The organism is Arthrobacter sp. BPSS-3 (assembly GCF_044628475.1).
Taxonomy (GTDB): Bacteria; Actinomycetota; Actinomycetes; order Actinomycetales; family Micrococcaceae; genus Arthrobacter.
This window is the reverse complement of sequence record NZ_JBIMMV010000002.1, coordinates 233,415-344,682: the sequence shown is the minus strand read 5'-3', so window position 1 is coordinate 344,682 and position 111,268 is coordinate 233,415. Positions and strand designations below refer to the sequence as shown.

General features: G+C 69.1%; 106 protein-coding genes, 7 tRNA genes, 1 other RNA gene and 2 riboswitches (2 of these 116 only partly in view). Of the genes, 37 read left to right on the top strand and 77 right to left on the bottom strand.

The features are described from left to right. From nrdE to ACFVY3_RS04565, 7 genes are all read right to left on the bottom strand, one after another. Positions 1-1,459 carry the 5' portion of a class 1b ribonucleoside-diphosphate reductase subunit alpha gene (gene nrdE / locus ACFVY3_RS04595; RefSeq protein ID WP_400159059.1) on the bottom strand. The gene continues 662 nt to the left of window position 1, outside the view, so 1,459 of the gene's 2,121 nt are visible here — the first part of the coding sequence; its start codon is at positions 1,457-1,459; its stop codon lies off the left edge, out of view. A 50-nt stretch (positions 1,460-1,509) separates the two neighbouring features. Continuing rightward, positions 1,510-2,007, bottom strand: a complete 498-nt coding sequence (nrdI, locus tag ACFVY3_RS04590) for a class Ib ribonucleoside-diphosphate reductase assembly flavoprotein NrdI (RefSeq protein ID WP_290257637.1) — start codon at positions 2,005-2,007, stop codon at positions 1,510-1,512. A gap of 42 nt (positions 2,008-2,049) precedes the next feature. Next, a complete protein-coding gene (gene nrdH, locus ACFVY3_RS04585; RefSeq protein ID WP_400158898.1) occupies positions 2,050-2,295 on the bottom strand; it encodes a glutaredoxin-like protein NrdH in 246 nt (81 codons plus the stop codon). Positions 2,296-2,855: 560 nt separating this feature from the next. Then, complete coding sequence (locus tag ACFVY3_RS04580; protein ID WP_400158897.1) at positions 2,856-4,103, bottom strand: class I SAM-dependent methyltransferase; 1,248 nt, start codon at positions 4,101-4,103, stop codon at positions 2,856-2,858. Continuing rightward, a complete protein-coding gene (locus ACFVY3_RS04575) occupies positions 4,100-5,518 on the bottom strand; it encodes a class I SAM-dependent methyltransferase (RefSeq protein WP_377970230.1) in 1,419 nt (472 codons plus the stop codon). Before ACFVY3_RS04575 ends, ACFVY3_RS04580 begins: the two co-directional genes overlap by 4 nt. Next, positions 5,515-6,246, bottom strand: coding sequence for a DUF1365 domain-containing protein (locus ACFVY3_RS04570; RefSeq protein ID WP_400158896.1), 732 nt, complete (start codon positions 6,244-6,246; stop codon positions 5,515-5,517). Before ACFVY3_RS04570 ends, ACFVY3_RS04575 begins: the two co-directional genes overlap by 4 nt. An 11-nt stretch (positions 6,247-6,257) precedes the next feature. Beyond that, a complete protein-coding gene (locus ACFVY3_RS04565) occupies positions 6,258-7,634 on the bottom strand; it encodes an NAD(P)/FAD-dependent oxidoreductase (protein ID WP_400158895.1) in 1,377 nt (458 codons plus the stop codon). A gap of 172 nt (positions 7,635-7,806) precedes the next feature. Between ACFVY3_RS04565 and ACFVY3_RS04560 the strand changes: the two genes are divergently transcribed. Then, a complete protein-coding gene (locus ACFVY3_RS04560; protein ID WP_400158894.1) occupies positions 7,807-8,727 on the top strand; it encodes a LysR family transcriptional regulator in 921 nt (306 codons plus the stop codon). 27 nt (positions 8,728-8,754) lie between these two features. On the opposite strand, the gene ACFVY3_RS04555 is transcribed toward ACFVY3_RS04560, so the two are convergent. Next, on the bottom strand, positions 8,755-10,173 hold the full coding sequence (locus ACFVY3_RS04555) for an aldehyde dehydrogenase family protein (protein WP_400158893.1): 1,419 nt from the start codon (positions 10,171-10,173) through the stop codon (positions 8,755-8,757). 108 nt (positions 10,174-10,281) lie between these two features. On the opposite strand from ACFVY3_RS04555, the gene ACFVY3_RS04550 reads away from it, so the two are divergent. After that, positions 10,282-10,788 (top strand): DUF2004 domain-containing protein, encoded by a 507-nt coding sequence (locus ACFVY3_RS04550; protein ID WP_290257632.1) that lies wholly within the window; start codon positions 10,282-10,284, stop codon positions 10,786-10,788. A 58-nt stretch (positions 10,789-10,846) separates the two neighbouring features. Next, complete coding sequence (locus ACFVY3_RS04545) at positions 10,847-11,044, top strand: hypothetical protein (protein ID WP_290257631.1); 198 nt, start codon at positions 10,847-10,849, stop codon at positions 11,042-11,044. A 33-nt stretch (positions 11,045-11,077) separates the two neighbouring features. Here the strand turns inward: ACFVY3_RS04545 and ACFVY3_RS04540 are convergent, their stop codons facing one another. The 15 genes from ACFVY3_RS04540 to ACFVY3_RS04470 form a co-directional block, all read right to left on the bottom strand. After that, positions 11,078-12,331, bottom strand: coding sequence for an ROK family transcriptional regulator (locus tag ACFVY3_RS04540; protein ID WP_366173215.1), 1,254 nt, complete (start codon positions 12,329-12,331; stop codon positions 11,078-11,080). A gap of 99 nt (positions 12,332-12,430) precedes the next feature. Next, entirely contained in the window at positions 12,431-13,606 is a 1,176-nt protein-coding gene (locus tag ACFVY3_RS04535; RefSeq protein ID WP_400158892.1) for a class I SAM-dependent methyltransferase, read from the bottom strand. A gap of 65 nt (positions 13,607-13,671) precedes the next feature. Next, a tRNA-Ala gene (locus tag ACFVY3_RS04530) sits at positions 13,672-13,744 on the bottom strand. A gap of 198 nt (positions 13,745-13,942) precedes the next feature. After that, a tRNA-Ala gene (locus ACFVY3_RS04525) sits at positions 13,943-14,015 on the bottom strand. A gap of 117 nt (positions 14,016-14,132) precedes the next feature. Beyond that, positions 14,133-14,534 carry a ribosome silencing factor gene (gene rsfS, locus ACFVY3_RS04520; RefSeq protein ID WP_290257628.1) on the bottom strand — a complete coding sequence of 134 codons (402 nt, stop codon included), beginning with the start codon at positions 14,532-14,534 and terminating at the stop codon, positions 14,133-14,135. Positions 14,535-14,644: 110 nt separating this feature from the next. Beyond that, positions 14,645-15,946 carry a hypothetical protein gene (locus ACFVY3_RS04515; protein WP_290257627.1) on the bottom strand — a complete coding sequence of 434 codons (1,302 nt, stop codon included), beginning with the start codon at positions 15,944-15,946 and terminating at the stop codon, positions 14,645-14,647. Between the two features lie 7 nt (positions 15,947-15,953). Next, positions 15,954-16,625: a nicotinate-nucleotide adenylyltransferase gene (nadD, locus tag ACFVY3_RS04510; RefSeq protein WP_290257626.1), complete on the bottom strand. Its 672-nt coding sequence runs from the start codon at positions 16,623-16,625 to the stop codon at positions 15,954-15,956. A 13-nt stretch (positions 16,626-16,638) separates the two neighbouring features. After that, a complete protein-coding gene (locus ACFVY3_RS04505) occupies positions 16,639-16,872 on the bottom strand; it encodes a hypothetical protein (protein WP_290257625.1) in 234 nt (77 codons plus the stop codon). A gap of 80 nt (positions 16,873-16,952) precedes the next feature. Continuing rightward, positions 16,953-18,284, bottom strand: a complete 1,332-nt coding sequence (locus tag ACFVY3_RS04500; protein ID WP_400158891.1) for a glutamate-5-semialdehyde dehydrogenase — start codon at positions 18,282-18,284, stop codon at positions 16,953-16,955. A gap of 26 nt (positions 18,285-18,310) precedes the next feature. Next, positions 18,311-19,468, bottom strand: a complete 1,158-nt coding sequence (proB, locus tag ACFVY3_RS04495; RefSeq protein ID WP_400158890.1) for a glutamate 5-kinase — start codon at positions 19,466-19,468, stop codon at positions 18,311-18,313. After that, the gene (gene obgE, locus ACFVY3_RS04490; protein ID WP_364135206.1) at positions 19,458-21,047 is read right to left on the bottom strand and encodes a GTPase ObgE; all 1,590 of its coding nucleotides are present in this window, start codon (positions 21,045-21,047) and stop codon (positions 19,458-19,460) included. The genes proB and obgE overlap by 11 nt, the downstream gene beginning before the upstream one ends. A 115-nt stretch (positions 21,048-21,162) precedes the next feature. Beyond that, entirely contained in the window at positions 21,163-21,426 is a 264-nt protein-coding gene (gene rpmA / locus ACFVY3_RS04485) for a 50S ribosomal protein L27 (RefSeq protein WP_009372867.1), read from the bottom strand. A 61-nt stretch (positions 21,427-21,487) separates the two neighbouring features. Beyond that, complete coding sequence (gene rplU, locus ACFVY3_RS04480; protein WP_290257883.1) at positions 21,488-21,796, bottom strand: 50S ribosomal protein L21; 309 nt, start codon at positions 21,794-21,796, stop codon at positions 21,488-21,490. A gap of 365 nt (positions 21,797-22,161) precedes the next feature. Then, the gene (locus tag ACFVY3_RS04475) at positions 22,162-23,676 is read right to left on the bottom strand and encodes a bifunctional hydroxymethylpyrimidine kinase/phosphomethylpyrimidine kinase (RefSeq protein WP_400159058.1); all 1,515 of its coding nucleotides are present in this window, start codon (positions 23,674-23,676) and stop codon (positions 22,162-22,164) included. A gap of 160 nt (positions 23,677-23,836) precedes the next feature. Then, positions 23,837-23,934, bottom strand: a riboswitch (TPP riboswitch). 181 nt (positions 23,935-24,115) lie between these two features. Beyond that, the gene (locus ACFVY3_RS04470) at positions 24,116-27,658 is read right to left on the bottom strand and encodes an Rne/Rng family ribonuclease (protein ID WP_400158889.1); all 3,543 of its coding nucleotides are present in this window, start codon (positions 27,656-27,658) and stop codon (positions 24,116-24,118) included. Between the two features lie 561 nt (positions 27,659-28,219). On the opposite strand from ACFVY3_RS04470, the gene ACFVY3_RS04465 reads away from it, so the two are divergent. Continuing rightward, entirely contained in the window at positions 28,220-28,891 is a 672-nt protein-coding gene (locus tag ACFVY3_RS04465) for a vitamin K epoxide reductase family protein (protein ID WP_364135200.1), read from the top strand. A gap of 90 nt (positions 28,892-28,981) precedes the next feature. Here the strand turns inward: ACFVY3_RS04465 and ndk are convergent, their stop codons facing one another. From ndk to ileS, 4 genes are read right to left on the bottom strand one after another with little or no spacing between them, the layout of a single operon-like run. Then, positions 28,982-29,395: a nucleoside-diphosphate kinase gene (ndk, locus tag ACFVY3_RS04460; RefSeq protein ID WP_290257619.1), complete on the bottom strand. Its 414-nt coding sequence runs from the start codon at positions 29,393-29,395 to the stop codon at positions 28,982-28,984. 37 nt (positions 29,396-29,432) lie between these two features. Next, positions 29,433-29,876: a DUF4233 domain-containing protein gene (locus ACFVY3_RS04455; protein WP_364135196.1), complete on the bottom strand. Its 444-nt coding sequence runs from the start codon at positions 29,874-29,876 to the stop codon at positions 29,433-29,435. 3 nt (positions 29,877-29,879) lie between these two features. Continuing rightward, complete coding sequence (locus ACFVY3_RS04450; RefSeq protein ID WP_400158888.1) at positions 29,880-31,238, bottom strand: bifunctional folylpolyglutamate synthase/dihydrofolate synthase; 1,359 nt, start codon at positions 31,236-31,238, stop codon at positions 29,880-29,882. A gap of 3 nt (positions 31,239-31,241) precedes the next feature. Next, positions 31,242-34,595 carry an isoleucine--tRNA ligase gene (ileS, locus tag ACFVY3_RS04445; RefSeq protein WP_400158887.1) on the bottom strand — a complete coding sequence of 1,118 codons (3,354 nt, stop codon included), beginning with the start codon at positions 34,593-34,595 and terminating at the stop codon, positions 31,242-31,244. A 399-nt stretch (positions 34,596-34,994) separates the two neighbouring features. Between ileS and ACFVY3_RS04440 the strand changes: the two genes are divergently transcribed. Continuing rightward, on the top strand, positions 34,995-36,068 hold the full coding sequence (locus ACFVY3_RS04440; protein WP_400158886.1) for an endonuclease/exonuclease/phosphatase family protein: 1,074 nt from the start codon (positions 34,995-34,997) through the stop codon (positions 36,066-36,068). A 65-nt stretch (positions 36,069-36,133) separates the two neighbouring features. On the opposite strand, the gene ACFVY3_RS04435 is transcribed toward ACFVY3_RS04440, so the two are convergent. Next, the gene (locus tag ACFVY3_RS04435; RefSeq protein ID WP_400158885.1) at positions 36,134-36,904 is read right to left on the bottom strand and encodes an SDR family oxidoreductase; all 771 of its coding nucleotides are present in this window, start codon (positions 36,902-36,904) and stop codon (positions 36,134-36,136) included. 30 nt (positions 36,905-36,934) lie between these two features. After that, positions 36,935-37,303 (bottom strand): DUF488 domain-containing protein, encoded by a 369-nt coding sequence (locus ACFVY3_RS04430; RefSeq protein ID WP_400158884.1) that lies wholly within the window; start codon positions 37,301-37,303, stop codon positions 36,935-36,937. Between the two features lie 83 nt (positions 37,304-37,386). Between ACFVY3_RS04430 and valS the strand changes: the two genes are divergently transcribed. Then, a complete protein-coding gene (gene valS / locus ACFVY3_RS04425; RefSeq protein ID WP_400158883.1) occupies positions 37,387-40,017 on the top strand; it encodes a valine--tRNA ligase in 2,631 nt (876 codons plus the stop codon). Between the two features lie 73 nt (positions 40,018-40,090). Here valS and ACFVY3_RS04420 read toward each other — a convergent pair whose 3' ends face one another. From ACFVY3_RS04420 to ACFVY3_RS04385, 8 genes are all read right to left on the bottom strand, one after another. After that, positions 40,091-40,387 (bottom strand): antibiotic biosynthesis monooxygenase family protein, encoded by a 297-nt coding sequence (locus tag ACFVY3_RS04420; RefSeq protein ID WP_364135176.1) that lies wholly within the window; start codon positions 40,385-40,387, stop codon positions 40,091-40,093. Between the two features lie 57 nt (positions 40,388-40,444). Then, positions 40,445-42,307 (bottom strand): glycoside hydrolase family 15 protein, encoded by a 1,863-nt coding sequence (locus ACFVY3_RS04415; RefSeq protein WP_400158882.1) that lies wholly within the window; start codon positions 42,305-42,307, stop codon positions 40,445-40,447. A gap of 380 nt (positions 42,308-42,687) precedes the next feature. Continuing rightward, complete coding sequence (locus ACFVY3_RS04410) at positions 42,688-43,308, bottom strand: DsbA family protein (protein WP_400158881.1); 621 nt, start codon at positions 43,306-43,308, stop codon at positions 42,688-42,690. A 94-nt stretch (positions 43,309-43,402) separates the two neighbouring features. Further along, on the bottom strand, positions 43,403-44,683 hold the full coding sequence (gene clpX / locus ACFVY3_RS04405) for an ATP-dependent Clp protease ATP-binding subunit ClpX (RefSeq protein WP_290257608.1): 1,281 nt from the start codon (positions 44,681-44,683) through the stop codon (positions 43,403-43,405). Positions 44,684-44,891: 208 nt separating this feature from the next. After that, entirely contained in the window at positions 44,892-45,551 is a 660-nt protein-coding gene (locus tag ACFVY3_RS04400; protein WP_056738346.1) for an ATP-dependent Clp protease proteolytic subunit, read from the bottom strand. Between the two features lie 38 nt (positions 45,552-45,589). Beyond that, positions 45,590-46,195 carry an ATP-dependent Clp protease proteolytic subunit gene (locus ACFVY3_RS04395; protein ID WP_290257881.1) on the bottom strand — a complete coding sequence of 202 codons (606 nt, stop codon included), beginning with the start codon at positions 46,193-46,195 and terminating at the stop codon, positions 45,590-45,592. Between the two features lie 245 nt (positions 46,196-46,440). Continuing rightward, positions 46,441-47,832 carry a trigger factor gene (tig, locus tag ACFVY3_RS04390; RefSeq protein ID WP_400158880.1) on the bottom strand — a complete coding sequence of 464 codons (1,392 nt, stop codon included), beginning with the start codon at positions 47,830-47,832 and terminating at the stop codon, positions 46,441-46,443. 68 nt (positions 47,833-47,900) lie between these two features. Beyond that, positions 47,901-47,975, bottom strand: a tRNA-Pro gene (locus ACFVY3_RS04385). 131 nt (positions 47,976-48,106) lie between these two features. Between ACFVY3_RS04385 and ACFVY3_RS04380 the strand changes: the two genes are divergently transcribed. Next, positions 48,107-48,177 (top strand) — tRNA-Gly (locus ACFVY3_RS04380). Positions 48,178-48,248: 71 nt separating this feature from the next. On the opposite strand, the gene ACFVY3_RS04375 is transcribed toward ACFVY3_RS04380, so the two are convergent. The 3 genes from ACFVY3_RS04375 to ACFVY3_RS04365 all read right to left on the bottom strand — a co-directional run bounded on the left by ACFVY3_RS04375 (position 48,249) and on the right by ACFVY3_RS04365 (position 50,738). After that, on the bottom strand, positions 48,249-49,178 hold the full coding sequence (locus ACFVY3_RS04375; protein WP_400158879.1) for an Fpg/Nei family DNA glycosylase: 930 nt from the start codon (positions 49,176-49,178) through the stop codon (positions 48,249-48,251). After that, on the bottom strand, positions 49,178-49,672 hold the full coding sequence (locus ACFVY3_RS04370) for a ribose-5-phosphate isomerase (RefSeq protein WP_366172981.1): 495 nt from the start codon (positions 49,670-49,672) through the stop codon (positions 49,178-49,180). Before ACFVY3_RS04370 ends, ACFVY3_RS04375 begins: the two co-directional genes overlap by 1 nt. A gap of 64 nt (positions 49,673-49,736) precedes the next feature. Continuing rightward, positions 49,737-50,738, bottom strand: a complete 1,002-nt coding sequence (locus tag ACFVY3_RS04365) for a hypothetical protein (RefSeq protein ID WP_400158878.1) — start codon at positions 50,736-50,738, stop codon at positions 49,737-49,739. Positions 50,739-50,880: 142 nt separating this feature from the next. Between ACFVY3_RS04365 and pepN the strand changes: the two genes are divergently transcribed. Continuing rightward, positions 50,881-53,436 carry an aminopeptidase N gene (gene pepN, locus ACFVY3_RS04360; protein WP_400158877.1) on the top strand — a complete coding sequence of 852 codons (2,556 nt, stop codon included), beginning with the start codon at positions 50,881-50,883 and terminating at the stop codon, positions 53,434-53,436. Positions 53,437-53,546: 110 nt separating this feature from the next. Further along, positions 53,547-54,014, top strand: coding sequence for an OsmC family protein (locus ACFVY3_RS04355; RefSeq protein ID WP_400158876.1), 468 nt, complete (start codon positions 53,547-53,549; stop codon positions 54,012-54,014). Between the two features lie 31 nt (positions 54,015-54,045). Here ACFVY3_RS04355 and ACFVY3_RS04350 read toward each other — a convergent pair whose 3' ends face one another. Beyond that, complete coding sequence (locus ACFVY3_RS04350) at positions 54,046-55,065, bottom strand: NAD-dependent epimerase/dehydratase family protein (protein ID WP_400158875.1); 1,020 nt, start codon at positions 55,063-55,065, stop codon at positions 54,046-54,048. 88 nt (positions 55,066-55,153) lie between these two features. Between ACFVY3_RS04350 and ACFVY3_RS04345 the strand changes: the two genes are divergently transcribed. The 4 genes from ACFVY3_RS04345 to ACFVY3_RS04330 all read left to right on the top strand — a co-directional run bounded on the left by ACFVY3_RS04345 (position 55,154) and on the right by ACFVY3_RS04330 (position 57,581). Further along, complete coding sequence (locus ACFVY3_RS04345) at positions 55,154-55,819, top strand: mechanosensitive ion channel family protein (RefSeq protein ID WP_400159057.1); 666 nt, start codon at positions 55,154-55,156, stop codon at positions 55,817-55,819. Continuing rightward, complete coding sequence (locus ACFVY3_RS04340; protein WP_400158874.1) at positions 55,819-56,277, top strand: globin; 459 nt, start codon at positions 55,819-55,821, stop codon at positions 56,275-56,277. Before ACFVY3_RS04345 ends, ACFVY3_RS04340 begins: the two co-directional genes overlap by 1 nt. 141 nt (positions 56,278-56,418) lie before the next feature. Beyond that, a complete protein-coding gene (locus tag ACFVY3_RS04335) occupies positions 56,419-56,874 on the top strand; it encodes a GNAT family N-acetyltransferase (RefSeq protein WP_400158873.1) in 456 nt (151 codons plus the stop codon). 80 nt (positions 56,875-56,954) lie between these two features. Next, positions 56,955-57,581 carry a hypothetical protein gene (locus ACFVY3_RS04330; RefSeq protein WP_400158872.1) on the top strand — a complete coding sequence of 209 codons (627 nt, stop codon included), beginning with the start codon at positions 56,955-56,957 and terminating at the stop codon, positions 57,579-57,581. Between the two features lie 19 nt (positions 57,582-57,600). Here the strand turns inward: ACFVY3_RS04330 and ACFVY3_RS04325 are convergent, their stop codons facing one another. Next, the gene (locus ACFVY3_RS04325) at positions 57,601-58,260 is read right to left on the bottom strand and encodes a hypothetical protein (RefSeq protein ID WP_364135137.1); all 660 of its coding nucleotides are present in this window, start codon (positions 58,258-58,260) and stop codon (positions 57,601-57,603) included. 63 nt (positions 58,261-58,323) lie between these two features. Here ACFVY3_RS04325 and tesB point away from each other — a divergent pair, with 63 nt between their 5' ends. Further along, entirely contained in the window at positions 58,324-59,244 is a 921-nt protein-coding gene (tesB, locus tag ACFVY3_RS04320) for an acyl-CoA thioesterase II (protein ID WP_400158871.1), read from the top strand. An 84-nt stretch (positions 59,245-59,328) separates the two neighbouring features. Here tesB and ettA read toward each other — a convergent pair whose 3' ends face one another. The 3 genes from ettA to ACFVY3_RS04305 form a co-directional block, all read right to left on the bottom strand. After that, complete coding sequence (gene ettA / locus ACFVY3_RS04315; protein WP_290257595.1) at positions 59,329-61,011, bottom strand: energy-dependent translational throttle protein EttA; 1,683 nt, start codon at positions 61,009-61,011, stop codon at positions 59,329-59,331. Positions 61,012-61,091: 80 nt separating this feature from the next. Then, positions 61,092-61,595, bottom strand: coding sequence for a DUF6993 domain-containing protein (locus ACFVY3_RS04310; protein WP_400158870.1), 504 nt, complete (start codon positions 61,593-61,595; stop codon positions 61,092-61,094). A gap of 121 nt (positions 61,596-61,716) precedes the next feature. Beyond that, the gene (locus ACFVY3_RS04305; protein ID WP_400158869.1) at positions 61,717-62,220 is read right to left on the bottom strand and encodes a single-stranded DNA-binding protein; all 504 of its coding nucleotides are present in this window, start codon (positions 62,218-62,220) and stop codon (positions 61,717-61,719) included. Between the two features lie 159 nt (positions 62,221-62,379). On the opposite strand from ACFVY3_RS04305, the gene ACFVY3_RS04300 reads away from it, so the two are divergent. The 3 genes from ACFVY3_RS04300 to ACFVY3_RS04290 all read left to right on the top strand — a co-directional run bounded on the left by ACFVY3_RS04300 (position 62,380) and on the right by ACFVY3_RS04290 (position 63,872). Continuing rightward, a tRNA-Arg gene (locus ACFVY3_RS04300) sits at positions 62,380-62,452 on the top strand. 182 nt (positions 62,453-62,634) lie between these two features. Continuing rightward, positions 62,635-63,108, top strand: coding sequence for a lipopolysaccharide assembly LapA domain-containing protein (locus tag ACFVY3_RS04295; RefSeq protein ID WP_400158868.1), 474 nt, complete (start codon positions 62,635-62,637; stop codon positions 63,106-63,108). 68 nt (positions 63,109-63,176) lie between these two features. Beyond that, positions 63,177-63,872: a DNA alkylation repair protein gene (locus ACFVY3_RS04290; protein ID WP_400158867.1), complete on the top strand. Its 696-nt coding sequence runs from the start codon at positions 63,177-63,179 to the stop codon at positions 63,870-63,872. Positions 63,873-63,906: 34 nt separating this feature from the next. Here ACFVY3_RS04290 and mptB read toward each other — a convergent pair whose 3' ends face one another. Further along, entirely contained in the window at positions 63,907-65,484 is a 1,578-nt protein-coding gene (gene mptB / locus ACFVY3_RS04285) for a polyprenol phosphomannose-dependent alpha 1,6 mannosyltransferase MptB (protein ID WP_400158866.1), read from the bottom strand. Between the two features lie 155 nt (positions 65,485-65,639). Between mptB and orn the strand changes: the two genes are divergently transcribed. From orn to ACFVY3_RS04260, 5 genes are all read left to right on the top strand, one after another. Continuing rightward, positions 65,640-66,344 carry an oligoribonuclease gene (gene orn / locus ACFVY3_RS04280; protein WP_364135117.1) on the top strand — a complete coding sequence of 235 codons (705 nt, stop codon included), beginning with the start codon at positions 65,640-65,642 and terminating at the stop codon, positions 66,342-66,344. Positions 66,345-66,474: 130 nt separating this feature from the next. Then, a tRNA-His gene (locus ACFVY3_RS04275) sits at positions 66,475-66,547 on the top strand. 101 nt (positions 66,548-66,648) lie between these two features. Then, entirely contained in the window at positions 66,649-67,803 is a 1,155-nt protein-coding gene (locus ACFVY3_RS04270) for an acyl-CoA dehydrogenase family protein (protein WP_400158865.1), read from the top strand. Between the two features lie 54 nt (positions 67,804-67,857). Next, positions 67,858-68,430 (top strand): peptide deformylase, encoded by a 573-nt coding sequence (def, locus tag ACFVY3_RS04265; RefSeq protein WP_290257587.1) that lies wholly within the window; start codon positions 67,858-67,860, stop codon positions 68,428-68,430. Positions 68,431-68,479: 49 nt separating this feature from the next. Then, positions 68,480-69,451: a 1-phosphofructokinase family hexose kinase gene (locus tag ACFVY3_RS04260; protein ID WP_400158864.1), complete on the top strand. Its 972-nt coding sequence runs from the start codon at positions 68,480-68,482 to the stop codon at positions 69,449-69,451. Here the strand turns inward: ACFVY3_RS04260 and ACFVY3_RS04255 are convergent. From ACFVY3_RS04255 to ACFVY3_RS04245, 3 genes are all read right to left on the bottom strand, one after another. Beyond that, positions 69,438-70,232: an HNH endonuclease family protein gene (locus ACFVY3_RS04255; protein WP_400158863.1), complete on the bottom strand. Its 795-nt coding sequence runs from the start codon at positions 70,230-70,232 to the stop codon at positions 69,438-69,440. The genes ACFVY3_RS04260 and ACFVY3_RS04255 overlap by 14 nt on opposite strands. Before the next feature lie 123 nt (positions 70,233-70,355). Beyond that, complete coding sequence (locus tag ACFVY3_RS04250; RefSeq protein ID WP_400158862.1) at positions 70,356-70,565, bottom strand: hypothetical protein; 210 nt, start codon at positions 70,563-70,565, stop codon at positions 70,356-70,358. Positions 70,566-70,636: 71 nt separating this feature from the next. Next, positions 70,637-72,130: a glyceraldehyde-3-phosphate dehydrogenase gene (locus ACFVY3_RS04245; protein WP_377970161.1), complete on the bottom strand. Its 1,494-nt coding sequence runs from the start codon at positions 72,128-72,130 to the stop codon at positions 70,637-70,639. A gap of 279 nt (positions 72,131-72,409) precedes the next feature. Here ACFVY3_RS04245 and ACFVY3_RS04240 point away from each other — a divergent pair, with 279 nt between their 5' ends. Beyond that, positions 72,410-72,556 (top strand): hypothetical protein, encoded by a 147-nt coding sequence (locus tag ACFVY3_RS04240; RefSeq protein ID WP_290257580.1) that lies wholly within the window; start codon positions 72,410-72,412, stop codon positions 72,554-72,556. Positions 72,557-72,631: 75 nt separating this feature from the next. Here ACFVY3_RS04240 and rnpB read toward each other — a convergent pair. Beyond that, an RNA gene (gene rnpB, locus ACFVY3_RS04235) (RNase P RNA component class A) lies at positions 72,632-73,025 on the bottom strand. A 110-nt stretch (positions 73,026-73,135) separates the two neighbouring features. Between rnpB and ACFVY3_RS04230 the strand changes: the two genes are divergently transcribed. Continuing rightward, a complete protein-coding gene (locus tag ACFVY3_RS04230) occupies positions 73,136-73,966 on the top strand; it encodes a slipin family protein (RefSeq protein WP_400159056.1) in 831 nt (276 codons plus the stop codon). Positions 73,967-74,048: 82 nt separating this feature from the next. After that, a complete protein-coding gene (locus ACFVY3_RS04225) occupies positions 74,049-74,813 on the top strand; it encodes a YaaA family protein (RefSeq protein ID WP_400158861.1) in 765 nt (254 codons plus the stop codon). A 7-nt stretch (positions 74,814-74,820) separates the two neighbouring features. Here ACFVY3_RS04225 and ACFVY3_RS04220 read toward each other — a convergent pair whose 3' ends face one another. Both ACFVY3_RS04220 and ACFVY3_RS04215 read right to left on the bottom strand, forming a co-directional pair. Then, complete coding sequence (locus tag ACFVY3_RS04220) at positions 74,821-75,558, bottom strand: zinc ribbon domain-containing protein (RefSeq protein WP_400158860.1); 738 nt, start codon at positions 75,556-75,558, stop codon at positions 74,821-74,823. A gap of 132 nt (positions 75,559-75,690) precedes the next feature. Next, a complete protein-coding gene (locus ACFVY3_RS04215; protein ID WP_400158859.1) occupies positions 75,691-76,674 on the bottom strand; it encodes a Nif3-like dinuclear metal center hexameric protein in 984 nt (327 codons plus the stop codon). 118 nt (positions 76,675-76,792) lie between these two features. Between ACFVY3_RS04215 and msrA the strand changes: the two genes are divergently transcribed. The 3 genes from msrA to epsC all read left to right on the top strand — a co-directional run bounded on the left by msrA (position 76,793) and on the right by epsC (position 78,995). Then, on the top strand, positions 76,793-77,374 hold the full coding sequence (gene msrA / locus ACFVY3_RS04210) for a peptide-methionine (S)-S-oxide reductase MsrA (RefSeq protein WP_400158858.1): 582 nt from the start codon (positions 76,793-76,795) through the stop codon (positions 77,372-77,374). A 67-nt stretch (positions 77,375-77,441) separates the two neighbouring features. Continuing rightward, complete coding sequence (gene cysK, locus ACFVY3_RS04205; RefSeq protein WP_364135082.1) at positions 77,442-78,377, top strand: cysteine synthase A; 936 nt, start codon at positions 77,442-77,444, stop codon at positions 78,375-78,377. 33 nt (positions 78,378-78,410) lie between these two features. Next, entirely contained in the window at positions 78,411-78,995 is a 585-nt protein-coding gene (gene epsC, locus ACFVY3_RS04200) for a serine O-acetyltransferase EpsC (RefSeq protein ID WP_400158857.1), read from the top strand. Between the two features lie 61 nt (positions 78,996-79,056). On the opposite strand, the gene gndA is transcribed toward epsC, so the two are convergent. After that, entirely contained in the window at positions 79,057-80,493 is a 1,437-nt protein-coding gene (gndA, locus tag ACFVY3_RS04195; RefSeq protein WP_400158856.1) for an NADP-dependent phosphogluconate dehydrogenase, read from the bottom strand. A 136-nt stretch (positions 80,494-80,629) separates the two neighbouring features. Here gndA and ACFVY3_RS04190 point away from each other — a divergent pair, with 136 nt between their 5' ends. Next, positions 80,630-81,358, top strand: coding sequence for an FCD domain-containing protein (locus tag ACFVY3_RS04190; RefSeq protein WP_364135075.1), 729 nt, complete (start codon positions 80,630-80,632; stop codon positions 81,356-81,358). Positions 81,359-81,536: 178 nt separating this feature from the next. Here ACFVY3_RS04190 and ACFVY3_RS04185 read toward each other — a convergent pair whose 3' ends face one another. The 5 genes from ACFVY3_RS04185 to ACFVY3_RS04165 all read right to left on the bottom strand — a co-directional run bounded on the left by ACFVY3_RS04185 (position 81,537) and on the right by ACFVY3_RS04165 (position 84,046). After that, positions 81,537-81,827, bottom strand: a complete 291-nt coding sequence (locus tag ACFVY3_RS04185) for a hypothetical protein (protein WP_290257568.1) — start codon at positions 81,825-81,827, stop codon at positions 81,537-81,539. 149 nt (positions 81,828-81,976) lie between these two features. Then, positions 81,977-82,052: transfer RNA gene (locus ACFVY3_RS04180), tRNA-Val, on the bottom strand. Positions 82,053-82,152: 100 nt separating this feature from the next. Next, a complete protein-coding gene (locus ACFVY3_RS04175) occupies positions 82,153-83,073 on the bottom strand; it encodes an NAD-dependent protein deacetylase (protein ID WP_400158855.1) in 921 nt (306 codons plus the stop codon). Then, positions 83,070-83,630 carry a peroxiredoxin gene (locus ACFVY3_RS04170; protein WP_400158854.1) on the bottom strand — a complete coding sequence of 187 codons (561 nt, stop codon included), beginning with the start codon at positions 83,628-83,630 and terminating at the stop codon, positions 83,070-83,072. Before ACFVY3_RS04170 ends, ACFVY3_RS04175 begins: the two co-directional genes overlap by 4 nt. Beyond that, the gene (locus tag ACFVY3_RS04165; RefSeq protein ID WP_290257565.1) at positions 83,627-84,046 is read right to left on the bottom strand and encodes a DUF3052 domain-containing protein; all 420 of its coding nucleotides are present in this window, start codon (positions 84,044-84,046) and stop codon (positions 83,627-83,629) included. The genes ACFVY3_RS04170 and ACFVY3_RS04165 overlap by 4 nt, the downstream gene beginning before the upstream one ends. Positions 84,047-84,453: 407 nt before the next feature. Here ACFVY3_RS04165 and aceE point away from each other — a divergent pair, with 407 nt between their 5' ends. The 6 genes from aceE (at position 84,454) to fabF (ending at position 92,482) form a co-directional block, all read left to right on the top strand. Next, entirely contained in the window at positions 84,454-87,207 is a 2,754-nt protein-coding gene (gene aceE / locus ACFVY3_RS04160; RefSeq protein ID WP_400158853.1) for a pyruvate dehydrogenase (acetyl-transferring), homodimeric type, read from the top strand. A gap of 164 nt (positions 87,208-87,371) precedes the next feature. Continuing rightward, entirely contained in the window at positions 87,372-88,616 is a 1,245-nt protein-coding gene (locus ACFVY3_RS04155; RefSeq protein WP_400158852.1) for a PucR family transcriptional regulator, read from the top strand. A gap of 87 nt (positions 88,617-88,703) precedes the next feature. After that, positions 88,704-89,633 (top strand): ACP S-malonyltransferase, encoded by a 930-nt coding sequence (locus ACFVY3_RS04150; protein ID WP_364135057.1) that lies wholly within the window; start codon positions 88,704-88,706, stop codon positions 89,631-89,633. Next, positions 89,630-90,682, top strand: coding sequence for a beta-ketoacyl-ACP synthase III (locus ACFVY3_RS04145; RefSeq protein ID WP_400158851.1), 1,053 nt, complete (start codon positions 89,630-89,632; stop codon positions 90,680-90,682). Before ACFVY3_RS04150 ends, ACFVY3_RS04145 begins: the two co-directional genes overlap by 4 nt. A 138-nt stretch (positions 90,683-90,820) precedes the next feature. After that, positions 90,821-91,066, top strand: a complete 246-nt coding sequence (locus tag ACFVY3_RS04140) for an acyl carrier protein (protein WP_290257560.1) — start codon at positions 90,821-90,823, stop codon at positions 91,064-91,066. A gap of 180 nt (positions 91,067-91,246) precedes the next feature. Then, positions 91,247-92,482 carry a beta-ketoacyl-ACP synthase II gene (gene fabF / locus ACFVY3_RS04135; RefSeq protein WP_400158850.1) on the top strand — a complete coding sequence of 412 codons (1,236 nt, stop codon included), beginning with the start codon at positions 91,247-91,249 and terminating at the stop codon, positions 92,480-92,482. 96 nt (positions 92,483-92,578) lie between these two features. Here fabF and ACFVY3_RS04130 read toward each other — a convergent pair whose 3' ends face one another. Both ACFVY3_RS04130 and ACFVY3_RS04125 read right to left on the bottom strand, forming a co-directional pair. Then, complete coding sequence (locus ACFVY3_RS04130; RefSeq protein WP_400158849.1) at positions 92,579-93,535, bottom strand: ABC transporter substrate-binding protein; 957 nt, start codon at positions 93,533-93,535, stop codon at positions 92,579-92,581. Between the two features lie 52 nt (positions 93,536-93,587). Further along, complete coding sequence (locus tag ACFVY3_RS04125) at positions 93,588-94,823, bottom strand: M20 family metallopeptidase (RefSeq protein WP_400158848.1); 1,236 nt, start codon at positions 94,821-94,823, stop codon at positions 93,588-93,590. A gap of 117 nt (positions 94,824-94,940) precedes the next feature. Between ACFVY3_RS04125 and ACFVY3_RS04120 the strand changes: the two genes are divergently transcribed. Continuing rightward, positions 94,941-95,960: an Lrp/AsnC family transcriptional regulator gene (locus ACFVY3_RS04120; RefSeq protein WP_400158847.1), complete on the top strand. Its 1,020-nt coding sequence runs from the start codon at positions 94,941-94,943 to the stop codon at positions 95,958-95,960. Between the two features lie 91 nt (positions 95,961-96,051). Here ACFVY3_RS04120 and ACFVY3_RS04115 read toward each other — a convergent pair whose 3' ends face one another. The 17 genes from ACFVY3_RS04115 to ACFVY3_RS04035 form a co-directional block, all read right to left on the bottom strand. Then, positions 96,052-96,555, bottom strand: a complete 504-nt coding sequence (locus ACFVY3_RS04115; protein ID WP_290257555.1) for a DUF3145 domain-containing protein — start codon at positions 96,553-96,555, stop codon at positions 96,052-96,054. A 315-nt stretch (positions 96,556-96,870) separates the two neighbouring features. Next, complete coding sequence (locus ACFVY3_RS04110; RefSeq protein ID WP_364135046.1) at positions 96,871-97,797, bottom strand: tyrosine recombinase XerC; 927 nt, start codon at positions 97,795-97,797, stop codon at positions 96,871-96,873. A gap of 126 nt (positions 97,798-97,923) precedes the next feature. Then, the gene (dprA, locus tag ACFVY3_RS04105; RefSeq protein WP_400158846.1) at positions 97,924-99,108 is read right to left on the bottom strand and encodes a DNA-processing protein DprA; all 1,185 of its coding nucleotides are present in this window, start codon (positions 99,106-99,108) and stop codon (positions 97,924-97,926) included. Positions 99,109-99,136: 28 nt separating this feature from the next. Further along, the gene (locus ACFVY3_RS04100; RefSeq protein WP_290257550.1) at positions 99,137-100,681 is read right to left on the bottom strand and encodes a YifB family Mg chelatase-like AAA ATPase; all 1,545 of its coding nucleotides are present in this window, start codon (positions 100,679-100,681) and stop codon (positions 99,137-99,139) included. Then, complete coding sequence (locus tag ACFVY3_RS04095; protein ID WP_290257549.1) at positions 100,682-101,038, bottom strand: YraN family protein; 357 nt, start codon at positions 101,036-101,038, stop codon at positions 100,682-100,684. Between the two features lie 110 nt (positions 101,039-101,148). Beyond that, positions 101,149-101,475, bottom strand: coding sequence for a DUF2469 domain-containing protein (locus tag ACFVY3_RS04090; RefSeq protein WP_290257548.1), 327 nt, complete (start codon positions 101,473-101,475; stop codon positions 101,149-101,151). 69 nt (positions 101,476-101,544) lie between these two features. Then, positions 101,545-102,216: a ribonuclease HII gene (locus ACFVY3_RS04085; protein ID WP_400158845.1), complete on the bottom strand. Its 672-nt coding sequence runs from the start codon at positions 102,214-102,216 to the stop codon at positions 101,545-101,547. A gap of 10 nt (positions 102,217-102,226) precedes the next feature. Then, the gene (gene lepB, locus ACFVY3_RS04080) at positions 102,227-103,201 is read right to left on the bottom strand and encodes a signal peptidase I (protein WP_400158844.1); all 975 of its coding nucleotides are present in this window, start codon (positions 103,199-103,201) and stop codon (positions 102,227-102,229) included. After that, positions 103,202-103,879 (bottom strand): signal peptidase I, encoded by a 678-nt coding sequence (gene lepB / locus ACFVY3_RS04075; protein WP_400158843.1) that lies wholly within the window; start codon positions 103,877-103,879, stop codon positions 103,202-103,204. Between the two features lie 99 nt (positions 103,880-103,978). Next, entirely contained in the window at positions 103,979-104,338 is a 360-nt protein-coding gene (gene rplS / locus ACFVY3_RS04070; RefSeq protein ID WP_056738299.1) for a 50S ribosomal protein L19, read from the bottom strand. 281 nt (positions 104,339-104,619) lie between these two features. Beyond that, the gene (trmD, locus tag ACFVY3_RS04065; RefSeq protein WP_290257541.1) at positions 104,620-105,423 is read right to left on the bottom strand and encodes a tRNA (guanosine(37)-N1)-methyltransferase TrmD; all 804 of its coding nucleotides are present in this window, start codon (positions 105,421-105,423) and stop codon (positions 104,620-104,622) included. Between the two features lies 1 nt (position 105,424). Next, positions 105,425-106,006, bottom strand: a complete 582-nt coding sequence (gene rimM, locus ACFVY3_RS04060) for a ribosome maturation factor RimM (protein ID WP_290257540.1) — start codon at positions 106,004-106,006, stop codon at positions 105,425-105,427. A 126-nt stretch (positions 106,007-106,132) separates the two neighbouring features. Then, positions 106,133-106,375 (bottom strand): RNA-binding protein, encoded by a 243-nt coding sequence (locus tag ACFVY3_RS04055; protein WP_290257539.1) that lies wholly within the window; start codon positions 106,373-106,375, stop codon positions 106,133-106,135. Between the two features lies 1 nt (position 106,376). After that, positions 106,377-106,799 carry a 30S ribosomal protein S16 gene (gene rpsP, locus ACFVY3_RS04050; RefSeq protein ID WP_290257538.1) on the bottom strand — a complete coding sequence of 141 codons (423 nt, stop codon included), beginning with the start codon at positions 106,797-106,799 and terminating at the stop codon, positions 106,377-106,379. A 209-nt stretch (positions 106,800-107,008) separates the two neighbouring features. Further along, on the bottom strand, positions 107,009-107,446 hold the full coding sequence (locus tag ACFVY3_RS04045) for a hypothetical protein (RefSeq protein WP_400158842.1): 438 nt from the start codon (positions 107,444-107,446) through the stop codon (positions 107,009-107,011). A gap of 85 nt (positions 107,447-107,531) precedes the next feature. After that, a complete protein-coding gene (locus tag ACFVY3_RS04040; protein WP_364135007.1) occupies positions 107,532-108,407 on the bottom strand; it encodes a VOC family protein in 876 nt (291 codons plus the stop codon). A 75-nt stretch (positions 108,408-108,482) separates the two neighbouring features. Next, complete coding sequence (locus ACFVY3_RS04035; RefSeq protein WP_400158841.1) at positions 108,483-109,580, bottom strand: amidohydrolase family protein; 1,098 nt, start codon at positions 109,578-109,580, stop codon at positions 108,483-108,485. A gap of 67 nt (positions 109,581-109,647) precedes the next feature. Continuing rightward, positions 109,648-109,755, top strand: a riboswitch (TPP riboswitch). Between the two features lie 39 nt (positions 109,756-109,794). Here ACFVY3_RS04035 and thiC point away from each other — a divergent pair. Beyond that, positions 109,795-111,268: the 5' portion of a phosphomethylpyrimidine synthase ThiC gene (gene thiC, locus ACFVY3_RS04030; RefSeq protein WP_400159055.1), read on the top strand. It continues 242 nt past the right edge of the window; only the first 1,474 of its 1,716 coding nucleotides appear in the window; the start codon lies at positions 109,795-109,797; its stop codon lies beyond the right edge, outside the window.

Genomic DNA, 111,268 nt, shown 5'->3' with positions numbered 1-111,268 from the left:
AGTCCAGGCCCTCTTCGGAGCCGTAGTGGACCCGCTCGCGGGCCAGGTAGCCGTGCAGGTTCATCTGGCCGAGGCCGATCGCGTGGCTCTGGTCGTTGCCGCGGGCGATCGAGGGCACCGAGGTGATGTTGGACATGTCGGAGACCGCGGAGAGGGACCGGATGGCCGTCTCGATGGTCAGGCCGAAGTCCGGCGAGTCCATGGTCTTCGCGATGTTCAGCGAGCCCAGGTTGCAGGAGATGTCCTTGCCGGTGGCGTCGTAGGACAGGTCATCGTGGTACGTCGTGGGCTGGGAGACCTGGAGGATCTCGGAGCACAGGTTGGACATGATGATCTTGCCGTCGATCGGGTTTTCCCGGTTCACGGTGTCCTCGAACATGATGTACGGGTAGCCGGATTCGAACTGGATCTCGGCGAGGGTCTGGAAGAACTCGCGCGCCTTGATCTTGGTCTTCTTGATCCGGGAGTCGTCCACCATCTCGTAGTACTTCTCGGTGACCGAGACGTCGGAGAACGGCATGCCGTAGACCTTTTCGACGTCGTACGGGGAGAACAGGTACATGTCCTCGTCCCGCTTGGCGAGCTCGAAGGTGATGTCCGGGATCACGACGCCGAGGGAGAGGGTCTTGATGCGGATCTTCTCGTCCGCGTTCTCGCGTTTGGTGTCGAGGAAGCGGTAGATGTCCGGGTGGTGCGCGTGCAGGTACACCGCACCGGCACCCTGGCGGGCACCGAGCTGGTTGGCGTAGGAGAAGCTGTCTTCGAGGAGCTTCATCACGGGGATGACGCCGGAGGACTGGTTCTCGATCTGCTTGATCGGGGCGCCCACCTCGCGGATGTTGGTCAGCGCGAAGGCCACCCCGCCGCCGCGCTTGGACAGCTGCAGTGCGGAGTTGATGGAGCGGCCGATCGACTCCATGTTGTCCTCGATGCGGAGCAGGAAGCAGGAGACCAGCTCGCCGCGCTGCTTCTTGCCGGCGTTCAGGAACGTCGGGGTGGCCGGCTGGAAGCGGCCCTCGATGATCTCGTCGACCATCTGGGTGGCCAGCTGCTCGTCTCCGCGGGCCAGGTGCAGGGCCACCATGCAGACGCGGTCCTCGTAGCGCTCCAGGAAGCGCTTTCCGTCGAACGTCTTCAGCGTGTAGGAGGTGTAAAACTTGAACGCGCCGAGGAAGGTCTCGAAGCGGAACTTCTTCTTGTAGGCGCGGTTGAAGAGCTCGCGGATGAAGTTCATCGTGTACTGGTCGAGGGTTTCCCGCTCGTAGTACTCGTTCTTCACCAGGTAGTCGAGCTTTTCCTCGAGGTCATGGAAGAACACGGTGTTGTTGTTCACGTGCTGCAGGAAGTACTGGTGAGCGGCCTCGCGGTCGGCTTCGAACTGGATCTCGCCGTTCGGACCGTAGAGGTTCAGCATGGCGTTGAGCTCGTGGTAGCCCAGGCCCTGGTAGGCGGCCGGCAGGGCCGGCTTCTCGCCCGCCACGGTGTGCTTTTCCACGGCGTGAGCCCCGGTCACTTCGTCTGCGACAGTCGTGTCCAAAATTCTTCCAATCCTTGTTGTACTCGGCCGACGTCTTCCGGCGTCCCCATGAGTTCGAATCGATATAGGTGCGGGACGTTGCATTTGGCGGCGATGATGTCGCCGGCCATGCAGTAGTTGTCCCCGAAATTCGTGTTGCCCGCCCCGATCACTCCACGGAGCTGTTGCCGGTTCCTCGGGTCGTTCAGAAAGCGGATGACCTGCTTCGGAACGGATCCCTCTCCCCCGGTCCCGCCGTAGGTGGGAACCACCAGGACATACGGCTCGGTGGCCACGAGCGCCGGTTCCCTCGCCAGGAGGGGAATGCGGGCGGCGTCGACGCCGAGCTTCCGGACGAAGCGACGGGTGTTTTCCGACGTAGAGGAGAAGTAGATGAGGTGGCTGCCGGTGGTCTGCACTGGCTGTGAATCCGTGGCTGAGTCCACGGTCGTCGCTGCCAGCGGCGGCCCGGCGGTTGCCGGTGCGGCCATGGTCGTCACCTCATCCGGTGTGGTGCTGCTGTGGGAAGGCTTTCAGGCGACCGCGACGGCGGTGGCCTGGGCCAGTTCCTCGATCTTGTCCGGGCGGAAGCCGGACCAGTGGTCCTGGTCGGTCACGACGACCGGGGCCTGCATGTAGCCCAGGGACTTGAGGCGCTCGAGGGCCTCGGCATCCTGGGAGATGTCGACGCTCTGGTAGGCGATGCCCTTCTTGTCGAGCGCGCGGTAGGTTGCGTTGCACTGCACGCAGGCCGGCTTCGTGTAAACCGTTACGGTCATGTCCTGGTCCCCTTAGTTGAAGTCTGTGGTTCGGGTCCGGTGGGGCCTGCCCGGTATTGCTTTCGCGTCCCGGAACCCGCCTCGCCTTGCGGCCTGTAACCGCTCCGCTCGAACTGTATGTCGATACTACATGTAGTGCAAGAGCCCGGCGCGGACCCCAAGATGATGTATTACAAGTATGTCATTTAACCCACCGTTAATCCACAAGCAGAGGCCCTCAAAATGTCCGGATTCGCGGCTTTTTCTGCGTCCCCGTCCACACCCTGTGGACTAGTTAGCCACAATTAACCATCCCGCGTGTCGCACATCTACGGCGTGTCGCGGGGCGCTTCCCTGGTGGCCCTGAGTGGGCGGCGGCACTACATGTAGTGCTCGGCGGCACGGGCGCCTGTGGGTGACGGCACGCGTTCCTGTGCGTGAGGCCACGGGCTCGCGTGGGTGAGGGCACGTCCCGGAGTGGGTGACGGCACGCCCCCGGGTGGACGAAAAGGAGGGTGGCCGGCACGACAGAAGGCGGCCACCCTCCGGTGGCCGCCTTCTGTATTTAGTGTGGAGCGCTCCTACTCGGGGCGGCTGCTGAGGATCTGGTCCACGCCCATCCGGCCCTCGGCGAAGCTGCGCAGCGCGCCCACCAGGTAGAGCCGCCAGACGCGGACGATCTCCTCGCCCATCATGGCGACGGCGGCGTCGTGGTTCTCCTCGAACCGCTCGTACCAGGCCTCCAGGGTGTAGACGTAGTGCCGGCGCATGCCCTGGACGCCCTCAATCTCCAGCCCCGCGTCCTCCAGGAAGCCCAGCGTCTCCCCCACCGGACGCATGTGCATGTCCGGCGCGATGAAGGATTCGATGAAGGGGCCTCCGCCGGGGTGCTTGCCGTGGCGGGACATCTGCTGGATCAGGACCTTGCCGCCGGGCTTGACGTTGTTGAACAGCGCGGCCGCGTAGACCGGGTAGTTCTTCTGGCCCACGTGCTCGCCCATCTCCAGGGAGGCGACGGCGTCGAACGGGCCGTCCGGGATTTCCCGGTAGTCCTGGACGCGGATGTCGACGCAACCCTCGAGCCCGCGTTCCTTGACCCGGCGGTCGATGAACGCCTTCTGCTCCACGGAGAGGGTGACGCCCACGACGTCGACGCCGTAGTGCTGGGCCGCGTGCAGGCTCAGCGAGCCCCAGCCGCAGCCGATGTCGAGCATCCGCATGCCGGGCTTGAGCCCGATCTTGCGGCAGACCAGGTCCAGCTTGTCCCGTTGCGCGTCCTCGAGCCCGTAGCCCTCGGCGGCGTGGCTGTCTTCGAGGTGGTTGGTCCAATACCCGCTGGAGTAGGCCATCTGCGGGTCGAGGATCAGCTCGTAGTAGTCGTTGCTGAGGTCGTAATGGTGGCTGATCGCGGCACGATCCCGGAGCAGGCTGTGCAGCCGGCCCTTGACCTTGGCCTGGCTGGCCGGCGGCTCGGGCGGGGCGCCCAGGGCACCGGCCTCCTTGGCGATCCTGGCCACGCCGGCCAGCAGCGCCGGGGTGGGGCGGATACCGGCAAGGTTGCGGTCCCGGACCACCTTCCAGATGTGGGCCAGGGCCGAGTTGAGGTCGCCATCGAGATCGAGTTCGCCGGTGACGTAGGCCTGCGCGGCGCCCAGCTCACCGGGCGCCCAGAGCAGACGCCGGATCGCGGCGGGCGAGTTCAGCCGCACCGTGGGGGCGCCGGCCGGACCGGCCTCGCTGCCGTCCCAGACGACCAGCCGGACGGGCAGTTCGCCGCGGACCACCGGGCGCAGGACCTCGGCAATGGTGCCGGCCAGTCCCCCGCTCACTTGGTGCCCCGCTCGTGAGCCGAGGCCTGGGTGGCAGCGGCCTTGGCGGCGGAGGCCCGGGTGGAGACCTTGTCCAGCACGATCTGCTGCACGTTCAGGTATCCGGTTTCGAACCCGGCCCGCGAGTAGCAGAGGTAGAACAGCCACATCCGCTGGAAGATCTCGTCGAAGCCCAGGGCGCGGACGTCCCCGCCGCGGGCCATGAACCGCTCCTCCCAGAGGCGCAGGGTCTGCGCGTAGTGCTCACCCATGGCGAGGCGTTCGCGGACGCGAAGGCCGGTCTGCTTCTCGGTGATCTCTTCGATGGCGCGGACCGACGGGATCACGCCGCCCGGGAAGATGTACTTGTGCACCCAGGTATAGCTGGTGCGGGTCGCGATCAGCCGGTCGTGACCGATGGTGATGGCCTGGATGGCCACCTTGCCGCCGGGCGCCAGGACCCGCTCGATGGTCTTGAAGTAGGTTGCCCAGTACTCGTAGCCCACGGCCTCGATCATCTCGACCGAGACCACGGCGTCGTACTGTCCCTGCACGGCGCGGTAGTCCTTGAGGTCGATGGTGACGGCGTCGGCGTACCCGGCCTCGGCCACCCGCTTCCGGGCCAGCTCCTGCTGTTCGCTGGAGAGCGTGACGGAGTAGACGGTGGCCCCCCGGGCGGCCGCGCGCAGGGCAAGCTCGCCCCAGCCGGTGCCGATTTCGAGGACCCGGGTGCCCGCGGTGACGCCGGCCTTGTCCAGCAGCCGGTCGATCTTGGCCTGCTGTGCCGCGGCGAGATCGTCCCAGACCACTGCGCGCAGCGCGTCGCCGCTTTCGGGGAACAGCGCGCTGGAGTAGGTCATGGTGCTGTCGAGGAAGGTCGCGAACAGGTCGTTCGAGAGGTCATAGTGCCGGGAGATGTTCGAGCGGGTGTTCTGCTCTGTGTTCTTCTCGGTCCGGGGAGTGCGGGGCAGGTAGAGCCCGCGGAGCTTCTGCAGCGGTTCGGGCACCAGCTTCCCCACCCGGGCGGCGAAGACCTCCATCACGGCGGTGAGGTCGTCCGCGTCCCAGTCGCCGGCCATGTAGGACTCGCCCAGGCCGATCAGTCCGCCGTCGCCCAGGCGGGCCGCGAAGTCGTCGGGACGGTGCATGGTCATGACCGGGTGACCCTGGCCAGCCTCGCCCAGGACGGAGCCGTCCGGGTAGCGGACCTCCAGGGGCAGGCGCTGCACGGCGGTGCGGAAGATGGCGTCGGCCACGCGGCCGGCCACCTTGGCCTTGATCCCGGCGGGGACGGTGGCGATGCTCGGCCAGATGGCGGCGTCGACGACGGCGGGTGCCGGGGGCACGGTGTACGGCACCGGGGATCCGGCGGGAGCCGGAGCGAAGTCGCGTTCCTGGGATCCCTGCGGGGATCCGGTCGCTTCGGTCATGGTCACTGGACTGCCTCCTGTGAGGGGTGGTGTGGTCTTTTGATGATGGGCAGGCGTCGTGCCCAAAGTTTGATGCCCTGCCAGCGGATCTGGGCCGCGACCCGCAGCGGGGCCACCGGGACGGCGATCGCCGCGGCGAGGATGTTGGCGGTGGTGGCCGGGCTGCGGGTGCCGTCCATTGTGGCGATGAAGGGCTTCTGCCCCTCGCGTTCCAGGACGATTGAGACCGCCAGCCGGTCGCCGGGTTCGGGGACCTTCATCCGGTACCGGCCGTCGACGTCGTTGAACGGTGAGACGTAAAACGCCTTCGGCACGGTGGCCCGGCCGGCGCCGTCGGTCTCCAGCAAGTAGCAGTGCCGCTCCCCGTAGGTGTTGTGCACCTCGGCGACAACACAGCGCAGCTCCCCGGCGGCGTCGTGGCACCAGAACAGGCTCAGCGGGTTGAACACGTGGCCGAAGACGCGGGCACTGGCCAGCATGGTGATCCGGCCGCCGCCCAGGTCGATGCCCTGGGTGGCGAGGTAGCGTTCGACGTTGCCGCGCAGCGTCCCGTCGGGGTCACCCAGGTGGTCCGCGGCGGTGAAGCCCGCCAGCGGCCGGAGCGGCCGGGGCAGCACCGGGAGCGCGTCGACGTCGACGTACCAGCTGTAGCTGCGGTAGGTGAAGGCGTTGTGCAGCGGGGTGCGCCGGACGTGCGAGATGGACGTCCGGTAGATGGCGGCGCCGCTGCTCACAGGACCCCGGCTCACAGGCCCTCCGCGGCCGGGGACAGTTCGGCGTCGCGGGTGCCCTGACCGTCGACTTCCCAGTCGCGGCCCAGCCGGGCGGCGGCCCGGACGCCGGAAAGCGCGCCGTCCTCGTGGAAACCCCAGCCGTGGTAGGCGCCCGCGAACGCCAGCCGGTCATCACCCAGGCCCAGGATGCGTTCCTGCGCCCGGAGCGAGTCCGGCGTGTACTGCGGGTGTTCGTAGACCATCTGCTCCAGCACCGTGCCGTCCCCGATCAGTTCGGATTCGCCCAGGCTGACAATGTAGCGCTTGCCGTCCACCGGCTCCAGCCGCTGCAGACGGGTCATGTCATAGCTGACCAGCACGCGGTCCGGCCGGGCGTCGCAGGCGGGCAGCCGGTAGTTCCAGGAGGCCTTGGCGTTTTCGCTGGCGGGGAGCACGGCGTCGTCGCGGTGGAAGACGGTCTGGTTGACCGAGTAGGGCATGCCGCGCAGGGCGTCGCGTTCTTCGTCCGTGGCGTCGGCCAGCATGCCCAGGGCCTGCGCCGGGTGCGTGGCGATGACGACGGCGTCGAAGTTCTCCGCCGTCTCGGCGCCGGCGGCGTCGCGGGTGGTGACTTCCAGGCCGCCGGGGTGGCGCCGGACCCGCAGGACCGGGCTGCCGGTGCGGACGTCCGGCAGGGCGGCGGCGACCTTGTCCACGTAGCTGCGGGAGCCGCCGGTGACCGTGCGCCACTGCGGGGAGCCCTTGATGCCGAGCAGGCCGTGGTGGCCGAGGAAGGTGAAGAGGTAGCGCGCCGGGTAGGCCAGGGCGGTCGACGGGTCGCAGGACCAGACGGCGCTGACCACGGGCGTCATGAAGTGGGCGATGAAGTAGTCGCTGAACTTCTCCTGGGCCAGGAACTCGCCGAGGGTCAGTTCGGGGCCGGCGGTGCCGGTCTTGTCCGCCTCCGCCAGCAGGGCCCGGGCGCGGCGGTAGAAGCGGGTGACTTCCAGCAGCATCCGCAGGTAGCGCCCGCGCAGCAGGGTGGAGGGCCGGGGAATGATGCCGCGGGCACCGCCCCGGGCCCCCGCGTACTCCAGCCCGCAGCCGTCGCAGCGGATGGACATGCTCATTTCGGAGTCCTGGGTCTGGACGCCGAGTTCCCGGAAGAGCCGCAACAGGGTGGGGTACGTCCGCTCGTTGTGGACGATGAAGCCGGTGTCGATGCCCAGCACAGAGCCGTCCGCCTGGCGCACGTCATGGGTGTGGGCGTGCCCGCCGAGCCGGGTATCGGCCTCGAAGAGCGTGACCTGGTCGCGCCGGTTCAGCACGTAGGCCGCCGTCAGGCCGGCCACGCCACTGCCGATCACGGCAACCCGGCGTCCGTCCGGGATGCTTGCTGCTTGCTGCACTGGTTGCTCCTGTTGCTTCGCCTGAATCGTCCTGGTGGAACTTGCTAAGGGCAATTCGTCACCGCGAGGCAGCCGGATGAGTCTTACTTTTCCGGCGGACGCCTAGGACCAATGTGCCAGAATGAAGCGGGATTTCGCTCCCGCCCCACCGCAAACACCGAAGGGCAATTCCGTGATCAACCCCGTTCACCTCAGGACGCTCGTCGAAGTGGTTCGGTTGGGGTCCTTTGCGGCGGCCGCCACCCGGCTGGGCTACACCTCCTCGGCGGTCTCCCAGCAGATGTCCGCCCTGGAACGGGACACCGGGGTGGAGCTGTTCCAGCGGTCGGCCCGGAGCATCCAGCCCACCGACGCCGCCGTCACCATGACCCGGCACGCGGCGAAGGTGCTGACCGACATCGACGCGCTCATGGCGGCCGCGGCCCGCACGAACGAGAGCCCCCGCCAGGAGCTGCGGCTGGGCATCTTCCCCTCCCTGGCCACCTACGTGCTGCCCCGGATCCTGCAGAACCCGGCGTGGAAGAAGCTGGGCATCGAGCTGCGGGTTTCCGTCGCCGAACCCGGACAGACCATCCAGGGCCTGCGCACCGGTGGCGAGCTCGACGTCGCCCTGGTCTACCAGGTGGGCCAGTCCGGCCTGGCCTGGCCGCACACGGTCAACCGGCAGTGGATCGGCGACGACGACTTCCGAGTAGTGCTGCCCGCCGGCTGGGGCATCGGCCCGGGATCAAAGGTCGCCGCGGACCACCTCTCGGACATGCCGTGGATCATGCACCACCCGGGCACCTCGGACGCCACCGTGATCGAGCGGCTGTTCGCCAGCTGCAACCTGCACCCCCGGGTCGTGGCCTACAGCGACGACTTCCACGCCAGCCTGGAGATGGCCGCCGCCGGCCTGGGCGCGGCGCTGGTCCCGGAACTGGCCCTGCTGCACCGGCCCGACGGCGTCGTGGTCCTGGACGTCCCCGAGATCAGGCTGGCGCGCAACGTCTTCGCGTTGCTGCCGAAGGAGAAGCAGACCGCCCAGGTGCAGCTGTTCGTCGAGCTGCTGGCCGACACCCTGCAGAAACTGGGCACCACGCGCCGCGACTAGTCCGTCCTCACGGCCCCCGCCCCGGGGCTACCCGCCGTGGTTCCTGCCGGGGTTCTTTCCCGGGTTCCTTCCCGCCGGGGACACGAAGCTGCTGATCAGCCGGTGCTTGAGGCGGGTGTAGGGCGGGAAGATCAGTCCGAGGGTTTCCGGCCACAGCGGCTTGGACAAGCTGGCCCGCTCGTGCGAGAAGGTCTTTAGCGAGTGCTCGCCGTGGTAGGCGCCCATCCCGCTGCCGCCCACGCCGCCGAACGGCAGGCCGGGCACGGTCAGGTGCGCCACGGGGACGTCGAAGCAGAGCGCCCCGGAGGAGGTCTGCTCGGAGAATGCCCGGCGGGTGCCGGCGTCGTCGCTGAAGACGTAGAGCGCCAGGGGTTTGGGCCGGGCGTTGATGGCGCTGATCGCCTCACCGGGGCCGCTGACCTCCAGCAGCGGCAGCAGCGGGCCGAAGATCTCCTCCCCCATCACCGCGTCGCCGGGCGCCGGCCGGAGCAGCGTCGGCTCGAAGTAGCGGGTGGCCGCGTCCCGGGCGCCGCCGTGCACCACGGTGCTGCCGTCCGCGAGCGCGGCGAGCCGGTCGAAGTGCCTGTCGTTGATGATCCGGCCGTAGGAGTCGCTCGCGGCCGCATCCTTGCCGAACAGGGCCGTGACCGCCGTGGCAAGTTCCCGTTGCAGCGGCTCGATCACCTCGGCGGTGGCCAGCACGTAGTCAGGGGCCACGCAGGTCTGGCCGGCGTTCATGAACCGGCCCCAGGCAAGCCGCCGGGCCGCCTTGGCCAGGTCCGTGGTGGCGTCCACGTACGCCGGGGATTTCCCGCCGAGTTCCAGCGTGACCGGGGTCAGGTGCTCCGCCGCGGCACGCAGCACCGCCTTGGCCGCCACCTCCCCGCCGGTGAAGAAGATGTGGTCGAAGGGGACGGCCAGCAGTTCCGTGGTTTCCGGGATGCCGCCCTCCACCACCTGCACGGCGCCGGCCAAGTACTCTGGGACCCACCGGGCCAGGGCCGCGGAGGTGGCGGGGGCGTGCTCGCTGGGCTTGAGGATCACCGTGTTGCCCGCGGCGAGGGCGCCGGCCAGTGGGGCGAGCAGCAGCTGCAGCGGGTAGTTCCACGGCCCGATCACCAGCACCACCCCCAGCGGGGTCAGCTCGGTCCAGGCCCTGGCCGGCTGCACGGAGAGCGGGACGGGCACCGGCCGCGGGCGCAGCCAGGCCGCGAGGTGTTTTTCCAGGTGAGCGGCCTCGGCGGTGACGAAGCCGATCTCCGTCATCTGCGATTCGGTCTCGTGCTTGCCCAGGTCCGCGGAGAGGGCCTGCGCGAACTCGGCCCGGCGTTCCACCAGCATGCGGCGCAGGGCGGCGAGCTGCTGGAGCCGCCACTGCAACGGCCGGGTCACCCCGCTGTCGAACTCTTCACGGGCGCGGGCGACGGCGGCGGCTACGGTCTGCATCCGATCAATGTACCGTCACCGCACCCGTCCCGGACTGCGGTTTCAGGTAAATTCCGCTAAATCCCGGTGATGCTGGAACAGCCACCGGTTCAGGGCTATGTTGAAGACATGAGCAAGGTATCCAGCCGGCATTTTGGAGAAATCGAGCTCAACCACGGGCGCGACCATAACTTCGCCGCCACCCATGAACTTGCCGGCCACCCGCTGGAACTGGACCTGAACGTCAACGCCCATGACCACTTTGACGAGGCGGCCCTGCACAAGGTGGACTACCGCTTGCGCTTCCTGCCCGAGGTGGTGGACCAGGTGCGGGAAATGATCGCCGAGGAGCTGGACCAGGAGGGCAGCAGCCCGCAGGAGTACCTGCGCTTCCACTGCAACGCCCTCAAACCCGAACACCTGCGGCAGGTCTTCGGCGTCGAGGACAAGTCCCAGCTGACCAACCAGGTCTTCCTCAAGGCCCTCAAGCTAGGCCACGTGGGCATCTATCCCGGCCAGCCCGAACGCTACTTCGTCCTCGACTTCACCCTGGGCGCGCACTTCACCGACGAGGTGCTCGTCGCCTCCACGGACGAGGACGGGGTCGTCGACGACGAGATCCTCTGGGAGTCCTGAGCAGGCCCCCGGCCGGAAGTCCCTCCCCCGCGGCCGCGGCGGGGTCTATCCTGCTGGCATGATCCAGCTTCCAGCCAGTTACCAGGAGTACCTCGCGGGCAAGAGCGAGGGCATTGTGAACACCGTCCGGCCGGTCCTCATGCAGTCCGCGGCGGACAGGTCCCACGGGGTGCGGGTGGTGGTGCACCCGCACGACCATCAGGCCCACATCGACGAAACCCTGCCGTTCGGCACGGTCCTGGAGGACATCGACTGACGCCGTTGACCGGCGCCCGGTCCTCAGCGGGCGTCAGCCCTCCAGCAGCAGCCGCTGGGAGCGCGGGGCGAGCATGTGCTCCAGCACCAGGCAGGCGGCCCCGACAGCGCCGACGTCGTCGCCCACGCCCGTGCTGACCACCTCCACGCCGTGGATCTTGCCGGTGTCGCTGTTGCCTGCCACGAGCCCGGGGACCAGCTCCAGGTAGGCCGGGGCGAGGCAGGTCCAGAACGGGCCGCCGAAGACGACGCGGTCCACGTCCAGGGCGTTGATCACCGCGGCCACGGCGCGGCTGACCAGCACGGCCGAGTCGCGGAGGATGCCGACGGCGCCCTCGTGGCCGCCGTAGGCCATGGCGCACAACTCGGCGAAACGCTCCTGAACGGCGGGGGCGCTGTGGCCCTCCTCGGGGCCGTCCAGCACGCCGGTGGCGACGGCCTTGGCCACCAGCACCTGCGGGATGGCGGAGGACTTCACGCAGCCGCGCTGGCCGCAGTCGCACTCGGGACCGTCCGGGTCCACGATCACGTGGCCGATCTCGCCCGCGTTGCCGGAGACGCCGCGGACCACTTCGCCGTTGAGGACCAGGCCGCAGCCGATGCCGGTGCCCATGTACATGAAGAGAAAGCTGCCGGCACCGCTGGGGCCCCCGGCCCAGGTCTCGGCGACGGCGGCGCTGGTGACGTCCTTGTCCAGGATGGTGGAGAGGCCGGTGGCCTCGGCCAGGGCGTCGCGGAGGTTCACGCGGTCCCATCCCGGCAGCAGCGGCGGGTCGACGACCGCGCCGGCCACCAGGTCGATGGGTCCGGGCGAGGCGACGCCCAGGCCGGCGATCTTGGCCCGGTCCACGCCCGAGTCGTCGATCAGCTGTTTGATCTCGGCGGCGATGGTGTCGATGATGGCGCCGGGTTCGCTCCCGTCGGGCGTCGGGATCCGGGTGTGCCGGACGACGTCGCCCACCAGGTCCAGCAGGACGAACGTGAGGACGGCGGGGTCCACGTGCACGCCGACGGCGTACATGCCGGCCGGGTTCAGCCGCAGCATGGTGCGGGGCTTACCGGGGCCGGTGCCCTCCTTGCCGGCCTCGACGATCAGGCTCTGGTCCAGGAGGCGGCGGGAGATGTTGGAGATGGTCTGCGGGGAGAGCCCGACGATCTGGGCCAGCTCCACCCGGCTCAGTCCCGCCGGGGAACGGCGGATCGCGTCCAGGATGACGGTGAGGTTGAAGTCGCCCATCCGTGGGAGGTTCGTTCCCCGCCGCGGCGAGGGTGTGCGGCTCTCAGTCACTGGTACCTCTCAACGTCATCGGGCAAGTACTGCTGATGAGGGAAATGCTACGTCACCGGCCTGTTGCTGCCACACAGGCAGCCGTCACGTTCGCGCGGATTACGCGGGCCGGCGGGTGCTGGCGGTGACGGTGAACTTCGGGTTCCGGCCCGCCTCGCGGGTGGGACCCACCAGGCGCTCCAGGGCGGGCCGGTACTGCAGGTGACTGTTGTAGACGGTCCAGAGTTCTCCCCCGGGCGCCAGCACCCGGGCGGCGGCCTCGATCAGCTTGAGGCCGGCGCCGGCGTGCACGGCCGAGCCCAGGTGGAAGGGCGGGTTGAGCAGCACCAGGTCCACCGAGGCGTCGGGCAGGGTGCTCAGGGCGTCGTCCCGCAAACCCGTCACGCTCGTGATTCCGTTGGCGCGCGCGGTGGCCAGGGCGGAGTCGACGGCGGCGGCGGAGCGGTCCGTGGCGGTGACGCGGGACTCCGGGTGGCTCCGGGCATAGAGGGCGGCGAGGATGCCGGTGCCGCAACCGAGGTCGACGGCGTGCCGGGCGGCCGGCATCTGCGGCAGGAAGTCCAGGAGGAAGCGGGTGCCGATGTCCAGCCCGGTGCCGGCGAAGACCGCACCGCGGGCGCAGACCGTGAGGTCCAGGCCCGGGTGGTGCTCTGACACCGGGTACGGCGGCTCCCCCACGGCCGGCTTCGGGCCGCGGGCCACCAGCACGCGGGACTTTTGCCGCGCGAGCTGGGGCTGGACCTCCGCGAAGGAGCGGGCCAGGACCGCGTTCATGCCCAGGCTCATGTGCTTGACCCGGCCGCCGGCCAGCAGAACAGCGCCGGGGGCGGCGTGGCGCGCGACGGCGTCGGCGATCTCCTCCAGTTCGGCGAGGGAGCGGGGCAGCTGGAGCAGCACCAGGGAGGCGCCGTCGACGGCGTCGGACAGGGTGGTCTGGATGAAACCGCCGGTGAGGCCCGCAGCGTCGGCGTTGCGCCGCAGGGCGCGTTCGCCCGTGATGAGGTCCTGATGGACCCGGACCGCCGGTGTCGCCGGGTCAGTGCCGCCGTCGGCGGTCCCCAGCGCGAGGAGGCCGAGGGTCAGAGCGCCGTAGTTGTCGCCGATGACCGCCACCGGTCCGCCGTCGTGGAAGCCGGCAGCGGTGTCCAGCAGCAGGCGGTCGGTGGCGTCCCAGGCCTGGAGGTTGGGGGCCTCCACGTCAGGGAAGCGCCGCAGTCCGGCGAAGAGCTGGTCGAGGGGATGGTCCGACACGTCCGGTTTCCGCCGTTTCGTCATGGTGGGTGGGGTGGCCGAAGGGTTAAAGCGGTGAGGCCCCGCTCAATGAGCGGGGCCTCGTTCGGTGGAGCTGAGGGGACTCGAACCCCTGACCCCCTGCATGCCATGCAGGTGCGCTACCAGCTGCGCCACAGCCCCGAACCGTTTCCTGCCGATCCGGTTTTTTATGCCGTTCCGATCAAGCAACCTGATTAGAGTAATGCACTTTCGTCCGGGATGCTAATCGGCGCCCGGCGGGCGTGTCCCGGCTGGTTTCCGGGGGGCTTCGCGGGATTCCGGAGCGCATCCGGGCAATAAAAAAATCCGCCGGAACCTGTTGGTTCCGGCGGATTACGGTGGAGCTGAGGGGACTCGAACCCCTGACCCCCTGCATGCCATGCAGGTGCGCTACCAGCTGCGCCACAGCCCCGTATTCTCGCCGCTTCGACCTCGTTCCCGCCGAAGCAACTCAAATATCTTAGAACACCACTTCCGAAAATTCCAAATCGGGAATATTCAGAGGGGGCCCGCCCCGGAGGGCTGCCGGCTACTCCGCGTCGGTGCCGGCCGCGGCCTTGGCGGACGCGTCGTCGCCGAGCTGCAGGTCGACCACGGGGCAGTCCTTCCAGAGGCGCTCGAGGGCGTAGAAGACCCGGTCCTCTTCGTGCTGGACGTGGATGACGACGTCGGCGTAGTCCAGCAGCACCCAGCGGCCGCCGGAGCGCCCCTCGCGGCGGACGGGCTTGAGATCGTGCTTGGACAGTTCGTCCTCGATGCCGTCGACGATTGCGTTGACCTGGCGCTCGGACGGGGCCGACGCGATGAGGAAGACGTCGGCCAGGGCGAGGCGTTCGCTGACGTCGAGCGCCACGATGTCTTCGGCCAGCTTGTCCGCGGCCGCGTGGGCGGCGTGGCGGGCGGTTGTGATGGCTGAATCGGTTGCAGTCACGGGACTCCTTGTTGGTGATGAAACTGTGGTGAAACTCGGTGAATGGGGTGCCGGCCCGGGGCCGGACGGTGAAAGCTGGTGATAGATGGCGGGCCGCGGCACGGGCCGCGTCAGTGGCCCATGCCGGTGATGATCAGGATGACGCCGGCCACGAGGGCCAGGACGCCGAGGGCCAGGACGCTGAGCTGCAGCAGGTGCAGCCGCCGCGCCCGGCCGAGCCCGGCGGTGGCCGCGTCCAACGGGTCCAGTCCGTAGGCGGCGTTGGCGGCGACCGGCGGACGGGCGGCCAGGTCCTCCTGCGCCTGCGCGTCCTGCACCTGGTCCCCTGCTGCGGGACGCCGACCGGCCTTGGCCGCGGCTTCGGCCCGGGCCAGGACGCCGGTGCGGCCGGCGTCGCGCTGCTGCTTGGCCGGACGGCGGCCGGTGCGGGGCTGAACTTTCGGACCCTGGTTGGTCACGAGCGGCACGTAGGAGGTCGCCGGCCGCTTCATCACCGGGCGTTCCATGCCGGGCACCTCGACGAATTCCAGCGGGGTGACCATGGCCAGGTTGCTGGCCGTGGAGGGCCCGTTGTCCGGGGCGCCGGGTTTGGGTGCGGATCCCTCGGCCCCCGCCTCCGGGACGCCGGCGGTGGTCCGGGGCGCCTGCTGGCTGTTCTGCTCGGCAAGCTTCTGCTTGGCCGCGGCGCGCCGGTTCAGGACGGCGGCCCGCTCGGCCAGGGCGATCTGCTGCGCCAGGACCTCGGGGTCGACGGCGTCGGGGTCGGTGGCGGCAATGTGCTCCATCTTCGCCACCTGGTTGCGGGCCTGGGCTGCGAGGAGTTCCCGGGCGGCAAGGGCCTGCTCGACGCTCATGCCCTCCGGGGCGGCCGGTGCTTCCGGAGCGTCCGCCGTTTCGGGAGCCTGCTGCGGAGCCGCTTCGGGTGGGGCGTCCCGCTTCGGAGCCACCACCGGGTGCCGCTGCGTCCGCGGCGAGGGCATCGGCACGATCGGGTTGGCCGACGTGGCCGGAGCCGTTTCCTCGGCCAGCTGCTGGAGGCGCAGCTGCCGGCGGGTGGGCGGGCCGCCCGGGGAGAGCTGGCCCTCCTTCTCGGCGAGTTCCTTGATGGTGCGCAGGGCGGCCCGGTCACGGGCACGGACCTGGGAGGACCGCTCGGCGGGCGACTCGCGGCGCACGGTGTCTACCGGGCCGGGGATCCGGCGGCGGCCGGTGGTCTCGGCCTCGGTGGGTTCCACGGGCCGGGACTGCCGTGCAGCGGCGGCGTTCTCCGGGGAGCCGGAACCGGCGCCGGCACTCCCCGGGTTCCCGGGGGTATCGGCGCTCCCGGAGTTATCCGGTTCCGCTGCCTGCCGTTCATCCCTGGCACGGCGCAGTTCGCGTCGGCTGCGGATGGGAGGCTGTTCCTGACTCATGGGAGGCTCACTCGGTACTGGCGGTTAGGTGTGGTTGGAGGACGGGGCGGACCTGGTGGACGTCCAGTTCCGTTTCCGGCTGGCCGTCGTAGAGCCCGTACTTGGCGATGTACTGCACCACGCCGTCGGGCACCAGGTACCAGACGGGGTTGCCGGCGGCCACGCGGGCGCGGCAGTCCGTGGACGAGATCGCCATCGCCGGAATCTCCAGGAGCGTGACGTCGTCGCGGCCCATGCCGTCCAGGACGTGGCCGGGACGCGTCACCCCGACGAAGTGCGCCAGCGACCAGAGCTCGTTGATGTCCTTCCAGGAGAGGATCTGCGCCAGGGCGTCCGCTCCGGTGATGAAGAACAAGTCCGCGTCGGGACGCTGCGTGTGCAGGTCCCGCAGGGTGTCGATGGTGTACGTCGGACCGGGCCGGTCGATGTCCACGCGGCTGACCGTGAAGCGCGGATTGGACGCTGTGGCAATGACGGTCATCAGGTACCGGTGCTCGGCCTGGGTGACCTTTTTGCTGCTCTTCTGCCACGGCTGCCCAGTGGGTACGAACACCACCTCGTCGAGGCCGAACTTGGCCGCGACCTCGCTGGCGGCCACCAGGTGCCCGTGGTGGATCGGATCGAACGTGCCGCCCATCACACCCAGGCGCAGGCGGCGTGTTGCGCCGTGCGGCTTCATGATGGCGGAAATATTAGTGGCCTTGGCCGTGGTCGTGCTTGTTCGGGTGCTGGCGGTGCGGGTCAGCGTGCTCTTCGACGGCGCTGTGGCGCTTGCCCAGGTTGCCGTAGGAGAGAGTGATGAACATCAGGACCAGGAGGAGCACGAACATCGTGCCGCCGATCACGTAAGGCGGCGCGATGAGCGGAGCGGGTTCTTCGTGCGCCACTGCTGCGGCAACGGACGTGGCGATCTGCTGAAACAGCATGTTCTCCCCTAGTGAGTTCTACAAATGGACGACGGCGGAGGATCCCACCGTTCCTGGCTTTAGTCCATGGTACCGCGTGACTAGGCCCGGATCTGGCCCTCGCCCTGCACGATCCACTTGGTGGTGGTGAGTTCGGTCAAGCCCATCGGACCGCGGGCGTGCAGCTTCTGCGTGGAGATCCCCACCTCGGCGCCCAGCCCCAGCTCGCCGCCGTCGGTGAACCGGGTGGAGGCGTTGACGATCACCGCGGCGGAATCAATCTCCGCGATGAAGCGCTCGGCGTTGGCGAGGTCGTTGGTGACGATCGCCTCGGTGTGGCCGGTGGACCAGCTGCGGATGTGGGCCAGAGCCTCGTCCATGCTGTCGACCATGGCTACGGCGAGGTCCAGGTCCATATACTCGGTGGCCCAGTCCACGTCCGTGGCGGGCACGGTCTCCACCGAGGGCAGCGCGGCGGTGACGCGGGCGTCGGTGTGCAGGGTGACCCCGGCGGCCCGGAGGGCGTCGGCGACGGCGGGCAGCACGGTGGACCCCGAGTGCACCAAGAGGGTTTCGACCGTGTTGCAGACGCTGGGCCGCTGGGTCTTGGCGTTGAGGAGGATCTCCACGGCCATCTTCTCGTCCGCGGAGGCGTCGAGGAAGATGTGCACGTTGCCCTCGCCGGTCTCGATGACGGGGACGGCGGAGTTGGTCACGACGGTCTGGATCAGGTCCCGGCCGCCGCGTGGAATCAGGACGTCCACACGGCCGCGGGCCCGCATCAGCACGTTGGCGCCGTCGCGGCCGTATTCGTCGACGCTCTGGACGGCGTCCGCGGGCAGCCCAACGGAGACCAGGGCGTCGCGGAGGACGTTGATCAGGGCGATGTTGGTTTCGGCTGCGGCGCTGCCGCCGCGCAGGATCACGGCGTTGCCGCTCTTGAGCGCCAGTCCGGCGATGTCCACGGTGACGTTGGGGCGGGCCTCGTAGATGGCGGCGACGACGCCCATGGGCACGTTGACCTGCCGGAGCCGGAGCCCGTTCGGCAGGGTCTGGCCGCGCACCACGTTGCCCACGGGGTCGGGCAGGCCGGCGAGGTTATCCAGCGCCGCGGCGAGGGCTTCGATCCGGGCGTCGTTCAGCGTCAGCCGGTCCAGCAGCGCGGCGGAGGTGCCGTTGGCGCGGCCGGCGGCGACGTCCTTGGCGTTGGCGGCGAGGATGGTGCCCCGGTGCTCCAGGAGGGCGGCGCCGATGGCGCGCAGGCCGCGGTCCTTCCAGGCCCGGTTGGCGCGGGCCATCTCGCGCGAGGCGGCGCGGGACCGGTCGGCGATCGCGTGGACCGCGGCTTCGACACCCGGGGCCGCCGGCGGCAGGCCTGCGGCAGACGTGTCGTTCAGGGGCAGGTCGGGGTGCGAAGTCAGGGCCTCAGTCATGCTCCAAGTTTAGGCGAGTGGGTGGGTCAGACCAGCACCAGGTCGTCAACATGAACAACTTCGCGCTCGTAGCCAGGGCCCAGGCTGCGGCCCAGGTCCATGGTGGAGCGTCCGAGCATCTGCGGCAGCTCCCCGGCGCCGTAGTTGACCAGCCCGCGGGCGATCACGGTGCCGTCGGCGCCGACCATCTCCACCGGGTCGCCGCTCTCGAAGTCCCCATGCACGGCGGTGATGCCGGCTGGCAGCAGGGAGGTGTGGCGTTCCCGGACGGCGCGGACGGCGCCGTCGTCGAGCACCAGCCGGCCCTGGACGGACGCGAGGTGCGCCAGCCAGAGCAGCCGGATGGGCTTGCGGGCGCCGTTAACGGAGAACCAGGTGCCCACGTCCTCCCCCGCCAGTGCGGCGGCGGCGTTCGGGGTGGAGGTGACCAGGGCGTGGATGCCGGAGCCGGCGGCGATCGAGGCTGCCTCCACCTTGGTGACCATTCCGCCGGTCCCCACGCCGGCCTTGCCGGTGCTGCCAATCGAGACGCCCTCGAGGTCACGGGGGCCCGCGACGTGCGGGATCCTCCGGGCGCCGCGTGCGGGCGGCCCGTCGTAGAGGGAGTCGACGTCGGAGAGCAGCACCAGCGCGTCGGCGCGGACCAGGTGGGCCACCAAGGCGGCCAGCCGGTCGTTGTCGCCGAAGCGGATCTCGTGGGTGGCGACGGTGTCGTTCTCGTTGACCACGGGCACGACGCCGAGGTTCAGCAGCCGGTCCAGGGCGCGGAACGCGTTGGTGTGCTGGCTGCGGCGCATGAAGTCGTCCGCGGTCAGCAGGACCTGGCTGACAGTGACCCCGTGGGCGCCGAAGGCGTGGGTGTAGCGGGCCATGAGCAGGCCCTGCCCCACGCTCGCCGCGGCCTGCTGGGTGGCGAGGTCGCGGGGGCGCTTCTCCAGGCCCAGAGGTGCCAGGCCGGCGGCGATCGCGCCGGAGGAGACCAGGATGATCTCGGTGCCGGCGTTGCGCTTGTGCGCCAGGGCGTCGGCCAGGCCGGTGAGGGCCTCCTCGTCGATGCCGCCCTTGATGGACGTCAGCGAGGAGGAGCCGACCTTGACGACGATCCGGCGCGCGTCGGCCAGGAGTGCCCGGCCGGGAAATACTGCCGACGTCACGTCGCCGGCCCGGGTGGCGTTACTGGTCATCGGCGTCGCCGAGTCCACTCTCCTTGAGCGGCTGCTGGGCGCGGCGGCCGCTGACCGATTCGGTCCAGATGCCGGCCTTGCGCTCGGCTTCCAGCTCGGCGCGGGCGGCGGCCTTGGCGTCGCGGCGTTCCTGCTGTTCCTCGCGCTTCTGGCCGCGGGTGGGGCGGTCGCCGATGTCCGCGAAGCGGATGTCGGTGCCGCGCGGGGAGGCCAGCAGTTCCGCGCCGGCCATCATGGTGGGCTCCCAGTCGAAGACGACGCCGTCGTCCTCGCCGATCACGACGGCGTCGCCGGGCTTGGCGCCCTGCTTGAACAGCTCGGTTTCGACGCCCAGCTTGGCCAGCCGGTCCGCGAGGTAGCCGATGGCTTCCTCGTTGGTGAAGTCTGTCTGCTTGACCCAGCGCACCGGCTTTTCGCCCAGGACACGGAACAGCGGTTCCATGCCGCGTTCCTCGCGCCGGATGGTGAAGCCGGATTCGTTGACGGCGCGGGGGCGCAGCACCGGGGCGGCGACCTTCGGCGGGGTGGCGGCGACGGCGTCGCGGGCGGCCTTGACGATCTCTGCCATGGCGAAGCCGAGCTGGCGCAGGCCCTCGTGGCTGGTGGCGGAAATTTCGAAGACGCGGTAGCCGCGCTTCTCGAGCTCGGGGCGGACGAACTCGGCCATGTCCTTGCCGTCGGGCAGGTCCACCTTGTTCAGGGCGACCAGTCGCGGGCGGTGGTTCAGCGGGACGACCTCGCCGTCGGTGCCGGCGTAGCTCATGTCGACGGCGTACTTCTCCAGCTCGGCCTCGATCACGGCCAGGTCGGAGAGCGGGTCGCGGTCCGATTCGAGCGTGCCGCAGTCGAGGACGTGGACCAGGGCGGCGCAGCGTTCGACGTGGCGCAGGAAGTGGTGGCCGAGGCCCTTGCCCTCGCTGGCGCCCTCGATCAGGCCGGGCACGTCGGCGATGGTGAAACGGACGTCGCCGGCCTGGACGACGCCGAGGTTGGGGATCAGGGTGGTAAAGGGGTAGTCCGCGATCTTGGGCCGCGCGGCGGACATGGCGGCGATCAGGCTGGACTTGCCGGCGGACGGGAAGCCGACCAGGGCGATGTCCGCGATGGACTTCAGTTCCAGGACAATGTCGCTGGATTCGCCCTCGATGCCGAGGAGCGCGAAGCCGGGGGCGCGGCGCTTCTGCGAGGACAGGGCCGCGTTGCCGAGGCCCCCGAGGCCGCCGGCGGCGGCGATGTATTCGGTGCCCTCCCCCACCATGTCGGCCAGGACGGTACCGTCCTTGCTCTTGACGACGGTGCCTTCGGGGACGGGCAGGACCAGGGTCTCGCCGTTCTTGCCGCCGCGCCAGTCACCCATACCGGGGCCGCCGTTGGTGGCGTGCCGGTGGGGGGCGTGGTGGTAGTCCAGGAGGGTGGTGGTCTGGGGGTCGACGCGGAGGATGACGTCGCCGCCGTTGCCGCCGTTGCCGCCGTCGGGTCCGCCGAGGGGCTTGAACTTTTCACGGTGGACGGAGACACACCCGTGACCGCCGGTACCGCCGGATACGTGCAGTACTACCCGGTCTACAAAGCTGGCCACGTGGATCTCCTCAGTGCTGTTCCCGGTCCGCAAGGTCCCGGAATGATTGTAATGCGGTTAAAACACCGGTGGAGCGGACCCATTGGCCCGCCCCACCGATTGTGAAACGTAGGTGTTACTCTGCGGCTGCAGCAGCCACGATGTTCACGACGCGACGGCCGCGGCGGGTGCCGAACTCGACAGCGCCGGGGGTCAGTGCGAACAGGGTGTCGTCGCCGCCGCGGCCAACGCCGGCGCCCGGGTGGAAGTGGGTGCCACGCTGGCGGACGATGATCTCGCCGGCGGAAACGACCTGGCCGCCGAAGCGCTTCACGCCGAGGTACTGGGCGTTGGAGTCACGACCGTTGCGAGTGGAGCTCGCGCCTTTTTTATGTGCCATTTGGAATGCCTGCCTTCAAAAAATTCTGGGAAACTGCGGGAACCTGATCAGTAACGGAAAGTTACTTGATACCGGTGATCTTGACCTTGGTCAGTTCCTGACGGTGACCCTGGCGCTTCTTGTAACCGGTCTTGTTCTTGTACTTCTGGATGACGATCTTGGGACCACGGAGGTCTTCCAGGATCTCAGCCGTAACCGTTACCTTAGCCAGGTCCGCTGCGGCAGACGTGACCTTGTCACCATCCACCAGGAGCAGTGCGGGCAGCTCAAAGGTGCTGCCGGCTCCACCGGGGACGCGGTTCAGGGTAACGAAGTCTCCAACAGAAACCTTCTCTTGGCGGCCGCCTGCGCGGACAATCGCGTACACCACTGGGGAACTCACTTCTCTCGACGTTTATTACTAGATTTGCGTGCGGAACCTGGCCCCGAAATACCGGAGCGGCTCACGCTGTGCCTCAACGCCGGCAGGTTCCCCGGGGGAACCCATGAGCTATCCCGTGGATCATCCGTCCCGCGTGGGGTGGACAGTTCCTCAGGGTCATAACCCAAGTGTTGGCGTAAGCACCGAAGATCAAGACTACGCTAATTTCGCCTTCGGCCGCAAACGAGGCAGGCCCCGGAGAGTCGGGCGTGACCGGTGCCACAGTGCCGTTTTCCAAGGAACCGGACCGGGCGCCGCAGCCGCTTTCGGGAACCGCGCCCCACCACCTTACCGGCCGCGGCTCCCGTTCCGGGTCAGGCGTGCAGCCTCGGCGCGTCGAAGAAGTCCACCTCGAAGCGCACCGAGTGGACGAACGCCTCGGTCATGGCGCCCCGTTCGGCGGCGGAACCGCGGCGCGCGGCGGCGTCCGTGTAGCGGATCGCCTGCCGGGTCGACTCGGCGAAGGCCTCGTCCGCGTAGGTCCGCAGCCAGGCCGCGTAGGGGTGGCTTTCGTCCGCGCCCGCTGCCAGGAACTGAGCGTGCAGCGCGGCGCCCACCTCGGCGTAGAGCCAGAAGCAGGGCAGCGCCGCGGCCACGAGGACCCCGTAGCTGCCGGCCAGGGACGCGGCGTGCAGGTGGTCCACGTAGGACTTGGTGACCGGACCCTGACGCCGCGGGGCGCCGGCACGCCCGGCCAGCCAGCTGCGGTGCAGTTCCGACTCAACCTCAAGGCACTGGGCGGCCGACCGTGACCAGAACAGTTGCTCCGCCTCCGTCGGGGCTAGCGCCGCGGCGCGGGACAGCACCCGGGAGTAGCCGTTGAGGTAGAGCGCGTCCTGGCCGAGGTAGTAGGCGAACTCGTGTTCCGGCAGGGTTCCGTCCGCCAAGCCCCGGATGAAGTCCAGGGCGTAGATCTCCGACAGGCCCTCCGCGGCGAGGGGCTCGAGGCCGGTGGCAAAGTCGCCGGGTTCCCTAAGGCGTTCCGTGAAGTGTTCCGTGCCGGCCCCGGGCCCCGGTTCCGCCGGCTGGGCGAGGTGGTGGAAGTGGTGGATGGGTCCGTTGCCGGTGCCGACGTCGAGCCGTCCGGCCTCGCGCAGCGCCCCCAGCAGCCAGGGCTTGACGCGGCGCAGCGCCGCTTCCCAGTCCCCGCCGGCGGCGTAGGCCGTGGCAAGGGCCGAGGACAGCGAGCACCCGGTGCCGTGGCTGTTGCGGGTGTCGACCCGCTCCCCCGGCACCACCACGGTCTCGCTGCCGGGCAGTCCCGCGCTGTTGACCAGCGCGTCCGGGCACCCGCCGTCGGCGTCCTCCTCGAGATGGCCGCCCTTGACCAGGACCGTGGTTCCGGCCAGCGCGGAGAGGCGCTTGCCCTGCTCCAGCGCCTCCGCCCAGCCGGCGGCGACCGGTTCATCCAGCAGGAGGGCGAGTTCGGCCAGGTTCGGGGTGACCAGGTCGGCGAGCGGCAGCAGGGTGTGCAGGGCCGCGACGGCCGATTCCTGCAGCAGCCGGTCACCGCTGGTGGCAACCATGACGGGGTCCAGGACGACGACGGCGGGCCGGGTACGTTCCAGCCACGCCCGCACCGCGTCGATGACGCCGGCGTCGCCGAGCATGCCGATCTTGACGGCGTCGATGGTGATGTCCTCGGCGATGGCGTCCAGCTGCTCGGTCAGGAAGGCGGCGGGGGGCACGTGCACGGACCGGACGCCGCGGGTGTTCTGCGCGGTCAGGGCGGTGATGGCGGCCATGCCGTAGCCGCCCATGGCCGCGATGCTCTTCAGGTCCGCCTGGATTCCGGCGCCGCCGGAGGGGTCGGAACCGGCGATGGCCAGGACCCTGGGGACCCGGGCCCGCCCGGTGGCCGCGTGGGCCGTGCCGGCCGACGCCTCGGGTCCGGCGGCGTCGGCCCTGGATGCCGGGAACACCGTCTGCAGGAAACTGGCGCCGGCCGCGGGAGTGGTTGAGAGAGCCGCGGGTGCTACCGCGGGTTGGGTCGAAGACAAGAGACATCCCTTCGCCGGTGCTAACCGGACAGGTTCAACGGGTGTGGATCTCAGCCGGCCCGATGCGCGGCACCCCGTGTCGCGTTCCAGCGTAGCGCCCCTCCCCGGTTTCGCTGCCCGGCGGCCCGTTCTGCCCGGTCCCACCTCCGGCCGGACTCCCCTTAACCGGCTCGCGGGTACCGCCCGGAGTCGACGCTTCGAAAGGTCGAATCCGGGCGATACCCGCGGGTGGTACTGAGCGGTACCGGGTGGTGCGGCGGCGGAGCGGTTACAGCTCCGAGGCCGGTACGCCGACGCCGAGGATGATCGGGCCGCCGTTGTCCTTCACCACAGGCTTGACCGTTTCCGGTGCCTTGGCCTCGTGGACCGAGCCCTGGCCGGACGGGGCGGAGGCCTGCCGGCGCTGCTCGATGGCGGTCTCGTTGGCTGCCCCTTGGGCACGGCTGGCACTACGGTGCCGCCGCGGACGGCGCTGGCCGGTGGCCGGTTCCGCTGCCGCCGGAGTGCGGGTGGCGACGGGGGCCGCCGCCGGCGCGGCCGTCTTGGGAGCCTCCTGCCGACGGGTGTCCTGCTTCGGAGCCTCCTGCTGCCGGGTGTCCTGCTTCGGAGCCTCCTGCTGCCGGGTGTCCTGCTTCGGAGCCTCCTGCGGGGCGGGTTCCCTGCGGTTTTCCGGTTCGGCCGCGCGGTTGCGGGCGTTCGGCGGCTGGATCCGGGCCGTGCGGGCACGTCCCCGGCCACGGGTGGCCCGGGACTGGTCGGCGGACCGTCCGGCGGCCGGAGCCTCGGCGGGTGCTTCAGCCTCCGGGGCGGGGGCTTGCACGGACCGTGCTTCCACGGACGGCGCTTCCACGGACGGGACGGCCTCGCGGACCGCGGACTCCGTGGTCCCGGACTGGCGGTCCCGCGAGTCCGAGTCGCCCAGGTTGGCGAACGCCTCGGTCAGCAGGTCCAGGGTCAGGGCCGGCTGCGGCGCCTGCTCGGCGTGCTCGACGAAGGGCAGGGCCACCTGCTCGCCGCCGAACGTCAGCACGGCGGCGGGACGACCGGCTGCTTCCTCGGTGGAGGCCAGCTCGACGGCGGCGTCCAGCGCCGCCTGCCGGGTCTCGGCGTCGGGCGCTGCCGTGGCGTCGCCGTCGTGCAGGTGCGCCGCGTGGGCCGCCGCCGCGATATTCGCCAGCGCTGCACGGGTGGCCTCGGCCTTGGCGTGCCGCTCGGCCTCGGTGGGCTCGTGGTGCCCGGCCGCCGGCACCTGCTGCTGCTGGCCCTCGGTGCCCTGGCCGCCCTTGCCGCGGCGGCGCTTGCGCTCGTTGCGGGCGGCGGGCTGCTGCTCGGTGCGCGGAACGTGGTGTTCCGCGGCGACGGTGTTGGCGCGGCGGTGCTCGACCGGTTCGTCGTGCGTGACGACGCCCCGGCCGGCGCAGGCCTCGCACTGCTCGCCGAAGACTTCCAGCAGGCCGGTGCCCATCCGCTTGCGGGTCATCTGCACCAGGCCGAGCGAGGTAACCTCGGCCACCTGGTGCTTGGTCCGGTCCCGGCCCAGGCACTCCACCATGCGGCGCAGAACGAGGTCGCGGTTGGATTCGAGCACCATGTCGATGAAGTCGATGACGATGATGCCGCCGATGTCGCGCAGGCGCAGCTGGCGGACGACTTCCTCGGCCGCTTCGAGGTTGTTCTTGGTGACGGTTTCCTCGAGGTTGCCGCCGGAGCCGGTGAACTTGCCGGTGTTGACGTCCACCACGGTCATGGCCTCGGTGCGGTCGATCACGAGGGAGCCGCCGGACGGCAGGAAGACCTTGCGTTCCAGAGCCTTGTGGATCTGCTCGTCGATGCGCCAGGCGGAGAAGATGTCCGTGTCCTTGGTCCACTTCTCGAGCCTGCCCACCAGGTCCGGCGCCACGTAGGTGACGTAGGCCTCGATGGTGTCCCAGGCCTCCTCACCGGAGACGATCAGCTTGGAGAAGTCCTCGTTGAACACGTCGCGGACCACCTTGATGGTCAGGTCCGGTTCGCCGTAGAGGAGCTCCGGGGCGAGGATCTTGGTGGACGTGGCCTGGCTTTCGATGCCCTCCCACTGGGCGCGGAGCCGGTTGATGTCATGCGTCAGCTCCTCTTCCGAGGCTCCCTCGGCCGCGGTGCGGACGATCACGCCGGCGTCTTCCGGCAAGCGGTCCTTGAGGATGCGCTTGAGCCGGTTGCGTTCGACGTCGGGCAGCTTGCGGGAGATGCCCGTCATGGAACCGCCGGGCACGTACACGAGGTACCGGCCGGGTAGCGAGATCTGGCTGGTGAGGCGGGCGCCCTTGTGGCCCACCGGGTCCTTGGTCACCTGGACCAGGACGGAGTCGCCGGACTTGAGCGCGTTCTCGATCCGGCGCTGCTTGCCCTCGAGGTTGACGGCGTCCCAGTTGACCTCGCCGGCGTACAGCACGGCGTTGCGGCCGCGTCCGATGTCGACGAAGGCCGCCTCCATGGAGGGCAGCACGTTCTGCACGCGGCCCAGGTAGACGTTGCCGATCAGCGAGTCCTGCTGGGTCTTGGAGACGAAGTGCTCGGCCAGGACGCCGTCTTCGAGGACACCGATCTGGATTCTGTCGTCGCGCTGGCGAACGATCATCTGCCGGTCCACGGATTCGCGGCGCGCCAGGAACTCCGCTTCGGTGATGACGGTGCGGCGGCGGCCGGTGTCGCGGGACTCGCGGCGGCGCTGCTTCTTCGCCTCCAGCCGGGTGGAGCCCTTGACCGAGGTGACGCGGTTGCTGACCGGTGCTTCGCTGACGGTGCGCGGCGCGCGGACCCGGGTGACGGTGTTGGGCGGGTCGTCGTCGCTGCCGCCGGTCAGTTCGAGGTCCTGGTCACCGCGACGGCGGCGACGGCGGCGGCGGGACGTCACGCCGTCCTCCAGTGCGGCCTCGCGGCCCTCCTCGGCGTCCTCGTCGCCGGGCTCGGCGTCGGTGTCGGCCTCGGAGACCCGGCTGCGGCCACGGCGGCCGCGGCTGCGGCGACGGCGGCGGTTGCCCTGCTCGTCGTCTTCCTCGTCTTCGTCGGTGTCTGTGTCCTCGGCAGCTGCCGCGGCAGGGGCGGGACGGACGACAGCGGTGAGGTCCGGGGCCTGGAAGAGCATGGAGGTGACGGCGCCGGGGGCGGAAGGGGCGAGGAACAACGACGGCGTTTCGGTTTCCTGGGCCTCCTCGGCGGGGGCCTCCGTTGCCGGGGCCTGCTCGGCGGGGGTTTCGGTGGCGGCGGCGGGAGCGTCCGGGGCGGCAACGGCAGCATCAGCCGTGGGCGCGTCGTCGGTGGCGCCGGCCTCCGGGGCGGTTTCCGCGGGCACCTCGGCGGGGGCAGCCTTGGCGCGGCTGGCCCGGCGGCGGACCGGCTTGCGCGGGACATCGGCCCCAGCTTCGGCATCGGCGGGAACGTCGGCGGGGGCCACGGCCTCGGAAACGGTCAGGAGGGCGGGGGCTTCGTCCGCGGCGTCAGCCTCGGGTGCTGCGGCTGCCTTCGGGGCGGCCTGGCGGCGGGTGCGGGTCCGGCGCGCCGGGGCCTTCTCCGCTGCGGGTTCCTCCGCGGCATCGGCCGGGACGCTGTTGTCTGCATTGGCAGCGTCTGCTTCGGCGCCTGCGGCGGGAGCCGCGGCGTCGGCGGTTTCATCGGCCGGTGCGGCCGCTTCGGCCTTGGGAGCCGCTTTCTTTCGGGTGCGCGGTGCCCGTTTAGGCTTTTCCGGCACCTCGGTGGCGGTTGCGCCGTCGGTCATGGGGGCGTCGGAAACCGTTGCTTCGTCGTTGCCCGTTTCCAGCTGTTCATTATCCATATGAGGCCACGCTCCTGCCCCTGATGCGCCGCCACATCCGGCGCCCTGGGGGCAAATATTTGTCAACACCCGCAGGCATTGACAGAAGTCAATTGAATACCCTCAGGTTCGCACCGGCCTTGGGGTGCGGCAGCCCTGGAGGGCCGGCGGCTTCGCTGCGAACCCGTTGATCGATGCATCACAACCAGGTGCCGTCCAATGGCATTGCGGGAAAACCGGATCATCAGACCCGGGAAGATCCCTGCTCCTCATTGGCGGTCTTGAATTCGAAGTCGCCGGACTGAAGCGCGAATGTGGTTCACGTCCCAGCCAGCTTCATTGTCTCACAGCACTCGGAAATGCCGGCTTAGGCCACACATCCCGGACGCACATGACACCGAATCACCGGTACGCGAGGGGGTGGCCGGGACCGGAACCCGGGATTCGTCCAGCCTCCGGCGATAGAATCGGCCTGAGCACGCCGTTCCGCAGCCACCGCTACGGTCGCGACGGACCAGAACACAGAGAACCTGACCATGAGAAGACCCAGCACCGAGAACCGACGCAAAGGACGAACGATCCATGCCCAGCATCTCCCACGCCCCTGACGACGTGGCCACCCCGGCACGGGACAACGGACCGGCCGAAGCGGACCGGCAGGTTCCGTCGATGACCCGGCCGCGGCCGTTCGGCTGGCTGCTGGTGATTACCGGCGTCGTCGGCTGGCTCGCCTCCGGCGCCTTGGTGCTGGAGAAGCTCGCCGTCCTCAAGGACCCCAGCCACGTCACCGTCTGCGACGTCAACCCCTGGATCTCCTGCGGCCAGGTGATGCAGACCTGGCAGAGCTCACTCTTCGGTTTCCCGAACATGTTCATCGGGATCGTCGCCTTTGCCGTGATCATCACCACCGGCATGGGCCTGCTGTCCGGCGCCCGCTTCGCCCGCTGGTACTGGATCGGGCTGCAGACCGGCGTGACCCTGGGCTTCGCCTTCGTGGTGTGGCTGTGGTCGCAGGCGCTGTACTCGATCCACATCCTCTGCCCGTTCTGCATGATCGTCTGGGCGGCCATGATTCCGCTCTTCGTCTGGGTAACCGTCCGCAACATCACCCACGGCGTCATTCCGATGCCCGCCGGCGCCACCCGCATCCTGGGCGAGTCCGGCTGGATCCTGACCGCCCTGCTCTACATCGCCGTCGTCGCCACGATCTTCTTCGCCTTCATCCAGGTCTTCGTCGGTACGTCCGGCTACTAAGAGGCCGCAGCAGCGCGAAAAAGCCGGGGCCGGTGTTCGATGACGAACACCGGCCCCGGCTTTTTTAGCACGCCCACGTGGGCGGAGAGCCTAGAACCAGATCTTGATCTCGCGCTCGGCGGACTCCACCGAGTCGGAGCCGTGGACCAGGTTCTGCTGGACCTTGACGCCCCAGTCGCGGCCGAAGTCGCCACGGATAGTGCCCGGAGCCGCCGTCGTCGGGTCGGTGGTGCCGGCCAGCGAACGGAAGCCCTCGATCACGCGGTGGCCTTCGAAGATCGCCGCGACCACGGGGCCGCTGAGCATGAATTCGACCAGCGGCTCGTAGAAGGGCTTGCCGACGTGCTCTTCGTAGTGCTGCTCGAGGAGTTCGCGGGTGGCGTTGACCTTCTTCAGTTCGGCCAGGGTGTAGCCCTTGGCTTCGATCCGGGCGATGATGCTGCCGGTCAGGTTGCGGGCGACGCCGTCGGGCTTGACCAGGACTAGGGTGCGCTCGATGCTCACAGCTGCTCCAATGTGTTGGGGTGGGTTTGGGACAAGTCTAGTTGCTCGGGGTCTCCGGGTTGGCGGCCTCCCAGGCAGCCTGCTCCCGGTCCCGCTGGGCCGCCTCGCGGTCGATCCGGATGCCGGTGCGGATGCCGTACCACCAGGTGAGGGCGAACAGGGCGCCCACCACGAACATGGTCGGTTCCACGAAACCGGTGAGGATCAGCACCAGCTGCAGTACCCAGCCCAGAGCAACGCCCCACGGTTTGGTCAGCACCGCGCAGGTCAGTGCCAGCACCAGGGCCAGCCCGATGCCGAGCCCAAAGACCAGCGCCGGGGGAAATTCCCCGCGCCGCAGGCCGAACACGGCCAGGGTCCCGAAGAGCGCCACGAAGGCCTCCAGCAGGAGGACGGTGGAGGCGAACATGACCTTGGTGGAACGCCGTTTCTTCGGCATGCCCGGGCGCCACTCGCGCTGGGCCTTGGTGAGTTTCGCCATCGGTTACGCCTCGGACTTTCCGAGCAGGATCCGGGCCTCGGCCACGAGCGTGATGGAACCGGTGACCAGGATGCCGCCGGCCAGGTCGTCATTGGATTCGGCCCGCTCCACCGCCCATTCGAGGGCGTCGTCGAGCTTCTCCGCGGTGTGCACGACATCCTCGCCGAAGCCCAGGTCCAAGGCCAGCTCGCCGAGTTCCTCGGCCGGGATGGCCCGCGGCGAGTTGGACTGGGTGAAGCAAAACTCGGCCGGCACGTCCTCGAGGGAGTCCTTGAGCTGGCGGAGGATTTCCTCGGCGTCCTTTTCCTGCAGGATGCCCAGGACCACCACCAGCTTGCTGAAGCTGAAGGCCTCCTGGAGCGCCTCGGCGGAGACCCGGATGCCCTCCGGGTTGTGTGCGGCGTCCACCACGATGGTGGGGGCGGTGCGTAGCACCTCCAGCCGGCCCGGGGAGGTGACGGCGGCGAAGGCCTCCTGGAGCACCTCGGGGTTCAGCGGCTTGTCCGCGCCGAAGAACGCCTCAAGGGCGGCGACGGCGACGGCGGCGTTCTCGGCCTGGTGGGCGCCGTGCAGCGGCACCAGGAGGCCCTCGTACCGGTCCGCGAGGCCCTGGATGGTCACCATCTGGCCGCCGACGGCCACGGTGCGGGACTCGACGCCGAACTCGACGCCCTCGAAGCGGAACGGCACTCCCACCTCTTTGGCCTTCTCCAGCAGCACCTGGGCGGCGTCCACCGGCTGCGCGGCGCTAACCAGGAAGCCGCCGGGCTTGACGATGCCGGCCTTCTCGTGCGCGATGTCCTCGGTGGTGTCGCCCAGGAGGTCCGTGTGGTCCAGGGAGATCGGGGTGATGACGGAGACGAGGCCGTCGCCGACGTTCGTTGCGTCGGTGATGCCGCCCAGGCCCACCTCAATCACGGCCACATTCACCGGCTGGTCCGCGAAGACCGCGAAACCCAGGATGGTGAGGCATTCGAAGTAGGTCAGCCGGGGCTGACCCTCCGCGATGAGTTCGTTGTCCACGATCTCCAGATAAGGCCGGATCTCGTCCCAGATCCGGACGAAGGTCTCATCGGAGACCGGTTCGCCGTCGATGCTGATCCGCTCGGTGACCTTGGACAGGTGCGGGCTGGTGTACCGGCCGGTGCTCAGGCCGTGGGCACGCAGCCCGGCCTCGATCATCCGGGCCGTGGAGGTCTTACCGTTGGTGCCGGTGACGTGGATGATCGGGAAGACCTTGTTCGGCTCCCCCAGGATGTCCATCGCCCGGCGCAGCGGCGCCAGCCGGGGTTCCATCTTGTTCTCCGGCGCCCGGCCCAGAAGTTCGGCGTAGACGCTCTCGACCGAAAATTCGTCGCTCATGGATTATGCCCCTGCCTCAACGGTGACTTTTTCGACGCTGACCTGCGGTTCCTTGACGTCGGCGGGGACGGTGTCCAGGTCCACGCTGAGCGTCTCGGTCTTGACCAGGCCGGCATGGGCCTGCAGCGCCTCGACGACGGCTGCGGACGCGGTGACGGTGGTGCGGATCCGGTCGCTGACGTTCAGCCCGGCGTCCTTGCGGGCCTGCTGGATGGCGCGGACCAGGTCGCGGGCGGTGCCCTCGGCCTCCAGTTCCGGCGTGACCTCGGTGTTAAGGACCACGAACCCGCCGCCGGGCAGGACCGCCGCCGCCCGTGATCCCTCCCCTGCCGCGGCCTCGGCCACGACGGTTTCCAGGGTGTATTCCTGCGGCTCGAGTTCGAGGCCGCCGGCGGTGACCACCCCGGCGTCGTTCACGGACCAGTCGCCGGACTTGGAGCCCTTGATGGCCTGCTGGACGTTCTTGCCCAGCCGCGGACCGGCGGCGCGGGCGTTGACCACCAGCTTCTGCTCGATGCCGAACTCCTCCGGGGAGGCGGCGTCGGCGTCGAGCACGCGGACGGTGCGCAGGTTCAGCTCGTCGGCGACGACGGCGGCGAAGCCCGCCAGCGCATCCGCGCCGGGGGCGACCACGGTGAGTTCCTGCAGAGGCAGGCGCACCCGCAGGTTCGCGGCCTTACGCAGCGAGGAGCCGGTGGAGCAGATCTGCTGCACCCGGTCCATCGCCTCCACCAGCCCGGCGTTGGCGGGGAACAGGCCCGCGTCCGGCCAATCGGCCAGGTGCACGGAGCGCCCGCCGGTGAGGCCGCGCCAGATCTCCTCGGAGATCAGCGGCAGCAGCGGGGCGGCGACGCGGCAGACGGTCTCCAGCGCGGTGTACAGCGCGTCGAAGGCATCGGTGTTCTCGTCGAAGAACCGCTGGCGGCTGCGCCGGACGTACCAGTTCGTGAGCATGTCCAGGTAGCCGCGCAGTTCGTCGCAGGCGCCGGAGATGTCATAGCTGTCCAACTGTTCGGTCATGCTGCGGACCAGGTCGCCGGTGTTGGCCATCAGGTACTGGTCCAGGGTGTCGGCGTAGCCGTCGTAGCGGAGCTTGGCGTCGTACCCGGCGCCACCATCGGCGGCGTTCGTGTAGAGGGTGAAGAAGCTGTACACGTTCCACAGCGGCAGGATGACCTGGCGGACACCGTCGCGGATGCCCTGTTCGGTGACCACGAGGTTACCGCCGCGCAGGATGGGGCTGGACATCAGGAACCAGCGCATCGCGTCGGAGCCGTCGCGGTCCAGGACCTCGGAGACGTCCGGGTAGTTGCGCAGGCTCTTGGACATCTTCTGCCCGTCGGAGCCGAGGACGATGCCGTGGCTGATGACGTTGCGGAACGCCGGGCGGTCGAACAGTGCCGTCGAGAGGATGTGCAGCATGTAGAACCAGCCGCGGGTCTGGCCGATGTACTCGACGATGAAGTCCGCCGGGTTGTGCGTGTCGAACCATTCCTCGTTCTGGAACGGGTAGTGCACCTGGCCGTAGGGCATGGAGCCGGAGTCGAACCAGACGTCCAGGACGTCCTCGACGCGGCGCATGACGGACTGGCCCTCTTCCGGCGTGCGCGGGTCGTCCGGGTTCGGGCGGGTCAGTTCGTCGATGAACGGACGGTGCAGGTCCACCTGGCCGTCGTTGTTCAGCGGCAGCCGGCCGAAATCGGCCTCGATCTCGGCGAGGGAGCCGTAGACGTCGGTGCGCGGGTAGTCCGGGTCGCTGGACTGCCAGACCGGGATGGGGCTGCCCCAGTAACGGTTGCGGCTGATCGACCAGTCGCGGGCGTTGGCCAGCCACTTGCCGAACTGGCCGTCCTTGACGTTGCCCGGGATCCAGTTGATCTCCTGGTTCAGTTCGGACATGCGGTCCTTGAACTTGGTGACCTCGACGTACCAGGAGGAGACGGCACGGTAGATCAGCGGGTTCCGGCAGCGCCAGCAGTGCGGGTAGGAGTGCTCGTAGCTGGCCTGGCGGACCAGGCGGCCCTCGGCGCGGAGCACCTGGGTGATGGGCTTGTTGGCCTCGAAGACCTGCAGTCCGGCGATCGCGGCGAGGGGTCCGTGGCCGAAGAGGGGCAGGAACTTCGCGCCCTCGTCGACGGAGAGGACCACGGGGATGCCGGCCTCTTCACAAACCTTCTGGTCGTCTTCACCGTAGGCCGGGGCCTGGTGGACGATGCCGGTGCCGTCGGTGGTGGTGACATAGTCGGCCACGAGGAAACGCCAGCCGTTCTCAGTGTCGTACTTCTCGGCGTCGGCGAAGTAATCCCAGAGCGGCTCGTACGTCAGGCCCTCGAGTTCCGTGCCGAGGTGGCGGGAGACGACGGCGGCCTCGGCCGCGGCGGCACCCTCGGCGCCGTCGCCGTAGCCCAGGTCCTTGGCGTAGGCGCCGAGAAGGTCGGCGGCGAGCAGGAAGGATCCGGTGACCGGGGCGTCGTCGGAGGCCGCCTTGATTCCGTGCGGTCCGGCGGGCAGCACCACGTAGGTGATGGCGGGTCCGACGGCGAGCGCCAGGTTGGTGGGGAGGGTCCACGGCGTGGTGGTCCAGGCGAGCGCCTGAACCCCGGCGAGCTGCTTCGAGAGCTCGGACTCCCCCGCCGTGATCGGGAAGGTCACGGTGACGGTCTGGTCCTGGCGGTTCTTGTAGACGTCGTCGTCCATCCGCAGCTCGTGGTTGGAGAGCGGCGTCTCGTCCTTCCAGCAGTACGGCAGGACCCGGTAACCGTTGTAGGTCAGGCCCTTCTCGTGCAGCTGCTTGAAGGCCCAGAGAACGGACTCCATGTATTCGACGTTGAGAGTCTTGTAGTCGTTCTCGAAGTCCACCCAGCGGGCCTGGCGGGTGACGTAGCTCTTCCACTCGTCGGCGTACTTCATCACCGAGGCGCGGCAGGCATCGTTGAACTTATCGATGCCCATGGCCTCGATCTGGGTCTTGTCCGTCATCCCCAGCTGCTTCATCGCCTCGAGCTCGGCGGGCAGGCCGTGGGTGTCCCAGCCGAAGCGGCGCTCGACGCGGCGGCCGCGCTGGGTCTGGTAGCGGCCCACCAGGTCCTTGGCATACCCGGTCAGCAGGTGGCCGTAGTGCGGGAGGCCGTTGGCGAAAGGAGGTCCGTCGTAGAAGACGAATTCGTTGGAGCCGTCCTGACCCGCATCCCGCTGGTCGATGCTCGCCTGGAAGGTGCCGTCCTGGTCCCAGTACTTGAGGATGCGCTCCTCGATCTCCGGGAACTTCACGGAGGCGGACACGCCGGCGGCGTTGGAAGCCGTGCCGGAGGCGCTGGCGTCGGAGGGTGCGGCTGAGGCCTTGGGGTAATTGGTCATCTCGACATCCTGGGTTGAGCTGTGAACAACGGGATTCATTCAGGATGCGAGGACGGCTCCCGTGCTGTCGGAACAACACCGGCACCGCGGTACCACCTCACTTACCGGCTCCGGGCCCGGACCACCCGTGAGGGTGGCACGCGCACCGCTGCCGGCCGCTCGTTGACTGCTGTGACGGGCTTACCCGTCCGGTTCTACTGGCACCGCGCGGACCGTGGGGTCGCGCCGGAGTGTTCTTCCGGAAGCTCACCGGTGATGGCCGGGTCGACGCTGTTAGTTCGATGGTACCGGAAAGGGGCCGGTGCCCGCCGCGCACCATGGGCCGCCGGCCCGGGATACGGGCGAGTCGCGTCCGGCCGAACCCTCGCCCCGGGCGCCGCGCCTGCCTACACTCGGGGAATGGGCCTCCCTCACGGCGTTGCGGACCGGCTGTCCGGGACAACCCGGGCCGGGGTGGTGCCGCGCCGGCGCTGGCTGGCGGCGGCGGGGCTGCTGGGGGTGCCGGTGGCCGGACTGTCCGTGTGCCGTGAAGTGGATCTGCCGTGGCCGGAAACGGTGGTGCAGCTGCTGTCCTTCACGCCCTGGCTGGTGGTTCCCGCCGGATTCTCGGTGCTCTGTGCTGTGGCGGCACGCCGTCCGGTGGCGGCCGGCGCCGCCGCGGCGCTCCTGGCCCTGCAGGCGGCGTGGCTGTTTTCGCCCAGCCACGCGCGTCCGTTGCCGCCGGCGGGGGGCAGGGGCGCGGAGCTGGTGACAATGAGCATCAACGCGAAGCTTGGCCGGGCCGACGCCGGGGAGATCGTCCGGCTGGTCCGGGACCATGGCGTCGGGCTGCTGGCGCTCCAGGAGTACACCCCGGCCCTGGAGCAGCGGCTGGAGGCTGCGGGCATCAACGGGGAGCTTCCCTACCGGATCAGTGCCCCCGGCCGGGACGCCTCCGGCGGGGCGCTCTACTCCCGCTTCCCGCTGCAATCGACCGGAACCCTGGCCGGGACCCGGTTTCCGATGGCCTCAGCGAGGCTCGAGCTGCCCGCCCCGGACGGCGGCGCCGCCCTGCTGGAGGTGACGAACGTGCACACCCGGGCGCCGGTGGGAGGCGGACTGGGCCAGTGGCGCCGGGAGCTGGCGGCCCTCGGCAGGCTGCCGGAGCAAGCAGCAGCCGCCGTTGCCGGCCGGCAACAAGCCGGGCAGCAGCCACCGCTGCTCCTGCTGGGCGACTTCAACGCCGGATACGACCACGCGGAATTCCGGCGCCTGGTCTCCGCCGGGGCCGCTCATCCCCTGGTGGACGTGGCCACCGCCCAGGGTGCGCGGCTGGTCCCCACCTGGCCGATGGACCTGCCGCTGCCGGGGACCACGCTGGACCACCTGCTGACAGGCCCATCGGTCGGCAGCAGGGACTTCGCGGTGCACCGGGTGGCCGGGACGGATCACGCGGCCGTAGTGGCCACGCTCACCATCCCGGCGCCGGGCTAAGCCGCCGGGCTAGGTTACCGGGCTAAGCCGCCGGGCAGGTGGCTGCTCCGGCCAGTAGCGGCCGGTCAGCCCTTGCGGATCACCTTGAAGTTGGACGCCTGCGCGACCGGCCGGATGATGATCTGGTCCAGGTTCACGTGGTGCGGGGCTGTCACCGCGTAGCGGACCACGTCGGCGACGTCGTCGGCCGTCAGCGGCTTCTCGACCCCGGCGTAAACCTTGTCCGCGGCACCCTTGTCTCCGAGGCGGTTGAGCGAGAACTCCTCCGTTTGCACCATGCCGGGGGCCACTTCGATCACGCGGAGGTTGTGTTCGGCTTCCTCCAGACGGAGCGCCCCGGTGAGGGCGTGCTGGCCGAACTTGGCCGCGTTGTACCCGCCGCCGCCCTCGTAGGCGGACAGCCCGGCGGTGGAGGTGAGGTTCAGGACGGTGCCTTCGCCGCAGGCGCGGAGCATCGGCAGGAAGGCGCGGGTCAGCTTCAGGGTGCCGAGGACGTTGACCTCGTACATCCACTGCCAGTCCTCGGTCTTGCCGTCGGCAATCTTGTCCGCCCCGCGGGCTCCGCCGGCGACGTTGATGAGGGTGTCGATACCGCCTTCGCGGGTGACCTCTTCGACCAGGCGGGCGACGGCGTCGTCGTCGGTCACGTCCGCGGCCAGCGCGACGGCGCCGGTTTCCGCCGCGAGGGCGTCCAGGCGGTCGGCGCGGCGGGCGACGGCGAACACGGTCCACCCTTCCCGGCGGAGCGCACGGACCGTGGCCTGCCCGATTCCGGTGCTGGCGCCGGTGACGACGGCGGCTTTGGCTGTTGCTGTGTTGGTGGTTCCCTCAGTCATGGCACCACCCTAATCGGAATCGGGCGGCGGTTAGCGGCCACCGCGCTGGAGGAACTCCAACAGCACCCGGGCGTGGTTGGTTTCCACGTCCCTTGCCCCGAATAGCAGGGTCACGCGGGGGTGCTCGGTCCCGATCCGGCGCAGGGTTTCCACCGCCGGGTTCTCCGCAAGCTCGGCCTCGTAGGCGGTCCGGAAGTCCTCGAAGCGTTCCTGCATGTGCGCGAACTCGGTGCGCAGCGGCCCGGACGGGGCCACCTCCTTGAGCCACAGGTCAAGCCGCGCCCGCTCCTTGCTGACGCCACGCGGCCAGAGCCGGTCCACCAGGATCCGGTAGCCGTCGGCGTCCCCGGGCGGGTCATAGATGCGTTTGATCGCGAAATTCGCCGAATTTTCCTCCATAGTCCCGCACGTTATTGCAGCGGGATCCCGAAATCGCGAAACGCGGTGAAAACTAAAGCGAAAAGAACTGCAAGAATTGACCCATGGCTGAAGACACGCAGGGTACAGACACGCCCACCACCGCCCCCACCAACGTTCCGGACAAGCCCGCCCTCGAGGGCCTGGAGGCGTCGCTCACCCGGCGCTGGCTTGACGAAGGAACCTACAAGTTCAACCCGGACACCACCCGGGAGCAGGTCTACTCGATCGACACTCCCCCGCCCACCGCGTCGGGTTCGCTGCACGTGGGACACATGTTCTCCTACACGCAGACCGACGTCCTGGCCCGCTACCAGCGGATGACCGGCAAGAACGTCTTCTACCCGATGGGCTGGGACGACAACGGCCTGCCCACCGAGCGCCGCGTGCAGAACTACTACGGCGTGCGCTGCGATCCGGCCATCCCCTACGATGCCAACTACCGTCCCCCGGCCGAGCCGGCCAAGAACCAGCGCGACTTCGACGTCGTCTCGCGCCGGAACTTCATCGAACTCTGCGAGGAACTCGCCGTCGAGGACGAGAAGGTCTTCGAGAACCTCTTCCAGACCCTGGGCCTCTCCGTTGACTGGGACCTGACCTACCGGACCATTGACGACAAGTCCCGCGCCATCTCCCAGCGCGCGTTCCTGGCCAACCTGGCCGCCGGCGACGCGTACATGGCCGAGGCCCCCACCCTGTGGGACGTCACCTTCCGCACCGCGGTGGCCCAGGCCGAACTGGAGGACCGAGAGGTCGCCGGCGCCTACTACCGCTACCCGTTCTTCACCGAATCCGGCGAGAAGATCTACATCGAGACCACCCGCCCCGAGTTGCTGGCCGCCTGCGCCGCGCTGGTGGCGAACCCCGACGACGAGCGCTACCAGCCGCTCTTCGGCACCAAGGTCACCTCCCCCATCTTCGGCGTCGAGGTGGAGGTCAAGGCCCACCCGCTGGCCAAGGCGGACAAGGGCTCGGGCATCGCGATGGTCTGCACGTTCGGTGACCTCACCGACGTCACCTGGTGGCGTGAGCTGCAGCTGCCCACCCGCGCGATCGTGGGCCGCGACGGCCGCATCGTCGGCGAGACCCCGGACTGGATCACCACTGAGGAGGGCCGCGAGGCCTTCGCCGCGATCGCCGGCAAGACCGTCTTCAGCGCCAAGGAGGGCGTGGTGGAGTTGCTGGCCGCCGCGGACCTGCTGGACGGCGAACCGAAGAAGATCATGCACCCGGTCAACTTCTTCGAAAAGGGCGACAAGCCCCTTGAGGTCGTTACCTCCCGCCAGTGGTACATCCGCAACGGCGGCCGCGACGAGGACCGCCGCGAACGCCTGATCGGCCGCGGCAAGGAGATCGACTTCCACCCCGCGTTCATGCGCTCCCGGTACGAGAACTGGATCACCGGCCTGAACGGCGACTGGCTGGTCTCCCGCCAGCGCTTCTTCGGCGTGCCGGTGCCGGTCTGGTACCCGCTGGACGCCGACGGCAACCCGGACTACGACGCTCCGATCCTGCCGGCCGACGGCCAGCTCCCGGTGGACCCCGCCGCGGACGCCGCTCCCGGCTTCGAGGAAGCCCAGCGCGATGTTCCGGGCGGCTTCACCGGGGACGCCGATGTCCTGGACACCTGGGCCACGTCATCGCTGACCCCGCAGATCGTGGGCGGGTGGAGCACCGATGAGGCGCTCTTCTCGAAGGTCTTCCCGTTCGACGTGCGCCCGCAGGCCCACGACATCATCAGAACCTGGCTGTTCTCCACCGCGGTCCGTGCCGACGCCCTGCAGGGCGTGGCGCCGTGGAAGCACGCCGCGATTTCCGGCTGGATCCTCGACCCGGACCGGAAGAAGATGTCCAAGTCCAAGGGCAACGTGATTGTTCCGACCGATGTGCTCAACGAGTACGGCTCGGACGCGGTCCGTTACTGGGCGGCCTCGGCCAAACTCGGCGCGGACACCGCCTACGAAATCGCGCAGATGAAGATCGGCCGCCGCCTGGCGATCAAGCTGCTCAACGCCTCCAAGTTCGTCCTGAACCTCGGCGCCACCGAGGACTCGGTGCTTTCCGGGGACCTGTCGGTCCTGACGAACCCGTTGGACCGCGGCGTGCTTGCGCAGCTGGCCGACGTGGTGGCCCAGGCGACGAAGGCCTTCGAGGCCTACGACTACGCCCGTGCCCTGCAGATCACCGAGAGCTTCTTCTGGCACTTCACCGACGACTACGTGGAACTGATCAAGGACCGCGCCTACGGTGCCGCCGGTGAGGAGCAGCAGGCCTCCGTGCTGGCCGCCCTCGCCACCAGCCTGGACACCCTGCTGCGGCTCTTCGCCCCGTTCCTGCCCTTCGCCACGGAGGAAGTCTGGAGCTGGTGGCGGAAGGACTCCGTGCACCGTGCGCAGTGGCCCGCCGCCGTGGAGGTCGACGGCGACACCACGCTGCTGTCCACCGTCGGCGCGGCCCTGGGCGGCATCCGCAAGGCCAAGTCCGAGGCAAAGGTCAAGCAGCGCACCGAGGTGCTCTCCGCGGCCATCACCGGCTCGGAGTCCCTGGTCCAGCAGCTCCGTGCCGGACTGGGCGATCTGAAGGCCGCGGCGAACGCCCGTGAGCTGACGCTGATAGCCGGCGACGGCGACCTGGCGGTCAGCGACGTCGTCCTGGCTCCGGCGGACGCCCCCGTGGAAGCGCCGACCCAGGCCTAGTACCGAGAGGCTCTCGACAAGGGCCCCCGCCCGGCTGATGCCGGACGGGGGCCCTTGTGGTTGCGGGAGGCGCTCAGGCCTCGAACGAGGTCTCGAAGTGCGTCAGCGTCGGCGGGGCGGCCAGCAGGGCGCCGAGGCCGCTGGCGCCCTCCTCGGTGGCGCGCCAGGCACGGTAGGCGGCGTCCTGTTCCATGGAGGCCCAGCGTTCGACGACGAGGACGTGCGTGGGATTCTCCCGCTCGACCAGGACATCGACGCCCAGGCAGCCGTCGAAGGCGCGGGTGTCGGCCAGCGTCTCGCGTAGGACGTCGGGGGCGGTGTCGAGGACTTCGGTCTTCAGGGTCAGGTCCAGATGTGCGGTGATAGCCAATGTCGCTCCAATGGTCGCGGGACATCCCGGGGGATGCTGTCATAGGGGCCAACCGCATCAGCGCGGCGCTTGTTCCCCGCCGTCGCCTCCCCCGGCATTCTCCTCCCGGCTCCGCCGCTCGGCCTCGCCGATGGCCCAGGCCGCGTTCACCAGGCCGATGTGGCTGAAGGCCTGCGGAAAGTTGCCCAGCAGTTCCGGGCCGTCCGGGGCCACCTCCTCTGCCATCAGGCCCAGGTCGGTGGCGAAGCCGGCGGCGCGCTCGAAGACCTCCCGGGCGCGCTCGGTCCGGCCGGAGAGGGCCAGTGCGTGGGCCAGCCAAAAGGTGCAGAGCAGGAATGCGCCCTCCCCGCCGGGCAGGCCGTCGTCGGCGAGGTAGCGGTAGACCATCCCGCGGGAATCGGTGAGGCGTTGCTCCACGGCCTCCACGGTCGCTAGGAATCGCGGGTCCGTCCCCTCCAGGAACCCCACGATGCCCAGCATCAGTGCGGAGGCATCCAGTTCGGCGGCGCCGTAGGACTGCGTGTACGCCCCGGCCGTCTCATTCCAGCCGTGGGTGCAGATCGATTCCCTGATCTCCTCCCGGGCCGCCGTCCAGCCGGGCACCCGGTCCGTGGCCCGCAGCACGCCAGCCAGGCCGATGGCGCGGTCCACGGCCACCCAGCACATCAGCTTCGAATACAGGAAGTGCCGGGGCTCGCCCCGGACTTCCCAGATGCCTTGGTCCGGGCCCCGCCACCGGGCCGCGGCGACGTCGGCGGCGTCGGCCAGGAACCGCAAGGTCTCCGGTGCCAGCTCCGCCACGGAATCCCGCATCGTGGCGGCCGCGTCCAGCAGCTCCCCGTAGACGTCCAGTTGCCGCTGGTCCCAGGCGCCGTTACCCACCCGGACGGGTGCGCTGCCACGCCAGCCGGGCAGGTGGCTGAGCTCCCGTTCCGGAAGTTCCCGTTCGCCGCCGATGCCGTACATGATGTGGAGGTCTTCCCCGGCTGCCAGCTGCCGGGCGGCGGCCGTCGCCAGGAATTGGAAGAACGTACCGGCCTCGTCCGGGCAGGCGGCCACCCACAGCGCCTGGAGCGTCATGCTGGCGTCCCGCACCCAGGTGTAGCGGTAGTCCCAGTTCCGGGTGCCCCCGGCGACCTCCGGCAGCGAGGTGGTGGGCGCCGCCACGATCGCTCCCGACGGATAGTAGCTCAGCGCCTGCAGCACCCTCCCGCTGCCTGCCACCAGGTCCTGCCAGGGCCCGCTGTAGTTCTGGTGGATACCGGACCAGCTGGTCCAGCCTTCGAGGGTGTCCGCGAGCCTGCGGTGCATCTCCGCCTGGTCCCAGAACACGGGGTCCTCGCCGCCGCCACGCGGGCGGTGCAGGGCGAATGCCACCTTCTCGCCGGCCCGCAGCCGGAACGTGGCGGACGCCGTCCCGCCGTCGGGCTCCAACGCCACCGGGGAGGACAGCGTGAGCGCCTCGCCGCCCGCGGTGATCAGCAGGCCGCCGGGCACGCTCCGCAGGACAGGTTCGAGGAGGCCATAGCCGGGGCGCGGCGCGCACTCGAACTCCACGTGGACGCTCCCCCGCGTGCAGGTCAGACTCCGGAGCAGGGTGCCGGGCGAGCCGTCTCCAAGGTCGTGGCCACGGCGACCGCTGCCCAGGACCAGGGCGTCGGTGACGGTCACGTCGCCGTCATCGGTCCGGTGCCGGGTCTCCAGGACCATCGAGGGTCCAAGGTACCGCCGGGAACTCCCGCGCACGCCTGCGGCACGCACCGACCAGTGGCCGGCGGACTCACCGAGAATCCGGCCGAAGACGGAGGGGCTGTCAAAGCGCGGAAAGCAGAGCCAGTCCACGGAGCCGGCGGCACTGAGCAGGGCGGCGGACCGGCAGTCGGACAGCAGCGCGTAATCGGCGATGGGCTGGTTGCTCATGTCCCGGTCTGTCCTCCGGTGAGGCGGGAGTCTTAGGGCTGTTTGGGGAATGTTGTTTTTGGGCAAAGGGGAAGCCCCATCAGCTTTTTGCGGTTGGTGGGGCTTCGACTTTTTCGATCACCACGTGACGTCTTAGGCAATCTGGCGGGATCCTTGGAATTTCAGGTCTTCCTACCTCGTCACTGGTAGCCACCATCTGACTGTGCCGAAGGCTGCGTCGGATGAGTGTCACTGAATCTTTGGTTCCTGCGTCCCTCCCCTTGCGGAGTGGGTAATAACTATTGTTCTCCCGTCCCCGGGGATGCACAAGGGCGCCGCAGGAACTACAGCATGGTAGTTCCGGCGGCGCCCTGTGGTCCCGCTGTGGCGGGGTCCGGTGCCTAGTCGAAGACGGGGCTTTCGGTGCGGCTGCGCTTGAGCTCGAAGAAGTACGGGTAGGAGGCCAGGCCCACGGAGGCGTCCCAGAGCTTGCCGGCGTCCTCGCCGCGGGGAATGCGGGTCAGGACCGGGCCGAAGAACGCGGTGCCGTTGATGGCGACCACCGGGGTGCCGACGTCCTGGCCCACCAGGGAGATGCCGGACTCGTGGCTGGCGCGGAGTTCGGCGTCGAACTCGTCGCTGTCGCCGGCCGCGGCGAGCTCCGCCGGGAGGCCGACCTCGGACAGGGACTTCGCGATGACCTCGGCGATGTCCTTGTTGCCCTCGTTGTGGATCTTGGTGCCCATGGCGTCGTAGAGCGGCTTGATGTACTGCTCGCCGTGCTTTTGCGCCGCGGCCACGATCACCCGGACCGGGGCCCATGCCTTGGTCAGGAATTCCTTGTACTCGGGGGGCAGTTCGTCCCGGCCCTCGTTCAGGACGGCGAGGCTCATGACGTGCCACTCGGTCTGGATGCTCCGGACGGTTTCCACCTCGGAAATCCAGCGGGAGGTGACCCAGGCGAAGGGGCACATCGGGTCGAACCAGAAGTCGGCCTTGTTCGTGGCGGTGGTCTCAGGCACGTGAATTCTCCTTGTTGGGAAGCTGACAGGCGTCTCAGGGCACAGCGGAGAGCGGCGCGGATTTATTCCGGGTTCCTGCCGTTCCGGGAAGGAATCAGGCGGACTTACGGCGCTTCACGTCGTGCGGAATCATCGTGGGTTCGGCCTTCTTCGCCACGACGTCCTCGGTGATCACCACGGTGGCGACGTCGTCGCGGCTGGGCAGGTCGAACATCACCGGCAGGAGGACTTCCTCCATGATGGCACGCAGGCCGCGGGCGCCGGTGCCGCGTTCCAGGGCCTGGTCCGCAATCATGTCCAGCGCCTCGTCCTCGAAGACCAGTTCCACGCCGTCGAGCTGGAACATCTTCTGGTACTGCTTGACCAAGGCGTTCTTGGGCGTGGACAGGATCTGGATCAGGGCCGGGCGGTCCAGGTTGGAGACCGTGGTGATGACCGGGAGGCGGCCGATAAATTCGGGGATCAGGCCGAACTTCAGGAGGTCCTCCGGCATGACCTCACCGTAGGAGTCGGCGTTGTCCTTGACCTCGTTCAGCGGGGCGCCGAAGCCGATGCCCTTCCGGCCGGACCGGGACCCGATGATCTCCTCGAGGCCGGCGAAGGCGCCGGCGACGATGAAGAGCACGTTGGTGGTGTCGATCTGGATGAATTCCTGGTGCGGGTGCTTGCGGCCGCCCTGCGGGGGGACGGACGCCACCGTGCCCTCGAGGATCTTCAGCAACGCCTGCTGGACGCCCTCGCCGGAGACGTCCCGGGTGATGGAGGGGTTCTCGCTCTTGCGCGAGATCTTGTCGATCTCGTCGATGTAGATGATGCCCTGTTCGGCCTTCTTGACGTCGTAGTCCGCGGCCTGGATTAGCTTGAGCAGGATGTTCTCGACGTCTTCACCGACGTAGCCAGCCTCGGTCAGAGCCGTGGCGTCGGCGACGGCGAACGGGACGTTCAGGCGCCGGGCCAGGGTCTGGGCCAGGTAGGTCTTGCCGCAGCCGGTGGGGCCGATCAGCAGGATGTTGGACTTGGCGATCTCCACGTCGTCGTGGTGGCCGCCTTCGGCCAGCGCTCCGCTCTTGGGCGCGTGGCCGGCCTGGATGCGCTTGTAGTGGTTGTAGACCGCGACGGCGAGGGAACGCTTGGCGGGTTCCTGGCCGATGACGTATTCCTGCAGGAAGTCGAAGATTTCCCGGGGCTTGGGCAGTTCAAAGCTGCCCAGGTCGGCGACTTCGGCGAGTTCTTCTTCGATGATCTCGTTGCAGAGTTCGATGCACTCGTCGCAGATGTAGACGCCGGGCCCGGCAATGAGCTTGCGGACCTGCTTCTGGCTCTTTCCGCAGAACGAGCACTTCAGCAGATCGGTGCTCTCGCCAATCCGAGCCATATGTGAACCCCTTTGTATCTTGCTGCCGGCCGGGTCATGCCTCCGTGCAGCGTGGCACCCATTTTGAAACACCGCCAGCCCCGAACGGGACGGCCGTGACATATTCCACTCTAGGTCACTTTGGGCCTGTTGGGTGGAAAGAAGACGCCGGTTCACCCCGTTTCCACGGGCCGAACCGGCGTCGTCTACTGCTGTGAAGCTGCCAAGGCTACTTGGTCAGCGCCTGCGGCTTGATCTTGCGCGAGTCGAGGACCTGGTCGATCAGGCCGTAGCTCATGGCCTCGGCGGCCGTGAGGATCTTGTCGCGCTCGATGTCGTTGTTGACCTGCTCGGAGGTCCGGCCCGAGTGCTTGGCCAGGGTGTCCTCCAGCCAGGAGCGCATCCGCATGACCTCGGCGGCCTGGATCTCCAGGTCGGAAGCCTGCCCGCCCTGGCCGCCGGAGAGCGCCGGCTGGTGGATCAGGACGCGGGCGTTCGGCAGTGCCAGGCGCTTGCCCGGCGTACCGGCGGCCAGCAGCACGGCGGCGGCGCTGGCGGCCTGGCCGAGGCAGACCGTCTGGATCTCCGGGCGGATGTACTGCATGGTGTCGTAGATCGCCGTCATGGCGGTGAAGGAGCCGCCCGGGGAGTTGATGTAGAGGGTGATGTCGCGGTCCGGGTCCGTCGACTCGAGGACCAGCAGCTGGGCCATGATGTCGTCGGCCGAGGCGTCGTCCACCTGGACGCCGAGGAAGATGATGCGGTCCTCGAAGAGCTTGGTGTACGGGTCCTGGCGCTTGAAGCCGTAGGGGGTGCGCTCTTCAAACTGCGGCAGCACGTAGCGGCTGCTGGGCAGGTTTCCGGCAGTCGATCCGAAGTTGTAGTTCATGTTCATTGCTCCTGGAGTCGGTTCTGTCTGCGTGCCGGTTACTTGCCGCTGTCGGCGTTGGTTCCGCCGCCGCCGGCCACGGACCCGGCGTGGGCCGCGATCTTGTCGAAGAAGCCGTATTCGAGGGCCTCGGTCGCCGTGAACCACTTGTCACGGTCGTTGTCCTTGAGGATGGTCTCCACGGTCTGGCCGGTCTGCTCGGCCGTCAGTTCGGCCATGACCTTCTTCATGTGCAGGATCAGCTCGGCCTGGATCTTGATGTCCGAGGCGGTGCCGCCGATGCCGCCGGAGGGCTGGTGCATCAGGATGCGGGCGTTCGGGGTGGCGTAGCGCTTGCCCTTGGTGCCGGAGCTGAGCAGGAACTGGCCCATCGAGGCGGCGAGGCCGGTGGCCACGGTGACGACGTCGTTCGGGATGAACTGCATGGTGTCGTAGATGGCCATGCCGGCGGTGACGGAGCCGCCGGGAGAGTTGATGTAAAGGTAGATGTCCTTTTCGGGGTTCTCCGCCGAGAGGAGGAGCAGCTGGGAGCAGATCGCGTTGGCGTTCTCGTCGCGGACCTCGGAGCCGAGCCAGATGATGCGCTCTTTCAGCAGGCGGTTGTAAATGTAGTTATCCTGGGCCGCGGGATCGACGGTAGCCATCCGGGGTGCCCCTGCTTGCTGTGACATGTGTACTTACCTCTCGCTGGCGACGGTGGTGCCGTGGGGTGGCTCCACTGAACTTTCCTACATGGACACTAACCGTTTTCCCTGCCGCATTGTGCCGGCGTGGCGGGCTGTTCGCTGACGGCGCACGATTGGGCCGCCGGGTTCGTCTGCGGCTTAAAAAGCCGCACCCCCGGATCGGTGATCCGGGGGTGCGGGCACTGCTCAGGGTGCCGGGCGGGCTAGAACTTCACTGCCGCCGGGTCGTCGTTCTTGGGAGCCTCGGTGGCTTCCTCGGAGGACGCTTCCTCGGCCGGAGCTTCCTCGAAGGAGGACTCTTCGCCGCCGGGACGGACGAACTCGCTCAGGTCAACCTTGTTGCCCTCGGAGTCGGTGACCTCGGCCTGGCCCAGCACGACGGCCAGGGCCTTGCGGCGGCGGACCTCGGAGACCATCATCGGGACCTGGCCGCTCTGATCGATGATCTGGGCGAACTGGTTCGGGTCCATGCCGTACTGGCTGGCGGTGGTGACGATGTAGTCGATCAGCTCGTTCTGAGTGACGTTGACTTCTTCCTTTTCGGCGATGGCGTCAAGGATGATCTCGTTCTGGAAGGCGCGCTCGGTGTTGGCCTTGACCTCGGCGCGGTGCTCCTCGGTGTCGTGCTCGCCTTCACCGTGGTTGTTCTCGGCGCTGAAGTGCTGCTCGAGCTGCTCTTCGACGACGGACTCGGGAACCGGGACCTCGATCATTTCGACCAGCTTGTCCAGGACCTTGTCGCGGGCTTCGACGCCCTGCTCGACGGTTTTGGAGTCGGCGGCCTGCTTGGCGAGGTCCTCGCGGAGCTCGGCAAGGGTGTCGAACTCGGAGGCCAGCTGGGCGAAATCGTCGTTGGCCTCGGGGAGCTCGCGCTCCTTGACGGCCTTCACGACAACCTTGACCTGGGCGGCTTCGCCGGCGTGGTCGCCGCCCACCAGGGTGGTGTCGAAGATGGCATCCTCGTCGGCGCTGAGGCCGGTGACGGCCTCGTCCAGGCCCTCGAGCATGGTGCCGGCGCCAACCTGGTAGGACAGGCCGGAGGCGGAATCAACCTCGGAGCCCTCGATGCTGGCGGTGATGTCGATGGTCAGGAAGTCGCCGTCGGCGGCCGGGCGGTCAACGCTCTTCAGCGTACCGAAGCGGCCGCGCAGCTCGTCCAGGGCCTTGTCGACGTCGGCCTCGGAGGACTCGGCGGCGGCAACCTCGACCTTGATGCCGGCGTAGTCCGGCAGCTCGATCTCGGGACGGATGTCAACCTCAGCGTGGAACTTCAGCTCGCCGTCGGTGGCGGACGGGTCCGGCACCTCGGTGATCTCGACCTCGGGACGGCTCAGCGGGCGGATACCGGTCTCCTCGACGGCGGCCTGGTACCAGCCGTTGAGGCCCTCGTTGATGGCGGTTTCCAGGACGTAGCCGCGGCCGACGCGCTGGTCAATCAGCTTGGAAGGGACCTTGCCCTTACGGAAGCCGGGTACCTGAATCTGGGAAGCAACGCTCTTGTACGCCTCGGCGATGCTGGGCTGCAGTTCCTCAAACGGGACCTCAACATTGAGCTTGACCCGCGTAGGGGTGAGGTTCTCGACGGCGCTCTTCACAGTCTAAGTACTCCTGGTTTTGGGGGATTGTGGGTCTGCAACGCCGATGACCGGCAGTTGCTGCAGAGTCGGGGTGACAGGATTTGAACCTGCGACTTCCTGCTCCCAAAGCAGGCGCTCTAGCCAAGCTGAGCTACACCCCGTAAGTGCACAGAACAGTCTAAGGTCATCGTGTGGCCATTTGCACATTTGACACTGCGGGGCTGCATTGGGTTTAGTTGTATCCGGCTTGAACAGCCGACCGGAAGTTTTGCTGGAATTCCAGCATAGTCCCGGGGACGTAGCTTAATGGTAAAGCCTCAGTCTTCCAAACTGATTACGCGGGTTCGATTCCCGTCGTCCCCTCTCCAAAAACACATGAAGGGCCCCTCCAGCGGAGGGGCCCTTCATGCTTTCTGCGGGCCTTGCATTCGGTCTTATCTTTGCTGGCAAACCGTGCACCAGTACAGCTTGCGGGCCGCGTGTTCCACCAGCGAGACGGGGGTACCGCAGACCCGGCAGTCCTGGCCCTGCCGCCGGTAGACGAAGTGCGCCTCCTCCGGGGCGGGAAGGGCCGCACCCTCTCCTTCGGAGGACTCTCCCCCGCCGCTCCAGTACCGGGGTCCGGTGGTGATGATCCGGCCGTCGCGCACGCCGTCGGCCATGATGGCGGCCGTGTCGTCCCAGAGCAGCCCGGCGTCCCCGGCCGGGAGGCCGGTTCCGGGCAGCCAGGGGTCCAGGCGCTGCCGGAACAGCAGCTCGGCGCGGTAGACGTTCCCGACGCCGGCAATCACCTTCTGGTCCATGAGCAGGGTGGCCAGCGGGGTCTTCCGCCGGCCCAGCGTGGCGACAAAGGCCTCCCTGTCCCCCGGCAGGTTCCGCAGCGGATCCGGGCCCAGCCGGGCCATCACGGCCTCGGTTTCCGCCTCGGTGAGGGTCTCGCAGGTGGTCGCCCCGCGCAGGTCCGCCCAACCGTGGCTGCCGGCGAGCCGGACGCGGACGGCGCCCACCGGAGCGGGCGGCCCGGCGTAGGCGGCGTCGTCATTCACCGCATCGGCGCCGGCGTCGCGGTCCTCCCGCTCCCCGACCCTGCGCGGCGCGCCGATGCTGGAGGCGCCCCGGAAGGTGCTGTCGCCGCCGAAGTTCCAGGCGCCGTAGAGGCCGAGGTGGACGTGCAACGACAGCCCGTGCTCGAAGCGGAGGAACAGGTGCTTGCCGTGCGCCGTCGCGCCGGTGAGGACGTGACCGTCCAGCAGGGCGGCGCCGCCGGCGAAGCGTCCCTGCGGACTGGAGACGGCCAGCCGCTCGCCCGTGAAGACGTCCGCGAACTGCCGGGCGAGCCGGTGAATGGAGTGGCCCTCGGGCACTACTCGACGACCTCGCCGGTGGCCTCGTAGGTAGCGATCTTGCCGATGCGGCGGACGTGGCGCTCGTCGTGGCTGAACGGCTCGGCCAGGAACGCCTCGATGATGCCGGTCGCCTCCTCGACGCTGTGCTGCCGGCCGCCGACGGCGACGACGTTGGCGTCGTTGTGCTCGCGGGCCAGCTTCGCGGTGGGCAGGCTCCACGCCAGGGCCGCGCGGACACCCTTGACCTTGTTGGCGGCGATCTGCTCGCCGTTGCCGGACCCGCCCAGGACAATCCCCAGGGCGTGGACGCCGGCCTCCTGGTCCGCCACGACGGCCAGGGCGGCGTTGATGCAGAAGGACGGGTAGTCATCGAGGGCGTCGTAGACCTTCGGTCCGTGATCCACCACCTCGTAGCCCTTGGCGCTGAGGTGTTCCACCAGGTGGGCGCTGAGCTCCATGCCGGCGTGGTCGGTGGCGATGTGGACGCGCGGGAGGTCCTGGGCGGTGGTCACGGTCGGATCCATTCTGTGGTCGCCGGAGGGCATCCGGCGTGGTGATCGGGGTGGCTCCAGCCTACTAGGCACGGGGCGGCGCGCCGTCGCCGCGGGCCCGGGAAGCCACGCGGGCCAGGGCCTGCGCGACGTTGTCCGCCGAGGCGGGGCCGCCGGCGCTGACCGTCACGGTGCCGCCGTCCAGGCGCCGCACCACGACGGCGGGCCCGTTGGCCACCAGCATGCTGGAGTCCCGGCCGTGGCGGCGGAAGCCCCAGCCGCCACGCTCCGCCGCGCGCACCAGCTCCGGGGCGGCCGAGCTGATCTCGGCGGCAGGGACCGTCAGCACGGGCAGCAGTCCGGCGGCGAGGACGCGGAGCCCGGCCCGGTCCACTCTGACCCGGGCGAAGAGGAAGAGGGTCGCCACGAGCGCCGCGGCCGCCAGGACGGCCGCGAGCCAGGGCAGGGCGAGGCTGAGCAGCGCGGCCGGGAACAGCGTGGAGATTCCGAGCATCACGAAGATCGAGCTGCGGGCGTGGACCCAGAGGCGGACGTCGTCCCTGGCCAGGTCCGGGTCGCGGATGTGTTCGAGCGCCGCGCGGGCGGCGCGTTCGTCGTCGACGGACCAGCGCTCGTCGGCCTTGAACACGAAGCCCATCACCACGCCCAGGCCCAGGGCGGCGCCGCTGCCCATCGCCAGGATGGTGACGTCAACGTGCGAGGCGCGGGCGTCGGACAGACCGATCTGCCCGACCAGGACCGCGGCCAGCACGGCGGTGACGAACAGGCTAAGGCCCAGCCCGGCGCCCATCATGATCCGGCGCATCAGGGCCGGCCGGGTCAACGGGGCGGCCTGGAGCAGCACCGCCCAGCCCGTCAGGACGATCATGGCGGCGCCCACGCCCACCACGGCGGCGAAGGGGGCGAAGTTTTCGGCGCCGTCCGCGGACCACCGGACGGCCAGCGGCTCGGGCAGCCGGGACCGGATCAGGAACGCGCACACCGTGAAGGCGGCGGCCAGCACCAGGGGAAAGCCGATGGCGAAGCGCACGGCCCTGGTGTCGACGGAGTCCTGGAAGGTTCCCATGCCGTCAACGCTACCCCCGTCCGCGCCGCCGGCGGCCGGGCTGTGACGGGGGCAACTTGCCAAGGCCGCAAGGCGTGAAAGAATAATTTCACGCCTATCCCCATCTCCCGTTCCCGCATTCCTGGAGGCCCCCTTGCCCGGTATGAACCTCACACGCGCCGAAGCCCGCGAGCGCGCCGCCCTGATCGCCGTCGACTCCTACGACGTGACCCTGGACCTGACCCGGGGCGACACCGTCTTCGGCTCCACCACCCGCGTGCGCTTCACCGCGGCGCCGGGATCCTCCACGTTCATCGACGCGGTCACCCGGACCGTGCACAGCGTAACCCTCAACGGCCGCGAGCTGGACCCGGCCGAGGTCTCGGACGGCATCCGCATCCAGCTCCCGGACCTGGCCGCGGAGAACGAACTCGTGGTGGTCGCGGACGCCCCCTACATGAACACCGGCGAGGGCCTTCACCGCTTCGTGGACCCGGTCGACGGGGAGGTCTACCTCTACACCCAGTTCGAGGTCCCCGACTCCCGCCGCATGTTCGCCGTCTTCGAACAGCCGGACCTCAAGGCCACGTTCACGTTCACCGTCACCGCGCCGTCGCACTGGGACGTGGTGTCCAACTCCCCCACCCCGGCACCGTCCGAGACCAGCCCGGGCGAGGACGGCGGCGCGCGCTCGGTCTGGGCCTTCGCGCCGACCCCGCGGCTGTCCTCCTATGTCACCGCGCTGATCGCCGGCCCGTACCAGAGCGTCCGCAGCGAGGTGGTCTCCGCCACGGGCAAGGTTACCCCGCTGGGCGTCTTCGCCCGCAAATCCCTCATGCAGTACCTGGACGCGGACAACATCTTCGAACTGACCCGCCAGGGCTTCGAGTTCTTCGAGGCGCAGTTCGGCTGCCCGTACCCGTTCGAGAAGTACGACCAGCTCTTCGTGCCGGAGTTCAACGCCGGCGCCATGGAGAACGCCGGGGCGGTGACCATCCTGGAGGGCTACGTCTTCCGCAGCAAGGTCACCGGGGCGCAGGTCGAGCGGCGCGCCATCACCGTCCTGCACGAACTGGCCCACATGTGGTTCGGCGACCTGGTGACGATGCGCTGGTGGAACGACCTCTGGCTGAATGAGTCCTTCGCCGAATACATGTCCCACCTCGCCGCCGTCGAAAACACCAAGTTCGACGCCGCGTGGACCACCTTCGCCTCGGTGGAGAAGTCCTGGGCCTACCGCCAGGACCAGCTGCCCACCACGCACCCGATCTTCGCGGAGATCAACGACCTGCAGGACGTCGAGGTCAACTTCGACGGCATCACCTACGCCAAGGGAGCCTCGGTGTTGCGGCAGCTGGTGGCCTGGGTGGGTCCGGAGGAGTTCATGGCCGGCGTCCGCGAGTACTTCCGCAAGCACTCGTGGAAGAACACCGAGCTGGCGGACCTGATGGTGGAGCTGGAGCAGGCCAGCGGCCGCGACCTGGACCAGTGGGGCAAGCTCTGGCTGGAGACCGCCGGCGTGAACACCCTGAAGCCGGAGCTGTCCGTCGGCGAGGATGGGACCATCACCTCCTTCGCGATCCTGCAGTCCGCCACCGAAGCGCAGCCGACCATCCGCCCGCACCGGCTGGCCGTGGGCTTCTACAACCTCGACGGCGCCGGCAAGCTGGAGCGCGTGCACCGCGAGGAGCTCGACGTCGACGGCGCACGCACCGAGGTCCCGGCCCTGGCCGGCCTGGCGCGGCCGGACCTGATCCTGCTCAACGACGACGACCTCGCCTACGCGAAGGTCCGGCTTGATCCGCAATCGTGGGCCACGGCCACGGCGCACCTGAAGGACTTCGGCCGCAGCCTGCCGCGGACCCTGGTCTGGGGCTCGGCCTGGGACGCGGCGCGCGACGGCGAGACCCCGGCGCGCGGCTACGTGGAGCTGATCCTGGCCAACATCGCGGAGGAGACGGACTCCTCCGTGATCCTGGTGCAGCTGCGCCAGCTGGCCACCACGCTGAACTTCTACGTCGCCGCCGAGCACAAGGACGCCACGGCGGCCGCCGCCGCGGACCGGCTCTGGGACCTCGCCTCCCGCGTGGCCGCCGGTTCCGACGCCCAGCTGCAGTTCGTGAAGTCCTACGCTCTGCTGGCCCGCACGGGCGCGCAGTTCGACACGGTCGCCGGGCTACTGGACGGCTCCCGCGAGCTGCCGGGCCTCACCGTGGACCAGGACCTGCGCTGGGAACTGATCACCTCCCTCGTGGTGGGCAGCCGGGCCGGCAAGGCGGAGATCGACGCCGAGCTCGAGCACGACAACACCGCCACCGGCCAGAACGCGGCCGCCCAGGCCACGGCCGCCATCCCCACCCCGGAGGCCAAAGCCGCCGCCTGGGAGTCGATCGTGGTGACGGGCGAGCTGTCCAACGCTCTGCAGGGGTCCGCCGTCGCCGGCTTCACCCGGGTGTTGGACACCGCCCTGCTCGAGCCCTACGCGGAGAAGTACTTCGAGGCCGTTCCCGGGATCGTGCGGGACCGCACCCACGCCCTGGCCCAGCAGATCGTCGTCGGGCTCTACCCGGCGCAGCTGACCACCCAGGCCACCGTGGACCGCACGGACGAGTTCCTCGCCGCCCTGCCGGCGGACAGCGCCGCCCTGCGCCGGATGATGCTGGAGAACCGCGACGGCGTGGCCCGCGCCCTGCGCGCCCGCGCCGCGGACGTCGGCTAGGCAGGAAGCCCCCACCCCGCCCAACTAGCTCGCAGCTAAGGCCGTTTTGGACGCTCAGAACGGCCCCTGCTGCCAGTCAGTTGGGCGGGGACGTGTCCTAGACTGGCCGCATGAGCCTGGACGAGCACCACTACGCCCTGACGGTCACCTGGACGGGCAACCTCGGCGAGGGGACGTCCGGCTACCGGGCGTACAGCCGGGACCACGACATCGAGATTCCCGGCCTGCCGGTCCTCAAGGGCTCGGCGGACCCGACGTTCCGCGGCGACCCCGGCCGGTACAACCCCGAGCAACTGCTCCTGGCCGCGCTAAGCCAGTGCCACATGCTCTCTTTCCTGCACGTGGCGGTGAAGCATGGCGTGGTGGTCACCGGTTACCGGGACCGGGCCGAGGGGCTGATGCGGACCAACCGGGACGGCAGCGGCCAGTTCGAGTCGGTCACGCTGCGTCCGGTGGTGGCCACGAAGGAACCGGTGGCCCCGGAAACCTTGGCAGAGATGCACCACGAGGCCAACTCACTCTGCTTCATCGCCCGCAGCGTCAACTTCCCGGTCCGGCACGAGGCGTCCGCCGGCTGACGGTTCGGCGCCTCCCAGCCTCGGGCGGCGATTAGCCTGCGGCGCCAACCGGGTCCGTCGCGTCCCGCCATTCCCCCAGCAGCCGGCGCTCGGTGTCCGGATTGAGTCCGGCCTTGCGTTCCCGGTCCAGCCCCCGGCGCCGCTCGTCGTCGAGACTGTCCGCCAGCGTCCGGGTCCACGGCCGCAACCGGAGTCCGGCCGCAACCGCCGCGGCGTTGCTGCGGGTGGTGAATCCCTCGTGGCCCGGCGGCAGCCACAGCGGCAGTGAGTCCGGACCCGCCCAATAGTTCACCCCGCGCGCGGCGAGCCAGTCGGGCGGCGCGGCCACGATCTCCGCGGCTCCCCCGTCGAGACGCCGTGATTCATCGAGGTATTCGGCGAACGGCACGGGATCGCCGACCGCGTTCAGCGGCCCGGTAACGCCCCGCTCCGCCGCGGTCAGCACCCAGGCGGCCAGGTCCCGGACGTCGATGATCTGGGTCAATGCTGCCGGGGTGTCCGGGACGAGGACGGGTCCCGGGTGTCGGGCGAAGCGGGCAGGCCAGTACCCGTAACGGTCCGATTCGTCCCCGGGCCCGCCGATCAGGCCCGGCCGGCACAGGTGCGCCTTGTCCCCGGCCAGTTCCAGGGTCAGGTGTTCAATCGCGGACTTCGCGGCACCGTAGTTCTCCATGGTCGCCGGCGTCCCGGCGGGCAGCGGCGGCAGCACAACGGCGTCCTCCGCCGTGCCGGGGACCGAGGGGTCCGCGTAAACCGAACAGCTGGAGACGAAGGTCCAGTGCCGTGCGCGGCCGGCGAGCGCCACGAGGGCATCCTCCGCCTGCCCGGGGTCGCGGGCCACGTCGACGACGGCGTCCCACTCCCCCGCGTGGACGGCCCCGGCGTAGGCAGCCGGCCCCTGCGAGCGGTCCGCCTTGAGCCAATTGGCTCCCTCCGGCGGCGCGGTCCGGGATCCACGGGCCAGGCACATGACGTCGTGGCCGGTGGCTACTGCCTGCCGGGCGATTTCGGCAGAGAGGAAGGCGGTGCCACCGAGGACGAGGATGCGCATGGGGACACGCTACGGCGCTAGTCTGGACAGTGAACAGAGTCTTATGCGGCCGGCGAACGCGGGCGTGCCGAAGGAGCAGTACCACTTGATCTTGAGCTTCACCACCCCCGAACCCCTGACCCCGCTCGATGTCTCCGCCATCAACGTGCCCGGAGCCCTGATCAGCATCGGGGTGGGCGTCCTCGTCTGGCTGGTGGCGTCCTTCGTAATTTCCGGGATCACCAAGCGCGTCGCCGCGGGCAGCACCTTCTTCAAGAAGCCGCGGTTCCGCTGGGTGGCCCCCGCCCTGCGCGCGCTGGACCACCAGCGCCGGGAGCAGCGGGCCCGCACCATCGGCGCGCTGCTGACCAGTGTGGTGAGCGTCCTCGTCGTCGTGATCACCGCGATGTACGTGCTGCAGTACCTCGACGTCAACATCGCGCCGCTGCTGACCAGCGTCGGCATCCTGGGTGTCGCGATCGGCTTCGGCGCCCAGCAGCTCATCCGCGACTTCCTGGCCGGCATCTTCATCACCATCGAGGACCAGTACGGCATCGGCGACGTCATCGAAACCTCCGAGGTGGTGGGCACGGTGGAGTCGATGGGCCTGCGCATCACCCGGGTCCGCGCCGACGACGGCACCATCTGGTACCTGCGCAACGGCGAGATCCTCCGTGTGGGCAACCGCTCCCAGGGCACCTACACCCCGCCCGCCGACGAGGCCGACCAGGCCGGTGCCGCCGAGGCAACACCCCAGCAGAAAGCCGGAGAGTAATGACCATCCCCCTCGGCGGCGATCCCCACCAGCCCCGGCAGCTGATGCAGAACGACCCCTTCAGCAAGCCCGGCTACACCGACAACTTCTACGACGCCGTTGGCGGGCACGAGACGTTCGTAAAGCTCATCGACGTGTTCTACGACGGCGTCGCCACCGACCCGCTGCTGCGGCCCATGTACCCGGAGGAGGACCTCGCGCCGGCGAAGCGCCGCTTCCTCATGTTCCTGGAGCAGTACTGGGGAGGTCCCACCACCTACGGCGAGGAACGCGGCCACCCCCGGCTCCGGATGCGGCACCAGCCGTTCCGCGTGACCCCGGAGGCCAAGGACGCCTGGCTCCGGCACATGCGCACCGCCGTCGATGCCCTGGAGCTCCCGCCGCTCCACGAGGGAACCCTGTGGGACTACATGGAGCGGGCCGCCCTCTCCATGGTCAACAGCCCGTCCGGAGCCTAGGCAGGTTGCGCCGCTTGCCGGCCGGCACACAGAGAAAGACCCCGGAGGCACTTGGGGGGATGCCTCCGGGGTCTTTCTGAAAATTATAATACCCACCCGGGTATGACCGCGCAAGGGGTCCCCTCCGCCTAGGCTGGATCCATGATCACCATTCGCGAAACGGTCGACGGCGACCTGTCCGCCCTCGCCGCGCTGCGGGCCTCCTGGGCTGCCGAACAGGCACCCGCCGCCGACGGCACGACCGTAGACCCGGAAGAGTTCGTCGCCGTGCTCAAGCGGTGGCTGGAGGCCAATCCGCGGACCTTCTTCCTCGCCGAGCACAACGGCGTTCCCGTGGGCATGCTGAACCTCATGGTGTTCGAACGCATGCCCAAGCCAGGCAAGGACATCTCACGCTGGGTGTACCTGGGGAACGTCTATGTGCTTCCGGACCGCAGGAACGCCGGCATCGGGGCGCAGCTGGTGGAGGCCGCCCTGACCTATTCGCGGGAGATCAACGCGGTCCGGATGCTCCTCTCTCCGTCGTCGGAGTCTCGAAGCTTTTACGCGCGGCTCGGTTTCGTGCCGGCGTCGGAACTGAACGTGCTGACCTTCTGAGCTGCGTCCCCACCCGTACCGGGCCCGCTTACGAGCACTTCCGAGCACTTCCCGGCGCCCCCGGGTCTAGGCTGGCGGTCATGGCGATCATTCATCAGGCAACGTTGACCCCCTCCAAGATGGAACTCCTCGAGCGCTGGCTCCCCGGCCGGTCCTGGTTCCCGGACACCGGGTCCGCCCCGGAGAAGGCCGGGCACTTCCGCTTCGACGACCCGGAGGGGGAGGTGGGTCTCGAGACCATCCTGGTGCATTCCGGCGGCGCTGTGTTCCAGGTGCCGCTCAGCTACCGGGGCGCTCCCCTGCCCGGCGCCGACGATCACCTTGTCGGCACCATGGAACACTCCGTCCTGGGCAGCCGCTGGGTCTACGACGCGTGCGCGGACCCGACCTACGTCCGTGCCCTGGCCGCTGCCATCCTGGCCGGCACGCCGCAGGCACAGCATGTCCTGCAGGTCGACGGCGGGCAAAAGGTTCTCCCCGAATCGGTCACCGTGCACGGCACGGGAACCGCGGGTATATCGGTTCCGGAGGTCGGCGACATCACGGCCAGCGACGCCGCGGAGGGGACCGTGATCCGCGCCGGTGCGCTGGAAATTTTGGTCTACCGGCGGCTCGACCCCGCTGTCCCGCCGGCAGCCCGCTCCCTGGTCGGCACCTGGGAGGGTCAGGACACTCCGGTAGCCCTCGCCGCCGTCACGGAAGGATAAGGCTTCGTCGCGGGGGCCGCTAGAGGCCGGACCCTGCGCGGACCAGCACGTGGCCGCGGGGGCTGCTGAGCCGGAACCACGTGTCGGCGCGGAAGACGGACTGCTCCCCCTCGGCCAGGAACCCCAGGGTCAGCGCCGCGAAGGCCGCCCCCGCGGGCAACCAGTGCGCCGCCGGCAGCGGCCGGCCCCAGACGGTGGCGCGGGCGTTGTTGACGATCAGGGCACCGGGTTTGTCCGGGATGATGCCGGCGATCTCCCTGATCCCCTCCTCAGCCGCCCGCCGCAGTTCTGCGTCGGGGACGGTGCCTGCCGGTTCCCAGCCGCCGCGGGGTGCTCCGACGCCGGCCCAGGATTCCCGCAGGGTCATCGGCGGGACGGGAAGGTCGACGTCGTCGGGCCCCGAGCGGGCCAGGCGGTCCAGCACCGCCGCGAGGGGCACGGTCACGTCCAGCCGGGCGGGCGCGGCCAGAGCCATCGTGCGCAGGCCCAGGATGGTCGGCGTTCCCTCGCCCAGCAGGCGCGGCCGTAGGAGGCAGACGTAGGCGGCCAGGACGGTGCCGTCGGCGCTGAGGCGGATGCCGCCGTCGTCCACCGCCTTGGCCCTGGTGGCGAAGGTGCGCAGGTCGGCAAGGTCGCGGGGATCGGAGAACTGCAGGGACTCGGTGAGGACATCAGACACATTCCCGACTTTACCGGCTGAGCCTCTTTGGAGCCCGGCCAAGCCGCCGTCTAAAGTCAAACCATGACTGAAGCCGAAGCCGCAGTGCAGGCCGCACCCCCGGAGGACCCGACCACCTCGCTCATCCAGCTCCTGGACCTGGGCGAACTTCAGGGCGCCCGGACGGACGAGGACATTTTCCTGGGCCCGTCGCAAAAGCAGCCCCGGCAGCGGGTGTTCGGCGGCCAGGTGCTGGCGCAGTCGCTGGTGGCCGGCAGCCGGACGGTTCCCGAGGGCCGGGGCGTGCACTCGATGCACGGGTATTTCCTGCGGCCGGGCGACGCGAACCAGCCGATCACTTTCGGCGTCCAGCGGCTCCGCGACGGGCGCTCCTTCTCGGCCCGCCGGGTCCACGCATACCAGGACGGCAAGCCGATCCTGTCGATGATCGCCTCTTTCCAGGACGAGGATGAGGGCATCGAGCACCAGACGCAGATGCCGGAGGGAATCCCGGACCCGGAGTCGCTGCCGAGCACGGCCGACCTGCTGGGCAAGTTCGACCACCCGGTGGCCCGGCACTGGGCCTATGAGCGGCCCTTCGACATCCGCCACGTGGACCCTGCCCTGTATGTCTCGGCCGAGGGGCCCAAGGAGGCCCGCAACGCCGTGTGGATGCGGACCTTTGGACCGATGCCGGACGATCCCGGCCTGCACCGCGCCGCGCTGGCCTACGCCAGCGACTACACCCTCCTGGAGTCGGTCCTGCGGCGGCACGGCTTGAGCTGGATTACGCCGGGGATGTCCGTGGCGAGCCTGGACCACGCCATGTGGTGGCACCGGCCCGTGCGGGTGGACGAATGGCTGCTGTACGTGCAGGAATCCCCCAGCGCCCAGGGCGCCCGGGGCCTGGCGACCGGGAAGATCTTCAGCCGCGACGGCCGGCACGTCGCCACCGTGGCGCAGGAGGGCATGATCCGGGTGCCCACGGAACCGACGCCCCGGTAACGGCGAACGCCTTTAACGCATAAGCCCGGCGCACCCCCTCTCGGGGGCGCGCCGGGCTTTTGCGTTGGCGGGCCGGCCGCGGAACTAGTCGCGGGTCAGGCGGCGGTGGGTGACCCGGTGCGGCTTGGCCGCGTCGGGGCCGAGGCGCTCCACCTTGTTCTCCTCGTAGGATTCAAAGTTGCCCTCGAACCAGTACCACTTGGAGGGGTTCTCCTCGTCACCTTCGTAGGCGAGGATGTGGGTGGCCACCCGGTCGAGGAACCAGCGGTCGTGCGAGACGACGACGGCGCAGCCGGGGAATTCCAGCAGGGCGTTCTCGAGGCTGCTGAGGGTTTCGACGTCGAGGTCGTTGGTCGGTTCGTCGAGGAGCAGCAGGTTTCCGCCCTGCTTGAGGGTCAGCGCGAGGTTCAGTCGGTTGCGCTCACCGCCGGAGAGGACGCCGGCCTTCTTCTGCTGATCCGGGCCCTTGAAGCCGAAGGCGGCGACGTAGGCGCGGGACGGCATTTCGACCTGGCCGACCTGGATGAAGTCGAGTCCGTCGGAGACAACCTCCCACAGGGTCTTGTTCGGGTCGATACCGCCGCGGCTCTGGTCCGCGTAGGAGATCTTCACCGAGTCGCCGACCTTCAGTTCGCCGCCGTCGAGCGGCTCCAGGCCGACGATGGTCTTGAACAGGGTGGTCTTGCCGACGCCGTTGGGGCCGATGACGCCCACGATGCCGTTGCGCGGCAGCGAGAACGACAGGCCGTCGATCAGCATCCGGTCCTCGAAGCCCTTTTGCAGGTTCTTGGCTTCCAGGACCAGTCCGCCCAGGCGCGGTCCCGGCGGGATCTGGATCTCTTCGAAGTCGAGCTTGCGGGTCCGGTCTGCCTCGGCGGCCATTTCCTCATAGCGGGCCAGACGGGCTTTGGACTTGGTCTGGCGGCCCTTGGCGTTGGAGCGCACCCACTCGAGTTCCTCGGCGAGGCGCTTGGCCTGCTTGGCGTCCTTCTTGCCCTGAATTTCCAGGCGGGCGCGCTTCTTCTCGAGGTAGGTGGAGTAGTTGCCCTCGTAGGGGTAGAGGTGGCCGCGGTCCACTTCGGCGATCCATTCGGCCACGTGGTCCAGGAAGTACCGGTCGTGGGTGACGGCCAGGACGGCGCCGGGGTACGAGGAGAGGTGCTGTTCGAGCCAGAGCACGCTCTCGGCGTCGAGGTGGTTGGTGGGCTCGTCGAGGAGCAGCAGGTCGGGCTTCTGCAGCAGGAGCTTGCAGAGGGCCACGCGGCGGCGCTCACCACCGGAGAGCACGGTGACGTCGGCGTCGGCCGGCGGGCAGCGCAGGGCGTCCATGGCCTGCTCCAGCTGGGAGTCGAGGTCCCAGGCGTCGGCGGCGTCGATCGCTTCCTGCAGCTGGCCCATCTCTTCGAGCAGGGCGTCGTAGTCGGCGTCCGGGTTGGCCATCTCTTCGGAGATCTCGTTGAAGCGCTGGATCTTGCCGTAGATCTCGCCAACGCCCTCCTGGACGTTGCCGAGGACGGTCTTTTCCTCGTTCAGCGGCGGCTCCTGCAGCAGGATGCCGACGGTGTAGCCGGGGCTCAGCCGGGCCTCGCCGTTCGAGGGGGTGTCCAGGCCGGCCATGATCTTGAGGATGGTGGACTTACCGGCGCCGTTCGGGCCGACAACACCGATCTTGGCACCGGGGAAGAACGACATACTCACGTCGTCGAGGATGAGTTTTTCGCCAACGGCCTTTCGGGCCTTGGTCATTGTGTAGATAAATTCCGCCATACTCTCAAATCTAATGGTTCGGCGCTGATAACTCACATTCCAAGGCGGCAGGTTCCGCGCCGCCCATACCGGGAGTCCGGTCAGGCGGCCGGACCCGCGAGGCAGCGGCCGCCGGCGAGGGCCGGCAGGACGGTGGCGGTGACGGACCGCCCCCGGATCTGGGCGACGACGCAGTCCGCCCCCTGCCGGACGGACGCTTCCACGGCGTCGGCATCCAGGCCCGTGGGGGTCCGGCTGGCGGTGACCTCGATGGCCCCGGGAGCGTAACCGGCCCGGACCAGGGCCGCCCGCACGCTGCCCGTCGCCGGCACCGTACCGTTCGCGAGGCCGGCGAGCGCATCGCGTACCGTGGCCGCATCCACGGGTGGCGCGGCCGCCGAGCCGCTCGCCGTCGACGGAGCGCTGGCCGTGGGCGCCGAGGAGGCTGTGGGCAGGGCGGTCGCGATGGCGGTGGACGCCACTGCCGCGGGGGCGACTGTATCGCCCGACCCGGAGCATCCGGCGAGGGCTGCTGCCACCACGATGCCTGCCAGGGTGGCGGACGTCGGGAACAGCGCGCGGGGAAGGAGTCTGGGCCGGGTCACCCGGCCATTCTGCCACCGGCACCGGTCCGGACATCGTCGTCACCGCCTTCACCGCTCTTGTCCGAGCCCCTCTGGTCGGCGGTGCCGGCAGCCTGCTGGCCCTGGCCGGGAAACGAGGCCCTCAGGCGGCGTCCTCCTTCACCTCGCCGGTTTCCTCGTCGAAGTCGGGCAACTCCTCCGCGGCGTCGGCTCCGGCGCCGCCGCCCCCCTGCCCGGCCGTTCCCGGAGTCCCGCCCTGGTCAGCCCCGTCCGACTGCTGTTGCTGCCCACCGGTGTTGCGGGTGAAGTTGGCGGCGCCCCACGATAGGTCGTGACCGATGGCGTCGGCATCGATGTCCACGGCGTGGTGGATGCGGCCCTCCGACTCCCAGGTGCGGATCTTGAGCCTGCCGGCAACGATGACGGGCTGCCCCTTCCGGATACTGCAGGCCATGTTGCCGGCCAGCTGGCGGTAGCCCTGCACGGTGAACCAGTTGGTGGTCCCGTCCACCCAGGCGTTGGCCGCCCGGTCGAAGCGCCGTCCGGTGGAACCCATCCGGAAGGACGCGGTGGCGACGCCGCCGGGCGTCGTCGAACTCTTAATCTCCGTGGCGACGAAGCCCCGGATGGTGATGCTGTCATTCATTGGTATGTCCTGTCTCATGGGAAGGCTGGCTGGTCCGTCCCACTCTGCAACCGGGGTCCGGCACACGGCAGTCCATACCGGGGCTATGTGGAAAACGGGACGCGGTGGCACGGTAAACTTCTTGAGGCGTGCGCGGCTCCGGCCGATAGGCACGCGCGTGCCCCAGTAGCTCAGGGGATAGAGCAGCGGCCTTCTAATCCGCCGGTCGGGGGTTCGATTCCCTCCTGGGGCGCCTGCACGGCCCCGGTCACGGACTATCCGTGACCGGGGCCGTTCCGCTTAAGCTCCCGCCGCTTCTTGGGCTCCCCGGCTCAGCTTCCGGAGCGCCGTCTCCCGCCCAAGCCATAAGCAGGCTTAGTATTGAGTCCAGAGATGGAGGCAGGGCCCCGGCCCATAACCGAAAGTAAGGCAGCCATGACGCAGACACCCCGCGGATTCGACTCCTACGACCAGGGCGACACCCCGGCGGCACCGGAGCACGCAACCACCGGACTCCCCCGGGAGGACACCCCGGCGGCCACATCCGCCCCCGCCCGGACGCCCGCAGAGGCTCCCACGCCGGAGCCCGCCCCCGCCACCACGGCAGCACCCGCGCCCACGCACGAGGCCCGCCAGGTGACCCGCGCCGGGATGGTGTGGACCGTCGTCGCTGTTGCTTTGGTGGTGCTGATCCTGCTGATCGTCTTCATCCTGCAGAACCAGGACTACGTCCAGGTCAAGTACTTCGGACTGACGGGAGCCGTCCCCCTGGGGGTGGCGCTGTTCATCGCCGCCGTCGGCGGCGGGGTGCTGGTAGCCATCGCCGGGGCCGCCCGCATCATCCAGCTCCGGCTGACCGCGCACCGCCAGCGCGCCCGCCTGACCGGCCAGGGCACCCGCGAACGCTAAACCTGGGAAGCGCTAAGCCGGAAGCACGGCAGGAGCGCAGACCGGCCGGACTGCCCTACAGTTGCCGCATGTCCGAAGGCCTCGTCACCACCATCCGCGCTGCCCTGCACGTCGCGGCAGATCCGGTTCGCGGCGCGGCGGCCCAGCGGTATCTGAAGTCGGAGATGCCATCCCTGGGCGTCCGGGTCCCGGAGGTCCGGGCCATCGTCAGGAATGCCGCCCGGCGGTTGCCGCCGCAGTCGCTGTCCGAACTCACCGCCGCCGTGACCGAGCTGTGGCGCGAGGCCCGCTGGCGGGAGGAACGGCTCGCGGCCATCGAACTCACCGGCTTACGGCCGGCCCGGGGCGAGCTCGCCATGCTTCCCCTGTATGAGGAGATCATCCGCGACGGCGCCTGGTGGGACCTGGTCGATTCCCTGGCGCACCGCCTGGGCGGTCTGCTCCTGGCCCACCCCGGAACAATGGCGTCGCTGCTGCGCCGGTGGAGCCAGGACCCGGACCTCTGGATCCGCCGTGCTTCCATCACCGCCCAACTGGGAGCCAAGGGCGCCACGGACCGTGAGTTACTGACGGACGTAATCACGGCCAACCTCGGCGACCGCGAATTCTTCATCCGCAAGGCCATCGGCTGGGCCTTACGGGACTTCTCCACGACGGATCCGGACTGGGTCCGGGGCTTCGTCGACCGCGCCGGGGACGGGCTGAGCCCGCTCTCCCGCCGCGAGGCGCTGAGGAAGCTGGGAAGAACCGACGGAATCAGATGAGCGGTCTCAGGCGACCGGCCGCAGGCGACCGCCCTCAGATGACGGGCCGGCTGGTGACCGGTTCCTCCGGCTTGCTGAACAGCTGTTTAGTCTTGGGGTCCAGGAAGATCAGGTAGAGCGCGAACAGCAGGGCGATGATCGCGGCGGCGTTGCGGGCCAGGGCCAGCGCCAGGCCCAGGTCCTGGCTCTGCAGGTAGGGGAAGACCTCCAGCTGGTCGGAAATCGCGTAGACCATGAAGAACGAGACCATGAAGTACAGGGCCTTGACCTGCCAGTCGTCGCGGATACCGGTGACGGCGAAGAGCGGGATCAGCCACACCACGTACCAGGACTGGATCATCGGGGCGAGGAACACGACGGCGGCGAAGGCCAGGGTCAGGCGGCGCATCAGCCGGTCGTAGTCGCCGCGGAAAATCTGCCAGGCCACGATCCCCAGCGCCAGGACCTTGCCGGCGTCGTACACGTACTTGGCCAAGCCCCAGCCGTCGAGGCCGAAGGCGTTGGAAATGGAGGCGACGATCAGCCCGACCAGGCCCACCGGGGCGTACCAGATCCAGATGCTGCCGGGGGCGGACAGGCCGTTGATCCAGCCGAAGCCGAAGCCGTTGACGGCGCTCATGGCGTAGAGCAGGCCCACGCTGATCCCGGCGGTCAGGGCCCAGAACACGAACTTCCGCGGCCACCCGGCGTTCTTGCCGGCCCACAGCAGCCCGATGAAGGGCAGGAAGACGATCGTGATCGGCTTGACCGCAATCGAGAGCGTCACCAGGACCAGGCCCACCAGCACCCGCTTGGTGGCGCAGTAGTAGAGGCCGGCGAGGGCCAGACCGATCATCAGCGCGTCGTTGTGGACGCTGGCGATGAAGTTGGTCAGGAACAGCGGGTTGGCGGCGGTCAGCCACAGGGCGCGGTGCGGGTTGACGCCGTGCAGTTCCGCGAGCTTCGGGACGTAGATGATGCAGAGCACGATCCCCACGAGGGCGGCCAGCCGGAACAGCATGATGCTGGCCTCCGGCTGGACGTTGGTGGACCACACGACGAACTGCTCAATCCAGAGGAACAGCTGGCCGTAGGGCACCGGCGCCTCGGTCCACATCTTGTCCGCGCCGAGCTGGAAGTAGTTGGAGAGCGCGGAAATGCCGTTCTCGTAGGGGTTGAAGCCCTCGACCATCAGCCGGCCCTGGCCGATGTAGGCATAGACGTCGCGGCTGAAGAGCGGCACGGAGAACATCATCGGCAGGCCCCAGGCGACGACGGCGGTCATGGTCGCCTTCCGCGCACCGGCGCCCCAGTGCCGGACCCGCTGGCCCAGCCGCAGCCACGCCCGCACCAGCAGCATCCCGCCGACCGCCAGCAGCACGATGCACATGCCGACGCCCACGGCCTCGGTGCGCATCCAGATGAAGAGCGGCAGCCGGCGCAGTTCGGAGACCGGCGCCAGCCAGCCGACGCCGAGGGAACCGACGAACATGAACAGCGAGCCCAGGAATCCGGAGAGGATGGGTGAGCGTGCGTTGTCCACGTCGGCCGGGGCCGCCGCTGACGGTGCCCCGGAGGATGTCCGGGACGTACCGGCAGCCGTCTTCCCCGCCGCAGGTACAGGCGCCGTCATCTCAGGGGTGTCCAATCTGTCGAGTGCTGGTGGAGCCCACTCGTGGCCTGAAAGCCGGTCAGGGGCACGCCGCACGGAGGAAAAATTCCGACGGCCGCGTTGCCAAAATCGTAGCACCGGGCCCCTCCGGGGCGGCGGAACGGTAGGCTGGGCGCGTGCCTATATCTAATGAACGCATCGTGTGGATCGACTGCGAAATGACCGGCCTGGACACCAAGAATGACGCCCTGATCGAGGTGGCGGCCCTGGTGACCGACTCGGAACTGAATATCCTCGGCGACGGCGTCGACGTCGTCATCAAACCGGACGACGCCGCCCTGGCCCAGATGAACGACTTCGTGCGCGACATGCACACCCGCTCCGGACTGCTGGAGGAACTCCCGCACGGCAAGACCATGGCCGAGGCGCAGGAAATGGTGCTGGCCTACATCAAGAAGTGGGTGCCGGACCCGAAGAAAGCACCGCTCGGCGGCAACTCGGTGGGCACCGACCGCGTCTTCCTGGTCCGGGACATGCCGGACCTGGTTGAGCACCTGCACTACCGGGTGATCGACGTCAGCACCATCAAGGAACTCTCCCGCCGCTGGTACGCCCGCGCTTACTTCCAGTCCCCCGCCAAGCTCGGCGGCCACCGCGCCCTCGGCGACATCAAGGACTCCATCGACGAGCTCCGCTACTACCGGCAGGCCGTCTTCGTGCCGGCGCCCGGCCCGGACAGCTCCACCGCCCAGCGCATCGCCAAGGACGTCATGGCCACCTCGGGCGCCGCCCCCGGCAGCGCGCCGACGGACGCCGCGGACGACGCCGGGAACCCCGGAGGCGCCCCGGCCGAGTCCCCCGCGGGTGCCCGGGCAGAGTAATCTGCCTCACGTTTCGGCCTTTTTTCGATGAAATCGCCGAAACTGGCAAAAGCACCCCCGCGAAGCAGGTAAGCTATTTGTCGTTGCCTTTCCGGAAGGCCGGTTCGCCGGTGCGACTGACAGGCACATGGTGGGCGTAGCTCAGTTGGCAGAGCGCCTGGTTGTGGTCCAGGAGGTCGCGGGTTCAACCCCCGTCGCTCACCCTCACCGAGGACGGCACGATTGTCCGACCTTGCCAAAGGCCGCACCGGATATCCGGTGCGGCCTTTGCTGTTTGTCCCGAAAACGCATGGAAGGAACCGCGATGAGGCGCCAGCTCTTCGAAGAAGACCATGAGATGTTCCGCGAAATGGCGGCCGAGTTCAACGTCCGTTCCGTGGCCCCGCATTACGCGCAGTGGGACCGGGACCACATGATGCCGCGGGAGCTGTGGACCGCCGCCGGGGAACAGGGCCTGCTGGGGCTCGCCGTCCCCGAGGAGTTCGGCGGCCTCGGCATGACCGACTACCGGTTCCGCGCCGTGCTGGATGAGGAATTCGCCAAGAGCAACCACCTCGCCGTGGGCCTGGCCTTCCACCTGCACGACGACATGGTCCTGCCGCATCTGCTGGCCTACGGCTCGGAGGATTTGAAGCAGCGCTGGCTGCCCGGCATGGTTTCCGGCGAGACCGTCACCTCCGTGGCCTGGACCGAGCCGGGCGCGGGCTCCGACCTCCGCGGCGTCCGCACGAAGGCCGCCCGCGACGGAGATGACTGGCTGATCACCGGCCAGAAGACGTTCATCGGCAACGGCATCTCCGGCGACGCAGCCCTGGTCCTCGCCCGCACCGACGGCGGGAGCGGCCGCGGCAGTGCCGATTCCTTCTCACTCTTCATGGTCCGAAAGGGCGAGGGCTACACCACCGGCAACCAGCTGGACAAGATGGGCCTAAAGGCCTCCGACACTGCCGAGCTCTTCTTCGACAATGTCCGGGTCCCGCACGCCGACCTGGTCGGCGAGGAAGGCCAGGGGCTGCGCTACTGCGCCGGCCAGCTGCCGCAGGGCCGGCTGGGCATCGCCGTCGCCGGTTCCGCCGTCGCCCGCGCCGTGTATGAGGCGACCGTGCGGTACACGAAGGACCGCAACGCCTTCGGCGAGCGGATCATCGACTTCCAGAACAGCCGCTTCGAACTCGCCGACATCCTCACCGAGGTCGAGGTCACCGAGTCCTACGTGGACCGGGCCATCACCGCGTTCAACGCCGGGGAACTCGACGCGTCCTCTGCCGCCCGGGTGAAGCTGTGGGCCTCCGAGCGGGCGAAGTCCGTCACGGACCGCTGCCTGCAGCTGCACGGCGGCTACGGCTACATCATGGAATACCCGGTGGCGCAGGCCTTCCTCGCCGCCCGCCTGCTGACCATCTTCGGCGGCACCAACGAGATCATGCGGGACGTCGTCGGCCGCGGCATCGCCGGCTGACCCGTCCCCTCCCCCGCACCACTCCCTCCCCCGCACCAAAGGAAGCTCCGCGCCATGACTGTCCTGCCCATCACCATCTGGGGCGAACCCGTGCTGCACCGCCGGGCCGCCGAGGTCGAGGTCTTCGACGACGAGCTGCGGACCCTGATCGCGGACATGTTCGAGACCAACGACGCCGCCAACGGCGTCGGGCTCGCCGCCCCGCAGGTGGGGGTCGGCAAGCGCCTCTTCGTGTACAAGTACGAGAACGACGACGGCGCCCCGCCCTCCGGCGTGGTGGTGAACCCGGTCCTTACCCTCTCCAAGGTCTCCGGGGCGTTGCCGGACCCGGACGAGGAAGAGGAAGGCTGCCTGTCCTTCCCGGGCGGCCACTACCCGCTCAAACGGGCCGAATGGGCCCGGGTGCAGGGCTTCGACGGCGAGGGCAACCCGATTGAGTTCGAGGCGACGGGCTGGTTCGCCCGGGTGATGCAGCACGAATTCGACCACCTCGACGGCAAGCTGTACGTCAATCGCCTGATCGACCGGTACTCCCGCAAGGCGATGAAGCAGGCCAAGAAGAGCGGCTGGGGCGTCCCGGGCCTGACCTGGATGCCCGGCGTGGACCCGGACCCCTTCGGGCACTAAGCGGAGAAGACCCGGGACACCCGCGGCCGCCGCTCCTATGCTTGGCAGCATGGAAGCCACTCTGCCCGCCCCGGCGAAGCCCATCCTGACCCTCACCATCAACCCGGCCCTGGACGTCAGCACCACCACGGAGCACGTCTCCAGCGGCCATAAGCTGCGCTGCGGCCCCAGCCGCCTGGATCCCGGCGGCGGCGGCATTAACGTGGCCCGAGTGGTCCAGCGCCTCGGCGGCCGGCCTCTCGCCATTTACACCGCCGGCGGGCCCACCGGCGAGGCCTACCGACGACTGGTCGAAGCGGAGCGGCTGCCCGCCCTGGTGGTCCCGATCCAAGGCAGCACCCGGCAGGACTTCACCGTGGATGAGACCGGCACCGGCGAGCAGTTCCGCTTCGTCCTCCAGGGTCCCGAGCTCAGTGAACCCGAATGGCGTCTCTGCCTGGGGCTGGTGGCCGACTCCATCCAGCCCGGCGGCTATGTGGTGGCCAGCGGCAGCCTGCCGCCCGGCGTACCCGAGGATTTCTACGCCCGGATCGCCCGACTGGCCCGGGAGCAGGGCGCCCGCTGCGTGGTGGACGCCTCAGGTCCCGCCCTGGCCGCGGCCCTGGCCGAGGGCGTCTTCCTGGTCAAACCCAGCCGGCGGGAACTGGGCCTGCACTTCGGCACCACTTTGAAGGACGAGCAGGCAGAACTCGACGCCGCCGCCACGCTGGTGGCGGACGGCTCCGCCGAGAACGTGGCCCTGACCCTCGGCGGGGCCGGCGCGGTGCTCGCCTCCGCGGCGGGCACGCTGCGCCTGGCCGTCCCGAAGGTGGAGGTCCGCAGCACGGTCGGTGCCGGAGACAGCTTCCTCGCGGCATTCGTCCTGCGGCTGGCGCAAGGGCTGGACAGCGCCGCCGCGTTCCGCTCCGCCGTCGCGGCGGGCAGCGCCACCGTCACCACGCAAGCCACCGAGCTCTGCCACCGGGACGACGTCGAGCGGCTGGAAGCCGAACTGGCCCGGCAGGAGTTCAGCCTGGCCTGATGGTGGGCTGATCCGGGCAGCTCCCGAGCACCCGCCGGATGGCCTCCTTTTCCGCCGCCGTCACCCACAGGGCGTAGGCCGCCTTCACCGAGACCTGGCGGGCGACGTAGTGGCAGCGGAAGGCCTTGTTGGGCGGGAGCCAGCCGGCGGCGTCCGAGGAGCTTTTGTCCTGGTTGGCCGGGCCGTCCGCAGCGACCAGGTTCAGCGGGTCGTTGGCGAGGTGTGTGCGCTGCAGGGCCGTGAGCTGCTGCGCGCCGGTCTGCCACGCGTCGCCGAGCGCCACGACGTGGTCGATCTGGATGGCTTTGCTGGACTCGGCCCCTCGTCTGAAGGCGGTCTGCCGGCCGGTATAGGGCTCTCGAAAACTGCCGGACCCGATCCGGCAGCGGGACCCGTCCGTGAAACGGGCGTCGGCCATGTCCCTCCGCAGGATGTCGTTTCGGGTGTCGCAGCCGTTCCGGTCAACGTCGAGCCACGCCTGTCCAAACGCCGCCCGGTCGTAATTTGCGGCGGGATCCCGGGCCCTGACCGGCAGCGACTCGAGCAGGTCCGCGGCCCGGCCCGCCGGCACAGCCCGGACGGACACGACGGGACTCATCCACGCCGCCAGCACCGGTGCGTCCGAGGGCCCGTCGGACAACCCGCCGCCGAGGCGGAACTGGCCATCCGTGAAGAACCAGGCCGGTACCAGGAGGGCGGCCAGCGCGGCGGCCGCCAGGACGAGCCACGCCTGCCGGGACCGCCGTCGTGCCCGCCGGTACTGCGCCCACGTGACGCTCACGCCGTCCCCGTGGGATCCCGTGCCGGGTGCTGGTTCTCCATCACGGGAAAAGCCTAGGCCGCTCCCCGCCTCGGGCCGCGGTTATGCACAGTGTGGAGGGAAGGTCTCGGGCGGTCCGCCGGGCTACTGTTCGCGGGTGACGCGGCGGAGGTCCTCCTCCGCGAGGTTCGACAGGGCCTCCAGCTGGCTGACCCGGGCGTCATCGATCTCGCCGGCCTCACGTTTGGCCCGGGCGTCGTCGAGGAGCCGCTTGGCTTCCTTGGCATTGCGCCGGGCCACATCGAGGGCGTGTTCAAGGGTGGTTTCGTGCTCCGTAGCCTGGTTCTGTTCCATGGCTCCCATTGTGGTTCGCTTTCCCGGCCGTTTCCAGAGAACCGGCCGGGAAAGCGCTCCGTGTCGGTGACTTAGCCGACCTCGACGGGCAGGCCCGCGGCCTCAAGGGTGGCGACGGCGTCCTTGGCGGGGAACGACGGCGGGTTGACCCCGGCCATTTCCTCCATGACCCGGACCACCTGGCAGCTGTAGCCGAACTCGTTGTCGTACCAGACGTAGAGGACGAGGTTCTTGTCGTTGGAGATCGTGGCGAGGCCGTCCACGATGCCGGCGCGGCGGGAGCCGACGAAGTCGGTGGAGACCACCTCGGGCGAGTCGATGTAGTCGATCTGCTTCCGCAGCTCGGAGTGCAGCGACATCTCACGCAGGTAGTCGTTGACCTCGTCCTTGGTGGTGCCGTTCTCGAGGTTCAGGTTCAGGATGGCCATGGAGACGTCGGGGGTGGGGACGCGGATGGCGTTGCCGGTGAGCTTGCCCTGGAGTTCGGGGAGGGCCTTGGCGACGGCCTTGGCGGCACCGGTCTCGGTGATGACCATGTTCAGCGCAGCGGAGCGTCCGCGCCGGTCGCCCTTGTGGAAGTTGTCGATCAGGTTCTGGTCGTTGGTGAAGGAGTGGACGGTCTCCACGTGGCCGTGGATGACACCGTAGCGGTCATTGATAGCCTTCAGCACCGGGGTGATGGCGTTGGTGGTGCAGGACGCGGCGGTGACGATCTTGTCCTCGTCGGTGATCGCGGCGTGGTTGATGCCGTGCACGATGTTCTTCAGGTCGCCCTTGCCCGGTGCGGTGAGCAGAACCCGGGACACGCCCTTGCTCTGCAGGTGCTGGGAGAGGCCCTCGGCGTCGCGCCAGCGGCCGGTGTTGTCGACCACCAGCGCGTCGTGGATGCCGTAGGCGGTGTAGTCGACGGTGGCGGGGTTGTCCGAGTAGATGACCTGGATCTGCACACCGTTGGCGGTGATGGTGTCGTTCTCGAGGTCAACCTTGATGGTGCCCTCGAAGGAGCCGTGGACGGAGTCACGGCGCAGCAGGCTGGCGCGCTTGGCGAGGTCGTTGTCCGAGCCCCGGCGCACCACGATCGCGCGCAGGCGCAGGCCGTGGCCGCCGCCGGCCTTCTCGATCAGGAGGCGGGCCAGGAGGCGTCCGATGCGGCCAAAGCCGTAGAGCACGACGTCGGTGCTGGTGCGGTCATCGCCGCCGCGCTTGCCGACAACCTCAGCGAGTTCTTCGCGGAGGAACTCATCCAGGCTGACGCCGTCGCCCTCGGCGCGGTACTTCTCGGTCAGGCGGGCGATGTCGATGGCCGCGGCGCCGAGGTCCAGCTTGGTGAGCGCGTCCAGCAGCGGGGCGGTCTCCTCGAGGCGGAGTTCCTCTTTGCTCATCCGGCGGGCGAAGCGGTGCGCCTTCAGGATGTTCATGGTGGACTTGTTGATCAGGCTCCGGCCGTGAATGGAGGTCACCACATTGTTTTCGCGGTACAGCCGGCCGATCACCGGAATCATGGCCTCGGCGAGCGCCTCCCGGCCCATCCACGTATCAAGACAAGAATCTGACGTCTGGCTCACAGAACTACCTTCCTAAAATCCACCGCATACGTCCTCGTGTGCGGAAGTCGGCCGCCGGCGGGTCTCCGGAACCTTCTCGCTGCGGGGATTCGGTCCACCCCGGCGAGCGCGTGACCGCAAAGAAAAAGCCACCGGCTGCGAACGCAGACCCGATGGCTGAACCTCTACGTTCACGCTCCATTCTAGGGCGGACCCCCTCCCCCTACCGGCCGGTACAGGGTGAAATCACTCACATCGGATTGCCGGGGTTTCCCGGCACCACTGGCCTAGGATGGCGGCATGGGACTCATCGTTGCACTTCTTGTCATCTGGCTCATCCTCTCGATCCTCGGCTTCGTGGTGAAGGGCCTGCTGTGGCTGGCCATCATCGGCCTGGTCCTCCTGGTCGCCACCGCCGTGTGGGGCTGGATCAAACGCAAAGCCTGACCCGCACGTCCACCAACGGCTGAGGGCCGGCACCGCATGGTGCCGGCCCTCAGCCGTTGTCCTGCTCTAAGTCGTGGGATGGGTTGACCGATACGCCGGGTTCTGTGGTCCCGGGCCGTTGCCGGCACGGGAATAGCGGCCATCCATCTACGAACGCCGTTGCCGACGCCCTCCAGCAGCCTACCCGGACACTCGGGCGGGCAGCCCTCAAACGTGTCCTGTCTGGCCTTGCTCCGGGTGGGGTTTACCTAGCCTTCCCGGTCACCCGGGAAGCTGGTGGTCTCTTACACCACCGTTTCACCCTTACCCGGCCGCGGAACCGTGCAAACACGGCGCCGCCCCGGGCGGTCTGTTCTCTGTGGCACTGGCCTGCGGGTTACCCCGAGTGGGCGTTACCCACCACCCTGCCCTGCGGAGCCCGGACGTTCCTCGAGCCACTTGCGTGACGCGCGGCCGCCTGGTCAACCCATCCGCTGACCATTCTACGGTCTGGCCGGCGGGCCGTTCGCCCCGGATCCTTCCGCCCCGGCCGGTGGGAGAATGGAAACAGGCACCCCACCGTCCAAGGAAGCGATCCGGATGGACTTCACCGCCGTCGTCATATGGCTGATCGTCGCCGTCCTCGTGCTGATCGCCGCCCGTTCCTCGATCAGGATCGTCCGCCAGTACGAGCACGGCGTCCTCTTCCGCCTGGGCCGCGTGATCGGCGTGCGGATGTCGGGGCTGCGCTTCATCATCCCGGTCGTCGACCGGCTGCAACTGGTCAGCCTCCGGATCGTGACCATGCCCATCCAGTCCCAGGGGATCATCACCCAGGACAACGTCAGCGTGGACATCTCCGCCGTCGCCTATTACCGCGTCATCGACGCCGTGAAGTCCGTCGTCGCGATCGAGAACGTCGCCGCCGCCATCAACCAGATCGCCCAGACCACGCTCCGTAAGGTGGTGGGACGGCACAGCCTGGACCAAACGCTCTCCGAGACCGAGCGCATCAACGGGGATATCCGGGAGATCCTGGACGCCCTGACCCTGGAATGGGGCGTCGAGGTGACCCTGGTGGAGCTCAAGGACATCCAGCTGCCCGAAAGCATGAAGCGGGCCATGGCCCGGCAGGCCGAGGCGGAGCGGGAGAAGCGGGCCAAGATCATCGCCGCCGAGGGCGAATCGATCGCGGCCGCTGCCCTCGGCGAGGCCTCGGACATGATGATGGAGCACCCGCTCGCCCTGCAGCTGCGGAACCTGCAGTCTCTGGTGGAGATCGCGGTGGACAAGAACTCCACGGTCGTCTTCCCGGCACCTCTCATGAGCACCATCGGAGAGCTCTCGGCCTTCCTCGCCCGGGAGAACCAGGCCGCGGCGGCCGCCGCCCGGACGGCAGCTACGCCGCCGGCCCCTCCCCCGCCCAGCTAGGCGCGCCACCACCTTCACGAGGCCCGGCAGCCGCCATGGGGACGGGCGCCGGATGCCGGAGCCGCGCCGGTAGGATCGTACGGTGCTGATTCTGCTCCCGCCCTCCGAGGGCAAGACCCCCGCAAGCCGCGGCGACGCCGTCGACCCCTCGTCGCTGAGTTTCCCCGCCCTGAACGACGGGCGGGCGCAGGTACTGGAGGCCCTCGGCACGGTTAGCGCGCACGAGGACGCCCTGTCGCTGCTGGGTGTAGGAGCCTCGCTGAGCGCCGACGTCGAACGCAACACCAGGCTGCACGCCGAGCCCGCCGCGCCCGCCCACCAGGTCTACTCCGGGGTGCTCTACGACGCGTTGGGCTACTCTTCGCTGACCCCGGCGCAGCGGAAGAAGGCCGACGCGTCCGTGCTGGTGGTCTCCGCGCTTTGGGGCGCCATCCGGTTCGGCGACAGGGTGCCGGCCTACCGGCTCTCGATGGGCACGGCGCTCCCCGGGATCGGACGCCTGGCCTCCTACTGGAAACCGCAGATCACCGCAGCTTTGGCCGGGGAGACCGACGGCGAGCTGCTGGTGGACTGCCGCTGCAGCACCTACGCGGCCGCGTGGGCCCCGCCGCCGGAGCGTACCGTCGCCGTGAACGTCTTCACCGAGGTCAACGGGGTGCCCAAGGTGGTCAGCCACTTCGCCAAGCACACCCGCGGCGAGCTGGCCCGGCACCTGCTGACCCGGCGCGGCAGGGCCCCGCAGACCCCCGCGCAGCTGCAGAAGGCGGCGGCCGAGAAGTGGCCGGCGGAACTGGTCCCCGGTACGGCCCGGAAGCCGCACACGCTGAACCTGATCCTGCCGGGCTAGGCCTCGGTCAGGCCCATTCGGCGGAGCGGACCAGGATGCAGCCGGAGTCAGGGCAGAAGACGATGTCGTCCTCCGCAGCGGCCTTGATCTCGGCCAGGTCGCCGGGGCTCAGCTGCATGCCGGAGCCCTCCGAGGTGCCGTGGAACAGCCGGGCGGCGCCGACGCCGCGCTTGGCCAAAGTCTTTTCGTAGATCGCCAGCATGCCCTCGTCCAGGCCGGCCGCGAACTCTGCGCGCTGCCCGCGGACCACGGTGTGTTCCGCCGCGACCTCGGCGAGCTTCTCATCGATCTCGGCGCGGATGCCGGCGAACGAGCCCTGGATGTCGTCGACAATCTGCTGCTGCTCCGCCTGGCGCAGGCGCAGTGCATCCAGCCGCTCCAGGACTTCCAGCTCCACGTCCTCCAGGTCCGAGCGGCGCTTGTTCAGGGACGCGATGTCCTTCTGCAAGGCCACCAGGTCCTTGGACAGGCCGGTTCCGCTGTTCAGCCGCGCCTCGTCGCGGGCGATCCGGGAAGCCACCTGCTCCACGTCTGCCTCGGCACGCTTGAGCTCCAGTTCCGCGTCGGCGACGGCCACCTTCGCCGAGCCGAGCTCACCGTTGGCCACGCCCAGGGCGGCCTCCAGGTCGGTGATGCGGGAGTCGCCTTCGAGGCTGCGGCGGCGGTTGGAGAGTGACTTCAGTTTCGCGTCGAGCGCCTGCAGCTCGAGTAACTTCATCTGTTCCGCCGGGGCTGCCTTGGCCACTGTTTCCTCCGAATGTCTGTCGTCCGGCCGTGCCGGGCACCTGAACGGCGCTCCCTCGACTCTAGCGCGTGGCATGCCCTGCGCTCACCCGGGGCTCCCCGCACGCCGGGCCCATATAAGGCGCAGCCGGGCTTAGCCGGGAGTGAGGATGAAGTCCCACGGGTCGCTGTTGGTGGTGCTGACCCTGATCTCGACATCGTGCCCCTGGTCCGCCAGGACGTTGCCCAGCGCCTCGGCTGCCGCCGGCAACCAGAGCCATTCGCTGGCGAAGTGCGAAACGTCGATCAGGTAGGGGCGGTCGTTGAGCGCGGCCTCGCGGGCCTCGGAGGCAGGGTGGTGGCGCAGGTCGGCGGTGACATAGACGTCGGCGTTGCTGGCCCGCACCTGATCGAAGAGCGAGTCGCCGGCCCCGCCGCAAACCGCCACCCGGCGCACCAGGCCGTCGCGGTCGCCGGAGACGCGGACACCGCCGGCGACGGCGGGCAGGATGCCGAAGACACGGGCGGCGAAGTCACCCAGGGTCTCGACGTCGGCGAGGTCGCCGACCCGCCCGATGCCTTCCTCGGGGAGCCCGTTCGCCGCCTGGGTCAGGGGCTGGACGTCCTGCAGGCCGAGCGCGTCGGCCAGCACGTCGGAGACGCCGCCCACGGCGGAGTCGCCGTTGGTGTGCACGGTCAGCAGCGCGGTACCGGTTTCGATCAGGCGGTGCACCGCCCGGCCCTTGGGCGTGTTGGCCGCCACGGAGGTCACGCCCTTGAGCAGCAGGGGGTGGTGGGTGATGAGCAGTTCCGCTCCCCACTCCACGGCCTCCTCGATCACTTCGAGGGTGGGGTCGACGGCGAAGAGCACGCGGGTGACCGGCGCGGACGGGTGTCCGGCCACCAGGCCCACCTCGTCCCAGCCTTCGGCCAAGGATTCGGGCCAGAGTTCCTCGACGGCCACCTGGACGGCGCCGAGGGTGGCGCCGTTGTCCCCGGCGTCGTCGGTCTCATCGGCGCCCGCCGCCTCGGCGGTTCCTGCTGTGTCAGGGGTGTTCCCGGTGCTTCCCGTGGGAGCGGCATCGTCCGGGGCGGGGCCGGCGGGCGGGGCTGAAGCGTCCGTATCCTCTGGTTCCATACTCACATTCTTACCCTATTGACCGTCCGGGACGCCCTGCGGGAATGATCCGGACGGTTCATCCATTGAACAAGGAGGATCCCGTACGGACGATCCCGCACGGGCCGAAAGGAACAGCATGCAGGAAACCAAGACAGGAGAACGCGTGGACACCGACGTCGTGAACGGCAGCAGCGAACGGACCTTTGTGCTGGGTGGCGGCTGCTTCTGGTGCCTGGACGCCGTGTACCAGAAGACCCGGGGCGTGACCTCGGTGGTCTCAGGCTACACCGGCGGTCACGACCGAAACCCCGACTACTACTCGGTCTGCTCCGGGACCACCGGCCACGCGGAAGTGGTGGCGGTCAGCTTCGACGAATCCGTCATCCCGGCGGAGGTCATCCTGGACATGTTCTTCGCCCTGCACGATCCCACCACGCTGAACCGGCAGGGCTACGACGTCGGCACGCAGTACCGCTCGTCCATGTTCTACGAGACGACGGAGGAGAAGATCCTGTTCGAGAAGGCGATCGAGCGGAACCAGGAGCTGTGGGCCAACCCGATCGTCACCGAGGTCAGCCGGCTGCCGGTCTTCCACGTGGCGGAGGATTTCCACCAGGACTACTTCGCGAAGAACCCGGACCAGGGCTACTGCCAGGTGATTATCAACCCGAAGCTGGCGAAGGCAAGGAAATATTACTCCGCATGGCTTAATGCTTAGCCGGGCTTCTCGCGCCCTCAATAAGCTGACCCTAGAATTCCCTCCTCACAGATAGGCACATTTCCCCATGGCACGAATCTATGACGACGTAACCCAGCTTGTCGGCGGTACCCCGCTGGTCCGCCTGAACCGGCTGTCCGAGGGCCTGGACGCAACTGTGGCCGTGAAGCTGGAGTTCTATAACCCGGCCAACAGCGTCAAGGACCGGATCGGTGTTGCCATCATCGACGCAGCGGAGAAGTCCGGCGCTCTCAAGCCCGGCGGCACGATCGTCGAGGGCACCTCCGGCAACACCGGCATCGCCCTGGCCATGGTCGGCGCGGCCCGCGGCTACAAGGTCATCCTCACCATGCCGGAGACCATGTCCACCGAGCGCCGCGTCATGCTGCGCGCCTACGGCGCCGAGATCGTCCTGACCCCGGGTTCCGAGGGCATGCGCGGCGCCGTCGAAAAGGCGCAGGAAATCGTCGCCAACACCGAGAACTCCATCTGGGCCCAGCAGTTCGCCAACGAGGCCAACCCCGCCGTCCACCGCCGCACCACGGCCGAGGAGGTCTGGGAGGACACCGACGGCAAGGTGGACATCTTCGTCGCCGGCGTCGGCACCGGCGGAACCGTCACGGGCGTCGGCCAGGTCCTCAAGGAGCGCAAGCCCGGCGTGCAGATCGTCGCCGTCGAACCCAAGGACTCCCCCATCCTCAACGGCGGCGCCCCCGGCCCGCACAAGATCCAGGGCCTGGGCGCGAACTTCGTCCCCGAGATCCTCGACACCACCATCTACGACGAGGTCATCGACGCCTCCCTCGAGGACTCCGTCCGGGTGGCCCGGGACCTCGGCGTCAAGGAAGGCATCCTCGGCGGCATCTCCTCCGGTGCGATCGTCTGGGCCGCGCTGGAACTGGCCAAGCGGCCGGAGAACGCCGGTAAGCTGATCGTTGCCGTGGTCTGCGATTTCGGGGAGCGCTACATCTCCACCGTGCTGTACGACGACATCCGCGGCTGACCCTAACGCGGCCGCATTCTCAGAAAGAATTTTGTGGGCTTTTTCGCACGACTCAAGGAAGACCTCGACACCGCCCGGTCCCACGACCCGGCGGCGCGAGGCTCTTTCGAAAACTTTGTCGCCTACTCGGGGCTGCACGCGATCTGGGCCCACCGGCTCACCCACCGCTTGTGGCAGAACCCGTCGCTGCGGTTCCCGGCCCGGCTGATCTCCCAGCTGGCCCGGTTCATGACCGGCATCGAGATCCATCCGGGCGCCACGATCGGCCGGCGGTTCTTCATTGACCACGGCATGGGCGTGGTGATTGGCGAGACGGCGGAAATCGGCGAAGACGTCATGATCTACCACGGCGTCACCCTCGGTGGTCGCTCGCTGGCGAAGATCAAGCGGCACCCCACCATCGAGGACCGTGTCGTGATCGGCGCCGGCGCCAAGGTCCTGGGCCCTATCACCATCGGCCGGGACAGCGCCATTGGCGCGAACGCCGTCGTGGTCAAGGACGCCCCGGCCGAATCGATCCTGACCGGCGTGCCCGCCACCTGGCGGCACCGCGACGCCCAGCGCGAGACCAAGAAGGCCGTCGACCCGGCCGAGTACCTGATCGAATACCGCATCTAGGGTTAAACCACTGCGGCCGCCGCCCCGGACTCCCGGGACGGCGGCCGCAGCCGTTTAAGCGCTAGTGGGTGTCCACGGCCTCAACCTCGGACTTGTCCTCGCCCCACAGGGTGTGGAACGTGCCCTCGGCGTCGACGCGCCCGTAGGTGTGGGCGCCGAACAGGTCGCGCTGGCCCTGGATCACGGCGGCCGGCAGGCGCTTGCGGCGCAGGCCGTCGTAGTAGGCCAGCGAGGAGGAGAATACCGGCACCGGGATGCCCAGCTGTACCGCGGTGGCCACCACGCGGCGCCACGCCGGCAGGGCGTCGGCGATCGCAGCGGTGAACGCGGGGGCGAAGAGCAGGTTGGCCGGCTTCTCATCGGCGGAGTACGCCTTGGTGATGTCCTTGAGCAGTTCGGCGCGGATGATGCAGCCGCCCCGCCACAGGGAGGCGATCTCGTCCAGCTTCAGCTCCCAGCCGTATTCCTTCGCGGCGGACGTGAGCATGTCCAGGCCCTGCGCGTAGGAGACCAGCTTGGAGGCGTAGAGCGCCTGGCGCACGTCCTCCACAAAGGTCTCGGGGACCTCGACGTCGGCCTCTCCCCCGGCGAGCAGCTCCTGGGCCAGCTTCCGCTGGCCGGCCTGGGAAGACAGCGCCCGGCCGAAGACGGACTCGGCGATGCCGGAGACCGGGGATCCCAGCTCCAGGGCGGAGATGACCGTCCAGCGGCCGGTGCCCTTCTGGCCGGCGGCGTCCACGACGACGTCGACGAACGGCTTGCCGGTTTTGGCGTCGACGTGGCCCAGGACCTCGGCGGAGATTTCAATCAGGAAGGAGGCAAGGTCGCCCTTGTTCCATTCGGCGAAGATCTTTGACTGCTCGGCCGGCTCGATGCCCGCGCCGGAGCGGAGCAGGTCGAAGGCCTCGCCGATGACCTGCATGTCGGCATACTCGATGCCGTTGTGGACCATCTTGACGAAGTGGCCGGCGCCGTCGGTGCCGATCCAGGCGCAGCAGGGCTGGCCGTCCACGTGGGCGGAGATCTTCTCCAGGAGCGGGCCAAGGGCCTCGTAGGACTCCTTGGAGCCGCCGGGCATGATCGAGGGTCCGTTGAGGGCACCCTCCTCGCCGCCGGAGACGCCGATGCCGACGAAGTGCAGGTCCTTCTTGGCGAGGGCGGCCTCGCGGCGGCGGGTGTCCTCATAGTGCGAGTTGCCGGCATCGATGATGATGTCGCCGGGCTCGAGCAGCGGCTCAAGCTGTTCGATGACGGAGTCGACCGGCTTGCCGGCCTTGACCATGATCAGGACGCGGCGGGGCTTCTCCAGCGAGTCAACGAGTTCCTGCAGCGTTTCGGTCCGGACGAAGTCGCCCTCGGAGCCGTGCTTCTCAAGGAGCGCGTCGGTCTTTTCCACCGAGCGGTTGTGGAGGGCGACCGTGAAGCCGTTACGGGCGAGGTTACGGGCGAGGTTTGCCCCCATCACCGCAAGGCCGGTGACACCGATGTGTGCTGACATCAAATCTCCAATTCATTGGGTGCAACGAGTGCAGTTGGCTGGCCGAAGACGGCGCCTCCTAGACAGTCTATGATTTTCGGCCGGGACCGCGCCCGTTCGCGGCTCCTGTGACGGGCACGCCACTATGCTTACGACTATGTCGACCAGCCTCCACCATCAAGCCATCGAGCATCTGGGAACCCGGATTGTCAGGGGCGAGCTCCCGACCGGCCATGTGATGCTCGCCGAGCACCTGGAGGACGAACTCAAGGTCTCCCGCTCCGTGGTCCGCGAGGCGGTCCGGGTGCTGCAGTCCCTCGGCCTGGTCGAGACTATCAAGCGGGTGGGAATCCGGGTGCTGCCGGCCAACCGCTGGAACCCCTTCGACCCGTCCGTGATCCGGTGGCGCCTGGCCGGCGAGGGCCGGGGCGCCCAGCTCCGCTCGCTCGCGGAGCTGCGCACGGCGGTGGAACCCGTCGCAGCCGAGCTGGCCGCGGCCAACGCACCCGATGACATCCGCAGCGAGCTGGTGGAAATCTCCCACGCCATGCGGGAAGCGGGCGTGGCCGGGGACGTCCCGAGGTTCCTGGACCTCGACATCAGGTTCCATTCGCTGCTGCTCACGGGGTCCGGGAACGAGATGTTCGCCAATCTTGTGGGGCAGGTGGCGGAGACGCTGACCGGGCGGACCATGCACGGGCTGATGCCCGACCATCCGCAGACCTACGCGCTGCAGTGGCACGTGGATGTCGCGGAGGCCATCGCCACCGGCAACGGGCCGGCGGCGCGGGAGGCCTCGGACAAGATCATGCGCGAGACCATCGCGGACATGGAGCCGAGCTGGCGGGACCAGCCCCGGGTTTTCGTCCCCGTCCGGCCCGCCTGATCCGGAGCCGGTGACTGGCCTCCCGAATTAGTCCCGACACTGGGCTAATTCAACCGCTTTCAGTTTCACATTTCGTCTCATTTCCGGTATCTTTTTCTCAAGCCCTCCACCGCGGCATCCCCCAATAGCCGCGGTGGAGGGCTTTTCCAATGCCCGGAATTCGGCCCGGAACAGGGCCTCACGCCGCGTCGGCCACCAGGTCCCTGAGCCGCCACCCGCCGCCGAGGCCGTCGCGGATCAGTTCCATGGTGGTCAGCGCCGATCCGGCATTGCGGCCCAGCCGCGCCTGGACCTGCCAGACTTCCACGTCCACCCGGCCGAGGCCCCGCGGCATCCGCCGTTCGGCCTCCCACCAGCTCACCCGCTCGAACCAGCGGACCGGGTCCGCGCCGATGATCCATTCCCGGCCGCCGCGGATCACGGTGTGGGGGCGCCCGTCCGGGCCGGCTGTGACGAGTACGTGTTCCATGCCGCTGACGCTATGGCCAGGCACCGACATTTATCCGGGACCGGCCGCCGTGGTTTACGGCCTGACCTCCACCGGTCCCCCGGGCCGGGCCGCAGGCAAAGAAAAACCCCGCCGCGGCTGCCTTTCGGCTCCCGCGACGGGGTTCATGATGGTGGGTCCTACCGGGATCGAACCGATGACATCCACGGTGTAAACGTGGCGCTCTACCAGCTGAGCTAAAGACCCATCACGCCGGTTTCCATGCCTCGGCACGTCAACCAACGAACATTGACCTTACCCGAAACGCGGGCTCCGGCGCCAATCGGCGCGGCCACGGAACGCCGGGTCAGAGGGCGGGGAGCTCGGCCTCGAGCCAGGTCAGGGACTCGCTGACGCCGGCCTCCAGCTTGATGGTCGCCAGGTCGTCGCCGCGGGTCTGGCCGCGGTTGATGATCACGACCTCCTTGCCCTGCTTGACGGCGTGGCGGACGAAGCGCAGCCCGCTCATCACGGTCAGCGAGGAACCGGCCACCAGCAGCGCGCCGGCGGAGTCCACCATGGCGTAGGAACGCTCCACCCGGTCCTTGGGCACGTTCTCGCCGAAGTAGACGAAGTCGGGTTTCAGGGTGCCGCCGCAGGCCGGGCAGATCGCGACGACGAACTCGCTGATCAGCGCCTCGTCCTCCACGGTGGCGTCCGCGTCCGGGGCGGCCTCCACCATGCCGCCGGCGAGGGCGGCGTCGAGGAATCCGGGGTTGAGTTCCTCCAGCACCCCGGCCAGCAGGGTCCGGCTGTAGCTGCGGCCGCAGGCCAGGCACACCACCCGGTCGAAGCGGCCGTGCAGGTCCACGACGTTCCGGCTGCCGGCGTCCTCGTGCAGCCGGTCCACGTTCTGGGTGATCAGGCCGGTGAGCAGCCCGCGCTGCTCCATCCGGGCCACGGCCGTGTGGCCGTCGTTGGGGTCGGCCCGGCGGAGGTGGGACCAGCCGATGTGGTTCCGGGCCCAGTAGCGCTGCCGGTTATCCGGCGAGCCGATGAACTCCTGGTATGTCATGGGCGCGCGCGGCGCCGCGCCGGGGCCGCGGTAGTCGGGGATGCCCGAGTCGGTGCTGAGACCGGCGCCGGTGAGCAACGCGAAGCGTTTCCCGGCCAGGACCCCGTGGATCTCCTGCAGGACCTCGAGCTCGTCGCGGGCCGGCTCGGCGGGCGTGACGGGGGGCAGGCTCGCAAATCCCGTCATCCCCACCCCGGGCCGCCGCTGCCTCATGCCGTTTCCGGTCCCCGGCTGTAGGACGGGTCCGTGGAGGGGGCGGGGGAACCGCCGGACAGTTCCGTGAGGGCCGCCCGGTAACCGGCGAAGTCACGCGCCTGGCCCCGGGGATTGACCACGACGTAGCGGACAGTGCCAGCCGCGTCGATGATGAACGTCCCGCGCAGGGCCATGCCGCTCTCCGGGTCGAACACCCCGTACCGCTCCGCCACCGCTCCGTGCGGCCAGAAGTCCGCCAGCAGGTCGAAGCTGTAGCCCTCCTTCTCGGCGTAGGCGCGCTGGGCGAACTTGCTGTCCACCGAGATGCCCAACACCACGGCGTCGGCGTCCTCGAAGACGGCCAGGTTGTCCCGCAGTTCGCACAGTTCGCCCGTGCAAATGCCGGAGAAGGCGAACGGGAAGAACACCAGCACCACGGTGCGGCCCCGCAATTCGGAGAGCCGGACCGGCTCGCCGAACTGGTTGACCAGCTCGAAGTCCGGGGCCGGCTGCCCGACGGAGGGCACGGTGCCGGCCTGCGGGGCGGGAGCCTGCACCGGCGCGGAACCGGTCACTTGTTCTTCCGGGTCACCAGCCGGGTGGCGCTCCAGTCCTGGGAGACCCCGGCGGAGGTGGTGCAGTGCAGGCCGGCGGTGGGCGCCGCTTCCTGCAGTTCCGAGGGCGAGACATAGCCGGTGCGGCCCTTCTTCGGGGTCAGCACCCAGACCACACCGCCGTCCGTCAGGGAGGTCAGGGAGTCCACCAGCGTGTCCACCAGGTCACCGTCACCGTCGCGCCACCAGAGGATGGCCGCGTCGACCACCTCGTGGTCGTCCTCGTCGAAGATCTCGGACCCGGTGAGGTCCTCGATGTCATCACGCAAGTCGAAGTCGACGTCGTCGTCGTAACCGAACTCCTGAATCAGATCCCCGTTCTTGAAACCCAATCTTTCCGCCACATTTACCGAAGTGGCGGCGTCGGCCTCGCTCACGTGCTGCTCCTATGCTGTTGGTGCGTCTGTTGGTGCCTGCCGGCAGAAAGCCCGCTGTGTCCGATAGTGACACATTCCTTGGTGCTAGTGATTTCCATTACTCCAAGCCAACACCCTTTGTGCGTCCGCTTCAAGCTGCGGGCCCCGCGATCCGCCATATTCTGCGTCACACCGGGGCGGCGGCGGCTACGCATCCGCGGACGCGCAAGGCTAGAGTGGCTGATGACGACCATGCCTGCGCGGACAACCGACCGCTCCCACTGTCAGGCCTGGTTGTGATTGGACCAAGCCCGGCGTACAGGACCGGGCTGCTGTTACCGATATGTCGCACACGTCGCGTTCACGCCAGGCAGTCACCCTGCCCGGAGCTGAGGGTGCCGGTGAATGCGCTCAAAGAGAGGTTGGACGTGGCTGCAGGAGAAGATACCTCCCATATCCTCAGCGGGTTGACTAACCAGCTGCCTGATCGTGATCCGGAAGAGACCGCCGAATGGCTGGAGTCCCTGGACACCCTGATTCAGGAACAGGGCACGGAGCGTGCCCAGTACATCATGCGCAGCCTGCTTCAGCGGGCCGGCGCCCAAAGCGTGGGCGTGCCGATGGTGACCACCACGGACTACGTCAACACCATCCCGGTGGACCAGGAAGCCCCGTTCCCCGGCGATGAGGAAATCGAACGCAAGTACCGCGCCTGGCTGCGCTGGAACGCCGCGATCATGGTGCACCGCTCGCAGCGGCCCGAAATCGGCGTCGGCGGCCACATTTCCACCTACGCCGGTGCCGCGACCCTCTACGAGGTCGGCTTCAACCACTTCTTCCGCGGCAAGGACCACCCGGGCGGCGGCGACCAGGTCTTCTTCCAGGGCCACGCCTCCCCCGGCATGTACGCCCGCGCCTTCCTCGAAGGCCGGCTGAGCGAGGAAGACCTCGACGGCTTCCGCCAGGAGAAGTCCAAGGAGGGCCACGCGCTCTCCAGCTACCCGCACCCGCGCCTGATGCCGGAGTTCTGGGAGTTCCCCACCGTCTCCATGGGCATCGGCCCGATGAACGCCATCTACCAGGCACAGTCGAACCGCTACCTGCACAACCGCGGCATCAAGGACACCTCCGACCAGCAGGTCTGGGCGTTCCTGGGCGACGGCGAAATGGATGAGCCGGAATCCCGCGGCCTGCTCCAGCTCGCCGCGAACGACAAGCTGGACAACCTCAACTTCGTCATCAACTGCAACCTGCAGCGCCTCGACGGCCCGGTCCGCGGCAACGGCAAGATCATGCAGGAACTCGAGGCCTTCTTCCGCGGCGCCGGCTGGAACGTCATCAAGGTCGTCTGGGGCCGCGAGTGGGACAACCTGCTGGCAAAGGACGACGACGGCTCGCTCGTGAAGATCATGAACGAGACGGTCGACGGCGACTACCAGACCTACAAGGCCGAGTCCGGCGGGTTCGTCCGCGAGCACTTCTTCGGCAAGACCCCGCAGACCAAGGACATGGTCGCGGACATGACGGACCAGGAAATCTGGAACCTCAAGCGCGGCGGCCACGACTACAACAAGGTCTACGCCGCGTACAAGGCCGCCACCGAGTTCAAGGGCAAGCCGACGGTCATCCTGGCCCACACGGTCAAGGGCTACGGCCTGGGCACCCACTTCGAGGGCCGCAACGCGACCCACCAGATGAAGAAGCTCACCCTGGCGGACCTGAAGGCCTTCCGCGACCACCTGCGCATCCCGATCACGGACGAGCAGCTCGAGGCCGACCCGTACCAGCCGCCGTACTTCCACCCGGGTGCGGACTCTCCGGAGATCAAGTACCTGATGGAGCGCCGCCAGGCCCTGGGCGGTTTCGTGCCCGAGCGCCGGTCCAAGCACACCGACGTCACCCTGCCGGGCGACAAGGCGTACGAGGTCGCCAACCGCGGCTCCGGCAAGCAGTTGGCCGCCACCACCATGGCGTTCGTCCGACTGCTCAAGGACCTGATGCGGGACAAGGAATTCGGTTCCCGGATCGTGCCGATCATCCCGGACGAGGCCCGCACCTTCGGCATCGACGCGTTCTTCCCGACCGCGAAGATCTACAACCCGAACGGCCAGAACTACCTGTCCGTGGACCGCGACCTGGTCCTCGCGTACAAGGAGTCGATCGCCGGCCAGATCGTGCACGCCGGCATCAACGAGGCAGGTTCGGTCGCGGCCTTCACCGCCGCCGGCACCTCCTACGCCACCCACGGCGAGCCGCTGATCCCGATCTACGTCTTCTACTCGATGTTCGGCTTCCAGCGCACCGGCGACTCCTTCTGGGCCGCCGCCGACCAGATGACCCGCGGGTTCATCATCGGCGCCACCGCCGGCCGCACCACGCTGACCGGCGAAGGCCTGCAGCACGCCGACGGCCACTCCCCGATCCTCGCCGCCACCAACCCGGCTGTCGTCACGTACGACCCCGCCTACGGCTACGAGATCGGCGTCATCATGCGTGACGGCCTGAACCGGATGTACGGCCCCGGCCCTGCGGATAACGACCCGTCGCGGAACGTCATGTACTACCTGACGGTCTACAACGAGCCGATCTCGCAGCCGGCGGCCCCCGCCGAGCTCGACGTCGAGGGCATCGTCAAGGGCATCTACCTGCTGGCGCCGGCCAAGATCGACGGCCCCCGCACGCAGATCCTCGCCTCCGGCGTGTCCGTGCCGTGGGCCCTCGAGGCCCAGCGCGTGCTGGCCGAGGACTGGGGCGTTTCCGCCGACGTCTGGTCCGTCACGTCCTGGACCGAGCTGCGCCGCGACGCCATGGCCGCCGAGGAAGAGGCCTTCCTCAACCCGGGCCAGCCGGCCCGCGTGCCGTTCGTCACCGAACAGCTCGCCGGCGCCACCGGCCCGATCGTCGCGGTCTCGGACTACATGAAGGCCGTCCCGGACCAGATCCGGCAGTTCGTCCCGAACGAGTTCGCCTCGCTCGGCGCCGACGGCTTCGGCTTCTCCGACACCCGCGCCGCGGCACGCCGCTTCTTCAAGAACGACGTGCACTCGATCGTTGTCCGCTCGCTGCAGATGCTCGCCCGCCGCGGCGAGGTTGATGCGCAGGCCCCGGCCCAGGCGATCGAGAAGTACCGGCTGCTCAACGTCAATGCCGGCACCACCGGCAACGCGGGCGGCGACTCCTAGGAGTCACCCGGCCGGACCGGAAAACACGACGACGGCGGTCCCCACGGTGTGGGGGCCGCCGTCGGGCTTTAACCACGGCGGTCCCGCCGTGTGATCCAGCGCAAAGCAAGTTGTAGCCTTCGCACAAATGGAGCTTGTCAGGCGGGCGCCGTATGCTCGTTGTCATGGCAGAGCCCACCCCCACCCCCGCGCAGCGCAAATCCGCCGCCCCGACCCTGTCCCCGGAGAAGGCCGAGACGCTGAAGAAGCTCCGCTCCAGCGTCGGCCAGCTCTCCACCACCACGCTGCGGCGGCTGGAATCCTCACTGCCCTGGTACAGCCGGCTGAACTCCGACGAACGCTCCGCGCTCGGCATGGTGGCCCAGAACGGCATCGCCGCCTTCGTCACCTGGTTCGAACGGCCCAGCTCGCCGTCGTGGATCCTCTCCGACGTCTTCGGCACCGCCCCCACCGAACTGACCCGCTCCATCAGCCTGCAGAAGGCGCTCCAGCTGATCCGGATCGTGGTGGAGGTGGTCGAGGAGCAGGTCCCGATCATCGCCCCCGAGGCGGACCAGGCCGCCCTGCGTGAGGCGGTGCTCCGCTACTCGCGCGAGGTCGCCTTCGCCGCCGCCGACGTCTACGCCCGCGCCGCGGAGACCCGCGGCTCCTGGGACACCCGGCTGGAAGCCCTGATCGTCGACGCCATCCTGCGCGGAGAGAACACCGACGCCCTGCGGTCCCGGATCGCGGCCTTGGGCTGGAAGGCGCAGGAACGCTTCACCGTCATGGTGGGCAATTCGCCCTCGGAACCCAGCGCCAGCTACGTCAGCGAGCTGCGCCGCACCGCCGGCCGGTTCGCCGAGGACGCCCTGGTAGGAATCCAGGGCGACCGGCTGATCCTGATCCTCGGCGGCGTGCAGGACCGGGAGACCGCCTGCCAGAAACTCAGCGAACTCTTTGCCCCCGGTCCCGTCGTGTACGGCGCCGAGGCAGCCTCCCTGCCGGAGGCCAGCAGCTCCGCCCAGTCCGCCTTCGCCGGCCTCACCGCGGCCCGCGCCTGGCCCTCGGCCCCCCGCCCGGTGGCCGCGGACGACCTGCTGCCGGAGCGGGTCATCTCCGGCGACGACGCGGCCCGCCGATCCCTGGTGAAGAACATTTACCGGCCCCTCCTGGCCGCCTCGAACGGGCTGGTGGAGACCTTGGGGACCTACCTGGAACTGGGTCATTCGCTCGAGGCCACGGCCCGGGAATTGTTCGTCCACGCCAACACGGTCCGTTACCGGCTCAAGCGGGTCTGCGACGTGACCGGCTGGGATCCGCTGATCCCGCGGGAGGCGTTCGTGCTCCAGGCGGCCCTCGTGGTGGGGCGTCTCTCCACCCCGCCGAAGCCCGCCGTGGAGCGTCAGCCATCCCGCAACGGCGGCTGAGAGGTTGTAGACTTCCTACAAACTGACCCAGTGAGCTTGGTGCATGAAAGTACCGATGAATCACGCGGCATTTGGAAAGCTGGATACGTGCTTGCAATCGTCTGCCCTGGACAGGGCTCCCAGACCTCCGGTTTTCTGGCCCCCTGGCTGGAACTGCCCTCCGTCCCAGGCCACCTGGCCTCCCTGAGCGAAATAGCAGGTATCGACCTCACCGCCCACGGCACCACCTCCGATGAGGAAACCATCAAGGACACCGCCGTCGCGCAGCCGCTGATCGTCGCGGCCGGACTGGTCGCCGCGAAGGCCCTGTTCGACGTCGAACTCGAAACCCTCCCCGTCATCCTCGCCGGGCACTCGGTGGGCGAGATCACCGCCTCCGCGCTGGCCGGTGTCCTCACCGAGACCGAGGCGATGACCTTCGTTCGGGAACGCGCCAACGGCATGGCCGCCGCGGCCGCCGCCACCCCGACCGGAATGAGCGCCGTCGTCGGCGGCGACCCCGCCGAGGTCCTGGCAGCCATTGAGGCCGCCGGGCTGACCCCCGCGAACGTCAACGGCGCCGGACAGACCGTCGCCGCCGGCACCCTCGAACAGCTCAAGGCCCTCGCGGACAAGCCGCCGGCCAAGGCCCGGGTCATCCCGCTCAAGGTTGCCGGGGCGTTCCACACCTCCCACATGTCCCCCGCCGTCGCCGCACTGCAGGCGCTGCGCCCCACGCTTCACCCCCGCAACCCGCAGGTTCCCCTGCTCTCGAACTTCGACGGCGCGCAGGTCACCGACGGCGGCGCCGCGGTGGACAGCCTCATCGCCCAGGTCTCCCGCCCGGTCCGCTGGGACCGCTGCATGGAGACCCTGGTGGAGCGCGGCGTCACCGGCCTGATCGAATTGGCCCCGGCAGGCACCCTCGCCGGCCTGGCCAAGCGCGGCATGCCCGGCGTGAAGACTGTTACCGTCAAGACACCGGACGATCTGTCCGATGCCCTGGCACTATTCGCAGAACTTGAGGGAGGAAAATGAGCACTCCTACGCTGAAGCAGGCTCCCCTGCAGAACGGCACCCGCGTACTGGGCGTCGGTGCGTACCGTCCCGACGTCATCGTCACCAACGAGGACGTCTGCCAGTGGATCGACTCCTCCGATGAGTGGATCCGCCAGCGCACCGGGATCGTCACCCGGCACCGCGCCCCCGCAGACGTCAGCGTGATCGACATGGCCGAGGGCGCCGCCCGCGAGGCCCTCGAACGCGCCGGCGTCGACCCCTCCGAGCTCGGTGCCGTGATCGTCTCCACGGTCACCCACCCCTACGCCACCCCCTCCGCGGCCGCGAGCCTGACCGACCGCCTGGGCGCCACTCCGGCCCCGGCCTTCGACATCTCCGCCGCGTGCGCCGGGTACTGCTACGGCATCGCCCAGGCCGACGCCCTGGTCCGCTCCGGTGCCGCCAAGTACGTGCTGGTGGTTGGCGCGGAGAAGCTCTCGGACGTCATCGACAACACCGAGCGCACCATCTCCTTCCTGCTCGGCGACGGCGCGGGCGCCGTCGTCATCGGCCCCTCCGACACCCCGGGCATCGGCCCGTCGGTCTGGGGCTCGGACGGCAGCAAGTGGGACGCCATCGGCATGACCCACTCGATGCTGGACATCCGCGACCACGCCGCCGGCAAGGGCGCCCTCAGCGAGGGCGAAGCCGCCGTCACCGAGGCCGCGCTCTGGCCCACGCTGCGCCAGGACGGCCAGACCGTGTTCCGCTGGGCGGTCTGGGAAATGGCCAAGGTGGCCAAGCAGGCCCTCGACGCCGCCGGCGTCAAGGCCGAGGACCTCGCGGCCTTCATCCCGCACCAGGCCAACATGCGGATCATCGACGAGATGGCCAAGCAGCTCAAGCTGCCGGAATCGGTCATCATCGCCCGGGACATCGCCGAGGCGGGCAACACCTCGGCGGCGTCCATTCCGCTGGCCACGCACCGGCTGCTGCAGGACAACCCCGGCCTCAGCGGCGGACTGGCCCTGCAGATCGGTTTCGGCGCCGGGCTGGTCTTCGGCGCCCAGGTGATCGTGCTGCCGTAGTCCACCGTGACTTCCCGGGTGCCGGCACGGCAGGCAGCCCGGATTCCCCCACCGGGCCGAACCCTCGGCCTGAACCACTCCGCCCAACGCTCCGGACCCGTCCGGCGGCCGATGGCACCAACAAAAGAAGGAGCCACCATGGCTAACAACGAAGAGATCCTGGCCGGCCTGGCCGAAATCGTCAACGAAGAGACCGGCCTGGCCCCCGAGGCCGTCGAAATGGACAAGTCCTTCACCGAGGACCTGGACATCGACTCCATCTCGATGATGACCATCGTGGTCAACGCCGAGGAAAAGTTCGGCGTGCGTATCCCCGACGAAGAGGTCAAGAACCTCAAGACCGTCGGCGACGCCGTCAACTTCATCGCCAACGCCCAGGCCTAATTCCGCCTGGTCCCTGGCACCGTCCCCCACGGGGGCGGTACCGCGGGCCGCCGGGTGCCGCTGACACAGCGGCTCCCGGCGCTCCCCCGATTCACTGACTGACCACCGAGTTTCCTACGCAGGCCCCGGCGCCCTGGCTGGCACCGTAAGCGGCACGCGCACCGACGAAAGAGTGATCCCATGGCACGCAAAGTAGTCATCACCGGTCTGGGTGCCACCACACCCATCGGCGGCGATGTCCCCACAATGTGGAAGAACGCGCTCAAGGGCGTCTCCGGCGCGCACACGCTCGAAGACGACTGGGTTGCCAAGTACGAGCTGCCCGTCCACTTCGCCGCCCGCGCCTCCACCCCCGCCCTCGAGGTCCTGAGCCGGGTCGAAGCCAAGCGCATGGACCCGTCCACCCAGTTCGGCGTGATCGCCGCCCGTGAGGCCTGGGCCGACGCCGACATCGACGGCATCGACCACGACCGCCTGGCAGTGGCCTTCGCCACCGGCATCGGCGGGGTCTGGACCCTGCTGGATGCCTGGGACACCCTGCGCGAAAAGGGCCCCCGCCGCGTCCTGCCGATGACCGTTCCGATGCTGATGCCCAACGGCGTCGCCGCCGCGGTCAGCCTGGACCTGGGAGCCCGGGCCGGCGCCCACACCCCCGTCTCGGCCTGCGCCTCCGGCACCGAAGCCGTGCACATGGGACTGGAGCTGATCCGCTCCGGGAAGGCCGACGTCGTCGTCTGCGGCGGTGCCGAAGCCGCCATCCACCCGATGCCGATCGCCGCGTTCTCCTCGATGCAGGCCCTTTCCCGCCGCAACGACGATCCCGAGCACGCCTCCCGCCCGTACGACCGCGACCGTGACGGCTTCGTCATGGGTGAGGGCGCCGGCGCCTTGGTCCTCGAGGCCGAGGAGCACGCTCTGGCCCGCGGCGCCCGGATCTACGCCGAACTGGCCGGCACCTCGGTGACCGCCGATGCGTACCACATCACCGCCCCGGACCCCGAGGGCCTCGGCGCCACCCGCGCGCTGAAGGCAGCCATGTTCGACGGCCGCATCCAGGCCGAGGACGTGGTGCACGTCAACGCGCACGCCACCTCCACCCCGGTCGGTGACAAGCCCGAGTACACCGCCCTCAAGGCCGCCCTCGGCAGCCACGTGGACAACGTGGCGGTCTCCGCCACCAAGTCCCAGATGGGCCACCTGCTGGGCGCCTCCGGTGCCGTGGAAGCGGTCCTGACGGTCCTCGCCGTGCACGAACGCAAGGCTCCCGTCACCATCAACCTGGAAAACCAGGACCCGGAGATCCCGCTGGACGTCGTGACCTCAGAGCGGGCCCTCCCGGCCGGCAACATCGTCGCGCTAAGCAACTCCTTCGGCTTCGGCGGCCACAACGCCGTGATCGCGGTGCGCAGCATCTAGCCGCCACCGCACGCAGCACGAACGACGGCGGCCAGGTTCCCTTCGCGGGGAACCTGGCCGCCGTCGTTTGCGTTGGCGTTGGCGTTGGCACGGCCGTTACTTATTGACCGTGGGGTTGACCTCGGCCTTGGCGATGGCGCCGCCGTCGGTGCCCCACGCAGCCAGGATCTTCTTGTACGTCCCGTCCTGGATCAGCTTGTTGGTGGCGCCGGCCACCGCCTCGGCGAGGGCGGTGTCAGACTTGGCGACGGCGATGCCCACCGGCGAGGCGCCGTAGACGTCGCCGAGGGTTTGCAGCTTCCCGTCGGACTGGGTGATGGCGTAGGCCACCGTGATGGACCCGGCAGCCATTGCGTCCATGCCTCCGGCCACCAGGCGGGTGGTGACGTCGGTCTGGTTCTTCAGGGAGACGACGTCGATCGCGGGCTTGCCGGCCGCGACGCACTGGGCGCTCCGTCCGGAGATATCCGGGTTCTCCTGGAAGGTTCCGGTCTGCACCCCGACGGTCTTCCCGCACAGGTCGTCAAGGGAGATGTTCTTCGGGTTGCCCTTCTGCACCGCCCACTGCGTCCCGGCCTGGAAATAGCTGACGAAGTTGGCGGCCTTGCTGCGCTCCTTCGTGATGAAGAACGAGGACACACCCAGGTCGTACTTCGGGCCGAGGGACGGGAGGATGCCCTCGAATGGCGAGGTCTGCACCTCCACCTTCAGGCCCAGGGTGGCGCCGATCGCCTTGGCCAGGTCGACGTCGTACCCCACCGGGGTCTGGCCGTCGGAGGCCGCGAGGAACTCCGCCGGGGCGTAGGTGGTGTCCGAGCCGACCGTCAGCTTCCCCTTGGACCGGACCTGGTCCGGCACCTTGGCGGCCAGGGCGTCGTCCTTGGCGACGGTTCCCGGGTCAAACGTCGCCGTCGCCTGCCCGCTGCCGCCGGTGCCCGAACCTGCCCCGGAGCCTGACCCCGCTTCGGACGCGTTCGTGCAGGCGCTCAGGGCGACGAGGACGGCCGCTGCGGCCGCCGCCGTGCGGAGGCCCTGCCCATTCAGTACGTTCATGCTGTTACTACCTTTCCTGGTGCCCTCCCACGCGGTGGTCGGGCAGGCTGTCCTAGGCTCCCTGGTTGATCCGGCGCAGCGCCACCTCGGCCAGCCAGGCGGCGGCGTCCGGGAGCACGGCGTCGTCGAAGAGCGCGTGGGGTGAGTGGTTGGAGCCGGCGTCGGCGGGGTCCCCGTGGGCGCAGGCGCTGAGGAAGAGGTAGGCGCTCGGTACCTCGTTGCCGACGAAGGAAAAGTCCTCGGCGCCGGGCATCGGGTTGGCCATGGGCTCGTAGCGCTCCTCGCCGAAGAGGTCAACGATGGTCCCGCGGGCCAGCTCGTACGCGTCCGGGGCGTTCTCCGTGACCGGGTAAAGCTCGTGGTAGTTCACGTCGGCCTTCAGGCCGTGGGAGGCGGCGATGCCCTCGAGCAGCCGCACGCTGCGTTCCTTGATGGCGGCCCGGGATTCGGCGCTGAAGCTGCGGACGGTCGCGTCGAATTCGGCGTGCTCGGGGATGATGTTTTCCCGGGTGCCGCCGGCGATCCGTCCCACGGTGAGGACCACCGGGTCGAAGACGTCGAAGGCCCGGGTCACCATCGTCTGCAGTGCGCTGACCGCCTCGCAGAGGGCCGGGATGGGGTCGTTGGCGTGGTGCGGCTGGGAGCCGTGGCCGCCGGATCCGATGAACCGGACGTGGAGGTCGTCGACGGCGGCCATCTGGGGGCCGGGGCGGCCGAACCAGACGCCGCGCGGGTGCGCCGCGGAGAAGACGTGCAGGCCGAAGGCCGCGTCCACGCGGCGTCCCGCGGCCTCGAGGACGCCCTCCTCGATCATCGGCAGCGCTCCCCCGGGGCCTTCCTCCCCCGGCTGGAACATGAACACGACGTCGCCGGCCAGCTCGTCCTTCAGCGAGGACAGAATCCGGGCCGCGCCCACCAGGCCCGCGACGTGCATGTCGTGGCCGCAGGCGTGCATCAGCCCCTCGTGCGAGGAGCGGTACTCCAGCCCGTTGTCCTCGGTCACGGGCAGGGCGTCCATGTCGCCGCGGAGCAGCACCACGGGCTTGGTTCCGCCGGCCGGCACTGCGCCACCGCGGAGGACCGCCGTCACGGAGCTCAGGCTCCGTCCCAGCGTGATCTCCAGGCCGAGGCCCTCCAGTTCGGCAAGGAGCCGGCGCTGGGTCAGGGGCAGGTCGTTGCCCAGCTCCGGGATCCGGTGCAGCTCCCGCCGGAACGAGACGAGCCCGTCGGCGAGCTCCGCCGCCAGTTCCTGAGTACGGGTGGGTTTCCTGGTGTCTGAGATCGTCACGCTCTCCATGCTTTCGGTAGTCGGGCGGTCACGGGGACCGGATCAACCCCTCCACCGTGTGATACTCGGCCAATGCAGATGCCCAAATTGACGGAAACGGACTCTACTCTCCGTAATATGCAGGATTCGGTCACGCTGCTGGGTGAGCTGGACCTGGCGCTGGTGAACGCCCTGCAGCTGCGCCCGCGGGCCAGCTGGGCGGAGCTGGCCGGTCCACTGGGCACGACGGCGACCACACTCGCCCGCCGGTGGGACCGGATGACCGCCGCGGGTTTGGCCTGGATCACGGCCTCTTTCGGTCGGGAATTCAGCCGCAGCCGCTGCATCTCCTACGTCATGATCCGCGCGGATCCGGGTACCCGGACGGGATTGGTGGAGCGGCTCTCCGCGAGTCCCGAGGTTGCCACGATTGAGGTCGCCACAGGCGGTCACGACATCAATTGCGACGTGCTGACCCGTGACCTGCGCGAACTGGACGTCTTCCTGACCACCAAGGTCTACGGGGCGCCGGGGGTGGTGTCAGTGTCCGTGCTTCTCACCACGTCCCTCTATCTGGAAGGGAGCCGCTGGCGGCTGAGGTCGCTGGACCCGAGCCAGCTCAATGTCCTGAACCGGAGCACCATGTCCGTGGGCCAAGGCACCTACGCCATGGTCCTGGACGACCTGGACCGGTCCCTGCTGGAGCACCTGTCCCTGGACGGGCGGCTGGGATGGGCGGAGCTAGCATCGTTGACGGGCGCGAGCACGGCCACGGCGAGGCGCCGGGTGAACCGCCTGATCTCCTCGGGGATCATGACCTTCCGCTGCGAGATCGCACATCCGCTGGCCGGCTGGCCGATCCAGGCCTCGCTACTGGGCGTCGCGCCGGGGCAGGACCTGGACCGGATCGGCCGGGAGTTGGCCGCGTGGCCGGAGTGCCGGTTCGTGGCGGCGGTGACGGGGACGGCCAACCTTTACGCCACGTTCTGGGTCAGGGATCTCGGCGAGTTGCAGCGGGTGGAGGCGCGGACGAGCGCCGTCTTCCCGACCCTGGGCGTGCTGGACCGGATGGTGGCGCTGAGCACGCCCAAGCGGATGGGGCACCTGTGCGACGCCGAGGGCCGGCGCATCGGGACGGTGCCGATTTCGCCCTGGTAGGCAGGGCAGTCCCCGGTCAGCTCCCTCCCGCTGGCTCTGTGCGCCGCCATGGAGGAAGCGGCGCCGGAGCCTGCCGGGGAGTCGTGGGGGGCTAGCCGACCTGGTGGAGCCAGCGCACGGGGGCGCCCTCGGCGGCGTGCCGGAAGGGCTCCAGCTCCTCGTCCCAGGCCTCGCCGAGGGCCAGGGAGAGCTCGTGGTAGACGGCGGAGGGGTCGCCCGCGCCGGATTCATACGCGTAGCGGATGCGGTCCTCGGAGACCATGATGTTGCCGTGCACGTCGGTGACGGCGTGGAAGATGCCGAGTTCGGGGGTGTGGGACCAGCGGCCGCCGTCGACGCCCTGGCTGGGCTCTTCCGTCACTTCGTAGCGCAGGTGGGCCCAGCCGCGCAGTGCCGACGCCAAAGTGGCCCCCGTCCCCGGCGTACCGGTCCACGAGAGCTCGGCCCGGAACATTCCGGGCGCGGCGGGCTGCGGGGTCCACTCAAGGTCCGTGCGCTTGTCCACGACCGAGCCAATGGCCCACTCAACGTGGGGGCACAGGGCGGTCGGGGCCGAGTGAACGAACAGGACACCACGGGTTAGTGCAACAGACATTCCATCCTCCATAGCTATAGGTACGTCTTCCCCAACGACCTCTGCCCGGATGTCCGTCTGCCGCGGTCGCCCGCGTGCGGGGCTGGTGCCCCTGCCAGACTATTCAGTTGTGTGGTGACTCAAATACTTTTGAAACTCAGGGTGACTCGACATAAAGCACGTCCGGATCCGTGGTGGCCGGGAAACTCGGAAGCTTCGCGTGACCCCGTGGTGGATGCCGGGCGTGAACCCCATTGTGCCGTACCCCACCCTAATAAGCCAGTGCCGCGCAGCGCGCCGTCACCACCGGGTTTTCGGCGTGTCGCGGATGCTGTTTCAGGCGCGCGGGTGGGCCTGTTGATAGCTGCTGCGGAGCCGGTCCACGGAGACGTGGGTGTAGATCTGGGTGGTCGCGAGGCTGCTGTGGCCGAGGATCTCCTGGACGGCCCGGAGGTCGGCGCCGCCGTCGAGCAGGTGGGTGGCAGCCGAGTGCCTTAGCGCGTGCGGGCCGGTGGCGGAGGTGTCCCCGAGGCCCTCCAGTTGGTCCTTGACGACGCTGCGGACCTGCCGTTGGTCAACCCGGTTGCCGCGCGCGCCGAGGAAGAGAGCGGGCCCGGAGCCTGCCGTGACCAGCGCGGGACGGCCGCGCCGGAGCCAGTCGTCGACGGCGAGCGCGGCCGGGACACCGTAGGGCACAGTCCGTTCCTTATTGCCCTTGCCGAGCACCCGGAGGGTGCGGCGGTCCGGGTCGAGGTCGTCGATGTCGAGGCCGGTCAGCTCGCCGACGCGGATGCCGGTGCCGTAGAGCAGTTCCAGCATGGCCCGGTTCCGCAGGGCCATGGGGCCGCCGTCCGCCGCGGCCGCTTCGGCGCTGGCGACCAGGCGCTGGACCTGGCCTTGCTGGAGCACGCCGGGCAGGGACTTCTCGCGTTTGGGGGCCCGCAGCCGGAGGGCCGGGTCGGCGGCCAGGAGTTCCTCGCGGACGGCCCACGCGGTGAAGGCCCGCGCGGTGGCGGCCCGTCTTGCCAGGGTGGCCCGGGCCATGCCGGCCTCGCTCTGGGCGCCCAGCCAGCGGCGGAGGGTCCCGAGCTCGAGATCTCCCAGTCCCGTGGCACCCTCGGACGCGGCGTGGCCGAGGAGGCTCTCGACGTCGGCCAGATACGCGCGCACGGTGTGGGCGGAGCGGCCGCGCTCGGCGTCGAGGTACCGGCCGAAGGCGGCGGCGGCATCGGCGAGCGCGGGAGGGATGGTTGGAGCTGGCACCCTTCCACTCTCCCAGCCCCATCCTGCTTCCCGGCGGAGCCCGACGGCGCGCCGTTTCCTTCCGGCTCGAGCGGGCTTGCCACGGTACCGCCCCCTCTTGGCGACGCGGGATGCACGGCGTCTGCCCTAACCCGCCGCCGCCGAGCGTTTCCAGCCACCGTGGCGGGACTCGGCCAGGCCCACCAGGCCGAGCCGTCCCAGGCCGGCCCGGACGGACTCGGGGCTTAGCCCGGCGACGACCGCCAGTTTCTCCACGGTGCTGGTGACCCGCAACGGCAGCGCGTCGAGGAGGATCAGGTCTTCCAGGGTCAGCCCGTCGTGGGCCTCCGACCGTCCCGCTGCCGGGTCCGGCAGGGAGTCACCGCTGGGCGAGACGAGTTCGGCGATCTCCGCGGCATCCGTGACGCACACCGCCCCGCCCTCCCGCAGCAGCCGGTGGCAGCCCGCGGAGTTGGCACTGTGGACCGATCCGGGGACGGCGCCGACCGCCCGGCCGAGGGTTTCGGCGTGGTGGGCGGTGTTGAGGGCGCCGGAGCGCCAGCGCGCCTCCACCACCACGGTGGCCCCGGCCAGGGCGGCGATGATCCGGTTGCGCTGCAGGAAGCGGTACCTGGTGGGCGCGGAGCCGGGAGGGACCTCGGCCAGCACCGCGCCCTGGTTGGCCACCGTGCGGAGTAGGTCCTCGTTCCCGGACGGATAGAAGCGGTCCACTCCCCCGGCCATCACCGCGATCGTCGGCAGGCCGGTGGCCCCGGCCAAAGCGGCCCGGTGGGCGTGGGCGTCGATCCCGTAGGCCCCGCCCGAGACGATGGTGAAACCGCGCTGAGCCAGGGCGTAGGCTAGATCGGCGGTAACGGAGGAGCCGTAGGAGGTGCTGTCCCGCGACCCGACGAGGGCGACAGCCTTCGTCGGAGGAGGCAACTCCTGCTCCACGCCCCGCCACCACAGGCACAGCGGCTCCTGCAGCCCCAAATCCGCCAGTTGCGCCGGCCACAGCTGGTCGGAGGGGATTAGCAGCCTTCCGCCGAGCCGCTGCATGGTAGCCAAGTCCCGTGCCGGGGCGAGGTCCGGGACGCGGGGTGCCCAGCGTTTGAGCGCCATGCCCAGGCCCAACCAGCCGCCGCCGGCACCGGCGTCCGCCAGCAGCCCGGTGATCTCCTGTTCCAGAGACGGGCCGGGCTTCAGCTGGCCGGTGGCGATCCGGAGCGCATCCTCCGCACCAACCGCCCGCACGAGGGCCAGGCCGGCGGCGTCCTGCGGTTCCATCAGCCGGGACAGGGCGGCCCGGGCGGTGCGTTCGTTGGCGGTCATGTTGCTCTCCTCGGAATCGGACACGCTGTCATGGGGTTGCTCCGGTGGACTGCCGCAGGGCCAGGGCCTGGCCGACGTCGTCGGCATCGGGGCTGCCGCGGCCGGCCAGATCGGCGACCGTCCATGCAAGGCGCAGTACCCGGTCGTAGCCCCGGGCGGTGAGGGAGCCGCGTTCCAAGGCGCGGTCCAGGATTCCGGTGTGGTGGGCGCCCAGCCGAAGCCCACCGCGGAGCACCCGGCCGGGAACCTGGGCGTTGGTCTCGAAGCCGAGCGGCCGCAGCCGGTCAAGCTGGGTGTCCCTCGCCGCCCTGACCCGGGCGGCAATGGCGGCCGATGCTTCCTCCGCCCGGGGCGCACCGAAGTCGGCAAGCGCTACCCGTTCGACGTCCAGCTGGATGTCGACCCGATCCAGCAACGGCCCGGACAGCCGGGCGAAGTACCGGCGGCGCATCGTCGGGGTGCAGGTGCACTCCACACCCTTCCCCGAGGCTTTGCCGCACGGGCAGGGATTCGCGGCCAGGACTAGCTGGAAGCGGGCCGGGTAGGCGGCGGTGCCTGCGGCGCGATGGAGGATCAGCTCGCCGCTTTCCAGCGGCTGCCGCAGGGCGTCCAGGACCCGGCGTTCATACTCGGGCGCCTCGTCCAGGAACAGCACGCCGCGGTGGGCCCGGGACGCGGCGCCGGGTCGGGGAAGGCCGGAACCGCCGCCGATGATGGCGGCCGGGGTGGCAGTGTGGTGGGGGCTCTCGTAAGGCGGCCTGCGCCGGAGCGTCACGGCCGATGTGGTCAGGGAGCTGAGCGAGTGGATGGCGGTGACCTCCATCGCCTCCTGGTCGCCGAGGTCCGGCAGCAGCCCGGGCAGGCGTTCGGCCAGCATGGTCTTGCCGGCACCCGGCGGCCCGGTCAGCAGCACGTGGTGCGCCCCCGCGGCCGCCACCTCCAGGGCCCGCCGTCCCTCGGCCTGGCCCGACACGTCGGCCATGTCCGGCACCATCGCAGGCTCCACGTGTCCGTCGCCGTCGTCGGGTTCTTCCCCCGGGTCGGCGTCCAGGGCCAGGTCCTGCGGGTCCGCGCCGAAGTCGAAGGCCAGCCTGGCCAGGGTGGTGTAGGCGCGGACTCTGGCGCCGGGGACCAGTTCGGCCTCGGCTGCGTTGGCTAGGGCCACGACCACGTCCGGGTAGCCGGCGCGGACGGCGGCCATGACGGCCGGGAGGATCCCGCGGACGGGGCGGAGCCGGCCGTCCAGGCCCAATTCGGCGAGGAAGACGTGACGTCCCGTGGACCGGATATCGTTGGCCGCCAGCAACGCGGCCATGGCAATGGCCAGGTCGAAACCGGAGCCTCGTTTGGGCAGCGACGCGGGGATGAGGTTGGCGGTGATCTTGCGGCGGCTCAGGGGGATGCCGGAGTTCTGCGCGGCCGAGCGGATCCGCTCCCTGGCCTCGTTCAGCGACGCGTCGGGCAGCCCGAGGATCACAAATGCAGGCAGCGTCTGCCCGATGTCCGCCTCGACCTCGACGATGTACCCGTTGAGGCCCACCAGGGCCACGGCATAGGTCCGGCCGAGCGCCATCTACCCCACCCCTTTGAGGTGTTCGATGGCGGCCTCGCCGGTGCCGTCGTCGAGCACGGCGATGACATCCACTCGGCGTAGCGGCATCCGCAGCTCATGCTCCCGGCACCAGGCGGACCCGAGCCGGTGCAACCGGGCAAGCTTCTCGGCACCGACAGCCTCGAACGGGTGCCCGAACGCCAGCGAGCGGCGGGTCTTGACCTCGGCGATGACCAGGGCGTCGCCGTCGAGCGCGACGATGTCGATCTCGCCAGCGGGACAACGCCAGTTCCGGTCCACCACCCTGATCCCCTGGTCCTCCAGGAAACCGGCCGCCAGATCCTCGCCGCGGCGGCCCAATACGTCTTTGGCTCTCATCCCTCCAGCGTGGACGGCGTTCAGAGACTGCAATACCCGCAGGTCACACTATGTGGGTAACTCCGGTCAGGGGACCAGCAAGAGGGGCGAGGCCGGGTAAAACGGGCTGACTAGTTACCCAGGTCCTCGACCTTGGGCAGGGCGAGTTCCTCGTTGCGCGGGAGTTCCTCGACGTTGACGTCCTTGAAGGTGATGACCCTGACGCTTTTGACGAAGCGGGCGGAGCGGTAGACGTCCCAGACCCAGGCGTCCTGCAGGGTCAGGTCGAAGTAGACCTCGCCGTCGGCGCTGCGGGCCTGCAGGTCGACGTGGTTGGCCAGGTAGAAGCGCCGTTCGGTCTCGACGACGTAGCTGAAGAGCCCGACGACGTCGCGGTATTCGCGGTAGAGCTGCAGCTCCATGTCGGTTTCATAGTTTTCCAGGTCTTCGGCACTCATGGTTCCATCTTGCACCATCGGGCGCAGGCCGCGCGCCACGGACGGGCGCCACAGCCAAGAGGCCGGGCCTCAGTCGCCCAGCAGCTGCCAGCTCACCCGGTGGTAGGGGCTGGGCCCGGCGGTGCGGAGGGCGTCCTTGTGGGCGGCGGTGCCGTAGCCCTTGTTCTCGTTCCAGCCAAAGGCCGGGAATTCCTCGTGCAGGGCGGCCATCTGCCGGTCGCGTTCGACCTTGGCCAGCACGGACGCCGCGGCGACGGAGAGGCACTGCATGTCCGCCTTGACCAGGGTGTGGACCGGGGCGTCGCAGCCGGGCTCCGCCGGCCCCTCATCAAAGAGGGAGGCCTGCGCCGGGGTCGTCAGCCAGTTGTGGCTGCCGTCGAGCAGCACCACCTCGGGCGTCACGCCGGCGGCGATCACGGCGGCCCAGGCCCGGTTGCCGGCGAGCCTCAGCGCGGCGATGATCCCCAGAGCGTCGATCTCCGAGGCGGAGGCGTGCCCGACGGCGGACGCGACGCTCCAGGCGCGGACCAGCGGCTCCAGGCGTTCGCGTTCGGAAACCTTCAGCAGCTTGCTGTCCCGCACATCGGCGAGCAGTTTCTGCCGCTGCAGGTCGATGACGGCGATCCCCACGCTGACCGGGCCGGCCAGCGCCCCGCGGCCGACCTCGTCGATGCCGGCAAGCAACCGTGCGCCCGAGGCCTTGAAGCGGCGTTCGTAGTCCAGGGTTGGTGCGACGGACACTGCTCTTGCCTTACTTTCCTGCCGGGGCGCTGCTGGGGGTGCCGGACGGGGCGGGAACGCCGGTGAAGACGTCCGGGTAGTTGTCCAGTGCCTTGACGCGGTTCAGCGGCCAGGCGATCACGGCGGCCTGGCCCTCGATGTCCGCCATGTCGATGAAGCCGCCGTCGGTTTCCATGTGGGCGCGGGAGTCGGCCGAGTGGTTGCGGTTGTCGCCCATCACCCAGACCTTGCCGGCGGGAACCACGACGTCGAACGTCCGCACCTGCGGGACCTCTGAACTGTTGATGTATTTCTCGTCCAGGGCCTTGCCGTTGACGGTCAGGCGGCCGCTGCCGTCGCAGCAGATGACGTGGTCGCCCGGCAGCCCAATGACGCGCTTGACCAGGTGCTGCTCCGAATTGTCCGGCAACAGCCCCACGAACGTCAGCGCGTTCTGCACCCCGGTCATGGGACCAACCGGTTTCGGCGCCGCGGGAGCCAGCCAGTTCTTGGTGTCGCGGAAGACGATCACGTCGCCGCGCTGCAGGGCGATCGGCTGGGGCACCAGCAGGTTCACGAAGATCCGGTCGTTGACGTCCAGCGTGTTCATCATCGACTCGGACGGGATGTAGAAGGCCCGGAACAGAAAGGTCTTGATCAAGAAGGACAGGACGACGGCGATGACCACCACGGTGGCGATCTCGCGGAGCCAGACCAGCACGGGATTGCGGCAATCGCGGGCCAGCGCCCGGCGCGCCCGGGCCGACGTCGGGCCCGCGTGGGAGGGACCCTCCTGCGCGACGCCGGCCGCCCGTTCCGGAACGCGTGGCGCTTCGCGCCGGGGAGCCTCAGCCGACGTCCCGTCGACGGGCGTCTCGTGGGCAGGCGTCTTCGGCACGGCCGGGAGCCGCGTCGTCGGGTGTTCGCCGTCGGGAATGGGCGCGGACGTCACCCGGCGTTCGGCCTGGCCGTGGGGCTCAGGGGTCCGGGGTCCGGTCTCGGGCATCTACTGTCCGTTCTGTGTCGTCGTGGCGGCCGCGTCGGGCCGCGGTAGTGCAGCAAATCTATCAAGCGGCCAGATGATCATCACCGGCCGGCCGATCACCCGGTCCAGCGGCACCATGCCGCCGCCGGGAGCCCCCAGCAGCCCCCTGGAATCGGCCGATTTGGACCGGTGGTCCCCCATCAGCCAGAGCCGTCCCGCGGGGACGATCGCGTCGAACTTCAGGGTGCTGGGCTCATCGCCGGGATAAATATACGGTTCACTAAGTTGCTGGCCGTTGACTGTGAGCTTGCCGGACCCGTCGCAACAGACCACCCGGTCCCCCGGCAGCCCGATGACCCTTTTGACGTAGGTGGTGTCACTGCCGGTGATGCCCAGCCAGTGCCCCGCCCCGGCCAGCAGGTCCGCGGCCGGGCCGGCGCCGCTGTTCAGCGGCGCGAAGGACCCGCGGCCGTCGAAGACCACCACGTCGCCGCGGCGGATCGGGTCGGCGGCGAAGTCGGTGCGGGAGACCAGGATCCGGTCCCCGTCGCGCAGCAACGGCTCCATCGAGGCGGACGGGATGAAGTACACGTCCAGCCACAGGGACCTGACCAGGCCGCTGATGGCGATGGCCAGCACGAGCCCCAGAAGCACAAAACGCCAGGCCAGTTTCCTGGGCCGGCGTTTTGGCTGTTCCATGGTCCACATCCCCTGACGCGTGAAGTGCTTGATCGGCGCAGTGGCGCTGGCCCGGGGTGAGCCGGGCCGGCCGTGGATCCGCGGAGTAAGTCCGGGGACTTACTTGGCGGTCTGGAAGTCGCGCTTTTCCTTGATCTTCGCAGCCTTACCGCGCAGTGCACGCATGTAGTAAAGCTTGGCGCGGCGCACGTCACCCTTGGAGACGAGCTCGATCTTGTCGATGATCGGGGAGTGCACCGGGAAGGTACGCTCCACGCCGACACCGAAGGAAACCTTGCGGACGGTGAAGGTCTCGCGGACGCCGTCACCCTGGCGGCCCAGGACGAAGCCCTGGAAGACCTGGACACGGGAGTTCTTGCCTTCGATGATGTTCACGTGCACCTTGATGGTGTCACCCGCGCGGAACTCGGGAACATCGTTGCGCAGCGAGGCTGCGTCGACGGAATCGAGGATATGCATTGATCCACTCCTGGTGAACGCCACAGGTCATTCACGTTGGGTCACGGCGGCCAAGCCCGGCCGCAGTCGCGCCCGGAAATCACCGCCGAAAATGTGTCGTTCCGGTCCAGTCAGGAATTGACCGGGCCGGGGTGCCGCGCTGTTGGTGACGCTCCCCCTGTGGCAGGTTCGCACCCAGCAGGCACAAGGACTTATTTTGCCACAGAATGGCGGCTTTTGCTGAATCCGCGGACTCCCCCGGACGCACGACGGCGGCGGGAAAGTCCCGTGTCAGGCCGTGCTCAGGCGTCGGCGCGACGGCGGAGCCGGCCGTCTTCGATGTCGTACCCGAGGTCCGCGAACGCGGTGCGGTCCGCGCGGGGCAACGTCCCGGCGTCGAACGCCTCGAGCAGGTCGGGGCGGCGCTCCGCGGTACGTCGGTACTGTTCGTGCCGGCGCCACTGGGCGATCTTGCCGTGGTTGCCGCTGAGCAGCACGGCGGGGACGTCCCGGCCGCGCCAGCTGGATGGCTTGGTGTAGACCGGGTACTCCAGCAGCCCGTCGGAGTGCGATTCCTCCACGAGGGATTCGGGGTTGCCAACGACGCCGGGCAGCAGCCGCCCGATTGCCTCGACCATCGCCAGGACCGCCACCTCGCCGCCGTTGAGCACGTAGTCGCCCAGGCTCATGGGGCGGACGGTGAAGTGGTCCGCCGCCCATTCGAGGACGCGTTCGTCGATGCCCTCGTACCGGCCGCAGGCGAAGACCAGCTGCTCCTCCTCGGCGAGCTCGTGCGCGATGGCCTGGGTGAAGCGCTCCCCCGCGGGCGAGGGGACAATCAGCACAGGTTTCCGGAGCTCACCCTCCCCTGCCGCCGCAGTGCCCGCGACGGCACCGAGCGCCTGGGCCCACGGTTCCGGCTTCATGACCATGCCGGCGCCGCCGCCGTACGGGGTGTCATCGACGGTGCGGTGCCGGTCGGTGGTGAAGTCCCGAAGGTCGTGGACGGTGAGCTTCAGCAGTCCGTCCTGCCGGGCCTTCCCGATCAGGGACAGCTCCAGCGGGGCGAGGTACTCGGGGAAGATACTGACGACGTCGATCCGCATCTTAGGCGCGGTCCCCGTCTGCGTCCTCGGCGGCACTGTCGGCGGAGTCGCCGTCGTCGGGGGTCGCGGCGGTGTCCGTGTTGACCTCGAACAGGCCCGCCGGCGGGGTGACGAGGACGTACTTTTCGGCGACGTTGACCTCGGGGACGATCTGCTCCACGAACGGGATCAGGATTTCCTTGCCGGCGCGGTCCTTGACCACCAGCAGGTCCTGGACGGGCATGGTGTGCAGCGCGGAGACCGTGCCCACCACCTCGTTGCCCACCCGGACGTCCAGGCCGACGAGTTCGTGCTCGTACCAGCCCTCGTCGTCGTCCTCGTCGAGTTCTTCGGTTTCGATGAAGAGCTTGGCGCCGCGCAGGGCCTCCGCATCGTTGCGGGTCTCCACCTCCTCGAATGCCAGCAGCAGGATGTCCTTGTTCCAGCGCGCGCTCTCGACCGTGAGCGGCCCGGCGGACGCGGGCTCCACGACGAACTGGGTGCCCGGGACGAACCGGTCACCGGGGGCGTCGGTCAGCACCTGGACGGTGACCTCGCCGCGGATGCCGTGGGGTTTGCCGATTCGTGCCACCTGAAGCTGCATGCTGTCCTCTTGTTCGGGGATGGGAAGGATGGGTCGTTGTGGGGGCGCAGTGTGCGCAAAACAGTCCGGCCCCTCCACCAATGCTGGTGGAGGGGCCGGACAGAGATCAAGCGTGTGCTGGCTGCGCTACCGGCGGCGGTCGGTGTCGACGACGTCGACCCGCACCGGCTCACCGTCTGCCAGTGCCGCAACCACGGTGCGCAGTGCGCGTGCGGTCCGGCCCTGGCGGCCAATCACCCGGCCAAGGTCGTCCTGGTGAACGCGCACCTCAAGGGTGTCCCCCCGGCGGTTGTTCTTGGCACTGACCTTGACGTCCTCGGGGCTGTCTACAATCCCGCGGACCAGGTGTTCGAGCGCGTCTGCCAGCAAGTTACTCAGCCTCGGTGGTCTCTGCTTCGGCGTCGGCCGGGGCCTCGGCTGCGTCGTCCTTCTTGGCCTTCTTGGTGATGGCTTCCGGAATGATGACGGAGCCCTTCTCCGGGGCTACGAAGCCTTCCTTGGCAGCCTTGGTCTTCAAGGTGCCTTCCTGGCCGGGCAGACCCTTGAACTTCTGCCAGTCACCGGTGATCTTCAGGATCGCGGCAACCTGCTCGGACGGCTGAGCGCCGACGCCGAGCCAGTACTGGGCGCGGTCCGAGTCGACCTCGATGTACGAGGGCTCTTCGGTCGGGTGGTACTTGCCGATCTCCTCGATGGCACGGCCGTCACGCTTGGAGCGTGAGTCCATGACGACGATGCGGTAGTACGGGGCGCGCATCTTGCCGAAGCGCTTAAGGCGAATCTTAACGGCCACTTTTGTGGTCACTCCTGTTTCTGAAACGGGGTCGAACCCGGCGTTCTGCACCCGTGGGGCGGGCCATACTAGGGGGTTCTAAAAGGACAAGATCCAGACGCGGAGAGAGGGGCCACGCAGATCAAGTACCTGATCATTGTGCCAGATCACCGCGCCGATTTCGACTTAACACCCGCGGCGGGTCGCCGCGGGTGGCGCCGCAGTCCGGCTCAGGCAGTCCAGACGTACAGTTCGGTGCGGGCAGCGGGGTCGACGGCGGAGGCGAGCTCCGCGATCCGCCGGGTGTGGCCGAGGGCCTCGGCGGCACCGAAGGGCATGTCCTCCTCGGCCGCCCACTGCCCGGCGACGTCGGCCAGGACGCGTTCGCCCTCGTCGGTCTCGTAGCTAAGCAGCTCGGCGAGGGTCCGGACCATGGCGGCGGGCACGCCGAGCAGTGCGTCGCTGGAGACGTCGACCATCGCGAGTTCGTAGTCGGCACCGGCGGCGTGGACGGCGGTGCCGGCGAGGTCCCCCAGCCGTTCGATCTCGTAGTCGCTGATGTCCTCGATCCGAACGGCGTCCGGGCCGGCGGGGGCGCCCCCGGCGAGTGCGGCGGCCCGCTTGAGCGCGGCGTCATGGGTGGCGACGAAGACTTCGGTAAATCCCACGGGGCTCATCCTTGGATTTCGGGCGGCCCGGGGGCCGCGGCGTGTGGCGTCGTCCCAGCCTATCGGCTGACGGCCCGATGGCCGGTCAGCGGACGGCGACCCGGATCCGGTTGCGCCAGGGGTCGTCAAACCGGAGCTCCGCACCCGTGTGGTGGGACGCGACGCCGGCGACCTTGAGCCTGTCCGCGAGGGCGCCGATGTCGTCCCCGGAGGGCACCTCGATCAGCACCTCGCCCAGGCCCAGCGTGTCGCGCCGGGGGCCGGCGCCGCGGCTGTTCCAGACGTTCATGGCCATGTGGTGGTGGTAGCCGCCGGCCGAGACGAAAAGCGCCTGGCCGTGCCAGCCTGCGGTCTTTTCGAAGCCCAGGGTCCCGACGTAGAAGTCGTGGGCGGACTGCACGTCGCCGACCTGGAGGTGGACGTGCCCGACGCCGGCGCCGGTTTCGTGCTGGCCGGCGAGCGACGCCTCGGTGAGGTGCTGCTCCAGGTAACGCTGCGGCGGCAGCGCCAAGCTGTCCATGACAACATTCGCGCCATCCCAGGACCATTCCTCGCGCGGACGGTCCCAGTACAGCTCGATGCCGTTGCCCTCGGGGTCGTTGAAGTAGAAGGCCTCGCTGACCAGGTGGTCCGCGCTGCCGGTGAAGAACCGGGGATCGTACTGGGCTGCGGTGGCGACGGTGGCGGCCAGCGCCGCCTGGTCCTCGAACAGGAGGGCGGTGTGGAAGAGCCCGGCCTCGCCCCGGGAGGGGAGGTTCAGTCCCGGGGCCGGCGCGAGGTGCACCAGCGGCGTCTGGCCGCGTCCGAGGTAGAGGCCGCCGCCCTGCTCGGCCACCACCTCCAGGCCGAGGGCGCGCTGGTAATAGTCGGTCATCATCGCCAGGTCGCCGACCTTGAGCATCACGGTGCCCATCGAGAGGTCGGCCGGCAAGAGGTCCTGGGTGGCGGCGTTGGTGGTCATTGCATCACTCCGGTGCTGTGGGGTTCAGCCGTCATTCGGCGGCTCTCACCAGATAAAATTACTTGAAGCTTCAATTTATTCCGCGGATGCCGCGCCGATGACGTCCCCGCGGAGGACGACGGCGCGCAGATTCCGCAACGTGGAGAGATCCCGCCGCGGGTCAGCGGCGCAGACCAGGACGTCGGCGGGCGCACCCTCGGCGATTCCGGCGGCGCACAGCCAGGCCCGGGAGGACCAGGCGCCGGCCTCGAGGGCGGTGGCCGCGCCCAGTCCGGCGGCATGCAGTGCCTCCAACTCGTCGACGATCCGCCCGTGGGCAATCACGCTCCCGGCGTCGGTTCCCGCGTAGATGGCCACCCCGGCCTCGTGGGCCTCGAGGACCCGCTCGGCCCGGCGTTCCCAGAGCGTGCGCATGTGGGCGGCGTAGCGCGGGAACTTGGGTTCGGCCTGCGCGGCGATGTCCGGGAAGGTGGCGATGTTGACCAGGGTGGGGACGATCGGCACGCCTTGGTCGACGAAACGCGGAAGATGGCGGGGCAGCAGCCCGGTCGCGTGCTCGATGCAGTCGATGCCCGCGTCGAGCATGTCATCGAGGGTGTCCTCGGCGAAGCAGTGCGCGGTGACCCGGGCGCCCTCGTCGTGGGCGGCGCTGACGGCGTCCCTGACGGTGCGGGCGGGGAAGCTTGCGGCAAGGTCCCCGGCGTCGCGGTCGATCCAGTCCCCCACGAGCTTGACCCAGCCGTCCCCCGCCCGCGCCTGCTTCCGGACCTCCTCGACCAGGTCACCGGGGTCCACCTCAACGGCGAGGCCGCGCAGGTAGCGGCGGCTTCGGGCGATGTGGCGGCCCGCACGGATGATCCGGGGCAGGTCCCGCCGCTGCTGGATCCAGCGGGTGTCGTGCACCGCTCCGGCGTCGCGGACCAGCAGGGTCCCGGCGTCACGGTCCGTGCGCGCCTGCGCTTCGGCGACGCCGGCGTCGACGTCACCGCCGGGCCCGAGCCCGATGTGGCAGTGGGCGTCCACCAGTCCCGGGATCACCCACCCGTCGATCACACGGTCCGGCGCCGCCTCCGGACGGTCGAAGGTCAGCACCCCGTCCACGGACCACAGGCCGCGCCGCTCCCGGTTCACGGCGGTGAGGACGGGCCCGGTGAATTCGATGATGCCGCTCATGGGTCCCAGCCTAACCGCGGCCGGCGGAAACCTTGGAGCCGTGTCCGGGGCCCTGTGGTAGCTTCGTCTACGACCACACGGGAGCCCTTGCAGGGGCTGAGATCGGGCTGAGGCAGCCTGCGACCGTTGAACCTGTCCGGGTAATGCCGGCGAAGGAAGTGAGTAACCCTTGAGCACCACAAATTCCCAGCACAGCCCTGCCCTCGCGTCGCACATGCTGGCCTACATCGAAGGCGACGGCCTGCGGGTCCCGGTGACCGACATCGCCCTGGAACCGTCCCCCGGCGGCACCCCGAATCCTCCGTTCCGGGCCTACCGCACGGCGGGGCCGGGCAGCGACCCGGTGGCGGGCCTGCCGCCGCTCCGGGCCGACTGGATTACCGGCCGCGGGGACACCGAGCCCTACTCCGGCCGGGAGCGCAGCCTTCTCGACGACGGCAAGTCCGCGGTCCGCCGCGGGGCCGCCTCGGCGGAGTGGCGCGGCGCTCCCCCGGCACCGCGCCGGGCCCTCCCCGGCCGGACCGTCACCCAGATGCATTACGCGCGGCAGGGCGTGGTGACCCCCGAAATGCGGTTCGTGGCGCTGCGCGAGAACTGCGACGTCGAACTTGTCCGCGGCGAACTCGCCGCCGGCCGGGCCATCATCCCGGCGAATATCAACCACCCCGAGTCCGAACCGATGATCATCGGAAAGGCCTTCCTGGTGAAGATCAACGCCAACATCGGCAACTCGGCCGTCACCAGCTCCATCGCCGAGGAGGTGGACAAGCTCCAGTGGGCCACCCAGTGGGGCGCCGACACCGTCATGGATCTCTCCACCGGCGATGACATCCACACCACCCGCGAGTGGATCATCCGCAACTCCCCCGTGCCCATCGGCACCGTCCCGATCTATCAGGCCCTGGAAAAGGTCAACGGCGAGGCGAATGCGCTGACCTGGGAAATCTTCCGGGACACCGTGATCGAGCAGTGCGAGCAGGGCGTGGACTACATGACCATCCACGCGGGGGTGCTGCTCCGGTACGTGCCGCTGACCGCCGACCGGGTCACCGGGATCGTGTCCCGCGGCGGCTCCATCATGGCCGGCTGGTGCCTGGCGCACCACCGGGAGAACTTCCTGTACACCCACTTCGACGAGCTCTGCGAAATCTTCGCGAAGTACGACGTAGCGTTCTCCCTCGGCGACGGGCTGCGGCCGGGGTCGACGGCGGATGCCAACGACGCCGCGCAGTTCGCCGAACTGGACACCCTCGCCGAGCTCACGCAGCGGGCCTGGGAATTCGACGTGCAGGTGATGGTGGAGGGCCCGGGCCATGTCCCGTTCCACCTGGTCCGGGCAAACGTAGAACGCCAGCAGGAGCTGTGCAAGGGGGCGCCGTTCTACACCCTGGGTCCGCTCGTGACCGACGTCGCCCCCGGCTACGACCACATCACCTCCGCCATCGGCGCAACCGAGATCGCCCGGTACGGGACGGCCATGCTCTGCTACGTCACCCCCAAGGAGCACCTGGGCCTGCCGAACCGGGACGACGTGAAGACCGGCGTGATCACTTACAAGATCGCCGCCCACGCCGCGGACCTTGCGAAGGGCCACCCCGGCGCGCAGGAGCGGGACGACGCCCTGTCCAAGGCCCGCTTCGAGTTCCGCTGGCGGGACCAGTTCGCCCTGTCCCTGGACCCGGTCACCG

Excerpts from the sequence above, each read along its gene's own strand:
- ACFVY3_RS04230 (WP_400159056.1), top strand. The coding sequence starts at position 73,136 with ATGGACTTCACCGCCGTCGTCATATGGCTGATCGTCGCCGTCCTCGTG.
- ACFVY3_RS04290 (WP_400158867.1), top strand. The coding sequence starts at position 63,177 with ATGTCCGAAGGCCTCGTCACCACCATCCGCGCTGCCCTGCACGTCGCG.
- pepN (WP_400158877.1), top strand. The coding sequence starts at position 50,881 with ATGAACCTCACACGCGCCGAAGCCCGCGAGCGCGCCGCCCTGATCGCC.
- ACFVY3_RS04365 (WP_400158878.1), bottom strand. The coding sequence starts at position 50,738 with ATGGGAACCTTCCAGGACTCCGTCGACACCAGGGCCGTGCGCTTCGCC.
- ACFVY3_RS04215 (WP_400158859.1), bottom strand. The coding sequence starts at position 76,674 with ATGGAACCAGAGGATACGGACGCTTCAGCCCCGCCCGCCGGCCCCGCC.
- ACFVY3_RS04240 (WP_290257580.1), top strand. The coding sequence starts at position 72,410 with ATGGGACTCATCGTTGCACTTCTTGTCATCTGGCTCATCCTCTCGATC.
- ACFVY3_RS04100 (WP_290257550.1), bottom strand. The coding sequence starts at position 100,681 with ATGGCGCTCGGCCGGACCTATGCCGTGGCCCTGGTGGGCCTCAACGGG.
- msrA (WP_400158858.1), top strand. The coding sequence starts at position 76,793 with ATGCAGGAAACCAAGACAGGAGAACGCGTGGACACCGACGTCGTGAAC.
- ACFVY3_RS04120 (WP_400158847.1), top strand. The coding sequence starts at position 94,941 with ATGCAGGATTCGGTCACGCTGCTGGGTGAGCTGGACCTGGCGCTGGTG.
- ACFVY3_RS04335 (WP_400158873.1), top strand. The coding sequence starts at position 56,419 with ATGATCACCATTCGCGAAACGGTCGACGGCGACCTGTCCGCCCTCGCC.
- ACFVY3_RS04330 (WP_400158872.1), top strand. The coding sequence starts at position 56,955 with ATGGCGATCATTCATCAGGCAACGTTGACCCCCTCCAAGATGGAACTC.
- ACFVY3_RS04430 (WP_400158884.1), bottom strand. The coding sequence starts at position 37,303 with ATGGAGGAAAATTCGGCGAATTTCGCGATCAAACGCATCTATGACCCG.
- rpmA (WP_009372867.1), bottom strand. The coding sequence starts at position 21,426 with ATGGCACATAAAAAAGGCGCGAGCTCCACTCGCAACGGTCGTGACTCC.
- ACFVY3_RS04190 (WP_364135075.1), top strand. The coding sequence starts at position 80,630 with ATGTCGACCAGCCTCCACCATCAAGCCATCGAGCATCTGGGAACCCGG.
- ACFVY3_RS04440 (WP_400158886.1), top strand. The coding sequence starts at position 34,995 with ATGGGCCTCCCTCACGGCGTTGCGGACCGGCTGTCCGGGACAACCCGG.
- rimM (WP_290257540.1), bottom strand. The coding sequence starts at position 106,006 with ATGCAGCTTCAGGTGGCACGAATCGGCAAACCCCACGGCATCCGCGGC.
- ACFVY3_RS04155 (WP_400158852.1), top strand. The coding sequence starts at position 87,372 with ATGGCAGAGCCCACCCCCACCCCCGCGCAGCGCAAATCCGCCGCCCCG.
- ACFVY3_RS04555 (WP_400158893.1), bottom strand. The coding sequence starts at position 10,173 with ATGCAGACCGTAGCCGCCGCCGTCGCCCGCGCCCGTGAAGAGTTCGAC.
- ACFVY3_RS04500 (WP_400158891.1), bottom strand. The coding sequence starts at position 18,284 with ATGACTGAGGCCCTGACTTCGCACCCCGACCTGCCCCTGAACGACACG.
- ACFVY3_RS04185 (WP_290257568.1), bottom strand. The coding sequence starts at position 81,827 with ATGGAACACGTACTCGTCACAGCCGGCCCGGACGGGCGCCCCCACACC.
- ACFVY3_RS04350 (WP_400158875.1), bottom strand. The coding sequence starts at position 55,065 with ATGCGCATCCTCGTCCTCGGTGGCACCGCCTTCCTCTCTGCCGAAATC.
- mptB (WP_400158866.1), bottom strand. The coding sequence starts at position 65,484 with ATGACGGCGCCTGTACCTGCGGCGGGGAAGACGGCTGCCGGTACGTCC.
- ileS (WP_400158887.1), bottom strand. The coding sequence starts at position 34,595 with ATGACCAATTACCCCAAGGCCTCAGCCGCACCCTCCGACGCCAGCGCC.
- ACFVY3_RS04545 (WP_290257631.1), top strand. The coding sequence starts at position 10,847 with ATGATCCAGCTTCCAGCCAGTTACCAGGAGTACCTCGCGGGCAAGAGC.
- ACFVY3_RS04040 (WP_364135007.1), bottom strand. The coding sequence starts at position 108,407 with ATGACCACCAACGCCGCCACCCAGGACCTCTTGCCGGCCGACCTCTCG.
- ACFVY3_RS04395 (WP_290257881.1), bottom strand. The coding sequence starts at position 46,195 with ATGGCTACCGTCGATCCCGCGGCCCAGGATAACTACATTTACAACCGC.
- ACFVY3_RS04355 (WP_400158876.1), top strand. The coding sequence starts at position 53,547 with ATGAGCCTGGACGAGCACCACTACGCCCTGACGGTCACCTGGACGGGC.
- nrdH (WP_400158898.1), bottom strand. The coding sequence starts at position 2,295 with ATGACCGTAACGGTTTACACGAAGCCGGCCTGCGTGCAGTGCAACGCA.
- ACFVY3_RS04465 (WP_364135200.1), top strand. The coding sequence starts at position 28,220 with ATGCCCAGCATCTCCCACGCCCCTGACGACGTGGCCACCCCGGCACGG.
- nrdI (WP_290257637.1), bottom strand. The coding sequence starts at position 2,007 with ATGGCCGCACCGGCAACCGCCGGGCCGCCGCTGGCAGCGACGACCGTG.
- gndA (WP_400158856.1), bottom strand. The coding sequence starts at position 80,493 with ATGTCAGCACACATCGGTGTCACCGGCCTTGCGGTGATGGGGGCAAAC.
- ACFVY3_RS04435 (WP_400158885.1), bottom strand. The coding sequence starts at position 36,904 with ATGACTGAGGGAACCACCAACACAGCAACAGCCAAAGCCGCCGTCGTC.
- lepB (WP_400158844.1), bottom strand. The coding sequence starts at position 103,201 with ATGCCCGAGACCGGACCCCGGACCCCTGAGCCCCACGGCCAGGCCGAA.
- ACFVY3_RS04515 (WP_290257627.1), bottom strand. The coding sequence starts at position 15,946 with ATGAGTCAGGAACAGCCTCCCATCCGCAGCCGACGCGAACTGCGCCGT.
- ACFVY3_RS04090 (WP_290257548.1), bottom strand. The coding sequence starts at position 101,475 with ATGAGTGCCGAAGACCTGGAAAACTATGAAACCGACATGGAGCTGCAG.
- ACFVY3_RS04535 (WP_400158892.1), bottom strand. The coding sequence starts at position 13,606 with ATGACGAAACGGCGGAAACCGGACGTGTCGGACCATCCCCTCGACCAG.
- tesB (WP_400158871.1), top strand. The coding sequence starts at position 58,324 with ATGACTGAAGCCGAAGCCGCAGTGCAGGCCGCACCCCCGGAGGACCCG.
- ACFVY3_RS04095 (WP_290257549.1), bottom strand. The coding sequence starts at position 101,038 with ATGAGAGCCAAAGACGTATTGGGCCGCCGCGGCGAGGATCTGGCGGCC.
- def (WP_290257587.1), top strand. The coding sequence starts at position 67,858 with ATGACTGTCCTGCCCATCACCATCTGGGGCGAACCCGTGCTGCACCGC.
- ACFVY3_RS04505 (WP_290257625.1), bottom strand. The coding sequence starts at position 16,872 with ATGCTGTTTCAGCAGATCGCCACGTCCGTTGCCGCAGCAGTGGCGCAC.
- nadD (WP_290257626.1), bottom strand. The coding sequence starts at position 16,625 with ATGAAGCCGCACGGCGCAACACGCCGCCTGCGCCTGGGTGTGATGGGC.
- cysK (WP_364135082.1), top strand. The coding sequence starts at position 77,442 with ATGGCACGAATCTATGACGACGTAACCCAGCTTGTCGGCGGTACCCCG.
- ACFVY3_RS04295 (WP_400158868.1), top strand. The coding sequence starts at position 62,635 with ATGACGCAGACACCCCGCGGATTCGACTCCTACGACCAGGGCGACACC.
- valS (WP_400158883.1), top strand. The coding sequence starts at position 37,387 with ATGGCTGAAGACACGCAGGGTACAGACACGCCCACCACCGCCCCCACC.
- ACFVY3_RS04415 (WP_400158882.1), bottom strand. The coding sequence starts at position 42,307 with ATGAGCAACCAGCCCATCGCCGATTACGCGCTGCTGTCCGACTGCCGG.
- ACFVY3_RS04450 (WP_400158888.1), bottom strand. The coding sequence starts at position 31,238 with ATGAGCGACGAATTTTCGGTCGAGAGCGTCTACGCCGAACTTCTGGGC.
- ACFVY3_RS04115 (WP_290257555.1), bottom strand. The coding sequence starts at position 96,555 with ATGTCTGTTGCACTAACCCGTGGTGTCCTGTTCGTTCACTCGGCCCCG.
- ACFVY3_RS04340 (WP_400158874.1), top strand. The coding sequence starts at position 55,819 with ATGACCATCCCCCTCGGCGGCGATCCCCACCAGCCCCGGCAGCTGATG.
- ACFVY3_RS04400 (WP_056738346.1), bottom strand. The coding sequence starts at position 45,551 with ATGAACTACAACTTCGGATCGACTGCCGGAAACCTGCCCAGCAGCCGC.
- ACFVY3_RS04305 (WP_400158869.1), bottom strand. The coding sequence starts at position 62,220 with ATGAATGACAGCATCACCATCCGGGGCTTCGTCGCCACGGAGATTAAG.
- trmD (WP_290257541.1), bottom strand. The coding sequence starts at position 105,423 with ATGCGGATCGACGTCGTCAGTATCTTCCCCGAGTACCTCGCCCCGCTG.
- ACFVY3_RS04250 (WP_400158862.1), bottom strand. The coding sequence starts at position 70,565 with ATGGAACAGAACCAGGCTACGGAGCACGAAACCACCCTTGAACACGCC.
- clpX (WP_290257608.1), bottom strand. The coding sequence starts at position 44,683 with ATGGCTCGGATTGGCGAGAGCACCGATCTGCTGAAGTGCTCGTTCTGC.
- ACFVY3_RS04270 (WP_400158865.1), top strand. The coding sequence starts at position 66,649 with ATGAGGCGCCAGCTCTTCGAAGAAGACCATGAGATGTTCCGCGAAATG.
- ACFVY3_RS04260 (WP_400158864.1), top strand. The coding sequence starts at position 68,480 with ATGGAAGCCACTCTGCCCGCCCCGGCGAAGCCCATCCTGACCCTCACC.
- lepB (WP_400158843.1), bottom strand. The coding sequence starts at position 103,879 with ATGGAACAGCCAAAACGCCGGCCCAGGAAACTGGCCTGGCGTTTTGTG.
- fabF (WP_400158850.1), top strand. The coding sequence starts at position 91,247 with ATGGCACGCAAAGTAGTCATCACCGGTCTGGGTGCCACCACACCCATC.
- ettA (WP_290257595.1), bottom strand. The coding sequence starts at position 61,011 with ATGGCGGAATTTATCTACACAATGACCAAGGCCCGAAAGGCCGTTGGC.
- ACFVY3_RS04175 (WP_400158855.1), bottom strand. The coding sequence starts at position 83,073 with ATGAGGCAGCGGCGGCCCGGGGTGGGGATGACGGGATTTGCGAGCCTG.
- ACFVY3_RS04140 (WP_290257560.1), top strand. The coding sequence starts at position 90,821 with ATGGCTAACAACGAAGAGATCCTGGCCGGCCTGGCCGAAATCGTCAAC.
- ACFVY3_RS04550 (WP_290257632.1), top strand. The coding sequence starts at position 10,282 with ATGAGCAAGGTATCCAGCCGGCATTTTGGAGAAATCGAGCTCAACCAC.
- ACFVY3_RS04455 (WP_364135196.1), bottom strand. The coding sequence starts at position 29,876 with ATGGCGAAACTCACCAAGGCCCAGCGCGAGTGGCGCCCGGGCATGCCG.
- rplS (WP_056738299.1), bottom strand. The coding sequence starts at position 104,338 with ATGCATATCCTCGATTCCGTCGACGCAGCCTCGCTGCGCAACGATGTT.
- ACFVY3_RS04035 (WP_400158841.1), bottom strand. The coding sequence starts at position 109,580 with ATGAGCGGCATCATCGAATTCACCGGGCCCGTCCTCACCGCCGTGAAC.
- ACFVY3_RS04130 (WP_400158849.1), bottom strand. The coding sequence starts at position 93,535 with ATGAACGTACTGAATGGGCAGGGCCTCCGCACGGCGGCGGCCGCAGCG.
- proB (WP_400158890.1), bottom strand. The coding sequence starts at position 19,468 with ATGACCAGTAACGCCACCCGGGCCGGCGACGTGACGTCGGCAGTATTT.
- ACFVY3_RS04145 (WP_400158851.1), top strand. The coding sequence starts at position 89,630 with ATGAGCACTCCTACGCTGAAGCAGGCTCCCCTGCAGAACGGCACCCGC.
- dprA (WP_400158846.1), bottom strand. The coding sequence starts at position 99,108 with ATGACCGCCAACGAACGCACCGCCCGGGCCGCCCTGTCCCGGCTGATG.
- ACFVY3_RS04470 (WP_400158889.1), bottom strand. The coding sequence starts at position 27,658 with ATGGATAATGAACAGCTGGAAACGGGCAACGACGAAGCAACGGTTTCC.